General features: G+C 43.9%; 116 protein-coding genes and 1 tRNA gene. 86 read left to right on the forward strand and 31 right to left on the reverse strand.

What is annotated here, in order from left to right; translation table 11 throughout:
- Positions 1–559: 559 nt before the first annotated feature.
- The 3 genes from B0I27_RS12010 to B0I27_RS12020 all read left to right on the forward strand — a co-directional run bounded on the left by B0I27_RS12010 (position 560) and on the right by B0I27_RS12020 (position 2,772).
- A complete protein-coding gene (locus B0I27_RS12010) occupies positions 560–1,282 on the forward strand; it encodes a DUF4397 domain-containing protein (protein WP_106293656.1) in 723 nt (240 codons plus the stop codon).
- A 109-nt stretch (positions 1,283–1,391) separates the two neighbouring features.
- Positions 1,392–2,057: a DUF4397 domain-containing protein gene (locus tag B0I27_RS12015; RefSeq protein WP_181276767.1), complete on the forward strand. Its 666-nt coding sequence runs from the start codon at positions 1,392–1,394 to the stop codon at positions 2,055–2,057.
- Positions 2,058–2,136: 79 nt separating this feature from the next.
- Positions 2,137–2,772 carry a DedA family protein gene (locus B0I27_RS12020; RefSeq protein WP_106293660.1) on the forward strand — a complete coding sequence of 212 codons (636 nt, stop codon included), beginning with the start codon at positions 2,137–2,139 and terminating at the stop codon, positions 2,770–2,772.
- Here B0I27_RS12020 and B0I27_RS12025 read toward each other — a convergent pair.
- Positions 2,696–3,634 (reverse strand): zinc dependent phospholipase C family protein, encoded by a 939-nt coding sequence (locus B0I27_RS12025; RefSeq protein ID WP_106293662.1) that lies wholly within the window; start codon positions 3,632–3,634, stop codon positions 2,696–2,698. The genes B0I27_RS12020 and B0I27_RS12025 overlap by 77 nt on opposite strands.
- A gap of 186 nt (positions 3,635–3,820) precedes the next feature.
- Between B0I27_RS12025 and B0I27_RS12030 the strand changes: the two genes are divergently transcribed.
- The 13 genes from B0I27_RS12030 (at position 3,821) to B0I27_RS12090 (ending at position 18,005) form a co-directional block, all read left to right on the forward strand.
- Positions 3,821–4,054, forward strand: a complete 234-nt coding sequence (locus B0I27_RS12030; protein WP_245925502.1) for a TFIIB-type zinc ribbon-containing protein — start codon at positions 3,821–3,823, stop codon at positions 4,052–4,054.
- A gap of 95 nt (positions 4,055–4,149) precedes the next feature.
- A complete protein-coding gene (rpsT, locus tag B0I27_RS12035; protein ID WP_106293664.1) occupies positions 4,150–4,404 on the forward strand; it encodes a 30S ribosomal protein S20 in 255 nt (84 codons plus the stop codon).
- Between the two features lie 185 nt (positions 4,405–4,589).
- Positions 4,590–5,288, forward strand: coding sequence for a RadC family protein (radC, locus tag B0I27_RS12040; protein WP_106293666.1), 699 nt, complete (start codon positions 4,590–4,592; stop codon positions 5,286–5,288).
- Positions 5,289–5,343: 55 nt separating this feature from the next.
- On the forward strand, positions 5,344–7,743 hold the full coding sequence (gene pheT / locus B0I27_RS12045; RefSeq protein WP_106293668.1) for a phenylalanine--tRNA ligase subunit beta: 2,400 nt from the start codon (positions 5,344–5,346) through the stop codon (positions 7,741–7,743).
- A 42-nt stretch (positions 7,744–7,785) separates the two neighbouring features.
- Entirely contained in the window at positions 7,786–8,094 is a 309-nt protein-coding gene (locus tag B0I27_RS12050) for a hypothetical protein (RefSeq protein WP_106293670.1), read from the forward strand.
- Positions 8,095–8,117: 23 nt separating this feature from the next.
- Positions 8,118–8,408, forward strand: coding sequence for a cell division protein ZapA (locus B0I27_RS12055; RefSeq protein WP_106293672.1), 291 nt, complete (start codon positions 8,118–8,120; stop codon positions 8,406–8,408).
- Positions 8,409–8,629: 221 nt separating this feature from the next.
- A complete protein-coding gene (rny, locus tag B0I27_RS12060; RefSeq protein ID WP_106293674.1) occupies positions 8,630–10,183 on the forward strand; it encodes a ribonuclease Y in 1,554 nt (517 codons plus the stop codon).
- Positions 10,184–10,240: 57 nt separating this feature from the next.
- On the forward strand, positions 10,241–10,756 hold the full coding sequence (locus B0I27_RS12065; RefSeq protein WP_106293676.1) for a DUF962 domain-containing protein: 516 nt from the start codon (positions 10,241–10,243) through the stop codon (positions 10,754–10,756).
- Positions 10,757–10,852: 96 nt separating this feature from the next.
- Positions 10,853–13,693, forward strand: coding sequence for a TonB-dependent receptor (locus B0I27_RS12070; RefSeq protein ID WP_106293678.1), 2,841 nt, complete (start codon positions 10,853–10,855; stop codon positions 13,691–13,693).
- A 76-nt stretch (positions 13,694–13,769) separates the two neighbouring features.
- Entirely contained in the window at positions 13,770–15,122 is a 1,353-nt protein-coding gene (locus tag B0I27_RS12075; RefSeq protein ID WP_106293680.1) for a hypothetical protein, read from the forward strand.
- 186 nt (positions 15,123–15,308) lie between these two features.
- On the forward strand, positions 15,309–16,217 hold the full coding sequence (locus B0I27_RS12080; RefSeq protein WP_181276768.1) for a LiaF transmembrane domain-containing protein: 909 nt from the start codon (positions 15,309–15,311) through the stop codon (positions 16,215–16,217).
- Positions 16,218–16,227: 10 nt separating this feature from the next.
- Positions 16,228–17,265, forward strand: coding sequence for a sensor histidine kinase (locus B0I27_RS12085; RefSeq protein ID WP_245925503.1), 1,038 nt, complete (start codon positions 16,228–16,230; stop codon positions 17,263–17,265).
- The gene (locus B0I27_RS12090; protein ID WP_106293684.1) at positions 17,262–18,005 is read left to right on the forward strand and encodes a LytR/AlgR family response regulator transcription factor; all 744 of its coding nucleotides are present in this window, start codon (positions 17,262–17,264) and stop codon (positions 18,003–18,005) included. The genes B0I27_RS12085 and B0I27_RS12090 overlap by 4 nt, the downstream gene beginning before the upstream one ends.
- Positions 18,006–18,043: 38 nt before the next feature.
- Here B0I27_RS12090 and B0I27_RS12095 read toward each other — a convergent pair whose 3' ends face one another.
- A complete protein-coding gene (locus tag B0I27_RS12095) occupies positions 18,044–18,568 on the reverse strand; it encodes an NADPH-dependent FMN reductase (RefSeq protein WP_106293686.1) in 525 nt (174 codons plus the stop codon).
- A 165-nt stretch (positions 18,569–18,733) separates the two neighbouring features.
- Between B0I27_RS12095 and B0I27_RS12100 the strand changes: the two genes are divergently transcribed.
- The 5 genes from B0I27_RS12100 to lepB are packed head-to-tail and all read left to right on the forward strand — an operon-like array spanning position 18,734 to position 23,346.
- A complete protein-coding gene (locus tag B0I27_RS12100) occupies positions 18,734–19,540 on the forward strand; it encodes a ParA family protein (protein WP_106293688.1) in 807 nt (268 codons plus the stop codon).
- Positions 19,537–20,436, forward strand: coding sequence for a ParB/RepB/Spo0J family partition protein (locus tag B0I27_RS12105; RefSeq protein WP_106293690.1), 900 nt, complete (start codon positions 19,537–19,539; stop codon positions 20,434–20,436). The genes B0I27_RS12100 and B0I27_RS12105 overlap by 4 nt, the downstream gene beginning before the upstream one ends.
- Before the next feature lie 36 nt (positions 20,437–20,472).
- Positions 20,473–21,132 carry a DUF5683 domain-containing protein gene (locus tag B0I27_RS12110; RefSeq protein WP_106293692.1) on the forward strand — a complete coding sequence of 220 codons (660 nt, stop codon included), beginning with the start codon at positions 20,473–20,475 and terminating at the stop codon, positions 21,130–21,132.
- Positions 21,133–21,155: 23 nt separating this feature from the next.
- On the forward strand, positions 21,156–21,899 hold the full coding sequence (dapB, locus tag B0I27_RS12115; protein ID WP_106293694.1) for a 4-hydroxy-tetrahydrodipicolinate reductase: 744 nt from the start codon (positions 21,156–21,158) through the stop codon (positions 21,897–21,899).
- Between the two features lie 10 nt (positions 21,900–21,909).
- Positions 21,910–23,346, forward strand: a complete 1,437-nt coding sequence (lepB, locus tag B0I27_RS12120) for a signal peptidase I (RefSeq protein ID WP_106293696.1) — start codon at positions 21,910–21,912, stop codon at positions 23,344–23,346.
- Between the two features lie 78 nt (positions 23,347–23,424).
- Here the strand turns inward: lepB and B0I27_RS12125 are convergent, their stop codons facing one another.
- The 7 genes from B0I27_RS12125 to rpmB all read right to left on the reverse strand — a co-directional run bounded on the left by B0I27_RS12125 (position 23,425) and on the right by rpmB (position 29,195).
- Entirely contained in the window at positions 23,425–24,513 is a 1,089-nt protein-coding gene (locus B0I27_RS12125) for an Ldh family oxidoreductase (RefSeq protein WP_106293698.1), read from the reverse strand.
- A 2-nt stretch (positions 24,514–24,515) separates the two neighbouring features.
- Positions 24,516–26,114, reverse strand: coding sequence for a bacillithiol biosynthesis cysteine-adding enzyme BshC (bshC, locus tag B0I27_RS12130; protein ID WP_106293700.1), 1,599 nt, complete (start codon positions 26,112–26,114; stop codon positions 24,516–24,518).
- 47 nt (positions 26,115–26,161) lie between these two features.
- The gene (rimO, locus tag B0I27_RS12135) at positions 26,162–27,496 is read right to left on the reverse strand and encodes a 30S ribosomal protein S12 methylthiotransferase RimO (protein ID WP_106293702.1); all 1,335 of its coding nucleotides are present in this window, start codon (positions 27,494–27,496) and stop codon (positions 26,162–26,164) included.
- A gap of 20 nt (positions 27,497–27,516) precedes the next feature.
- Positions 27,517–28,479: a signal recognition particle-docking protein FtsY gene (gene ftsY, locus B0I27_RS12140; protein ID WP_106293704.1), complete on the reverse strand. Its 963-nt coding sequence runs from the start codon at positions 28,477–28,479 to the stop codon at positions 27,517–27,519.
- 84 nt (positions 28,480–28,563) lie between these two features.
- Positions 28,564–28,728 (reverse strand): DUF4295 domain-containing protein, encoded by a 165-nt coding sequence (locus B0I27_RS12145; protein ID WP_106293706.1) that lies wholly within the window; start codon positions 28,726–28,728, stop codon positions 28,564–28,566.
- A gap of 31 nt (positions 28,729–28,759) precedes the next feature.
- The gene (gene rpmG, locus B0I27_RS12150; RefSeq protein ID WP_106293708.1) at positions 28,760–28,942 is read right to left on the reverse strand and encodes a 50S ribosomal protein L33; all 183 of its coding nucleotides are present in this window, start codon (positions 28,940–28,942) and stop codon (positions 28,760–28,762) included.
- A 19-nt stretch (positions 28,943–28,961) separates the two neighbouring features.
- Positions 28,962–29,195 carry a 50S ribosomal protein L28 gene (gene rpmB / locus B0I27_RS12155; protein ID WP_106293710.1) on the reverse strand — a complete coding sequence of 78 codons (234 nt, stop codon included), beginning with the start codon at positions 29,193–29,195 and terminating at the stop codon, positions 28,962–28,964.
- A gap of 548 nt (positions 29,196–29,743) precedes the next feature.
- Between rpmB and B0I27_RS12160 the strand changes: the two genes are divergently transcribed.
- The 4 genes from B0I27_RS12160 to B0I27_RS12175 are packed head-to-tail and all read left to right on the forward strand — an operon-like array spanning position 29,744 to position 33,670.
- Positions 29,744–31,258: an MFS transporter gene (locus B0I27_RS12160; RefSeq protein ID WP_106293712.1), complete on the forward strand. Its 1,515-nt coding sequence runs from the start codon at positions 29,744–29,746 to the stop codon at positions 31,256–31,258.
- A 1-nt stretch (position 31,259) separates the two neighbouring features.
- Positions 31,260–31,490, forward strand: a complete 231-nt coding sequence (locus B0I27_RS12165; RefSeq protein ID WP_106293714.1) for a DUF6814 family protein — start codon at positions 31,260–31,262, stop codon at positions 31,488–31,490.
- Between the two features lie 20 nt (positions 31,491–31,510).
- Positions 31,511–33,424 carry an acetate--CoA ligase gene (gene acs, locus B0I27_RS12170; RefSeq protein ID WP_106293716.1) on the forward strand — a complete coding sequence of 638 codons (1,914 nt, stop codon included), beginning with the start codon at positions 31,511–31,513 and terminating at the stop codon, positions 33,422–33,424.
- Between the two features lie 60 nt (positions 33,425–33,484).
- Positions 33,485–33,670 (forward strand): CsbD family protein, encoded by a 186-nt coding sequence (locus B0I27_RS12175; protein ID WP_106293718.1) that lies wholly within the window; start codon positions 33,485–33,487, stop codon positions 33,668–33,670.
- Between the two features lie 43 nt (positions 33,671–33,713).
- On the opposite strand, the gene B0I27_RS12180 is transcribed toward B0I27_RS12175, so the two are convergent.
- A complete protein-coding gene (locus B0I27_RS12180; protein ID WP_106293720.1) occupies positions 33,714–34,202 on the reverse strand; it encodes a hypothetical protein in 489 nt (162 codons plus the stop codon).
- A gap of 272 nt (positions 34,203–34,474) precedes the next feature.
- On the opposite strand from B0I27_RS12180, the gene B0I27_RS12185 reads away from it, so the two are divergent.
- Positions 34,475–34,966, forward strand: a complete 492-nt coding sequence (locus tag B0I27_RS12185; protein ID WP_106293722.1) for a D-glycero-alpha-D-manno-heptose-1,7-bisphosphate 7-phosphatase — start codon at positions 34,475–34,477, stop codon at positions 34,964–34,966.
- A gap of 102 nt (positions 34,967–35,068) precedes the next feature.
- Here B0I27_RS12185 and clpB read toward each other — a convergent pair whose 3' ends face one another.
- The 3 genes from clpB to pyrE all read right to left on the reverse strand — a co-directional run bounded on the left by clpB (position 35,069) and on the right by pyrE (position 38,906).
- Entirely contained in the window at positions 35,069–37,690 is a 2,622-nt protein-coding gene (clpB, locus tag B0I27_RS12190; protein ID WP_106293724.1) for an ATP-dependent chaperone ClpB, read from the reverse strand.
- A gap of 152 nt (positions 37,691–37,842) precedes the next feature.
- A complete protein-coding gene (locus B0I27_RS12195) occupies positions 37,843–38,241 on the reverse strand; it encodes an SRPBCC family protein (RefSeq protein ID WP_106293726.1) in 399 nt (132 codons plus the stop codon).
- Positions 38,242–38,246: 5 nt separating this feature from the next.
- Positions 38,247–38,906 carry an orotate phosphoribosyltransferase gene (gene pyrE, locus B0I27_RS12200; RefSeq protein WP_106293728.1) on the reverse strand — a complete coding sequence of 220 codons (660 nt, stop codon included), beginning with the start codon at positions 38,904–38,906 and terminating at the stop codon, positions 38,247–38,249.
- Between the two features lie 7 nt (positions 38,907–38,913).
- Here pyrE and B0I27_RS12205 point away from each other — a divergent pair, with 7 nt between their 5' ends.
- Complete coding sequence (locus tag B0I27_RS12205; RefSeq protein WP_106294013.1) at positions 38,914–39,525, forward strand: NUDIX hydrolase; 612 nt, start codon at positions 38,914–38,916, stop codon at positions 39,523–39,525.
- Here B0I27_RS12205 and coaD read toward each other — a convergent pair.
- The 3 genes from coaD to B0I27_RS12220 are packed head-to-tail and all read right to left on the reverse strand — an operon-like array spanning position 39,511 to position 41,363.
- Positions 39,511–39,972: a pantetheine-phosphate adenylyltransferase gene (gene coaD / locus B0I27_RS12210; protein ID WP_106293730.1), complete on the reverse strand. Its 462-nt coding sequence runs from the start codon at positions 39,970–39,972 to the stop codon at positions 39,511–39,513. The genes B0I27_RS12205 and coaD overlap by 15 nt on opposite strands.
- Positions 39,973–39,987: 15 nt before the next feature.
- Entirely contained in the window at positions 39,988–40,533 is a 546-nt protein-coding gene (locus B0I27_RS12215; RefSeq protein ID WP_106293732.1) for an RsmD family RNA methyltransferase, read from the reverse strand.
- Positions 40,524–41,363: a DUF3822 family protein gene (locus B0I27_RS12220; RefSeq protein WP_106293734.1), complete on the reverse strand. Its 840-nt coding sequence runs from the start codon at positions 41,361–41,363 to the stop codon at positions 40,524–40,526. Before B0I27_RS12220 ends, B0I27_RS12215 begins: the two co-directional genes overlap by 10 nt.
- A 52-nt stretch (positions 41,364–41,415) precedes the next feature.
- Between B0I27_RS12220 and B0I27_RS12225 the strand changes: the two genes are divergently transcribed.
- The 4 genes from B0I27_RS12225 (at position 41,416) to B0I27_RS12240 (ending at position 46,260) form a co-directional block, all read left to right on the forward strand.
- Positions 41,416–42,819, forward strand: coding sequence for an ATP-dependent DNA helicase (locus B0I27_RS12225; RefSeq protein ID WP_106293736.1), 1,404 nt, complete (start codon positions 41,416–41,418; stop codon positions 42,817–42,819).
- A gap of 122 nt (positions 42,820–42,941) precedes the next feature.
- Entirely contained in the window at positions 42,942–43,745 is an 804-nt protein-coding gene (locus tag B0I27_RS12230) for a metallophosphoesterase family protein (protein ID WP_106293738.1), read from the forward strand.
- Positions 43,735–44,340, forward strand: coding sequence for a hypothetical protein (locus B0I27_RS12235; RefSeq protein ID WP_245925504.1), 606 nt, complete (start codon positions 43,735–43,737; stop codon positions 44,338–44,340). Before B0I27_RS12230 ends, B0I27_RS12235 begins: the two co-directional genes overlap by 11 nt.
- Before the next feature lie 54 nt (positions 44,341–44,394).
- Entirely contained in the window at positions 44,395–46,260 is a 1,866-nt protein-coding gene (locus B0I27_RS12240; protein ID WP_106293740.1) for an LTA synthase family protein, read from the forward strand.
- 8 nt (positions 46,261–46,268) lie between these two features.
- Here B0I27_RS12240 and B0I27_RS12245 read toward each other — a convergent pair whose 3' ends face one another.
- Together B0I27_RS12245 and B0I27_RS17825 are read right to left on the reverse strand one after the other, a co-directional pair.
- Positions 46,269–47,105, reverse strand: coding sequence for a CvfB family protein (locus tag B0I27_RS12245; RefSeq protein WP_106293742.1), 837 nt, complete (start codon positions 47,103–47,105; stop codon positions 46,269–46,271).
- Positions 47,106–47,580: 475 nt separating this feature from the next.
- Positions 47,581–47,703, reverse strand: a complete 123-nt coding sequence (locus tag B0I27_RS17825; protein ID WP_281260342.1) for a hypothetical protein — start codon at positions 47,701–47,703, stop codon at positions 47,581–47,583.
- 100 nt (positions 47,704–47,803) lie between these two features.
- Between B0I27_RS17825 and B0I27_RS12250 the strand changes: the two genes are divergently transcribed.
- Both B0I27_RS12250 and B0I27_RS12255 read left to right on the forward strand, forming a co-directional pair.
- A complete protein-coding gene (locus tag B0I27_RS12250) occupies positions 47,804–50,245 on the forward strand; it encodes an outer membrane beta-barrel protein (RefSeq protein WP_146133126.1) in 2,442 nt (813 codons plus the stop codon).
- A 630-nt stretch (positions 50,246–50,875) separates the two neighbouring features.
- Positions 50,876–52,072 carry a copper amine oxidase gene (locus B0I27_RS12255; RefSeq protein ID WP_106293746.1) on the forward strand — a complete coding sequence of 399 codons (1,197 nt, stop codon included), beginning with the start codon at positions 50,876–50,878 and terminating at the stop codon, positions 52,070–52,072.
- A 74-nt stretch (positions 52,073–52,146) separates the two neighbouring features.
- Here the strand turns inward: B0I27_RS12255 and B0I27_RS17500 are convergent, their stop codons facing one another.
- On the reverse strand, positions 52,147–52,293 hold the full coding sequence (locus B0I27_RS17500; RefSeq protein ID WP_181276769.1) for a hypothetical protein: 147 nt from the start codon (positions 52,291–52,293) through the stop codon (positions 52,147–52,149).
- A gap of 649 nt (positions 52,294–52,942) precedes the next feature.
- On the opposite strand from B0I27_RS17500, the gene B0I27_RS12260 reads away from it, so the two are divergent.
- The 7 genes from B0I27_RS12260 (at position 52,943) to B0I27_RS12290 (ending at position 63,997) form a co-directional block, all read left to right on the forward strand.
- Positions 52,943–56,137 (forward strand): SusC/RagA family TonB-linked outer membrane protein, encoded by a 3,195-nt coding sequence (locus B0I27_RS12260; RefSeq protein WP_181276770.1) that lies wholly within the window; start codon positions 52,943–52,945, stop codon positions 56,135–56,137.
- A 6-nt stretch (positions 56,138–56,143) separates the two neighbouring features.
- Complete coding sequence (locus B0I27_RS12265) at positions 56,144–57,847, forward strand: RagB/SusD family nutrient uptake outer membrane protein (protein ID WP_106293750.1); 1,704 nt, start codon at positions 56,144–56,146, stop codon at positions 57,845–57,847.
- A 29-nt stretch (positions 57,848–57,876) separates the two neighbouring features.
- Positions 57,877–59,556 (forward strand): DUF5018 domain-containing protein, encoded by a 1,680-nt coding sequence (locus B0I27_RS12270; protein WP_181276771.1) that lies wholly within the window; start codon positions 57,877–57,879, stop codon positions 59,554–59,556.
- 85 nt (positions 59,557–59,641) lie between these two features.
- A complete protein-coding gene (locus B0I27_RS12275) occupies positions 59,642–61,042 on the forward strand; it encodes a family 10 glycosylhydrolase (protein WP_106293754.1) in 1,401 nt (466 codons plus the stop codon).
- A gap of 10 nt (positions 61,043–61,052) precedes the next feature.
- Positions 61,053–62,525: a calcineurin-like phosphoesterase C-terminal domain-containing protein gene (locus B0I27_RS12280; protein ID WP_106293756.1), complete on the forward strand. Its 1,473-nt coding sequence runs from the start codon at positions 61,053–61,055 to the stop codon at positions 62,523–62,525.
- An 88-nt stretch (positions 62,526–62,613) separates the two neighbouring features.
- On the forward strand, positions 62,614–63,309 hold the full coding sequence (locus B0I27_RS12285) for a GDSL-type esterase/lipase family protein (RefSeq protein ID WP_106293758.1): 696 nt from the start codon (positions 62,614–62,616) through the stop codon (positions 63,307–63,309).
- Position 63,310: 1 nt separating this feature from the next.
- Positions 63,311–63,997, forward strand: coding sequence for a GDSL-type esterase/lipase family protein (locus tag B0I27_RS12290; RefSeq protein WP_106293760.1), 687 nt, complete (start codon positions 63,311–63,313; stop codon positions 63,995–63,997).
- 16 nt (positions 63,998–64,013) lie between these two features.
- Here B0I27_RS12290 and B0I27_RS12295 read toward each other — a convergent pair whose 3' ends face one another.
- Positions 64,014–65,240 (reverse strand): ROK family transcriptional regulator, encoded by a 1,227-nt coding sequence (locus B0I27_RS12295; RefSeq protein ID WP_106293762.1) that lies wholly within the window; start codon positions 65,238–65,240, stop codon positions 64,014–64,016.
- Between the two features lie 666 nt (positions 65,241–65,906).
- On the opposite strand from B0I27_RS12295, the gene B0I27_RS12300 reads away from it, so the two are divergent.
- From B0I27_RS12300 to B0I27_RS12315, 4 genes are all read left to right on the forward strand, one after another.
- The gene (locus tag B0I27_RS12300; protein ID WP_106293764.1) at positions 65,907–67,772 is read left to right on the forward strand and encodes an FAD-dependent oxidoreductase; all 1,866 of its coding nucleotides are present in this window, start codon (positions 65,907–65,909) and stop codon (positions 67,770–67,772) included.
- A gap of 12 nt (positions 67,773–67,784) precedes the next feature.
- On the forward strand, positions 67,785–69,176 hold the full coding sequence (locus B0I27_RS12305; protein ID WP_106293766.1) for a DUF5009 domain-containing protein: 1,392 nt from the start codon (positions 67,785–67,787) through the stop codon (positions 69,174–69,176).
- Between the two features lie 94 nt (positions 69,177–69,270).
- Positions 69,271–70,200: a DUF4434 domain-containing protein gene (locus tag B0I27_RS12310; RefSeq protein ID WP_106293768.1), complete on the forward strand. Its 930-nt coding sequence runs from the start codon at positions 69,271–69,273 to the stop codon at positions 70,198–70,200.
- Positions 70,201–70,216: 16 nt separating this feature from the next.
- The gene (locus B0I27_RS12315) at positions 70,217–71,398 is read left to right on the forward strand and encodes a n-acyl-d-glucosamine 2-epimerase (protein WP_106293770.1); all 1,182 of its coding nucleotides are present in this window, start codon (positions 70,217–70,219) and stop codon (positions 71,396–71,398) included.
- A gap of 102 nt (positions 71,399–71,500) precedes the next feature.
- On the opposite strand, the gene B0I27_RS12320 is transcribed toward B0I27_RS12315, so the two are convergent.
- The 3 genes from B0I27_RS12320 to B0I27_RS12330 form a co-directional block, all read right to left on the reverse strand.
- Entirely contained in the window at positions 71,501–72,802 is a 1,302-nt protein-coding gene (locus B0I27_RS12320; protein WP_245925505.1) for an MFS transporter, read from the reverse strand.
- Between the two features lie 224 nt (positions 72,803–73,026).
- On the reverse strand, positions 73,027–74,202 hold the full coding sequence (locus B0I27_RS12325; protein WP_106293772.1) for an MFS transporter: 1,176 nt from the start codon (positions 74,200–74,202) through the stop codon (positions 73,027–73,029).
- A 124-nt stretch (positions 74,203–74,326) separates the two neighbouring features.
- A complete protein-coding gene (locus B0I27_RS12330) occupies positions 74,327–75,169 on the reverse strand; it encodes a methylated-DNA--[protein]-cysteine S-methyltransferase (protein WP_106294019.1) in 843 nt (280 codons plus the stop codon).
- Between the two features lie 182 nt (positions 75,170–75,351).
- Between B0I27_RS12330 and B0I27_RS12335 the strand changes: the two genes are divergently transcribed.
- Positions 75,352–75,906, forward strand: a complete 555-nt coding sequence (locus B0I27_RS12335) for a plastocyanin/azurin family copper-binding protein (protein ID WP_106293774.1) — start codon at positions 75,352–75,354, stop codon at positions 75,904–75,906.
- 5 nt (positions 75,907–75,911) lie between these two features.
- Here the strand turns inward: B0I27_RS12335 and B0I27_RS12340 are convergent, their stop codons facing one another.
- Together B0I27_RS12340 and B0I27_RS12345 are read right to left on the reverse strand one after the other, a co-directional pair.
- The gene (locus B0I27_RS12340; protein WP_106293776.1) at positions 75,912–77,000 is read right to left on the reverse strand and encodes an acyl-CoA dehydrogenase family protein; all 1,089 of its coding nucleotides are present in this window, start codon (positions 76,998–77,000) and stop codon (positions 75,912–75,914) included.
- A gap of 75 nt (positions 77,001–77,075) precedes the next feature.
- The gene (locus tag B0I27_RS12345; protein ID WP_106293778.1) at positions 77,076–77,288 is read right to left on the reverse strand and encodes a hypothetical protein; all 213 of its coding nucleotides are present in this window, start codon (positions 77,286–77,288) and stop codon (positions 77,076–77,078) included.
- A 166-nt stretch (positions 77,289–77,454) separates the two neighbouring features.
- Here B0I27_RS12345 and B0I27_RS12350 point away from each other — a divergent pair, with 166 nt between their 5' ends.
- Positions 77,455–78,705 carry a chloride channel protein gene (locus B0I27_RS12350; protein WP_106293780.1) on the forward strand — a complete coding sequence of 417 codons (1,251 nt, stop codon included), beginning with the start codon at positions 77,455–77,457 and terminating at the stop codon, positions 78,703–78,705.
- A gap of 185 nt (positions 78,706–78,890) precedes the next feature.
- Here the strand turns inward: B0I27_RS12350 and B0I27_RS12355 are convergent, their stop codons facing one another.
- The 5 genes from B0I27_RS12355 to B0I27_RS12375 are packed head-to-tail and all read right to left on the reverse strand — an operon-like array spanning position 78,891 to position 81,469.
- Complete coding sequence (locus B0I27_RS12355) at positions 78,891–79,232, reverse strand: helix-turn-helix domain-containing protein (RefSeq protein ID WP_106293782.1); 342 nt, start codon at positions 79,230–79,232, stop codon at positions 78,891–78,893.
- 2 nt (positions 79,233–79,234) lie between these two features.
- Complete coding sequence (locus tag B0I27_RS12360; protein WP_106293784.1) at positions 79,235–80,131, reverse strand: KilA-N domain-containing protein; 897 nt, start codon at positions 80,129–80,131, stop codon at positions 79,235–79,237.
- 18 nt (positions 80,132–80,149) lie between these two features.
- Complete coding sequence (locus B0I27_RS12365; RefSeq protein ID WP_106293786.1) at positions 80,150–80,404, reverse strand: hypothetical protein; 255 nt, start codon at positions 80,402–80,404, stop codon at positions 80,150–80,152.
- A gap of 4 nt (positions 80,405–80,408) precedes the next feature.
- Positions 80,409–80,816 (reverse strand): hypothetical protein, encoded by a 408-nt coding sequence (locus B0I27_RS12370; RefSeq protein WP_106293788.1) that lies wholly within the window; start codon positions 80,814–80,816, stop codon positions 80,409–80,411.
- A gap of 2 nt (positions 80,817–80,818) precedes the next feature.
- Entirely contained in the window at positions 80,819–81,469 is a 651-nt protein-coding gene (locus B0I27_RS12375; protein ID WP_106293790.1) for an XRE family transcriptional regulator, read from the reverse strand.
- Between the two features lie 106 nt (positions 81,470–81,575).
- Here B0I27_RS12375 and B0I27_RS12380 point away from each other — a divergent pair, with 106 nt between their 5' ends.
- The 19 genes from B0I27_RS12380 to B0I27_RS12470 all read left to right on the forward strand — a co-directional run bounded on the left by B0I27_RS12380 (position 81,576) and on the right by B0I27_RS12470 (position 93,604).
- Complete coding sequence (locus B0I27_RS12380) at positions 81,576–81,800, forward strand: hypothetical protein (protein ID WP_106293792.1); 225 nt, start codon at positions 81,576–81,578, stop codon at positions 81,798–81,800.
- A gap of 1 nt (position 81,801) precedes the next feature.
- Positions 81,802–82,020 carry a hypothetical protein gene (locus B0I27_RS12385; RefSeq protein WP_106293794.1) on the forward strand — a complete coding sequence of 73 codons (219 nt, stop codon included), beginning with the start codon at positions 81,802–81,804 and terminating at the stop codon, positions 82,018–82,020.
- A gap of 115 nt (positions 82,021–82,135) precedes the next feature.
- Positions 82,136–82,471, forward strand: a complete 336-nt coding sequence (locus B0I27_RS12390) for a hypothetical protein (RefSeq protein ID WP_106293796.1) — start codon at positions 82,136–82,138, stop codon at positions 82,469–82,471.
- A 153-nt stretch (positions 82,472–82,624) separates the two neighbouring features.
- Positions 82,625–83,575: an ATP-binding protein gene (locus B0I27_RS12395; RefSeq protein ID WP_106293798.1), complete on the forward strand. Its 951-nt coding sequence runs from the start codon at positions 82,625–82,627 to the stop codon at positions 83,573–83,575.
- A complete protein-coding gene (locus B0I27_RS12400; RefSeq protein WP_106293800.1) occupies positions 83,550–84,311 on the forward strand; it encodes an HNH endonuclease in 762 nt (253 codons plus the stop codon). The genes B0I27_RS12395 and B0I27_RS12400 overlap by 26 nt, the downstream gene beginning before the upstream one ends.
- 155 nt (positions 84,312–84,466) lie before the next feature.
- Entirely contained in the window at positions 84,467–85,039 is a 573-nt protein-coding gene (locus B0I27_RS12405) for a hypothetical protein (protein WP_106293802.1), read from the forward strand.
- A gap of 56 nt (positions 85,040–85,095) precedes the next feature.
- Positions 85,096–85,184, forward strand: a tRNA-OTHER gene (locus tag B0I27_RS17505).
- Positions 85,185–85,203: 19 nt separating this feature from the next.
- Positions 85,204–86,871 carry a DEAD/DEAH box helicase gene (locus B0I27_RS12410; RefSeq protein ID WP_106293804.1) on the forward strand — a complete coding sequence of 556 codons (1,668 nt, stop codon included), beginning with the start codon at positions 85,204–85,206 and terminating at the stop codon, positions 86,869–86,871.
- Position 86,872: 1 nt separating this feature from the next.
- Complete coding sequence (locus B0I27_RS12415; RefSeq protein ID WP_106293806.1) at positions 86,873–88,858, forward strand: ParB/RepB/Spo0J family partition protein; 1,986 nt, start codon at positions 86,873–86,875, stop codon at positions 88,856–88,858.
- 22 nt (positions 88,859–88,880) lie between these two features.
- Positions 88,881–89,717: a Lin1244/Lin1753 domain-containing protein gene (locus B0I27_RS12420; RefSeq protein WP_106293808.1), complete on the forward strand. Its 837-nt coding sequence runs from the start codon at positions 88,881–88,883 to the stop codon at positions 89,715–89,717.
- A complete protein-coding gene (locus tag B0I27_RS12425; RefSeq protein ID WP_106293810.1) occupies positions 89,695–90,450 on the forward strand; it encodes an AAA family ATPase in 756 nt (251 codons plus the stop codon). Before B0I27_RS12420 ends, B0I27_RS12425 begins: the two co-directional genes overlap by 23 nt.
- Positions 90,447–90,941, forward strand: coding sequence for a PDDEXK family nuclease (locus tag B0I27_RS12430; protein ID WP_106293812.1), 495 nt, complete (start codon positions 90,447–90,449; stop codon positions 90,939–90,941). The genes B0I27_RS12425 and B0I27_RS12430 overlap by 4 nt, the downstream gene beginning before the upstream one ends.
- Positions 90,942–90,946: 5 nt before the next feature.
- On the forward strand, positions 90,947–91,171 hold the full coding sequence (locus B0I27_RS12435) for a hypothetical protein (RefSeq protein ID WP_106293814.1): 225 nt from the start codon (positions 90,947–90,949) through the stop codon (positions 91,169–91,171).
- On the forward strand, positions 91,164–91,427 hold the full coding sequence (locus B0I27_RS12440) for a hypothetical protein (protein ID WP_106293816.1): 264 nt from the start codon (positions 91,164–91,166) through the stop codon (positions 91,425–91,427). Before B0I27_RS12435 ends, B0I27_RS12440 begins: the two co-directional genes overlap by 8 nt.
- Positions 91,428–91,640: 213 nt before the next feature.
- Positions 91,641–91,943, forward strand: a complete 303-nt coding sequence (locus B0I27_RS12450; protein ID WP_106293820.1) for a hypothetical protein — start codon at positions 91,641–91,643, stop codon at positions 91,941–91,943.
- A gap of 1 nt (position 91,944) precedes the next feature.
- Positions 91,945–92,169, forward strand: coding sequence for a hypothetical protein (locus B0I27_RS12455; RefSeq protein WP_106293822.1), 225 nt, complete (start codon positions 91,945–91,947; stop codon positions 92,167–92,169).
- Entirely contained in the window at positions 92,162–92,350 is a 189-nt protein-coding gene (locus B0I27_RS12460; protein WP_106293824.1) for a hypothetical protein, read from the forward strand. Before B0I27_RS12455 ends, B0I27_RS12460 begins: the two co-directional genes overlap by 8 nt.
- Positions 92,322–93,185 (forward strand): HNH endonuclease, encoded by an 864-nt coding sequence (locus tag B0I27_RS12465; protein ID WP_219905019.1) that lies wholly within the window; start codon positions 92,322–92,324, stop codon positions 93,183–93,185. Before B0I27_RS12460 ends, B0I27_RS12465 begins: the two co-directional genes overlap by 29 nt.
- Positions 93,182–93,604 (forward strand): hypothetical protein, encoded by a 423-nt coding sequence (locus B0I27_RS12470; protein ID WP_106293826.1) that lies wholly within the window; start codon positions 93,182–93,184, stop codon positions 93,602–93,604. The genes B0I27_RS12465 and B0I27_RS12470 overlap by 4 nt, the downstream gene beginning before the upstream one ends.
- A gap of 172 nt (positions 93,605–93,776) precedes the next feature.
- On the opposite strand, the gene B0I27_RS12475 is transcribed toward B0I27_RS12470, so the two are convergent.
- Positions 93,777–94,004, reverse strand: coding sequence for a hypothetical protein (locus B0I27_RS12475; protein WP_106293828.1), 228 nt, complete (start codon positions 94,002–94,004; stop codon positions 93,777–93,779).
- A 29-nt stretch (positions 94,005–94,033) separates the two neighbouring features.
- Here B0I27_RS12475 and B0I27_RS12480 point away from each other — a divergent pair, with 29 nt between their 5' ends.
- The 21 genes from B0I27_RS12480 (at position 94,034) to B0I27_RS12580 (ending at position 115,203) form a co-directional block, all read left to right on the forward strand.
- Positions 94,034–94,402: a hypothetical protein gene (locus tag B0I27_RS12480; protein ID WP_106293830.1), complete on the forward strand. Its 369-nt coding sequence runs from the start codon at positions 94,034–94,036 to the stop codon at positions 94,400–94,402.
- Between the two features lie 49 nt (positions 94,403–94,451).
- The gene (locus B0I27_RS12485) at positions 94,452–94,922 is read left to right on the forward strand and encodes a terminase (protein WP_106293832.1); all 471 of its coding nucleotides are present in this window, start codon (positions 94,452–94,454) and stop codon (positions 94,920–94,922) included.
- Between the two features lie 110 nt (positions 94,923–95,032).
- Positions 95,033–96,475 carry a phage terminase large subunit gene (locus tag B0I27_RS12490; RefSeq protein WP_106293834.1) on the forward strand — a complete coding sequence of 481 codons (1,443 nt, stop codon included), beginning with the start codon at positions 95,033–95,035 and terminating at the stop codon, positions 96,473–96,475.
- A gap of 11 nt (positions 96,476–96,486) precedes the next feature.
- Positions 96,487–97,197, forward strand: coding sequence for a hypothetical protein (locus tag B0I27_RS12495; protein ID WP_106293836.1), 711 nt, complete (start codon positions 96,487–96,489; stop codon positions 97,195–97,197).
- 100 nt (positions 97,198–97,297) lie between these two features.
- The gene (locus tag B0I27_RS12500; protein WP_106293838.1) at positions 97,298–97,741 is read left to right on the forward strand and encodes a hypothetical protein; all 444 of its coding nucleotides are present in this window, start codon (positions 97,298–97,300) and stop codon (positions 97,739–97,741) included.
- A gap of 74 nt (positions 97,742–97,815) precedes the next feature.
- The gene (locus tag B0I27_RS12505) at positions 97,816–98,328 is read left to right on the forward strand and encodes a hypothetical protein (RefSeq protein ID WP_106293840.1); all 513 of its coding nucleotides are present in this window, start codon (positions 97,816–97,818) and stop codon (positions 98,326–98,328) included.
- A gap of 2 nt (positions 98,329–98,330) precedes the next feature.
- A complete protein-coding gene (locus B0I27_RS12510) occupies positions 98,331–99,614 on the forward strand; it encodes a hypothetical protein (protein WP_106293842.1) in 1,284 nt (427 codons plus the stop codon).
- A complete protein-coding gene (locus B0I27_RS12515) occupies positions 99,615–101,567 on the forward strand; it encodes a hypothetical protein (RefSeq protein ID WP_106293844.1) in 1,953 nt (650 codons plus the stop codon).
- 2 nt (positions 101,568–101,569) lie between these two features.
- Complete coding sequence (locus B0I27_RS12520) at positions 101,570–104,617, forward strand: hypothetical protein (protein WP_106293846.1); 3,048 nt, start codon at positions 101,570–101,572, stop codon at positions 104,615–104,617.
- The gene (locus B0I27_RS12525) at positions 104,617–104,886 is read left to right on the forward strand and encodes a hypothetical protein (protein ID WP_106293848.1); all 270 of its coding nucleotides are present in this window, start codon (positions 104,617–104,619) and stop codon (positions 104,884–104,886) included. Before B0I27_RS12520 ends, B0I27_RS12525 begins: the two co-directional genes overlap by 1 nt.
- Before the next feature lie 60 nt (positions 104,887–104,946).
- The gene (locus B0I27_RS12530; protein WP_106293850.1) at positions 104,947–106,158 is read left to right on the forward strand and encodes a head maturation protease, ClpP-related; all 1,212 of its coding nucleotides are present in this window, start codon (positions 104,947–104,949) and stop codon (positions 106,156–106,158) included.
- A gap of 38 nt (positions 106,159–106,196) precedes the next feature.
- The gene (locus B0I27_RS12535) at positions 106,197–107,273 is read left to right on the forward strand and encodes a hypothetical protein (protein ID WP_106293852.1); all 1,077 of its coding nucleotides are present in this window, start codon (positions 106,197–106,199) and stop codon (positions 107,271–107,273) included.
- Between the two features lie 44 nt (positions 107,274–107,317).
- Positions 107,318–107,929, forward strand: coding sequence for a hypothetical protein (locus B0I27_RS12540; protein ID WP_106293854.1), 612 nt, complete (start codon positions 107,318–107,320; stop codon positions 107,927–107,929).
- Positions 107,930–107,943: 14 nt separating this feature from the next.
- Positions 107,944–108,618 carry a hypothetical protein gene (locus tag B0I27_RS12545; protein WP_106293856.1) on the forward strand — a complete coding sequence of 225 codons (675 nt, stop codon included), beginning with the start codon at positions 107,944–107,946 and terminating at the stop codon, positions 108,616–108,618.
- Positions 108,618–109,763, forward strand: coding sequence for a hypothetical protein (locus tag B0I27_RS12550; RefSeq protein ID WP_106293858.1), 1,146 nt, complete (start codon positions 108,618–108,620; stop codon positions 109,761–109,763). Before B0I27_RS12545 ends, B0I27_RS12550 begins: the two co-directional genes overlap by 1 nt.
- Positions 109,711–110,337: a DUF6712 family protein gene (locus B0I27_RS12555; protein WP_106293860.1), complete on the forward strand. Its 627-nt coding sequence runs from the start codon at positions 109,711–109,713 to the stop codon at positions 110,335–110,337. The genes B0I27_RS12550 and B0I27_RS12555 overlap by 53 nt, the downstream gene beginning before the upstream one ends.
- Positions 110,338–110,339: 2 nt before the next feature.
- Entirely contained in the window at positions 110,340–112,625 is a 2,286-nt protein-coding gene (locus tag B0I27_RS12560) for a hypothetical protein (protein WP_106293862.1), read from the forward strand.
- A 61-nt stretch (positions 112,626–112,686) separates the two neighbouring features.
- A complete protein-coding gene (locus B0I27_RS12565) occupies positions 112,687–113,256 on the forward strand; it encodes a C40 family peptidase (protein ID WP_219905020.1) in 570 nt (189 codons plus the stop codon).
- 18 nt (positions 113,257–113,274) lie between these two features.
- Positions 113,275–113,553, forward strand: coding sequence for a hypothetical protein (locus B0I27_RS12570; RefSeq protein WP_146133127.1), 279 nt, complete (start codon positions 113,275–113,277; stop codon positions 113,551–113,553).
- The gene (locus tag B0I27_RS12575) at positions 113,540–114,334 is read left to right on the forward strand and encodes a hypothetical protein (protein ID WP_106293866.1); all 795 of its coding nucleotides are present in this window, start codon (positions 113,540–113,542) and stop codon (positions 114,332–114,334) included. Before B0I27_RS12570 ends, B0I27_RS12575 begins: the two co-directional genes overlap by 14 nt.
- 59 nt (positions 114,335–114,393) lie before the next feature.
- Positions 114,394–115,203, forward strand: coding sequence for a DNA adenine methylase (locus tag B0I27_RS12580; RefSeq protein ID WP_106293868.1), 810 nt, complete (start codon positions 114,394–114,396; stop codon positions 115,201–115,203).
- Positions 115,204–115,343: the final 140 nt, after the last annotated feature.

The following is a 115,343-nucleotide window of genomic DNA, read 5'->3' on the forward strand; positions in this document are numbered from 1 at the left end:
ATGCTTGCGCTGGTCTGTTCGAATTTGCGGGGTTTCCCCTGGATGATGTTCATTTCGCGGTAGCCGCGATATACAACGGAACCTGCTGTTCCGCGTACGATTCCTTTCTTGTCTACTTTTGCCATAACCTTGTTTGATTTGGAGAACAAGGTAGTGCGGCGGGAAACCTGTGTCGATTTTTTCGCCAAAATCGACAAAATTTTATGGAATTTTTAAAAAAACGTACCTCAAAAGCAGTCAAGCCTCGCTTAGGCTGAGCTTAGTACTTCTTTATATGAAGAGCTATATGTACGGATGAAAGCCAGAGAGAAGTCCCACTTTAAGCTGTTCAGGTCGGACTTATTACGGAACAATGAGTGTCTGTTATTGACTGCATATAACCATTGTCATAATAGAACTAATGGCGCTATACCGAAAGATATGAACGCAAAAGGAGGCTGATCATTTTCTTTCATTATACCGCCTCATTCATTTTATATCGCCGGATGTATCGTTTCCGTACGAGTGTGCGTACTTTAATCTGTATACATCAATTGCATATAATAAAAGGATTAATACTATGAAACTTCTCAATTTACTACCTAAGAAAAACAGGTTTATGTCTATGGGCCTGGCGTTGCTTGCTTCGGCGACCTTATTATCATCTTGTTTGAAGAATGATTCTGAAGATTACCAGGGTCCCGTTGCGGGAATCAGTTTTATGCATGCTGCGGCTATTCAGCCGTCGGTGACGTTGTTGGTTGACGGCAGAGCAATTTTTAATTCGGCCATTCAATATGGTGCGTCTTCTCAATATCTTACTGCTGGTGCCGGTAATCACCTTGTTCAGACATACGTTGGAGGGACTACCCAAAAATTGTCTGAAGCAACAGTATCCTTAGCGGAAGGAAAATATCACACCGTATTTCTTGCGCACAAATTAGAAAATGATTCGCTGACTACAGTGATGACAACCGATAATATTACAGCTCCTGCTGCTGGTAAGGCTAAGGTTAGGTTTGTGCAGTTAAGTCCGGATGCTACTCAGGAATACGATCTTCATCTACAGGGAGGAGCGAAACTTGCCGATAGCAGAGCTTACAAGGAAAGTAGTGATTTTGTCGAGATAGATGCTGCTACGAAGAAAAAGTTTGCTGTACGTCTTGCGGGCGCTACCCAAGACGCGGTTGAAACTGCAGAACTGGATATAGTTGCAGGAAGGTTCTATACCGTTGTATTATCTGGAAAAGCTTCAGTGGCTTCAGGTACAGGCGCTCTTAAAGCATCTGTTGTGGCACAATAGACGAAACGAAATAGTAGAAAAAAGGGGCGTAAGCCCTTTTTTTATGAATTTTTGTTTTAATCTGCTGCTCTGTCCTTACCTTTATTCCATGAGGTGCAATGCGTTCCCTATGAAATATTTCAGTTTAATTCTTCTCGCGATAATACTAAGCTCCTGTCTGGAGGGAGATGACGATTCTTTCCGCAGGAAGTCGGACGTCCTGTTTGTGAATGTTTATAACGACGCTGTTAATGGGATAGAATTCAGGGTGGATGATATCGAATGGGCTTACGGATACAGGTCTTATGATACTCTTGATGTCTATCATACCTTCTATTCAGGTGATGTAGCTTTTTCGGCTTTTGTTGCCGGATCGGGGTCTGGTCAAGCTATCGCGAGTGTTAGCCAAACGCTGAACGGAGGGGGTAAATACACTGCTTTTTTGACTGGAAAGTCGGGTGATGGAAATATGCTATTCCTGCCGGATACGCTTAATCAGCCTGCCAGCGGGAAGGCTCTGATAAGGTTTGTCAATTTAAGTCCCGACCTGTCGAAGGCAGATATAAAAGTTGCCGATAGCAGCACGATTTCCAGCCTTGATTATCTGACTGCAGGCTACATGAGTATCGATTCCGGTGCTACTGTTATCCGGACCTATCGGGCTGGCGAAGCGGATGCTTCAGCAGCGCTAAACTTCAAAGCCGTATCCCGCGGAATTTACACGATGTACACGAAAGGACTTGCCAGCAGGACTGGAAAAGATTCACTCGCGATAAGCTACTTTTTACAACCCTGAGAGGTAGCGTAACAAAATCAGGCACAAGAGAGGATAATACAGACATATTCATACTTTTGCAAAAAAACAAATAAACGCTTTGGAACTTATTCAGACCCTAATAGACTTTATTCTTCATATTGACAAGCATCTTGTAGAAATAGTAAGTGAATATCAGACCTGGACATACCTGATCTTATTTCTAATTATTTTTGCAGAAACAGGGTTTGTTGTTACTCCCTTTCTTCCCGGAGATTCATTGTTGTTTGCTGCAGGAGCTATCATTGCTCGTCCGGAAAGCGGCTTAAATATCGTCCTGATGATGGGTCTGCTGATCGTTGCGGCTATTTTGGGTGATTTGGTGAACTACCATATAGGCGACTATGTAGGGCCGAAAGCCTTTAGCGGAAAGTATAAACTGCTTAAAAAAGAATATCTGGAAAAAACTCAAAATTTCTATATCAAGCATGGTGGTAAGACGATCATCTACGCGCGTTTTGTACCGATCGTTCGCACATTCGCCCCTTTTATAGCTGGTATCGGGACGATGAGCTACGGTCGTTTCGCATCTTATAACGTCATAGGCGCATTTGCCTGGGTATGTAGCTTTTTGCTCATTGGATATTACTTTGGCGGATTGCCGATTATCAAACAGAATTTCACTTACGTGATTTTCGGAATAATCGTTGTCTCTCTGATCCCTCCTTTGATTGAGATTTTGAAGAAGAAAAAATAAGATCGGGCTGGCCTGCATCTACCCAGGCGGAGAACCAATAACTTCCCGTTTTTTTAATTGCTGCACGCATTTGTCGTTCTACCATGCCGTTGAGCGCGTTGTGAAAGGCTTCGGAGTACTCCCTGGAGTATTGTTTAGTGACGATTCCGTTGCGCTCAGAGAAGCTGTATTTTCTGTCTGAAGGAAAGGAGCTACTGAGATTCGCTTCGATGGAAAATACACTATCCTTGTATTTGTGGGAGTTTCTGACGATGATCCAGGCTTCCTTAAGTGGGTCAGCAATATATTCAGCACGACCGACAAAGTAATTGTATTTCTCGCTGAATAGTTCGGGCAATCGGCTTTCCCAGAACCCATGTATTCCCGTTTGCTTAGTAAACTGACCGTTGTAGTTCCATGTAACGTGTAAAGGCACGTGGGCGTCGCCAATATAGTGTCCGAGGTTTGCTGAAATGCGCAAAATAGCGAGGGAATCTTTCCGCTCGAATGCCTTCACGAGAGAATAATATGTTTTCTCAATTTGCCAGGGAACGGTTCCGTAAGTGGTCAGCGTGTCTTCGGTGTATTTGGCTACTGCATCTTTCCAGCGGGGAGGTAAACTGTCGAAAGGCGAGTCGCCGTAGCGTTCTGTGTCGAGGAAGTGGCGAGGTCCCTCGTGAACATCGGTATATCGCCGCTTATCGGGATCTACGGAATGCTCAGCAAGATAATCTGCATTGTTCTTGTAAAAACGGATCATGCCTGCGGGTAGAGTGAAGACTGCCATGCGGTTTATTCGTTTATGAGCAAAGAATCCCCAGGAGCTGCACAACGTAAGAATGAGGGGACAGCATGCGAGGATCAGATACGGTTTCAGATTCATGTGAATAGTTCATGTCCCCGTGTATGTTAATGCGATGATGCAGGCAGTTAAAGGTAGGAATTTGGTATCGTATTTTAATCGTTACAGGACAAGAAGCGTCCTTTTTCTGCGTTTATGTTTTTAACATTTTTACCAAATAATCCCAAGATCACGATGAAATGTCCAAGTTGTAACGAGACCCTGCTAATGAGCGAAAAAAATGGCGTCGAAATTGATTATTGTCCGAAATGCCGCGGAATATGGTTAGACCGCGGGGAGTTGGATAAGATCATTGAACATTCGGCCAACCACTATTCCAGGAAAGATAATTACGAAAGTGACTACAAGCGTTATGGCTATAATGAGTACGATAAAGACTATGATAAGCGGTATCCACACAAGAAGAAGAAGTCTTTTTTGAACGATTTTTTTGATTTTTAACAATAAACCCAATAAAATTACTCGGCCAGTTTGATTATTAAATATATACGGTTATATTTGCAGTCCCAAAAACAGGAACGGAAAAAAGCTTACAAATGGCAAATCATAAATCATCGATCAAGAGAATCAGATCAAACTCAGCGAAGCGTTTACGTAACCGCTACCAGGCAAAAACTACCCGTAACGCTATAAAGACATTACGCAGTGCTACAACAAAAGAAGATGCAGCTCCTCTATTGTCTAAGGTAATTTCTATGCTGGATCGTCTTGCTAAGAAGAATGTTATTCACAAGAACAAAGCGTCAAACAATAAATCAAAGCTTACAAAGTTTGTTAGCAAACTAGCTTAAGCTTTATATAAGCTATTCTTCTTTAAATAGTAGTTGAAACCACAGAAGCTTGGATGTTAGATCAAGCTTGTGTGGTTTTTGTGTTTCCGGAGGTTTTTTCCAGACTTTCCGGATTTTCTTTTTAGCGGATTTTCGATTGTGCTTAAGATCATTTTTTCTTAGAAAGCGTATCTCTAGTTTTCGCTATGGAAAGCTACGATAAAAAGATCACCATCAAGTCCTGGGCGGAAGAGGACCGGCCTCGCGAGAAACTACTTGCACAGGGAAGGCGAACTCTCTCTGACGCCGAGTTAATCGCTATTTTAATAGGCTCGGGGAGCAGAACGGAAACAGCTGTAGAGCTGAGCCGGCGCATTCTTGCTTCTCTGGGGAACGACTTGGAAAAGTTGGGTAAAATGTCTGTTTCGGAGCTTTCCAAATTTAAAGGAATTGGTGAGGCGAAAGCCATCAGTATCATTTCGGCACTTGAGCTTGGGCGCAGGAGACGCGAAAGCAGCGTGAGCCGACCGGATCAAATATCCTCCAGCCGGGATGTATATGAGCTGTTACGGAGACAGTTTTCTGATCTGAACCATGAAGAGTTCTGGATAGTGCTTTTAAACCGTTCGAATAAGGTCCTGTCGCGGCATCTCATTAGCAAAGGCGGACAGGCGGGGACGATAGCAGACCCTAAAATAATATTTCAGACAGCGCTCGAGAGTCACTCAGCAAGCATCATTCTGAGTCATAACCATCCTTCGGGGAATCTTAAGCCCAGCCAGGCGGATCTACAGCTCACCAGAAAGTTGAAAGACGCGGGTGATCTTCTGGACATATCTGTACTGGACCATCTTATATTCACAGACTCCGGTTATTTGAGTTTCGCCGATGAGGGTTTGATGTAATTACGGTTTATTTTGCTGTATTTTCTATCTTTGTGCCTTATTAGTCGATAATTCAATGAAGATTTCATATAACTGGTTAAGCCAATTTATTCAAACATCCAAAACTCCCGATGAGATATCACTGATTCTGACGGATATAGGTCTGGAAGTGGAGAGCCTTGAGAAAGTGCAAGCCCTTCCCGGTGGCCTGGAAGGGCTGGTGGTTGGATATGTGAAGGATTGCGTGCAGCATCCGAATGCTGACCGGTTAAGGATCACAAAGGTGGACGTAGGGACGGCTGAAGATTTGCAGGTAGTATGTGGCGCAGCTAATGTTGCTTCAGGCCAGAAAGTGATCGTGGCTACAGTAGGTACGACGGTTTACCCAGTTACCGGAGAGCCTTTCAAGATCAGCAAGTCGAAGATACGTGGTGAGGTTTCGGAGGGCATGATATGTGCGGAAGATGAGATTGGTTTGGGGCAGTCACATGATGGAATCATGGTGCTCGACGAATCAGCGGTTCCGGGAACACCAGCCGGAGTGTATTTTGAGATTAAGGATGATTACCTTTTTGAAATAGGACTTACACCGAACAGGGCAGATGCGGCTTCTCACCTGGGAGTGGCACGCGATCTGGCAGCGTATCTGCGTACGGAGATCACTATGCCGGACCTTTCGTTGTTCAAACCCGATAATCTTAAATTGCCAATACCTGTGGAAGTGATGAACGACGAAGCATGTCCTCGTTATTCTTCTCTCACGATAAGTGGTGTACAGGTAGCGGAGTCTCCTGAGTGGCTGAAAGAAAAATTGCAGGTAATAGGTGTACGCCCTATCAACAACGTGGTGGATGTAACCAACTATGTTTTGCATGAATTGGGACAGCCATTACATGCTTTTGACGCGGCAGCTATTGCAGGCGGAAAGGTAGTTGTAAGAAATGCAAAAGAAGGAGAAGAGTTCGTTACGCTTGATGGAGTGACCCGTAAGTTGCACCAGGATGACCTGATGATCTGCAATGCAGAAGCACCGATGTGTATTGCGGGTGTGTTTGGGGGAGCGGATTCGGGTGTTAAGGAAACGACCACTTCTGTATTTCTGGAGAGTGCGTACTTTAACGCTGTATCTGTACGTAAGACGTCAAAGCGATACGGATTGAAGACTGATGCGTCTTTTCGTTTCGAGCGTGGTACTGACCCGGAAATGACGGTCTATGCCCTTAAGCGTGCAGCAATGCTGATCAAGGAAGTTGCTGGTGGAGAGATATCTTCGGAAATTGCCGATTTCTATCCGAACCCTGTAAGTCCTTTTGCGGTTTCTCTGAGCTTTTCGCATGTTAATCGTCTGATCGGGGAAGAAATTCCCAAAGAAACGGTGAAAGGTATTATTGAAGCTCTTGGCATCCGCGTTGCATCTGAAAGTGCAGAAGGATTGGAGCTGGAAGTGCCGTCTTATAAAGTGGATGTTACACGTGAGGTGGACGTCATTGAAGAGGTTTTACGGATTTATGGTTATAATACCATTGCTATCCCTACGCAGATCAGGGCGTCGATGAATTATGGGACTAAGCCCGACAAGGAGTCGGTTAGAAATCATATCGCTGAATTGCTGAGCTCTAACGCATTCTCTGAAATATTAACCAATTCGTTGACGAAGTCGGCCTATTCTGATTCGCTTGAAACTGCAGTTAAGATATTGAATCCTCTAAGCAGTGATCTGGATGTAATGAGGCAAAGCTTGCTTTACACAGGGTTGGAAGCGATAGCATACAATCAGAACAGGAGAAGTTCTGATCTGAAGTTTTATGAATTCGGAAAAGTGTATGAGAAATTGGCGGAAGGCTTCTCAGAAACCCAGCGTCTTTCGGTATTCATGACGGGGGCCAGACAGTCGGCCCAGTGGAATCACGATTCGAAGCCGGTGAGTATATATAACCTGAAAGCGGTTGTAGACGCAGTTTTGCGAAGACTGAACGTAAAAGGTCTTACTGAGGCTGAATTTAACTCAGCGTTCTTTAGTCAGGCATCACAGTATAAAAAAGGCGACAAAACGCTTGTTTCCTTTGGTACAGTTGCAAAAAGTGTGTTGAAGAAAATGGATATTGAGAACCCTGTTTATTACGCTGATTTCGATTGGGATATGATTCTGAAAGCGATTCGTAAAAACAAGATCAGCTATCAGGAGGTTTCTAAATTCCCGGCAGTAAGGAGGGATTTGTCGCTTTTAATTGACCGCTCTGTAAGTTTCAGTCAGTTGAAGCAGCTTGCGTTCAGGACGGAAAAATCCTTACTGAAAGAGGTGAATGTGTTTGACGTGTACGAAGGAGATAAGCTACCTGCCGGAAAGAAATCATACGCGATTAGTTTTCTGTTGCAGGATGAAGAAAAAACGCTTACCGATAAACAAATAGATTCGGTAATGAATAAATTAATATTTACTTTCGGGAAAGAAGTTCAGGCAGAAATCAGAAAGTAGCGAGGTTTGATTCTGAATTAATTTTAAACGTTAAATTGAAGTATGTCGCTTGCCGGACAATTGAATAGTGTATTAGACAGGACTCAGCGGTTGATTGAGCTTTGTGAGGCTTTGCAAGAGGAAAATGACCTGCTAAAGCTGGAAAACCAATCACTGCAGGTAGCTGTAGAAACAGGCAAGAATAAGGCTGTTGAGATGGAAGAAAAGATGAAAGTGCTGAAGCTAGCACGGTCATTGGAGGGGATAACAGTAAAAAAAATAAGTCCCGATGAAAAAACGCTTGACATAAAGCAAAAAATTAGCGAATTTGTGCGGGAAATAGATAAGTGCATTGTATTACTGAAAAAGTAATGTAATCGTGAAACAAAAGCTCAATGGGAGAGATCTCCATAAAAATAAATATTGCTGACCGTGTTTATCCTTTAAAGATAAATATGGAAGAGGAAGAAATAGTGAGGAAGGCAGCTAAGATGATTAATGACCGTATAAAGGAATACCAGGACAATTATGCGGTTAGAGATAAACAGGATTTGCTATCCATGAGTGTGTTGCATTATGCGACAGCGACATTAAGGGCAGAGAAGAAATTATCAGAAGGTGATACAGAAGCTTCTGAAACTGTTTATAAGTTGGATCAGTTGCTTAACGGTTTCTTTTCGAAGTAATATTCGTTCTTTATATAATATAGGGCATTAAGACTTAACCGCAGTTAATTCTTGAGTTTCACTATTGTATTAAACTTAACGCTTCAATATCAAAAGAGTTAAAAAATGTAAATCACTTGGCATGACCACTTGATTATGATTAATACTCTAATCTTAAATTGATGAAGTTTTACAGTACATGAGGTTCAAGTTTAACTGCGGTTTTTTTTATTTAAAAGAATATGGATATAGTACTTTACATTTTATTAGGTGTTGCTGTAGGGATCGTGATAGGGAGATATATGCTCCGGAAACTGTTGAAAAGTCAGGAGCTTTCAGCACAAAACAAGGTAAAAAAGATTTTAAAGGACGCGGAGAATAACGCGGAGATATTAAAGAAGAATAAGCTTCTTGAAGCTAAGGAGAAGTTTCTGCAGTTGAAGGCGGATCATGAGCAGGAAGTTAATGCGAGAAACAACTCGATCAATCAGCGTGAGAACTCCATTAAGCAGAAAGAACAGTCTCTGAACCAGAAGCTGGAAAATGCAAACAAGAAAGATCAGGATCTGGAGAACCTGAGAAAAAGTTTGGAGAAGCAGATTGAAACTTCAAAGGCTAAACAGGAAGAAGTGGAGCAGCTTAAGCTGGAACACATCACTAAGCTGGAGGCCATAGCAGGTCTTTCTGCGGAGGAAGCCAAGAATCAGTTGGTAGATAGTCTGCGTGAAGAAGCGCGTTCTAAAGCTATGATCCAGATCAAGGATATTGTAGACGAGGCGAAGCTAACCGCCAGCAAGGAAGCTAAAAAGGTGGTTATTCAGACGATCCAGCGTACGGCTACCGAATCGGCTATAGAAAATACCGTTTCTATTTTCAATATTGAGAATGATGAAATAAAGGGACGTGTTATTGGTCGTGAGGGCCGTAACATCCGTGCTTTAGAAGCGGCTACCGGAGTGGAGATCATCGTGGATGACACGCCTGAGGCGATCATTCTATCGGGTTTTGATCCGGTTAGAAGAGAAATTGCACGTTTGGCACTACATCGTTTGGTTACTGACGGGCGTATCCACCCTGCTCGTATCGAAGAGGTTGTGGCGAAGACCAAAAAGCAGATTGAAGATGAGATCGTTGAAATAGGTGAGCGTACGGTTATTGACCTGGGGATTCATGGATTGCATCCGGAATTGATCAGAATGGTGGGACGTATGCGTTACCGTTCTTCATATGGTCAGAATCTATTGCAGCACTCGAGAGAGGTTGCTAATTTCTGCGCGACTATGGCTTCTGAGCTAGGCTTGAATGTTAAGCTTGCGAAACGTGCCGGACTACTGCATGATATTGGTAAGGTGCCTGATGATAATCCTGAATTACCACACGCTATCCTGGGAATGCAGCTTGCAGAGAAATATAAGGAACATCCGGAAGTATGTAATGCCATTGGAGCTCACCACGATGAGGTGGAGATGACTTCGATGATCTCACCGATTGTACAGGCATGTGATGCGATTTCGGGCGCTCGTCCGGGTGCTCGCCGTGAGGTTGTTGAGAGTTACATCAAGAGATTGAAGGAACTGGAGGCCCTTGCGCTTTCATATCCTGGCGTGGAGAAGACATTCGCTATACAGGCAGGTAGAGAGCTGCGTGTTGTGGTAGAAAGTGAGCGCATTTCAGACGCGCAGTCTGAGATACTTGCTACAGATATTTCGAACCGTATACAGACTGAGATGACTTATCCAGGTCAGATTAAAGTTACGGTTATCCGCGAAACGCGTTCGGTTTCTTACGCGAAATAATATTAGTTTTGAGCCGGTCTTTCCTCTTAAGGGAAAGACCGGCTTTTTTATTTATACATGGGCAAGAAAAATACGATAGATTCGACTCCGATCGGCAATATTATCAGCCGGTTTTCTACAAGTCATACGACTTCGACCAATAAGCTCATTCATTACATTACCATTCCGATCGTCAGTTTTTCTGTATTGGCGATAGTTTGGGCAATTCCTTTTCCGCATTTGGATTTTCTTGGGAAATTTAATGGCTTCGTCAATTGGGCATCTTTTCTGATTGCGGGCACGGTTTATTACTATTACCGGATGTCGCCCTTTCTGACATATGGTATATTGATATTAGTTTTTGCCTTCTCCGCATTAATCGTTTCTCTTGAGAAGTTTCATCTGCGGGGTGGACCGGAACTGCATATTATTCCTATGGCTCTATTGTTGCCGGCCCTTCTGGCGCAAGTAGCGGGACATCGTGGCGAGCGTACCCAGCCTGATGCTTCATCGAGCTTCAGGTCTCTGCTGGATGGACCTCTGTGGTTGATGAATATCATCTTCAGAAAGGCCGGTCTGCTGAAAAGTCGTTAACAATTAGTTAATAGTTTGCTTACGTATTGGTAATTAACCTCTAACACCAGGTTAACACTGTGGTAATACTTTTGTGATGATAAAAACAACGCAAAAGTGAAAAGACTATTTGATTTAAAGTTTACAGCACTCTTTATTTTTTTAACACTCCATGTGTTTTCGGTTGCAGGACAGTCTGTTGGTAAGATTGCCGGAAAGGTGACTGATGGGAAGACGGGTGAGGCGCTAATAGGCCTGACAGTAAAAGTGCAGGGCAGTACGAAGGGTACTTCTACCGACATTGAAGGACGCTACAGTATCTCTGGCTTAACAGCAGGGAAACATACTTTGGTATTTTCTTATGTAGGGTATTCCAGTAAAAGTGTTTCTGACATCGTGGTGAAAGCCTCTCAGGTGACTAATGCAGACATTGTGATGGAAGAGTCTGAAGGAAATAGCTTGAACGAGGTGGTAATTACGGCTTCTGCAAAGCAGGAGAGCGTAGGTGCACTCTACGCTATGCAAAGGGTAAGCGTAAGGGTTTCAGATGGTATATCTGCAGAACAGATCCGGAGGTCACCTGACAGAAATACGAGTGATGTATTGAAGAGAGTAAGTGGTGCCAGTATACAGGAAAACAAGTTCCTTTTAATCCGCGGCTTAAGCGACCGTTACAATACAACGCTTTTGAATAACGCACCATTGCCGAGTTCGGAGCCAGACCGTAAAGCTTTTTCTTTTGATATTATTCCTTCAAACCTGGTGGATCAAATCGTTGTGAATAAGACGGCTGCTGCTGATTTGCCCGGCGATTTCGCCGGAGGCGTTATTCAGATCAAAACCCGGGATTTTCCTGAGCAGGAGTTGGTTAGCCTGAATTATAGCGCGTCTTATAACACGCAATCTACTTTCAAGGACTTTAAAGGCGGAAAAAGAGGGGGCCTGGATTTATTAGGCTTTGACGACGGTTTAAGAGATATGCCATCGTCTTTTCCTTCGAACAGAACGAACTACGTCAATTCGTCGCTCGATCAGCGGGTGGCTTATACCAAGGCATTCAAAAATAACTGGGGTGTAGAGAACTTTGGAGCTGCATTGCCTACGCAGAGTTTGCAGTTTACTTATGGAAATTCTTATACGTTGGAGAATGCCAATAAGTTTGGTTTCATCGCCTCTTTATCTTATCGTAACGGTAATACTATTACTGACCAGACCAGAGCAGATATTGAGCAGATTGGTGATGAGTCTTTTAGCTTTAAGGATGATGTATATAAGAACAGCATTAACGTTGGCGGCCTGGCTAATTTTGCGTATGCATTCAAGAATTCAAAGATCGCCTTTAAGAATATCTACAACCGCGTATTCGATGATGCTTATACGAGCCGGGTGGGAGTTGCTTTGGAAGAGCCAAACTTCGACAACCGGAATTCTCAGTTCCAATTGTTACAAAAGTCGTTACTGAGTTCCATCCTTGAAGGTGAGCATTCTTTTGAAAATAGGCGGAAGCTAGATTGGAACGCTTCATTCAGCTCCAGTAACCAGGATCAGCCTGATCTCAGGAGGATTTTTTACTCAAGGCCCAGTGGTTCTTCGGAGCCTTTCAAAGCCAGTGTTAACACCGGCTCTGCCAGTACAAAAAACGCTGGTCGATTCTATTCGGATTTGCAGGATTACGTGTATGCGGGTGCTGTAAATTATACTCATCCTTTCAAGCTTGGGAAGCTCGACCAAATCGTTAAAGTAGGTGCTTTATCTCAATACAGGACCCGGGATTTCTCTGCACGGGAGTTGGGTTATGTAAGAACAACCGCAAATGCGGAGAGTGAGAGTTACTTGTCACTACCGCAGGAAGAGATATTTTCCCCCGGAAACATCAGCAGGACCGGATTTATATTTGATGAGATCACCAATCCGAGTAATACATATGACGCGAACGTACTGCTGAATGCGGGTTATGTGATGTTAACTAATGAGCTGGCTCAGAAATGGAAGCTCAACTGGGGTTTGAGGGTTGAATCTTACCACGAGAAGCTGAATTCAGCAACGGTATTGGGAACGCCGATAACCGTTGATAACAACTATGTTGATTTACTGCCATCGGCTAATTTGATTTTCAGCATCGACGATAAGACGAACCTGCGTGCAAGTTACTCCAATACTGTTGCGCGGGCTGAATTTAGAGAGCTCGCTCCGTTTTCATTCTTTGACTTCGAGAGCAACAACGTGATTATTGGTAATAATAACTTGAAAAGATCCCGAATAAACAACTTCGATCTTCGCTTTGAACACTTTTCTCCGGGCGGTCAGATCTTCTCATTAACAGGTTTTTATAAGCAATTTAAAAATCCGATTGAGCAGGTATTCAATCAAGGGACTGTTGCAGCAAGCAAGGCAGCATCATTCCAGAATGCCACCAAAGCGACGTTATTTGGAGCGGAGCTGGAGATTCGTCAGCGTTTGAGTTTTATTAAGGAAGCTGACTTTTTTACCAACACGTCGGTCTATGCCAATCTGGCCATCATGAAGTCTGACGTGAAACTTGACAGACAACTGTTTGCCAATATCAATGAAAGCCGTGCACTACAAGGGCAGTCCCCTTATCTGATCAACGGCGGTATCCAGTACAATGATAATAAATGGGGGTTTAATGTGCTGTATAATCGAATTGGAAGACGTATCAACATCGTTGGGTTTGGCAGATATGAGGCCAGCGGTTTCGTGTACGAATATCCCGACATCTATGAGAATCCAAGAGACGTGATCGACTTGCAGATATCTCGTAAATTATTTAGCAATCGTCTTGATGCTAAAATAAATGTCGGTGATCTATTAAATCAAAAGGCTGTTCTTTATCAGGATAACAATAATGATAAAAAGTTTAATCCAAGCTCGGACCAGTCGATACGCACTATCAAATACGGCTCTAACTTCAGCTTGTCATTGGGTTATAATTTTTAATTAACAATTTGATAATAGTGCCTTTAACCTAAGGCAACTTTAACAGAATACTTTTGAATTATAATAAAACATAAAGATGAAAAAACTGAAATTTTTAGTGATTGCCATGTTTGGGTTCGCTACTATCCTTACTTCTTGCAGTAGCGATGATAATGGAGACGAACTGATTGAAGTTGAACCTGCGACATTGTCTGGGGATATCAAAACCAATACTACTCTAACAGCAGATAAGGCTTGGACGCTGAGTGGTTTGGTGAGAATAATGGATGGTGCTACCCTTACCATTGAGCCGGGAACAACCATAAAGGGAGACAAGGCTACTAAGGCAGCGCTAATAGTTGAAAGAGGAGGGAAGATTAATGCCGCAGGTACAGCGAGCAAACCAATTGTTTTCACGTCTAACCAGCTGGCCGGACAACGAGAGATTGGCGATTGGGCAGGTGTAATCATTTGTGGAAAGGCTCCAGTTAATGTTGCCGGTGGAACTTCTCAATACGAATCAGGAATTTTGGGAGCTGATGTTGCTAACTATGGTGGTACGGATGCTAATGATAACTCAGGTATTTTGAAGTACGTTCGTATTGAGTACGCGGGTATTGCTTACGGTACTGACAGAGAAATAAACAGTTTAACCCTGGCAGGTGTTGGATCGGGTACCGTTCTGGAAAACATTCAGGTATCTTTTGGTGGCGACGACGGGTTTGAGTTCTTCGGAGGAACTGTAAATGCAAAGAATCTTATTGCCTACAGATGTACTGACGATGATTTTGACTTTGAATTTGGATACAGCGGTCGTATTCAGTACGCCATTTCTATTAAGGATCCTTTGGTGTTTGACAACTCCTCTAGTGGTGCCTCAAACGGAATTGAGTGTGATAACGGAAGTACAGTTGATGTAACTCCGGTGAACAGACCAGTCCTATCCAACTTTACGTTTATCGGTCCGGGGGAAGGTGCAAATGCTAAGCATAACTCCGGTGTGATTTTTCGGAAGGGAACCGCGTTTGTGTTGCGCAACTCGATTATCATTGACCACTTAAAAGCTGGTTTTGAGCTTGCAACTCCTAAAGCAGGTGATCGTTTATTCGGCGGTGAGTCTGAATTTAAGAACAATTTGGTATTTGCCAATGGTGCTGCTTTTAAAGCAAATGACGCCGGCGCTAACTTTACTACTAATCAGGCGCTTGCTACCTTTGTTACATCAGCTGCAAACGGCAACGTAGCCTTAGCAAATGCTGCTGCTGCGGGAATTACGAGCACTAGCCTTACAGCTCCAAACTTGCTGCTTACGAGTGCGTCGCCTGCGAAGACCGGCGCTGATTTTACTGGTCTGACGGGGTTTGAAGCTGTTGCTTTCAGAGGAGCTATGAATACGACAGACTGGACGTCTGGCTGGGCGAGCTGGACTTCTGGAACTAACGTCTACTAGTCCGGTTTATAGATTTTTGGGAGGGTTGATCGTAAGATCGACCCTTTTTTGTTTTATGCGATGGGAAGATCACTCGTGGATGCTATGATGAAGGAAACTTCACCGATCTTTTCTGCTGTTTTACCGAGTTTTCGTCTGGTTCAACCTATTGGCTATTGCCGGGACCGCTGGTTCCGTCTATATTTGATGAAAAGATTAAGAATGGAAAATTCAAATCCAATATATAGTAAGAAAAAAGCGGCGGGGAAGCAGTGGGCAGGACTCATATTCTTAATTCTGGGGATTGTTCTCCTGATACGTTCCTTTGGTGGTTTCATTCCGGATTGGATAACAAGCTGGCCGATGATTTTGATACTTATCGGTGTATTCACCGGAAGTCGTCATAACTATAGAAATCCGGGCTCTATTATTTTAATCTGCCTGGGTGTATTATTTCTCATAGGCAGGATAATTCCGGGAATCGACCTTCACGATTTTGTATTTCCATGTATCATCATCGGACTAGGACTGTACCTGATCCTTGGAAAGACGAAGTTCAATAAGCATTTTGTTCATAGAGGCAGAATGAGGAATGATGTGGTTTGGGATAAGCGCGTTGATGTACCGAAAGAGGAGCCCATAGTTGCTGGCAGTGCGATTGCGGAGGAGGAGCCTCTAAAGGATTCTGCTAATAGCTCATTTAGCTCCGCTTCTTCATCATCGTCTTCTTCTTCTGAACAGCAATATTACGCAGGAGCTGCTGACGGCGGTCCTGAGGATTATCTGGATACAGTTTCGATCTTCGGTGGAATTAAGAAGAATATCGTATCAAAGAATTTCAAAGGGGGGGATATTGTGACGATAATGGGAGGTGCAGAGATTAACCTCACGCAGGCGGATATTCATGGTACTATTATTATCGATATTACGCAGGTATTTGGGGGTACGAAATTGATCCTTCCCCCTCAGTGGAAAGTTTCTTCTGATCTGGCAGCTTTATTTGGAGGGATAGAGGACAAGCGCCCTATTGTTCAGGTGATCCATCTGGCTGATGATAAGGTGGTGATTTTAAGAGGAACATCCATATTTGGTGGGATAGATATTCGTAGCTATTAATCAGGAAGTTGTGTCAGTATCTTCATTCTCATCGACACGCGTGATTACCTACATCGGTGTTGCCTGGCTCATCTGGACGGCCATGCACGCCGGGTCCCTATATCTACTCGGTTTCAATATAAAGGTTTCAGTGATTGATGCGGTCATCTGTAATACCTTACTCTTGTTGGCGTCTTCGGTCGTTAGTAACACACTTCGCTTTTATCAGCCCGGAAAAGGGCAGTATCTGAATATCGTTGCGTGGTGTGCGCTGCTTGCCGGTATGTGGCTTTTTCTGTCGAGATGGCTGTTGTTGTATATTTTGAAAGGGGAAGAGGTCTATGCGGATGTGCTGAATAGTTCGCTATTAATGAGAGGAAGTACGGGTTTCCTTTTGATCTGTGGCTCTGCTTTGATCAGCATGCTTTATTATACGCAGCAGGAGCAGAAGGAAAACGAGCGAAGGAAGCGCGATGCAGAGAAGTTAGCCCGTGAAGCGGAGCTTTTTAACTTGCGTCAGCAGCTTCAGCCGCATTTTCTTTTTAATAGTTTGAATTCGATAAGTGCGTTGATTGGTCGTCGGCCTGAGGAGGCGAGGACCATGATTTACCAGCTGTCGGATTTTTTGCGGGGCACTCTCAGGAAGGAAGAAAACGAGGTAGTTACTCTTGAGGAAGAGTTTCAACATCTACAACTGTATCTCGATATAGAGAAAGTTCGTTTTGGGCATCGGCTTAATACGGAAATTATACGGGATGAGACATGTGGCAAGCTCGTTCTGCCGGCTATGTTGCTGCAACCTCTGGTAGAGAATGCTATTAAGTTTGGACTTTATGATACGACCGGTGAGGTAACGATCAGTATAGAAGCTCGTTGTGCTAACCAATATCTGGAAATTAGTATCCGTAATCCTTACGATGTTGATACGGTAAGGCCAAAGAGCGGAACAGGGTTCGGCATTACCGGCATCAAAAGACGGCTCTATTTACTTTTTGCGCGCACCGATCTGCTGGAAACAAGCGGAGAAAATGATATTTTTACAACTGTAGTAAGAATCCCACAAATATGACCAGGGCAATATTGATAGATGATGAACCTTTAGCAAGGGAAGTGGTTAAAGAGTATCTTGAGGACTATCCCGAGATTGAAGTAGTGGCCGAATGCGGCGACGGCTTTGAGGGTGTCAAAGCGATAGCACAGCATCAACCCGATCTGATTTTTCTGGACATTCAGATGCCCAAGATAACGGGGTTCGAGATGCTTGAGCTTCTGGATTCGCGACCTGCTGTGATCTTTACTTCGGCTTTTGACGAATATGCAATCAAAGCGTTCGAAACGTATGCTGTGGATTATCTTTTGAAGCCCTTTGCTAAGGTGCGGTTCAAAGTTGCAGTGGACAGGTGGCTGGAAAAGCAGCATCTGGAGGAGACGAAGCAGCATGTGCAGTCTTTGATGGAAAGTAGTGCGGCTGCGCCTTCTTATAACGAACGTATTGTGGTGAAGGTTGGAAGTACCATCAAGATTATTCCGTCAACGGATATCATCTTTCTGGAGGCTTACGATGACTATGTGAAGATCAATACGAAAGACGGCACGTTTTTGAAAAATAAAACAATGCAGTTCTTTGAAACGAATCTGGATGATAAGCAGTTTGTGCGGGTTCACCGCTCATTTATCGTTCAGGTATCCTTCATCACCGGACTGGTTCCATATGAGAAGGAATCATACAAGCTGATATTAAAAACGGGGGATAAATTGCCGGTTAGTAAAACGGGTTATACCAAGCTGAAGAAACTTCTTCAAATCTAGCGGTGCTTTATTTCGCAGGTTTGACGGATTGATCGCTTTTAAAAGGCGATAAACTGGTCAATTTGCTGCTTTGTAAACTTGAGTGTATCGGGTTGAAAAAAATTCCCTTCTGCGTCAAGCTCTTTGTGGATATAGGGGATATGGATCTTTAATGGGAGCAAGTTGATGTTCAGGTAATGACAGATGCCGGTGAAATGATCTAGTCCGCGGATATTACCGTACTTTCCGGTGGAAATTCCAACCAATCCAGCCTTCTTGCCATAGAAACTTTCCGGGAAGCGACAGGTATCGACCATCACTTTAAGAATGCCGGGAAAGCTGCCATTATACTCGGGTATGATGAAAAGAAATTTGCTTGTCTGGGTGATAATAGATTGAAACGGTTCAAAACTTGCGGGCTTTTGTTTGTCATACATGTCTGCATGTATGATGTCATCAGGAAGCAAATCAAGTGACAAAATAGAAGCTTCGAGCCCGCTTTTTTCAATCATTCTTTGGTAGTACCGGGCTGTTTGAAGGCTATAGCTATTGGCTCGATTTGTACTGGCGATAATAGTGATCATCTGTGGATAATATGTTTAAAAGCAGATATAGCCTCTCTAATTAAATTGTTTAAAGTTCGTATCTTAGGCGATTGGTATGAAAACCAGGCTGAGGTCAAAAATAGTAATTTAAATCACTATTTCCGAAGTGTGTAAATAGTAAATAGGTTAGAAACAGGACAAGGAATGAGTAAGATTATAGCATTAGCTAATCAAAAAGGGGGAGTCGGTAAAACCACATCATCCATAAACCTTGCGGCTAGTTTAGCTGTGCTGGAATATAAAACGTTATTGGTCGACGCAGATCCTCAGGCCAATTCAACTTCTGGAATAGGCTTCGATCCACGTACAATAAAATCAAGTATATACGAGTGTATTATAAATGAAGTAGATCCGCGCGACGCAATTCAGGCAACTGAAACGCCCAATCTGGATCTTCTTCCTGCGCATATTGATTTGGTTGGTGCCGAGATTGAGATGATCAATCTGACTGATCGGGAGTTCAAGATGAGGACGGTGCTTGAGAAAATAAAGGACGATTATGATTTTATTATCATTGACTGTTCACCATCCTTGGGACTAATTACAATCAATGCGCTAACTGCTGCGGATTCTGTTATTATCCCGGTTCAATGTGAGTATTTTGCATTGGAAGGTTTAGGAAAATTGTTAAATACAATCAAGATCGTGCAAACGCGTCTAAATCCCAATCTGGAAATTGAGGGAATATTGCTCACCATGTATGATGTGAGGCTGAGACTCTCTAATCAGGTCGTTGAGGAAGTTAAGGTTCATTTCAACGAGTTGGTTTTTGAGACGATTATACAGCGCAATACACGTTTGAGCGAGGCTCCTAGCTATGGAATCTCGGTTATCATGCATGATGCGAATTGCAAGGGGTCTATCAATTATCTTAATTTGGCCCGTGAGATTATCAAGAAGAACGGTCTTACAAATGGTAAAGGTTTAAAAAAAGCTACAGTTAATTCATGACGCAGATAAGAAAAACAGGATTAGGGAAGGGACTAAGTGCGTTATTAGATGATAATGATCGTGTACAGCCGGTCCGTACTCCAGTTGCAGAATCAAACGGTTCTCCAGGAAATATATCGCAGATCAGGATTTCTCAGATCGAGGTAAATCCATTTCAGCCCAGAACTGAATTCGACCCCGCATCTTTAAAGGAGTTGTCTGATTCTATTGTATTACAAGGCCTAATTCAGCCTATAACCGTTAGAAAATCAGGCTCTGGATCTTACCAGCTGATATCGGGAGAAAGAAGGTTGAGAGCTTCGAAACTTGCCGGATTGACTGAGATACCTGCTTATATCCGAACTGCCAATGATCAGCAAATGCTGGAAATGGCGCTAATCGAGAATATTCAGCGAGAAAACTTAAATGCTATAGAAGTGGCTCTAAGTTTTCAGCGAATGATTGATGAGTGTAACCTGAAGCAGGAAGAGCTTGGAGATCGTGTTAGTAAGAACCGGTCGACTGTTACCAATTATATTCGTCTGCTTAGACTCCCTCCGGTTATTCAAGCGTCCATACGTGATAATCACGTTTCTATGGGGCATGCCAAAGCTATACTTGGTTTGGAGGATGTGGATAAGCAGCTCTATGTTCATGATGAGATTTTGAAGAATGGCTTGTCTGTTAGAAAAACAGAGGAGCTGGTAAGGGATATTCAACGGTCTGGCGCCAAGAAGCCGGGAAGCGTAAGAAAGGAACCCGTATCCTTCCAATTGCAGAAGATTCAGGATGACTTAGCTTCGAAATTTGCTACCAAGGTTCGTTTGAAGGTGCAGGGAAAAGGCAAGGGTTCTATTGAAATTCCTTTTATGTCGGACGATGATCTGAGCCGCATACTTGAGTTATTAGACTGGTAAATGGGTTTTTATAAGATAATCTTTTGGTTATTGTGCATGATGTTCACCACCGGATCTGTCTTTTCGCAGACTGATACGGTATTGATCAAAGTCGATTCTGCAATGGCCAACCCTGATTCCAGACAGCCCAAGACTGTGGTGCCTAAAGATACTGTTGTGAGAGTTGCAGGAGAAACTCCTGACAAGCCGGCGGTTGTGAAGGACTCAGCAAGACTGGCAATTGAAAGGATGCCAGGACAGGCTGCAAGACGATCAGCGATCGTCCCGGGACTTGGTCAGATTAAGAACGGAAGGTGGTGGAAAGTGCCTTTTATTTATGGAGGGCTTGTGGGAACAGCCTTAGTATTTGAATTTAATCAACGTTACTACAGGGATATTCTGACTGAGCTTCAGGTTAGATATAATGAAGATAATAATATACCTGACGACAGAGAGCAGAATCCCAAATATCAGAATTTAGATGAGACTGCCTTGCAGAGCGGAAAGGATTTCTACAGGAGAAACCGGGACTTGAGTGTGCTGGTAGGCCTGGGTGTATATGCCATCAACATTATCGATGCATATGTGGACGCCAAATTCTTCAGGTGGGATGTCTCCGATGAGCTTTCGTTTAGAGTGAAACCGTCCTTGCAAAGCTTACCTACTCACGCATCTGTAGTCCCTGTTCCTGGAATAAAAATCTCTTTAGCCCTTTGATTTCATTAAATAATTATACTCCGATGAAGATAGCCCTCTTAGGTTATGGTAAAATGGGACAGATCATAGAGCAGTTCGCTCAGAATCGTAACCATGAAATTGTATTGAAGATTGACGAGCACAGCCTTGATCAGCTGACCGTAGAAAATCTCCGGAATGCTGATGTAGCCATTGATTTCAGTACTCCTCACTCCGTGATGCAGAACATTGAGATTTGTTTCGAGGCGAACGTACCGCTTGTGGTCGGTACTACAGGGTGGTATGGTCAGTTGCAAAACGTTAAAGATAAATGTATCGCTAGTAACAATACATTGCTTTACGGGTCTAATTTTAGCATTGGGGTGAATATCTTTTTTTACGTGAACCGGATGCTGGCGAAGGTGATGAATCCATACCCTCAATACGATGCTCAGGTGGAGGAGATTCATCATACACAGAAGCTCGACTCTCCGAGTGGTACGGCCATTACAATTGCTGAGGGCATATTGGAGAGTCTGGATAGAAAGGATGAGTGGGTCAATAATCTTGTTGATATGGGGGAACAAGTGGCAAATCAGCCTAATCAGCTATTGATCGAGTCGCTTCGAATTGAGGATGTCCCCGGGACGCATACGGTAATCTACAGCTCGGAAGTTGATGAAATCGAGTTTAAACATACCGCGCATAGTCGCGCAGGATTCGCTCTTGGTGCAGTCATCGCTGCTGAATGGCTGAAGGGAAGAAAAGGTTTCTATTCGGTCGAAAACATATTTGAGTTTAACAACTAACATACATTACATGGAAAATACTGGAATCTGGTTGCTTATCGTAATTCTCATCATTCTAACGCACGTTGGGATGTGGAAACTATTTGAGAAAGCTAATCGTAAGGGCTGGGAAGCGCTTGTTCCGATCTATAATTTGGTCGTGATGCTGAAGATTACGGGGAGGCCATTATGGTGGATCGTTCTGCTTCTGATTCCGGTTATAAACGTGATCGTTTGGCTTGGACTTGCTGTTGACTTTGCCAAGAGCTATGGTAAGACTTCTTTTTTGAGTCACGTTGCAGCAGTAGTCCTTCCTTTTATTGTCTTCCCTCTTTGGGGATTTGATAACAATGTGGTTTACCTGGGACAGTCTGCAACAGATGAATTCCGAAAGAAACATCCTTACAGAAAATCTGCAGCCCGTGAATGGGGAGACGCCATTATTTTCGCTGTTGTTGCTGCCACTCTTATACGTAGTTTCTTATTGGAAGCGTACACTATTCCGACAGGATCAATGGAGAAGTCTTTGCTGATCGGCGACTTCCTCTTCGTAAGTAAGGTTAATTATGGCGCGCGTGTACCGATGACTCCAGTTGCGTTTCCTTTTGCCCACCACACCATGCCAATTACTGGAACGAAGGCGTACTGGGAAGGTTTAAAGATCGACTATCATAGGTTACCGGCCCTTGAAGAAATTGAGCGTAATGATGTTGTGGTGTTCAATTATCCAATGGAGGCGGATTCTCCCTTTTATCGTCCCGTCGACAAGCGTGAAAACTATATAAAACGTTGTATAGGCATCGGAGGAGATACCATCCGTATCATCAACGCTCAGGTTTATGTCAATGGAAAGAAAGGAATTAATCCTGAGTTCGGCCAGAAATACCATTTAGTTGTATCGGATGGTACAGATTTCAATCCTCAACGATTAATGGACATGAATATCGACGCTCAACGTCAGTCTGAAGTTGAGTACTTGTTCAATATGACGGAGGCGCAAGCCGCTGAAATTAAAGGATGGGCAAATGTAAGAGATGTTAGACCTTATATTCAGCCGACATCCGTTGTGGATACCGACGTCTTTCCAAAGGATCCACGTTTTATGTGGAACATCGACAATCTTGGACCGATAGTTATTCCTAAAAAAGGATGGACGGTAAAGTTAGACAGTACCAACATTCCTATTTACAGAAGAGCAATTGAGGGTTATGAGGGCAACAAGATTGAGCTCAGAGGTGCGAGTGATTTGTTGATTAATGGTCAGCCTGCAACATCATATACCTTCAAAATGGACTACTACTGGATGATGGGCGACAATCGGGACAACTCATTGGATTCCCGCTTCTGGGGTTTTGTTCCGGAAGACCATATTGTGGGGAAAGCTTTGTTTGTGTGGATGAGTTGGAGTGAGCGTGGTAGCTTTTTAAGCAAGATTCGTTGGAACAGGCTATTCATGGGGATTAAGTAGAAAGGAAATTCATATCAAATAAAGAGGGCCGGAGATCATCAGATTTTCGGCCCTTTCTATTTAGTATCGGTGCTTGCATTATTCTTCAAGCTTACCGATACCTAGCATAACTGCAAGTTCTCCGAGGTCTTTAACGACTGGTTCAGATAAAGGGATTCCTTCTAATTTGCGCACTTTCTCCGCTTCTACTTCCGGCTCTCCCGGAATGATTACCGGTTGGTCAGGATTTATTGGTTTTGCAGATTTAAATCGTTCAATCCAATTATCCATATGGTGTTTAAAATCTGCAGCTGGCCGAAATCCATCAATACGCATGGCACCGTGAAAATGTCCAATGCCTTCCCCTGGTAGGTCAGGGAGAGGGTCAAGAAACGCTACAAAGGGAGGCACCCAGGGGCCGTAGTTTGCACCCGATAGAATGGAGGTAAGAATATCAACCGTCGCGCTTAAGCCGAAGCCCTTATGACTTCCATGTTCACGATCGCTGCCCAAGGGTAAGAGGGAACCGCCCGCTTTTAGCGCATGAGCATCGGTTGTTGAATCTCCCGTATGGGTTTGAACCCAGCCGGCAGGAATGTTTTTCTGCTCTCTTTGTGCTATCTCAAGCTTGCCGTTTGCTGCTGCTGCTGTCGCCATATCTACCACTACTGGCGGGTACTTTCCGGCAGGAAAAGCATAGCACATCGGATTGGTGCCGAGAAGGCGCTCTGTTGTGAAGGTTGGTGCTACAAGCGGACTTGCATTGGTCATTGCGATGCCGATCATGTCACGGCTAACGGCCTGCATAGCATGATATCCGGCAATCCCGAAATGATTGGAGTTCCTTACTGCCACCCACCCTGATCCGTATTTTTCAGCTTTTTCCATCGCTATCTGCATAGCAAATGGTGCAACTACAAGACCTAGTCCGCCGTCGCCATCCACCGTCGCCGTAGTGGCCGTCTCATGGACTACTTTGATGTCCGGAGTAGCATTGATCCTCTTTTTTTTCCAAAGCCGGATATATCCGCTTAATCGCGCTACTCCATGTGAATCTATTCCGCGAAGGTCTGATGCTAATAAAACATCTGCCGCCAAAGCCGAATGAGTGTTACTGCAACCCATCGCCAGGAAAACAGATTCAGTGAAGGCGCGAAGTTTTTTTTCCTGAAAAATTAACGAGCTCATAATTAAGGTTCAAGGATAGTGAATTTTGAGTCTAAAGGCTTAAAATGCCTAACCAGCTCAGAGATTAATGTATCTCCGTATTTCACAAAGTAAATTCCGAAATTTTCTGTCCGCTCCTGTAGACCGCCTGATGGAAAGTACTTCGCTTTGAGGCCGTCAATCTGCTGGAGTGTGCCTTCGTGATTTCTTTTCTCAGCTTTTATTAGCTTCTTCTCTAAGTTCAGAAGAGCATGCTTAAGTCTCGCTTTAACAGCATCTGTGCTGGGAAGCAATGTTGGATCTATCTTGCAGGCACGAAGTTTCAGCTTTTCAAAAAGCGCCTGAAATTCCGATATCTCTTCCTGCAGTGATAGGGAATGACGACTATTTTTAAGAACCCATTCCTTTTTGAGCGTTTCAGCGTCTTTGAAGATTTCCTTCGCCTGCAGATGCAATCGACATAATTTGCTACTAAATGATTCGTCAGTAAGGGTTGCTGAGTTTCTTAGAAGGATAATAGGGAAATTGATACCGAATTGATCAAAGTTTTGCTTTAGCTGTAACCAATACACCAGTTCTGCACCGCCGCCTATATAAGCTATGTTCGGAAGGATTACCTCTTGATATAGCGGTCGCATGACAACGTTCGGACTAAAACGCTCAGGAAATGAACGGATTTCTAAGCGCAATTCTTCGTACGTGAACTGAATATCCGTATTGAGAACGTAAAACGTTCCTTTATCTTCAACGATTCGCTCACGAAGATCGTCCTTCATGTAAAAAAAGTTGATGTCGCGGCTATTCACCTGAGGGTCAAAGCCAGCTTCCTTTAACTTTGCACTGGCATCATTAATAGCCCTAAAGCTTTTTTTCGCCAAGATGTCTTCCTCAACTATATCTCGGAACTGCCTTTTTAAGGCAGGCTCGTCAGCGTCAACAACGACCACACCGTACTCTTGAAATAAGGCATTCACAAGAAAGCGAGTTGCAGCAGCCAACGTCCTCTGTTCAAGGTAAGCAGCTTTTAAGATTGAGGCTAAGCGATCTGAGTTCTTCGATAGGCCTAAGGAATTCTGGTAAGTTCTTAAAGCTTCTTCTATCGTTTGAGGATCCAACCGGCCTGTTGCACCACTAACCTGAGCATCCCACGAGATTTTGGTTCCAAAAAGATTTACGTTATTAATTTCAGCGAAGTCGTGATCTTCAGACGCCATCCAATAGATAGGTACAAAGTTCTTCTCTGGGTATTTCTCTTTGAGTTCAGTGGCGAGATTTATTGCTGTTACTATTTTATAGATAAAATAGAGGGGCCCGGTGAATATATTGAGCTGGTGTCCGGTCGTGACGGTGTAAGTGCTGTCTTCCAGGAGCAACTTGATATTGTCATTTACCTTCTCATGCAGAGCTGAGGTAGACAAAGTTTCTGCATATTGATGGAACACTACATCATGGAGAGCCTTACGATCAGCAGTCACTTTTTTTTCAGCGATAAGCTTACCGAAGTTCTCGATGGTTGGAAAATAAGATACGAAGGGTTCGAGTCTAGAATCCTGGGCCAAATAGCGCAGAGCCGTGGATGAAAAACTGTTTGTTTCGTTATAATCGATGTAGGTTGCTTTCATCGTTTACGAAATTAGAGGAATTTTTCAATTCCTCAGGTTCTTATCATTTATTTGACAATTTGTCCATACAAATCGAAGTCTTCTGCTCTTTCAATTTTCGCCTGGACGAAGCTGCCTAAAGTAGCATAATTACTTGAAGCATGAAGTAAGACTTCGTTGTCAACCTCCGGAGAATCATATTCCGTACGACCTACAAAGTAATCACCTTCTTTTTTGTCAATTAAAACCTTAAAAGTTTTACCTACTTTTTCCTGATTCTTTTCGAAAGATATTTCCTGCTGAACATTCATGATTTCCTCCACACGCTGTTCTTTAACCTCTTCAGGAACATCATCTATCAAAGAATGCGCATGAGTCTTTTCCTCATGTGAATAAGTAAAGCAGCCGAGTCTGTCGAAGCGGGTTTGTTCTACCCAGTCTCTCATTTCCAGAAAGTCTGATTCCTTTTCACCAGGATAGCCACAGATTAGAGTTGTTCTCAATGCAATCTCAGGAACTTTGTCGCGGATCGCGCTTACCAGATCAATCGTCTTCTGCTTGGTTATCCCACGACGCATAGATTTTAGCATAGGGTCACTGATATGTTGGAGAGGCATATCCAGGTACTTGCAGATATTATCGCGCTCGTTCATCACATCCAGAACCTCCATCGGGAAACCCGAAGGATAGGCATATTGCAGTCGTATCCACTCTACGCCAGCTACATCAGACAGATTGCGTAGCAACTCGTCCAGATTACGCTTTCCGTAAAGATCTAATCCGTAATAGGTAAGATCCTGCGCAATCAGGATCAGTTCCTTTGTGCCGTTTCTCACCAATCCTTTTGCCTCATTTACAAGGTCTTCAATCGACTTTGAAACGTGCTTGCCTCTCATCAGAGGAATGGCACAGAAGGAGCAGGGGCGATTACAACCTTCAGCGATCTTGAAATAAGCAAAGTGAGAAGGGGTAGTAAGCAGGCGTTCGCCCAAAAGTTCGTATTTATAATCCGCACCAAGGTTAGATAAGATATTCTGTAGATCATTGGTTCCAAAGAAAGCATCCACATTCGTGATCTCGGATTCTAACTCCGGTTTATAGCGTTCGGAAAGGCAACCAGTAACGATCACTTTTCCTACTTTACCTTGTTCTTTTAATTCACTATACTGAAGTATGGTATCAATTGATTCCTGTTTTGCATTATCAATGAAGCCACATGTATTGATAACAATGATATCATCTTTCGCAACGGTTTCTGACTCATGAACGACATCTATCATATTGCCACGAAGCTGTCCCATCAACACCTCTGAGTCGTATATATTTTTAGAACAACCAAGGGTGATTACATTCACCTTAGGCTTCTTAACCAATTCTCTCTTTTTTGTGCTATTCGTTATCATTCCATTCCCATCTAAGCAGCCTAGTTGAAGAGGCTATTCACAAATTCTTTTCTGTCAAAAAGCTGAAGATCATTGATCCCTTCACCAACTCCAATATACTTCACCGGGATCTTGAATTGGTCTGAAATTCCGATAATAACACCGCCTTTCGCAGTGCCGTCCAGTTTAGTTAATGCCAGTGCATTTACATCAGTTGCCTGAGTGAACTGTTTGCATTGTTCTATCGCATTTTGTCCGGTGGACGCATCTAAAACAAGCAAGATTTCATGAGGAGCACCAGGTACGACCTTCTGCATCACTGTTTTAATTTTAGTAAGTTCATTCATCAGAGCCACCTTATTATGCAACCTGCCGGCCGTATCAATGATGACCACGTCCTCACCGTTGGAAACAGCTGAATGAATGGTGTCATAGGCAACAGATGCCGGATCAGAACCCATTGGTTGAGCAACGACGCGTACACCAACACGCTCGCCCCATAATTTCAGCTGATCAACAGCGGCAGCTCTGAATGTATCCGCAGCGCCAAGCACCACTTTGCTTCCCGCCTGCTTCAGCTGATGAGCCAATTTGCCGATAGTTGTAGTCTTGCCCACTCCATTTACACCCACCACCATAATTACATAGGGCTTATGATTGCCGTACTCAAAGCTTTCAAAGTCACTGCTGTTATTCTCCGCTAAGAGTTGTTGGATCTCATCCTTCAGGAGATTGTTTAGTTCAGATGTGCCGAAAAATTTGTCCCTGGCAACTCTTGCCTGTATGCGATCAATAATTTTCAGCGTAGTAGCCACCCCTACATCAGATGTGACAAGGATTTCCTCCAGGTTGTCTAAAACTTCATCATCGACAGTAGATTTACCTATCACCGCCTTTGTAAGCTTGGAAAAGAGACCGTCTTTGGTCTTTTCCAAGCCTTTATCTAAGGCCTCCTTTTCGACAGGTGTAGTTTCCTTCTTCTTAAAAAAATCGAATAATCCCATGGTAGTGTAATATGCTGACTATACAAAAAAAGCCCTCCTGATGTAGATCGGGACGGCTCCTTAATATTTAAAGGAATAAGCTCACTAAGCTTTTTTAGCTTCAGCAATAGCGTCTTTAACGTGGTCGTTATGTGCCATGATTTCTTTAAAAGTGTAAGCGCCGGTTTTGTCAGACTTAACCATTGTGATCACTTTAGAATACTCTTTGCCTTTTCCTGTTTTCAGGGTTGCAACTACTTTCTTTGCCATCTCTTTATACTTTAATTAGGAAGACCCTAAACTATTTAATTTCTTTATGAACAGTTACCTTCTTCAGGAAAGGATTGAATTTCTTCAACTCTAAACGCTCAGTAGTGTTCTTTTTGTTTTTGTTGGTGATATAACGAGACATCCCAGGTTCGCCACTAGCCTTGTGTTCAGTGCATTCTAAAATCACCTGAACACGGTTACCTTTCTTAGCCATTTTCTTCTTTTTAAATTAATTAAACGAATCCTTGCTTAAGGAATTTATTAATCACGGCGCTGATTCCGTTCTTATTAATAGTTTTGATTGCTGAAGTAGAAACTTTCAGCGTAATCCAGCGGCCTTCTTCAGGAATGTAAAATTTCTTTACTTTCAGGTTAGGATAAAATTTGCGCTTAGTCTTAACGTTTGAGTTTGAAACGTTATGACCTTTCATTGCCATTTTTCCTGTTAAATCACAAATTCTCGACATGACTATGTTGTGTATCTTTTTGTAAAAATCAGTCTCTTAAAGAGTTTGCAAATATCATAAGAATAAATTTAAATCGCAATATTTTTTAGCTAATTATTTTAATTACATCATTTTCCTCTCAGAGGACTTCTTAAATGGAGTTGACGCTGTTTGTGAGAACTTTCTCGGCAGAGCCACAGCCAATATCGTTCTTTCGATTTTGTGTTACAGATGCGCACCATATTGAGCTCAAGGAAAGCGTTTGTAACTTTTTTTATCGGAAGACAAAATTTCATCGGCAAGTCGTCCTCAAACTAAGATGTAACGGCTGCCCATTCCAGGAAAAGATTCCCTGCATTGAGCACCAGCTAGCTATCTGCAGTATGACCCGATGACTCTCTTCATGCTAGAGCAATACGAGTATCATCCACCGAGCTGTCAAATTATTTAGTCGAACTAATCAGCGTTCATACCTCATATAGCTGTGCCAACATGTTTTTTGTTTTTTTAGCCTTTCTATTCCATAATATTTATAATTTCAAGGCTGCTAACTAAAACTAATCTAAATTATGGCCAATTCTTCAGTCTCTGCGCCGGTGGAGGGAAAAAACAAACTTTGGGGTGTGATCACTGCCTCCTCAGTAGGAACTCTCATCGAGTGGTATGACTTCTACATTTTCGGTAGTCTTGCAACCATCTTATCCACTCAATTTTTTCCTTTAGAAAACCCTACCGCTGCATTTCTTTCCACCCTGGCCACCTTTGCTGCCGGATTTATAGTGCGTCCATTTGGAGCGCTGGTCTTTGGCCGGCTCGGCGACCTGATCGGAAGGAAATATACCTTTTTACTTACCCTCGTCCTTATGGGCGGATCAACCTTTGCGATAGGCCTCATCCCCGGATTTTCCTCTATTGGTTATGCCGCACCTATTCTGGTCTTACTGCTGCGCCTGATCCAGGGCCTTGCTCTCGGCGGCGAGTATGGGGGGGCGGCTACCTATGTAGCCGAGCATGCTCCCGCAAATAAACGCGGCTTCTATACAAGTTTTATACAGACAACGGCCACAATGGGGCTATTTCTTTCATTGGGCGTTATCCTGCTGATCAGGCATCTCGTCGGAGTGGACGCATTCAACAGCTGGGGCTGGCGTATTCCGTTTCTTCTCTCTTCCCTGTTGGTGTTCGTATCGATTGTCATTCGTATGAAAATGCACGAATCTCCGCTTTTTGCAAAGGTCAAAGCTGAGGGAAAAACGGTCAAAAATCCTTTGAAGGAGTCCTTCGGAAAGAAGGAAAACCTCAAGATGGTGCTTCTTGCGCTCTTTGGAGCTACTGCAGGACAGGGGGTCATCTGGTACACCGGACAGTTTTATGCGCTTTCGTTTATACAGAAGACAATGAGTATCGAATTCGTTCAGTCTAACTACATCATCGCCATAGGTCTCCTTCTGGCCACACCATTCTTCATTATTTTTGGAGGATGGTCTGATAAGATCGGAAGACGGAATATTATGATGGCCGGTATGCTTTGCGGAATTCTGTTCTACCGTCCAATTTACAAGCAGATGTATGCCTTGTCCGATGTAACTACAATGGTCGAAGTTCCCTCAAGCACTAAGGTTGAGCGGCAAACCAACAAGAACGAGGCGGGCGAGACGCAAGTTGTTCAGACCCGGGAACGGCATTTTTCTGATGGAACTATCGAGAGGAAAATTACTTCCCAAAGCGTCGCTTCCAAGCCGGTTGAAGCTACCGAAATAGTACTGCCCACCTCCTCGTTTTGGATACTCGTAGCACTGGTTTTTGTTCAGGTTCTTTTTGTTACGATGGTTTATGGGCCTATTGCAGCGTTTCTAGTCGAACTGTTTCCTACTAATATACGTTATACCTCCATGTCGCTGCCTTACCATATCGGAAACGGGGTATTTGGAGGATTAACACCTTTCATCGCCATCAGCCTGACATCCCTGCCGGGAGCCACACCCTTCGACGGTCTGTGGTATCCTATAGGAGTAGCTGCGCTTTGTCTGATTATCGGCCTGGTATATATTAACAAAACTACTCACAATACAACGAACGACTAAGATGAATTTATTACGTAAATACCTCGGAATACTTTGGTTGCTCTTAGGCGTCATACTGGGTGTATATCTGTTTTATCAAACGGCCCAGGCTTTAAGCTCGCCCACTACAAATGCAGAAGACTATGTATTTTGGATCGTCATCGTCACGATCTTCATTCCGATCTTAATCGGCTTTATACTATTCGGATATTACGCTTATAAAGGGGAATACAGCAGTGAGATTCGAAAATAACTATTCATACAGATACCATAATGAGAGAATTAAAAATTTCTTCTTTTGAGAATTACAAGGAAGTTTACGATTACAGTGTAAAACAGCCTGAAAAGTTCTGGTCAGAAATTGCAGAGAACTTCACCTGGCGGAAGAAATGGGACAATGTCGTAAGCTGGAACTTTCGCGATCCGGAGATCAAGTGGTTTGAGGGTGCGAAGCTGAACATTACAGAAAATTGCCTCGACAGGCACCTCGAGCATAACGGCGACACACCGGCAATTATGTGGGAACCTAATGATCCTGAAGAGGAACATCGCGTACTTACTTACAGGCAACTGCATGACAAGGTCTGTCAGTTCGGCAATGTCCTGAAGAATAATGGAGTGAAAAAGGGCGATCGTGTCTGCATCTATTTACCTATGGTGCCCGAGCTGGCAATTGCCGTTCTGGCCTGTGCACGAATAGGAGCGGTGCATTCCGTTATTTTTGGCGGTTTTTCTGCCCAGTCCATCGCCGATCGTATAAACGACGCGGATTGCTCTGTAGTGGTCACCGCAGACGGGGGCTTCCGAGGACCCAAAGATATTCCGTTAAAAGAGGTCATCGACGATGCACTCGTTCAATGTCGCAGCGTATCCCGCGTGATCGTTCTCACGCGTAGCCGTACGGCTGTTTCCATGATCAAGGGTCGTGATGTATGGTGGGAAGATGAGATCAAGAAGGTGGAAACTCAGGGAAATCCTGATTGCCCGCCTGAGGAAATGGATGCCGAGGATGTCTTGTTCATCCTTTATACCTCCGGCTCAACCGGAAAACCAAAAGGCATCGTCCACACCTGTGGAGGGTATATGGTTTTTGCCGGCTATACTTTTGCGAACGTTTTCCAGTATCAACCGGAGGAAATTTACTTCTGTACTGCCGACATCGGCTGGATCACGGGTCATACCTATATCGTTTATGGTCCGCTTAGTCAGGGAGCAACAACGCTTTTGTTTGAGGGAGTTCCGACATGGCCCGGTCCAGATCGTCTGTGGAATATTGTAGACGAGTACAAGGTGAACATTCTCTATACTGCGCCGACCGCGATCCGCTCCCTTATGAGCTTTGGAAACGAAGCCTTGCAGGGAAAAGATCTGAGTTCAATCACCAAGTTGGGATCAGTAGGAGAGCCTATAAATGAAGAAGCGTGGCATTGGTTTAACGAAAAGATTGGCAAGGGACAGGCACCGATAGCCGATACCTGGTGGCAAACAGAAACCGGAGGGGTCATGATCAGTCCCATAGCCGGAATCACGCCCACTAAGCCGGGTTACGCAACGCTTCCGCTTCCGGGCATTCAACCTTGCCTGGTCGATGAAAACGGACGGGAGATCACCGGAAATGGCGTGAGTGGCAACCTCTGTATCAAGTATCCCTGGCCCGGTATGCTCCGGACAACCTATGGAGATCATGAACGCTGCAGGCAGACCTATTTTTCTGCCTATCCGGACATGTACTTCACCGGCGATGGTTGCTTAAGAGATGAGGATGGCTATTATAAAATAACAGGCCGCGTGGACGATGTATTAAATGTATCAGGCCACCGTATAGGTACTGCGGAAGTGGAGAACGCGATCAATATGCACGCAGACGTGGTCGAAAGCGCCGTTGTAGGATACCCCCACGCCATTAAAGGACAAGGTATTTACGCATATGTCATTCTTGGGAATTCTACACATAACGACAAAGAGCTCGTTACAAAAGACATACTCAAAACTGTTACACGTCTGATCGGTGCCATCGCAAAGCCAGATAAAATACAATTCGTTGCGGGCCTTCCAAAGACGCGTTCAGGAAAGATCATGAGAAGAATCCTGCGTAAAATCGCAGAAGGAGAGACTGGTAATCTGGGAGATACCAGCACACTTCTCGATCCAGCCGTGGTCGAGGAGATCAGACAAGGAGCTCTCTGATGGTCAAACATTTTCCGGTATGTCCTGTTGTGTTAATAGTATCTACTTAAAACATATATCATGGACAAGCTAGAATTAAAAGGAAAATGGAATGAAATAAAAGGGAAAGTTAAACAAGCATACGGTGATCTTACCGATGATGATTTAGCCTACCAGGAAGGTCAGGAAGACGAGCTTTATGGAAAGCTTCAGACCAAAACAGGTAAAACCAGAGACGAAGTAGTTGATTGGTTAAGAAGCCTGTAAAAATAACAAAAGGCGGTTTAGTTTATCTAAGCCGCCTTTTTTGTTATTTCACTTCCGTTGGCATTAACTTAATAAATTTCGTTGAGTCAGACTCAAAATAGCTGTTCATAGACACCTTCCCATCCTCCGTTTTCATTGCCATCTCTCCGCTGATGGCTATCTTGTCTCCAACCTTTAATTTCGTGATCGCATCCTTTACCGCAGCGTTATTCTGAGGGATAAGCATTGCAAAAGGGACGCCATAAATCAATGAATCACCAAGTCCTACGCTCTTAAGATTCAATTTATCAGCTGCTATATTTTCCACATGGAAAGTCCAGTTTTTAAATGTCAGGGCATTGTCGCGAACATACTTGTTCAGGTTAGTAATTACCCGGGCTTTGAGAACCTCTTTGTTTTGAAATATGTCGACGGTGTCCTGCGTCTTTTTCAAACGTAGCAGAAATTGCGACTGTGAGGGATCAGCTTTTTGTTCACAAGACATCAGAACAAGGAGGCAAGCCAGGCCGGCCAGTTGTAAGGTTCGTTTCATATTAATCGGTTTATCAGACAAATCAATATAAAAGTATTCTGATTGTCAAGCGTTTAAACACCTATCTGAGCCGTGTTTCGCACTATGATTTCCGGAAATCACCCCCCACATGTTATTAAACGCAATAAAGGTCTGTCTCAAGATCCATTATAAATTGCAATATTTTTTCTTTTGTCGAAATACCACCTGAGAAGAAGCAATTACTAAGTATCTACCCAACCCCAATCGTAATCTTATGCCGCTTAAATAAAAAGGAATCGTAGTTTTGGGCAATGAAAAAGAATAAGGCTGTTTTCCTAGACCGCGACGGCGTATTAAACCGGGAGTTAGGAGATTATGTATGCAAGCTGGAAGACTTTCATGTCCTGGAGCATAACTTCGCACCACTGAAAGCATTACAAGACAAGGGCTACCTGCTTATAGTTATCACCAATCAGGGCGGGACAGCCAAGGGCTGGTATAGCGAAGAAACATTGGCTCAGATGCACGACCATCTAAGAACTGTTTTCGAAGCCCAGGGTATTCACCTTACAGAGATCTACTATTGCCGCCACCATCCGGATTATAATGGCAACTGCATGTGCCGAAAGCCGGGCTCTCTGATGTTGGAAAAGGGCGTTGCCAGGTTTGATATAGATGCTTCCAAATCTTACTTTATAGGCGACAGGGAGCGTGATGTCATAGCAGGAGAGGCCGCAGGTTTAACCGGGATCCTGATTGATTCCGATCAGCCGATCAGCGAGGTGCTCCACCTAATCGCATAGAAACCAGAAAGAATATTATTACACAGCCCCTTTAAGCTCAAATCCTTAAAGGGGCTGTGTAAGTTGATCACTCAATGCCTTGTAAACGCATCAGGTAAATATTTAATGCGTCGCAGTATGTTCTTCCAACGTCGCCTTATTCAGGAACACAAACTTCTGATCAAACACATCCAGGATGATCCGGCTGTCCTTATCAATCTTTCCTGCAAGAATATCCTTCGACAGCTCATTCAAAATCCGTTTCTGAATAACCCTCTTCAGCGGACGGGCACCAAACTGCGGGTCGTAACCTAGCTGTGCCAGCCAGTCAAGCGCCTCATCAGAGGCCTCAATCTCCACGCCCATCTCAGCGAGTGTCTGCTGAACGTGTTTGAACTGCAGAGATACAATATCGCGTAGCTCAGTTCTGTCTAACGGCGTAAACATAATCAACTCATCGATCCTGTTCAAAAATTCCGGACGGATCGTCTGCTTAAGCAGCTCAAAGATCTGATTCTTGGTTTTTGCCACGATCTCATCGCGATTGGTATCGATCAATGTGCTGAAATTCTCCTGAATCAGGTGAGAACCGATATTGGAAGTCATGATGATGATCGTATTCTTAAAGTTCACCACACGACCCTTGTTATCGGTCAAACGGCCATCATCCAACACCTGCAGTAAAATGTTGAACACATCCGGGTGAGCCTTCTCAATTTCATCAAGCAAGATCACGCTATAAGGCTTACGTCTCACCGCCTCAGTAAGTTGTCCGCCTTCATCATAACCCACATATCCCGGAGGCGCGCCTATCAGTCTGGATACCGCATGTCGTTCCTGGTACTCACTCATGTCGATCCGCACCATCGAAGCCTCATCGTTGAACAGAAATTCCGCCAGCGCCTTGGCCAACTCCGTTTTACCAACACCCGTTGTGCCCAGGAAAATGAACGAACCAATAGGCTTACGCTTATCCTGAAGTCCGGCACGAGAGCGTCGTATCGCATCCGATATCGCCTCAATCGCTTCATTCTGTCCTGCAACGCGCTTGTGCAGCTCTTCTTCCAGATGCAGTAGCTTCACCCGCTCACTCTGGATCATCTTCGTAACCGGAATGCCGGTCCATCTCGAAACAACTCCCGCAATATCATCCGAAGTCACTTCCTCCTTCAGCATGCGGCTGTCTGACTGCTTTTCAGCCAGCTCCGCTTTCAGCTTCTCCACCTGATCCTGAGCCTCCTTAATCTTCCCGTAACGAATCTCCGCTACCCGGCCATAATCCCCTGCGCGTTCAGCCTGCTCAGCCTCCAGCTTGTAGTTCTCAATTTGCTCACCCAGACTGTTAATGCCATCAACGAGGTCCTTTTCACCCTGCCATGCCGCCCTTAGCGAATCCCGGTCGGCAGATAAGTTCGCAATCTCTCCACTCAGTTCCTGCACCTTCTTATCATCATTTTCGCGCTTGATTGCCTCGCGCTCAATTTCCAGCTGCATAATCTTGCGCTCCAGCTCATCCACGGCCTCCGGTACAGAGTCCATCTCCAGCCGCAGCTTGGAAGCCGCCTCATCCATCAGGTCAATTGCCTTATCCGGTAAGAAACGGTCGGAAATATAACGCTGAGAAAGCTCTACGGCCGCAATAATGGCTTCGTCCTTGATCCGCACTTTATGATGCGTTTCATACCGCTCCTTTAAACCACGCAGAATCGAAATAGCATCCTGTGTATCAGGCTCATCTACCGTAACCTTTTGAAATCTGCGTTCCAAGGCTTTGTCTTTCTCAATATACTTCTGGTATTCATTTAATGTCGTAGCGCCAATTGCACGCAGTTCACCGCGGGCTAGAGCGGGCTTCAGGATGTTTGCCGCATCCATAGCACCCTCACCGCCACCTGCACCTACAAGTGTATGGATCTCATCGATAAACAGAATAATTTCGCCGTCACTTTGCGTAACTTCCTTGATAACAGCCTTCAGGCGCTCCTCAAATTCCCCTTTATATTTAGCACCCGCTACAAGCGCGCCCATATCCAGGGAGAAGACCGTCTTCGACTTCAGGTTCTCGGGCGCGTCACCTTTAATGATCCTGAACGCAATACCTTCAGCTATAGCTGTTTTCCCAACCCCAGGTTCACCAATCAAAATAGGGTTGTTCTTCGTACGGCGCGAGAGGATCTGGATCACTCTTCGGATCTCCTCATCCCGGCCAATCACCGGATCCAACTTGCCCGATTCCGCATATTCATTCAAATTGCGGGCGTATTTGTTTAGGGCATTGAAAGTCGCCTCGGCGTTTTGATCCGTCACCTTATGATCTCCGCGCAGATCAACGATGGCTTTTTTCAAGTCCTTTTCCGTAACACCCGAATCCTTTAGAAGAGAGCTGACTTTTCCGGATGTGGTTAATATCCCGAGCAGGATATGCTCAACAGAAATGAACTCATCCTTAAACTCCTTCAAGTACGCCTGAGCTTTTTGCAAAGTGGAGTTCGTATCTGATGAGAGGTAAATATTGCTACCGCTGACCTTTGGATAACTCTGAATCTCAGCATCCAGAATGGTGTTCAAACGGTTGATATTAACGTTTAGTTTCTTCAACAGGAAATGAACCACGTTTTCATCTACCATCAGCAAACCTTTCAGTAGATGCGCATTTTCTATGGCCTGCTGTTGGTTCCCGGCAGCAATTTCAGAAGCCTTCTGCACAGCTTCCTGGGCCTTTATGGTATAGTTGTTAAAGTTCATATCGATTCCTTTTTGCAGAATACTACACAAAAAAAAAGCCAGAACCTGGAAGGAACCGGCGACATGAAATTTTGTCTGTTTAATGAATTTTCTGCTGACTAAAAGTCTGATGTATAAAGACTTGTATGAAGATTTGTCTTAAGGAATAAAGTCTATGACAAGGTATTTTTCAATGCACTGACCTGGTGCTCAGTTAATTTTTTCAATGGGCCACTGGCCATCATCTTCATCATCATATTCAGTTCAGCAGATACAGTAAGCACAGCCTCTGTAGTGTTATCTCCCATGTCGGCAACCAGCCATCTCATCTCCACGTGAAACGGAACCTGAGAGCCCGGTACGATAATCACACTCGTATTCGATATCCTGTTCGAGATCTGCAACGAAAGTTTTGCCATATTCTGAATGGAAAAACTAGCTTCATCTACAGAAGAATGCCATTCTGAGATCATCTCAGGCATTAACTGCTTATGATTATTGAAGTCCGACAGAAAGGCGTATACCTCTTCCACCGATTTGTTGATATTTTCTTTGCTTTCAAAAACTGTCATACCAATTAAGATAAGTTAGATACAGACTCACTCCATTCAACTGGATTGTCTCTCCATTTTCTTAACAGCTCAACATCCTCTTTTGTTATAAAACGATGTTCAGAGGCATATTCAATTAACGCATTATAGTTAGATAGCGTAGAGAAACGACATCTCGCATTTTTGAAGTTCTCTGTTGCTTCCGGTAAACCATAGCTGAATATGGCTACAATCCCTGCAACGTCACAACCTGCTGCGCGCAGCGCCTCAACAGCCTGAATACTGCTTTTTCCTGTAGAAATAAGATCTTCAACGAGTACAACACGCTGACCTTCGTGTATTTCTCCCTCGATCAGGCTTCCCGTTCCATGATCTTTAGCCGTCGCGCGTACATATGCGAAGGGAAGGCCAAGGTCCTGCGCAACAAGCGCACCCTGCGGAATACCTGCGGTAGCAACGCCGCAAACAACACCCACAGATCCGTACTCTTCCTGAATCAACGCAGAAAGGTTTTGACGGATGTAAGTTCTTATAGCTGGATATGAAAGAGTTATGCGATTGTCACAATAAATAGGTGATTTTAATCCCGAAGCCCAGGTGAATGGTTTGGCAGGTTGTAATTTTATTGCTTTTATTTGTAACAAAAATTCGGCAACTTTCTGCTCAATCTCACTTTTGTTGATCATGACACAAATGTATAGAATTTATATTAACGAAACAGCTTTAATCATCTCAGAATTTGTCCCGACAGGGCTTGGTAAATTTCAAAATATTGACCCTCAATTATTTGTATTCCGCGATTTTTATAAACAAGCCAAGAAGACTGAGCCGGGAATTTACCTGATTTTAGTCGATAATGCGAAGGAGTACTTTAAAAAGTTACGTAAGGCTTATCAGGTCATAAAGGCGGCCGGAGGAGTAGTTTCAACTCCTGATCAGGAGTATCTGTTCATTTTTAGAAAAGGAAAATGGGATCTCCCTAAAGGAAAGTTAGATGAAGGCGAAAAGACAAGAAGTGCTGCTGTAAGGGAAGTTGAAGAAGAATGTGGTATCCGCGTAGGACGCCTTCTGGATAAGCTTACAAATACATGGCACGTATACGAGGAGCGGAACGAGGTCATCTTCAAGAAAACCAGTTGGTATACCATGGAAGCCGCAAAACAGAAGCTGGTCCCACAACTTGAAGAAGATATTACCGATGCCCGATGGATGTCTGAAGACCATTTCGGGTCAATTCAAAAGAATACCTATCCAACCATAATGAACATCCTTGAACTCATTAAGTCACCACTACAAAAACCGTAGTGCCTCTTTTGGTACAAATTTGCTGATATCACCGTGGTGCCTCAAAATATCGCGTACAATGGTTGAACTGATGGACGAGTACCCCGGGTTGCTGAGTATAAAAATACTTTCAATGCTGGGTTCAAGTTCATGGTTCATCTGAGCAATCGCCTTCTCGTATTCAAAGTCGGATACCGTACGGATACCTCTCAGCATATACAAAGCCCCAATTTCTTTGCAATAGTTAATGGTGAGTCCTTCGTAAGATGTTACTTCGATACGAGGCTCGTCAGCGAAAACGGCCTCCATCATTTGGATTCGGGTCTCCGGGCTAAGTAACGCATTTTTGTTGCTGTTACTGCCTACACCTATAACTATTTTGTCGAATAAGGAGACAGATCTCTTGATGATGTCAACATGAGCAATGGTTATCGGGTCAAATGATCCGGGGAAAAGGGCTATTTTCATGCTTAATGGGTATAATTATTCCGGTTCTTTAAGTTCGAAGAAGCTGAACGACGAATATCCATACTTCCTTTGTTCGACAAAGTTCGGATGGTCCGCCAGCTTTTTCATGGTATGATGCTCCACAATCAGCACCCCACCCGGATTAAGCAGCTCTCTCTCAAAAACAAGCTGCGGAATCAGTGGAATTTCAGCGATATCATAAGGGGGATCGGCAAATATTAGGTCGTACTTATCCGTTTCCTCCCGAAGATATTTAATTACATCAGCTCGCTGGGGCTTAATGGCGTCTAAAGCGTATTGCTTAACCACCGAACGTAAGAAATTGTAACATCCTCTGTCCAGATCTACAGAAACGATATCTTGAACACCCCGCGACGCGAATTCAACGGATACACTTCCTGTACCACTAAATAGATCGAGAACTTTCAGCTCCTCGAGGTCGTACTGGTTGTGCAGAATATTGAATAGCGCCTCCTTAGCCATATCCTTTGTAGGGCGCACCGGTAAACCAGCCGGTGTGTTAAGGCGTATCCCCTTGAGCTTTCCGCTTATTATTCGCATAAGCTCATGCTAAGTAGTGAAAAGAACTGATGAGATGGCAGCAATTTGAAAGAGTCAGGATGCTTAACTATTGATGTACTGTCGCAGAATCGTATGTTCTGGAAATAACGTGCGATCCTTTTATAAAGCTCACTGTACTTTTCTATCTCACCGGCCAGCAGTACAGGGGTAGCGGGCTGAAGTTCGAACTGTTGCTTTATCAACAACAGGTAGTAATTGAAATCATCGGCGTTCTCAAATGAAAAGATGTTGTAGAAAACAAACTCACCGTCTGATACGATCACCATTTCAAAAGAACCTGAATTAAACTGGATGAATGCCCGTAGCCCGCTTTCATTCGCAGATCCTTTAAGAGCACTTTCAATAAATGCCTCCGCCTGCGAATAAACTACCGCGTTTGAGAACTTCTTCTTCAACGGGGCAACTACACTGTCTTCAACAGCACTTACGGCCTGAACTTTCCCATCAAGCATGGCATTGGTACAGGTTCTGGTCGGTTTCGTGCTCTGAACAAAATTTTTGAAGCTTGATGAAGAACTTTCTGCATACAGCTCTGTCGGTATAAAAACAAAATTGAAGGTCTCAGAGCTTACTTTGACTTGTCCGAACGATTGATTTAAATACTCATTCTGAGCTGTCAGACCCGTAAAGGCCTCTTCCATAGAACCAGATATCGACGCATCATATATAACATACAGCTCGTTCGATTGTATGTTTCTTATGGCATAAGATAGCTTATGTTTGTTATGCTTGATGAGCAACTCACACGAACCAGCCTGTTCGGGCAGGTAATTTTTATCTTTCAGATGAAGTGTTCCGACATTGTTCATTACAGCAAAACTAAATGTTTTTTAGAAGGAATTCGCATTTTTGCATGTCAATATGAAGGTAAGTGATCTCCTGAACCAAAACTTCGGCCTCAATCCCACCAGTCAGCAGCTGGAAGTATTCAAAAAGCTGGAACGCTTTTTAACCTCTGAGGATCCCAGAGCGTGCTTCGTTATGCGCGGTTACGCCGGAACTGGGAAAACGACAATTATCGGTTCATTGGTCAGGATCTTCCCCAGACTGAAGCTGAAGTCTTCTCTTATGGCACCTACGGGGCGGGCGGCAAAGGTTATCAGCAATTACTCCGGCAGAAAAGCTTTTACCATCCACAAGAAGATCTACCGAAAGAAGAATGCGGCTACCTTGGAAATGGATTTCGTCCTAGGGCATAATATTGCCGAGGATACAATATTTATTGTCGACGAGTCGTCTATGATCTCGAACGAAGAGGGCGGCTTTGGCAAGCATGGACTGCTTCAGGATCTGATATCCTACGTCTATCAGGGAAAGAACTGCAAGCTCCTTTTGGTGGGAGATACGGCACAGCTTCCTCCCGTAGGCTCAGACTCCAGTCCGGCCCTCGATCCCGCGCTGTTGAGGGATGGCTTTGGTCTTCATGTTCACTATCATGAGATGACCGACGTCGTCAGGCAGCAGAAACTGTCCGGTATCCTGTACAACGCCACCAATTTGCGGGAGCTCATCCGCACTGGGAAAACAGAGTTCCCAAAAATCAAAGTAACCGGCTATCCGGATATCTATCAAATGACAGGAGAGAAGCTCTCCGAGGGGCTTCACTACGCCTACAGTAAATTTGGGATGGAGAATACCCTCGTGATCTGTAGGTCTAACAAAAACGCCAATAACTATAATCTGCAGATCCGTAATCGAATCCTCACCCGCGAGGATGAACTTACCGGTGGCGATTACCTCATGGTGGTTCGCAATAATTATTTCTGGCTCGAAAAGGAGGAATCTTCGAACGCCTTTATCGCCAACGGCGACATCGCCAAAGTTCGGAAGGTCCGAAATATCCAGGAGCTTTACGGATTTCGCTTTGCCGACGTCGTGCTCGATTTTATCGACTACCCCGATGAAGAACCGCTTAATTGCAAAATCCTCCTGGACACGATCTACGCAGACGGTCCTGGTCTGAGCAGGGAAGGCGGGCGCCGGTTCTATGAAGAGGTGATGAAAGATTATGCCGACATCCGCGATAAGAATAAGCGAATGGAAGAGCTCAAGAAAAATCCATACTACAACGCTCTTCATGTGAAGTTCGCCTATGCCGTTACCTGTCATAAAGCGCAGGGCGGACAGTGGGATGCGGTCTTCGTAGATCAGGGTTATATGACAGACGAGATGATGAATACTGACTTTCTCAGATGGCTTTACACAGCAGTTACACGGTCTGTTAAAGAGCTTTATCTCGTCAACTTCAGTGAGAAGTTTTTCTAAACAACGCTCATATTTTACAAACCGGAGTAAAAGGATGGTGTTGTTACAGCACAGATCGTCATAGAAATCTCTTATTTGACCTTTTGACCTGATAAGTCAAATATAAAGTAGAAATTTGCGCCATGTTCAAAAGGCTTTTGTTCTTTTCTATTATTAGCGTTGTATTGCTCCAGGCATGCAGCAGTATAGAATATAGTCCCAATCAATCCTCCGATTCAAAAAGTCCACGCGATCTAAATAAAAAGGCACTTGCAAGATTGGCAGAAACTCCCGGCGACGATACCATACGCTTCGTGTTAACGGGCGACAGTCAGCGGGAGTACAAAAACGCCGAAAAACTGGTTGATGCGGTAAATAAAATTCCTGGTGTAGACTTCGTTTTTTTGGCGGGCGATATTTCAGATTTCGGACTTCTTCAGGAGATGGAATGGGTTCACAGTATCTTTTCGAAACTAAAAATGCCTTATATCGGCGTTATTGGTAACCATGACTTGGTAGCTAACGGAGAAGAGGCTTTTATCAAGATGTTCGGGGAACTAAATTTCAGTTTTGTCTATCAGGGAGTGAAGTTCATAGGCCATAACACCAACAGTCGTGAGAGTAAGTTCAATGGCAACGTCCCAGATCTTCCCTGGCTTTCCAGGCAGCTGAAACCCCAGGAGGGAGTAGATGCCTATATTCCTGTGGCCCACGTACCGCCCGACGGCGTTGATTTCGACCCCCGGTTTGTCGAGGTATATACCCAAATGATTAATCGGTCGCCCAACACGCTTGCCTCACTTTACGCGCATTCGCATTCGCAAAACGTCTACCACTTCCATGGCGACCCGATCCCTTACCTCGTTACCAATGCTATTGAAAATCGGGAGTTCCTGCTGATAGAGATCGTTAACGGTCAACTTAATTACAAAAACATTGAATACTAAATACCTCATTGGAGCATTGTTTGTCGTCTTTCTGTTGACGCAGCCGAACACAGCCAAGGCGCAGTTCCCTCAAAGGCTCGTCCCCAAATCTGCGCTAGCGCAATATGCCGGGAGTATCGGTTTCCTCAGTGCAGGAGTAGGTTACGAACTATTCAAAAACGACAGGGGATCTCTGGATTTTATGTACGGATTTGTTCCCATAAACCAAGGTGGCAGGCTGCATATCAGCACCATTAAATTCGCCTACAGACCTTTCGAAATTGAGCTGAATGATTGGGCAAAACTTTATCCCGTAAATCCGGGAGCCTTCATTAGCTACCATTTCGGGCCTAAGTTCGACTTTCAGTGGGATAAAGATACCTACGAAAAAGGATACTACTGGTGGTCAACAGCCCTCCGTCCGCATATTTCCCTGGGTACGGAAGTAAAGATAGATACCCGTAAGGTTGCTCCGTCTCTGGGCATCAAATCGCTAAGCGTATATTCAGAGTTTAATACCAATGAGCTTTATCTGGTAAGTTACTTTCAGAACGCCGGAGCACTCTCTGTCACGGATATTTTCAAACTCGGTTTCGGAGTCCGCGTCGCTTTTTAAAAATCCGGATCTTATTTAGTTACGCTATATTTGCGGTCTGTTATTCTGATCTTCATGTTTCGTAATCTCGTCGTTTTACTGCGGTACTTCAGTTTTTGGATTATCTTTTTCTTCCTGGAAAGAGCAGTTTTTGTTCTTTATAATACAGACAAGATAAGCGAGGAACCGGTTAGCGAAATCATGAAGATCTTCCTTTACGGATTATGGATGGATGCTTCCATGACGGGCTACATCTGCGCGATGCCGCTACTGGCCTATGTGGTTCTTTGGTTGATTCCGAAGGCCAGTATCCCGGCGAAGATCATTAAAGTATACAGCTACCTGCTGATTGTTCTTTTTTCTATCATCACAGTCATCAACTTCAATATTTACCGGGAGTGGGGAACCAAACTTAACTTCCGGGCCTTTGAATTCGCTTTTGGTTCACCGTCAGAAGCCCTGGCCAGCACAGCCTCGTCACCGATCCTGCTTACACTCCTCGTACTCGCTGCGCTGGTAACACTATCCATATTTTTATTTCGCTTGATGGTACGATTTGACATTGCTAAACAAGGCAATGTCTTTCTGAAGCTCGTACTCGGCTTGTTCATCATGGGCTTAAACTTCCTGGCAATACGCGGGGGCTGGCAGCTCTCTCCGATGAACGAGAGTATGGCTTATTTCTCCCAAAAACCTATCCTGAATTATGCGGCTGTGAATACGGAGTGGGGCCTTGTTCGCGATATGATGAAAGCTGGATCGACCAACAAGAATGTCTTTGCATTCTACTCTCCCCAGGAAGCTGAAGCTATCGTAAAGGATTTGTATACGCGCCCCCAGGGAGAAAATATCAGCATCCTGCAAACCGAAAAGCCCAACATCGTGCTCATTATCATGGAGAGCCATACCGGCAATGTGGTAGAAAGCCTGGGAGGTGAAAAGGGAGTTAGTCCGGAGATGGAAAAGCTTATCAGCGGGGGAGTCTTCTTCGATCAGGTATATTCTTCGGGTAGCCGCACCGACAAAGGTGTTGTCTCCGTTCTTAGTGCCTTCCCCGCCCAGGGAAAGCGGAGCATCATGAAGGAGAACAGCAAGCAGGTTAAGATTCCCGCGTTGTCTTCCACCCTGGCTGACCAGGGCTATTCTACTTCCTTTTATTATGGCGGAGAGAGCCGGTTCTTTAATATGAAATCTTATTTGCTGAGCCATAACTATCAGGAGATAATCGACAAAAACGATTTCGAAAGTAAGGACCTGAGTTCCAAATGGGGTGCCTTTGATGGAGCGGTGTACCTCAAGATGCTCGACCAGCTTGGGCAAAAACCATCACCTTTTTTTAGCACCTTCCTCACACTGACCAACCATGAACCGTTCGACTTGCCGGGCAAGCCGCATTTCCGCGGAGATGATGTTCAAAATAAGTTCCGTAGTACCGCCTTTTATGCAGATTCATGTCTCGGAGCCTTTATCAGGGAGGCGAAGACCAAAAGTTGGTACAAGAACACGTTGTTTGTAATGGTGGCGGATCATGGACACTATCTACCCCATGAAAATCTGGAAATATCCGATCCAAAGCGCTACCGCGTCCCTTTGATTTTCTTCGGAGAGGTGATCAAACCCGAGTTTCGGGGTACGAGGATCGATAAAGTAGGCAACCAAACAGACATTGTCTCCACGCTTTTGAGCCAGCTAAATATCGATGCTAATGCCTATCCCTGGAGCCGTGATCTGCTGCACCCGCAAACCCGTGATTTCTCTTTCTTCAACTGGGATTATGGCATCGGAGTGATCAATAAAACCCAAGCCCTCTCGTATGAAACGGTCGGTAAGAATGTCATCTACAGAGGAAATCAGAGCAACTCCCCGCAGGAAGACGAAGAGTTACTGAAATCTGGAAAAGCAAGCATGCAGGTGGTCTACCAGCAGTTAATAGATTTCTAGGTGCGGCTTTAGTCTTCCTGAACCAGTCGGATCTCATAGTCAGACACCGTGATCAGCCTGTCTTTGTACAGACCACCGATGCTTTTTCTATAGGCCTTCTTGCTAATCTTGAAGCGTTCGTAGATTTCCTCCGGACTGCTTTTATCACCCAAAGGAATCACACCATTGTATTTCTTCAGCTCTGCCAGCAGTACATCTTTCGTATCCAGGATATGTCCATAGCCGGTAGGCTGCAGCGTCAGGTCAATCTTGCCTTCTACACGGATTTTCTTGATCCAGCCCTTGCGTATATCGCCTGGCTGAACGTCGTCAAAAACCTCATTATGATAAAGCAGGCCGATGTAGCGCTCATTAATAATGGCGTTGAAGCCAAGATCAGTCTCCTCGGAGATCAGCAGACTTACCTCATCACCCTCTTCAAATTCGAAGTTTTTATCTTCCACATAGTCAGACACGCGCGAAGATGCCAGCATCCGTCCGTTGCTTTCGTCAAGGTACACGTAAACGACATAGCTTTCCCCTTTCTTCATTGGACGCTTCTGATCACGCTTCGGAACATATACGTCCTTGTCGATGCCAAGGTCAAGATAAGCACCGTCCTCAGATTCGTCGGTTACCTCCAGAAAAGCAAATTCACCTACCGTAGCGTAAGGTGTCTGGTTGGTGGCAATGATTTTGCCTTCTTTGTTCAGGAAGGTGAAAACGTTGATCAGATCGCCGGGTTCAGCAACCTTAGGAGCATGATTATAAGGCATCATTACTTCCGTTTCTCCGTCTGTCAGCAAAATGCCAACGTCTGTTTTCTGTAAGATTCTGAGGTAATTAAATTTTCCGATGTCTATCATGCTCTTATGTTAATGCACCCAATGGTATGGGTGCATTAAACGCAAAGATAGCTACTTTTTCTTTTTTGCCACTATAGGCTCCGGTTTAGATACCGAATTCTTGCTCGACTGGTAGTCCGACTTTTCTTTCTTTGTTTCCGCTTTGGGTTCTTTTTTCTTGTCTCTGCTCATCTCAATAGGTTTTAATGTTTTTCGGGTAGAAGAACAACCGCATTACGCAGCATGCTTTCTGATTAAGTTAGTTAAAATTCATGATTATATGCTGATTAATAATTGGTTGTGAAGGCGATTGATGAGCAGGAGAGGTCGTTGTGAATATCTTAATCACAACTTACCCTCATTTTAGTATATAGGAGCTTTGTATGCAGGCGATAACAGGCCCATAGAAAGCCGTGATGAGTCCGACTTTTAACAGTTAAAGTGGGACTCACCACGGCATTTTATCAGGCTGATCAGGGTTTGATTGAGACGAAGTTTAAGGGAGGTGTCTACCAGGATGATACTCGATACCCTCTTTATAAACAGGCCGGAGATCAAACGGATTGTCCAGTCTGCGCTGGTTTTGCTCAGCTGATGTGCCGATGATATTTATAAGCATTCTTAAATAGTTTTCCGTTTTTTTGTTTGTTTTTTATAATATCTTTAACAATTATCTAGCGGATACACAAAAACCGGTTTTATTTCGCCTTATCGATTCAATGAAGCAAATTTTTTTGTCTGTTCTATTGGTTTTTCCAACGTTTCTGTCCTTTTCTCAGAAGACACCGAGGGAACTGACTATAAAAGGCCTGATTGCCGACTCTGTCAATCATCGTGCTCTCGGTTTAGCTACGGTTACTCTCCTTAGGACATCCACTACAAGCAAGGTCAAATCTACCATTACAGATGCAGATGGAAAATTTGAGTTGTCATATCTCTCACCAGGCGATTATAAACTGACCGTAACATTGCTTGGATACAAGCCTCTCGAGATTCCGGTCCCTAAATCTGAGCCCACTTCTGGCAACGCCATTGACTTAAGCACGCTTTATGTTGCCCCAGTTTTGAATGATCTCGGCGTTGTTAATATAAGCGGATTTAGGCCTGTTGTCAATCAGCAGGCTGACAGAATAATCTATGACGTTCAGGCTGACCCCGAAAGCAAAGCGAACAATGCCTTGGATATGCTTAGGAAAGTGCCTCTCGTTTCGGTCGATGGAGCCGAAAATATCCGTCTGAAGGGCGGGAGCAACTACCGCATGTTAATCAATGGAAAGGCTTCCTCGTTGATTTCAAGTAATCCCTCCGACTTACTTAAAGCTATGCCTGCTGATAATATTGAGAAGATCGAGGTCATTACTACTCCTCCTTCGATGTATGATGCTGAAGGTATCGCAGGTATTATTAATATCATCACGCAGCGCAAACTGGGTGAGGGTTATAGCGTAAACTTGACCTCAACCTTCAATACGGTAAACGGATCCTCTGCTAACGTCAATGCGAAGCTGAAGCGAGGAAAAGTGGGCGTGCAAGGATTTCTGGGTACAGCTCATCCTGTTGAACAAAATGTGGCTACAGGTTATGAGAACGCTATTTGGGGTCCGCTTCCTTCGCAGCTTTTGCAAGACGGAAGGATGATAAGTGATCGGGAAAATTCTTTCGGCAGTGCGCAGTTCAGCTTTGAAGCAGACAGTCTCAATCTTTTCACTGCCGACCTGGAATACCATACGGGCGGTTCCAGTCAGCAAACCCAACAGGTGTCCACCTACTTTGACCAGCAAATGCGGATCAACCAATCCTACGAGTTGAAAAATGCCAGCAGGAACAAATTGAGAGGAACGGATTTTGGCTTTAACCATGAGCATGCTTTCAGGCGTTCGAAAGGACAGCTTTTGACCTCATCATATAAGTACAGTTACTCCAGGGACGCATTTAGAAATGACGCCACCTACCGGAATCCGGTGAATTACCCCGCATCCGATTTCCTGCAAAATAACAGGTCCGGTTCTAAAGAACAGACGGCGCAGATCGATTACGTCCACCCGTTCAAGATCGTTCATATAGAAGTCGGCGCCAAGGGTATTCTCAGAGATAACTTCAGTGATTTTGACCGCCGGAGTCTAGACATTAATACCGGCGTATATCGGCTGGATTCGGACCAAACTAATGACTTTACCTACAAGCAGAACATCTACAGTTTGTATAATTCTTATCATCTCAGATGGAAAGACTGGGATGCGAGGGCTGGCTTGCGCCTGGAACGCAGTAGCGTAGAGGCCGACTTTAGTGCGGCGAATGATCCGATCAGACAACGATATACCAACCTGTTTCCGTCACTATCAGCTCAAAGAAAACTGGATGGGTCAAATAGTCTGAGCCTTGGCTACCAGCAGCGTCTGGAGAGACCAGGGATTCTTATGCTTAATCCCTTTACAAATTACTCGAATCCCGGATTTCTCAGCTCCGGGAATCCCGATCTTGACGCGGTGCTCAATCATTCAATTGATCTGATTTACAGTAATTACGCTAAAAGGCCGTTTACTCTTGGCTTGAATTATACCTTCGCCAACAATACTATAGAGAGCGTAACCCAGGTTGGGGAAGATAAGATTTCGCGAACAAGCTATCGGAATGTTGGTCAAAGAAGTGCCTTGGGCATGTTAATTAATAGCAATTTTGCTCTAAGCCCTAAGATCCGTACTAATGTTGATGCGCAGCTAATGCACGTAGCACTCAGTGGTTTTGTCGACGGTCAGGGATACGAAAGCGAAGGTTTTCAATGGCATATATTCTCCAATACGAGATACAGGTTTGAGAGTGGTTATCGCCTCGGGATAGATGTATCGTATGACAGCAGATACGTGCTCTTGCAAGGGCGGGATAACGATTTTCTTTATTACTCCATCAATGGATCAAAGGATTTTTTTCAGGACAAAGTGACTTTATCTGTCGCAAGCAGCAATTTTTTCAATAAATACCGACGGCTTGATTTTACAACCAGAGGGAGGGACTTCGACCAGAGGCGATTCTATGATATCTACTACCGCCGGTTCAACCTGAGGTTGGTGTATAAGTTCGGAAGACTAAAAGAAGATATTAAGAAGAATCAGCGAGGTATCCGTAACGACGACCAGACCAGTGGTCGCAATAATCCGTCGTAAGATTTATAGCATTTGTTAAGATCTGGACTCAATCGTTGTTTGTATGCTGCCGCGTAGAAGTAATTATTTAGCGGGGATGGGCGCGATCAAGTAACATTATCCGTAAAAATAAGTATAAGCATACTCAAGCGCTATTTTCAAACGCCACATACGGACTATTTCCCGGGGTTAAGCATAGACATATATCAACTCGCCGAGTGATGTATTCCCTTGAGATAAAGTGGAAACCGTATAGTGTGGATAGCAGCTTCTGTCAGTATTTCCTCATGCATCTTAAAAAACACCATTAATACTTGTGTTATTTTATTAAAAAGTTTGTATAATTACGAAATAATTTAAAATAGTCCGCTCGGCTAGGAGATCTGCAAACGGTTTTCAGCACGAACTTTTACAAAAAAGAACTCATGTCAGGTTAAAAATATGTACAACTCCGAATGAGGGTGTTCGTTACCTGAACCAATAGGCCAGGGTTTGGAGCAAGGCAGCTGATTCTAACTTACTAGGATGTATGTCGAGGATCTGGTAGTACCCAGAAAGTCACCGTACCCAATTGACTGACCTATATTCGGACGAGCGCTCTAAGATTATCCTTCAAGCAATAAAGTTTCTTAATGATTAAATTACTAACAAATGAAAACACGCAAAATGACTAAAGTAAGGGCAGTGGTTGGCTGTTTGCTTCTATGTACGACAGGCTTAAACTTGAGTGCTCAAGAGCTTAAACCTGGCCAGGACAAGGCAATACTTAAGACGAAGCAAGGAAGTATTGTAGAGCTCCCTGGGTTCCTGACAGAGAAGATCAATACCATAGACTACCAGAAAATCGTGTTGCCTGGTCCTCAGTTTATGGTTTCTGATGATCCTGAGTACATCCGTATTCCTGAAGCCATTGCGCTTAAAGAGCCTGTTGTTCCCGGTGCGGTGCGTTTGTATGTGTATAACGTAAACGGAGTTAAAGAGCCTGCTAAAATAGATAGAAAGATTGTTGCCTTAATTAAAAATACTGGTAAATCAACAATGCATCTGCGTATGTTGAAGTATTCTTCTCAGAAACCAAGCTTAAACTATTTTCAAATTGGTAAGCAGGGTCTGGCTGACTTTTTTGCCTCAAACGGGAACGAAATTATCCGTACCGTTGCTCCGGGTAAATCTATTTTGATCGATGAAAAACTAGATAAACACATTGTTAAATATGATGAACTTGTGCATGGTTTTTATGAGTTTGTAGTAGATCAGCCAGGGGAGGTAACCGTAGTTCAGGCAGCGCCTTCTGCTTCGGTAGCTGATATGGTGAAGAAGATTACAAATGTGGTTCCCATCGGTCACGCAAATGCTGGAAGAGGAACTTTTGGTGTAAGTAATTACCAGGTAATCAACGATAAGGTGATAGATACTAAGGACGGCGTGACTCAGCTAATGCTCGCTGATGGTGTAACAGATCCTTGGGTAGTAGGTAGAGAAGGCCACAGTGGTGATCTCGCAAAACTCGCCGGCAATTACGGAGTGATCTATGATGTGGAGATGAAATGGAAAAGTACTGACGGAAAAGGTCTGGCACTGGTAACATGGAATTCCAGATCTGGAGATAACCAATGGTGCAGTGGTATGGCGGCTAGCATGGTGGTGAGTAAGGGTGTCTTTCCAGAGGGAATTATTCAATTACCTAAGGATCGATTGGTGACTAAACACGCGCCTGAGGCTATCTTAATACAAATCTTCCCACCCTCAAAGGATGGGAAAGAACAGACAATTAAGTTGAAGTATTCGCCTCCAGGCGCATCTTGCTTGCCTACCCCGTTGATATTTATTCCTATTGACGTAAAATAATATTTGAAAGTTGTCTAAAGCGATCTATTTGCTTTAGACAACTTCATTTCTAACTAGGGATAGATAGCTTGTTTTCAGTAGTAAGCAAACTCAATCAAATCCCGCTCGTTCCTTCGCTTCTGAATATTTCGACGTGTAGCGATGCTTGAAAGGCTAAAGGAATGTCCGCCGAATTCGCCGGCAGAGCCTGTTTCGTAATAGATGGCTGTTGATCCTAACACCCATTATGTTTCATCGGTCTCTATTTAAGAACAGTACGTTATTTTTCCTTCATCGCGCTCCCTCAGAATCCCTTGTGGGCATAGCTCCGAATCGCTTTCCAAAAAGGGGTATGCAAGGCTCAGGTTTGTGGTATTACTGTAAGGCTCGATGTTTTCTGTAAAGGGAGGCTTGTAGCTACCCAATTCGTTTCCAACCTTGAATTCTTCAAAAAAAGCGTGGGTATGATTATATCGGCGTCTGTCTTTTTAGTGGTATTTAAAAAAAATTAATAAGAGCGACAGTATATCGATGCAGAGGGAACGCTGATTGCCTTAAATGACGTGATTAAATGCGAGATAAGTCTTCGAACTATAGGCTTTAAAACGGGGTAATTGGCTCGAAAGTGCTTGTTTTATTAATTATAAAAAAAATTAATAATTATAGTGAAGTTCTTAAAATAATATTTTACATTCGTTTTACAAGCCAATTGGAATGGAACTCCGAACGATGAGGTTTCTGATATTCATACTTATTACAGTAGTTATACTTGGTGTTTTAGCCATGGACGGTGATGGTCAGAATCGATTTGTATATGGACCTCAATAGGTGAGGAATTTAATGGTGATTTTATTCATACAAACAATTAAACAAATAATAATTCCAACCTTTATGCTAAAGTTTTTTACAAAAAGAGAGAAGCTCCCATGGATGGTACTGTCTATGCTGCTTTTTATGCTGTGTTCTAACATTGCTGCCTTTGCGCAATCGAGAACGGTGAGCGGCACTGTGGTAGACAACAAGAATGTGCCTTTGCCAGGTGTCTCGGTGAAAGTTAAGAACACGACCCGAGGTGCAGTAACCGACATGAACGGTAAATTCTCTATTTCCTTGGAAGCTGCGCAGACTACTTTGCAGGTTTCTTACATCGGCTTTCAGAGTCAGGATGTCACAGTTTCCGGAGGGACGGTTAAAGTTACTTTGCAGGAGTCTAACTCTCAGCTTAATGAGGTAATCGTTGTAGGGTACGGAACGCAAAAGAGAGCTAACGTGATCGGTTCGGTTACACAGATTAATAACTCGGATCTCAAGCAGGCACCAACCATGAATGTCACCAACATGCTGGCTGGTCGCTTACCCGGTATTACCACAGTACAATCATCCGGTCGTCCGGGGGCAGATGACGCGACCATTCGTGTTCGCGGTACTTCCACTTATCAGGGTGGACAAGGTCCGGTTGTAATCGTAGACGGTGTTCAACGTCCTTTAGGACAGTTAGATCCAAATGAGATTGAAAGTATTTCTGTGCTGAAAGATGCACTTTCTGCTGCTGTATATGGTCTGCAGGCTGCTAATGGAATTATCCTCGTGACTACCAAAAGGGGAGGGCAACAAGCTCCGAAAGTTTCGTATGACGGGTCGCTTACGGTGAATTCCAACACCCGCTTTCCTAAGTTTTTAGATGGTCCCGATTACATGGAGTGGTATTCCAGAGCAGAAGAACTGGACAACGAATACAGGATGAACATCGGGCAGGACCCAGTTCCTCTAACCTATCACCCGACTCAGATAGATGCTCTAAGGAACGGAACGAACACGAATCCGCTTCTGGGCAACACGGATTGGGTAGGTGAGCTTCTTGGCAAAAACAGTATGACTCAAAATCACGGCATTACCGTAAGGGGAGGTAGTGATAAGGTGAAATACTTTTCGAACATAGGCTACCTTGATCAGGATGGCGTTGTGGAGAATACGGATTTTAAGAGGTATAACCTGCGTACCAATGTGGACGCACAGCTTAACAAGGTACTCTCCGTCGCGTTTGATATTGCCGGACGTTTACAGAAGACACGCACACCGGGGATATCACCTGACAATTCAGCGTATATGAATCCTTTCTATCAGGCAGTCCGGACTCTTCCGAATATACCTATGTATGCACCCAATGGTTTACCAACGGCATATAACAGTAATGCAGGATATGTGAATCCACTTGCTTCGGTTATGCAATCGGGCTATCAACATGGCGAAACCAATGTTTTTCAAACCACATTAACTTTCAATGTGAAGGTGCCCTGGGTAGAAGGATTAAGCGGTAAGTTGCTGACTTCATACGATAAGAATGCCACAGAAAACAAGGGATGGACAACACCTTATCAGTTAATGGGTGTAGGAAGAGGTCAGACCACGGGAGATTATACATTGATCGCAAGCCCTCCCGGAATCACCGTTAATACTTTACGTCAGAGTTATAGCCAAAACAACAGGGTTTCCATGCAGCCAAGTTTAACCTATAACAAGACTGTGAATGATCACACATTCAATGTTCTAGCGCTATACGAGTGGTCAAGACTCAGAAGTAATGTTTTTTCTACAGGTGCCAGAAACTTCGCCATGTCTGATCTTCAGGATATAGATTTTGGTAGTTCTGCTACCGCTGATTTCATCAGCCCGACCGGAAGCAGCAGGATTGGTGCCAGGCAGGGATACGTTGGCCGTGTGAATTACGGCTACAAAAGTAAATACCTGTTTGAGGCCGCTATCAGGGCAGATGCTTCCCTTAGCTTTCCCGAAGAAAACCGTTGGGGTTATTTCCCCGGAGCAGGTTTAGGCTGGGTAGTAAGTGAGGAAGGATTTTTTGAGAAAATCAAAAGCACGGTAACCTTTTTGAAGTTTAAATCTTCCATCGGTATTCTGGGTAAAGATACTGATCAACCGGATTTTACCTACTTACCTACATTTCAGTTAACAGATGCACCGGTGGTTGTTATCGGTGGTACACCTCAGGCAGCGCTATATACTTCAGCTCCGCCGTATAGAGATATTACCTGGGAACGACACAGGGTAACGAACGTCGGTTTTGAAGCTGAATTCTGGAACGGAAAACTTGGTCTTGATTTCGATTACTTCTACAAAGTTGTTACCGATATTTTAACAGGCAGATCCGCACTTTATCCGCCTTCTATTGGCGGATATGTTCCTACGCTGTTTAACGATGGTGTAACAGACAATCGCGGTTTTGACCTTCAGCTTAGACACCGTAACAAAGTAGGTGAGTTTAACTATTCCGTTACCGGTAACTTCAACTTCGCAAGGAATAAGATCATTGAGATCAATGAGAATCAAAATCTTCCAGCATGGCAAAAAACCACGGGGAACCCTATTGGACAGAAGATGGGATTTGTTGTGGAAGGCTTTTATCAGAACTGGGAAGAGGCAAGAAACGGATCATCGCCGAGTAGTGGTTTTATCGCACCCGGATTTTTCAAATATAAAGATCTGAATGGGGATGGACGGATCACGCGAGATGCTGACATGACATTCGTAGGAAAAAGTAACCTGCCAGAAATCATGTACGGGCTTAATCTGCAGGCCGATTACAAAGGATTTGATTTTTCTGCCCTGTTCCAGGGAGCAGCTGGTTCCAGTCTTGCTTTAGGTGGTTTATATGAAGGGTCATCGGGTACCAGTGGCGTTGAGGATAACTCTCCTTTTACCAAGACCTTTTATAGCTATGGAAACTCTCCATATTACCTGGTTGAACAAGCCTGGAGTCCTACTAATCCGGATGCAAAATATCCGAGGTTGACTTCGGGAGGCGTCGCGATGTCTCCGCATAATGCCAACGCAAACTCCGCCTTTATTATTGACAACAGTTATTTGAGGTTGAAATCGGTTCAGCTGGGCTACACGCTGCCAAAAACCGTGCTTAATAATAGGATTGAACGCTTGCGGATTTACGTTTCAGGATTTAATCTGTTCACATGGGACAAGTTGAAATATCTTGATCCGGAGATGCCAAACGTAAATAATGGATTTTATCCTCAGCAAAAGATGATTTCCGGTGGTGTTAACATTACATTTTAATCAGCTATGAAAGAATATATAAGCAATCTAAAAAAAGTCTTTGTGGTAGCCGGTGCCATGCTAACCCTGGGATCGTGTGAAATTGACCACGCCCCCCTCGATAAGTATACAGATGCTGCCGTTTATCAAAATCCGGCAAACATCCGTTCTTATATGATCGGGATGTATAATGAATTCAGCACATTTAAATTTGGCGGTTTTCCAATAGGCTATGACAACGCGACTGACGCGTTAACGGATATCATGAAATATACCTCTGGTATATCGGGGAATGGTTCCGTGAATATTTTGGCCTCGGACGCTTCCAGAGTTAGTGCGGCAAGTCCACAGCTAAGCTATTGGACTACTGGCTATAACAGGATCCGTCGTTTAAACGAGTTTTTAGAAGGTTTGGAAACAAAAGCACAGGGACTTGATGCAGAAGCTAAGCTGAGGTATGAAGCAGAAGCGCGTTTTGTTCGCGGATATGTATATTTCTGGCTGGTTAAATTGCATGGAAGTGTAGTGCTGCTGGATAAGTTAACCACAGAAAAAGATAATCCGCGCGCCAAAGAAGATGATTGCTGGAACTTTATCGCCGCAGATTTCGCATTTGCAGGGCAGCACTTACCGAAGACATGGGACGCCGTGAATGCCGGAAGAGCCACTAAAGGTGCTGCTTACGGCATGCTTGCCAGGACATGGTTATATGCAGCTTCCATTGCTGAGTATGATAGGAAACAATTTAGCGCGGATGAATTAACCGGTGTGCCAGCTGAAAAGGCGACCGCATATTATACCAATGCGGCAAATGCGGCCGAGGAAGTTAAGAAACTCGCGGCAGAAGGATTGTATGATCTGGAGGCAAACTTCGCCAGTATTTTCACTAACAAAAACACGAAAGAAGCGCTCTTTAAGGTTGACTTCTCCAGGCCATTGATAACACATCAGCACGATCTTGGATTTGCGCCTGCTAAAGATGCTCCGGGCCAGGTATTGGTCTATGGAGTGCCCACTGCGGAACTGGTAGACGAATTTGAGATGAGTGATGGCTCGACTTTTTCCTGGTCTAACGCAGCTATGGCGGCAAATCCTTATGCCAACAGAGAAGCGCGTTTTAGCGCGACGATATTGCACAACGGATCTTCATGGAAAGGAAGAACCCTCAACACCACTACTGCTGATCCAATAGAAGGCTTTACAGAGTATGGTTTGTCGTCTGATCCAAAAAGAACGGTGAGCGGTTACTATGTGAAGAAATTCCTGGATCCGTTAAATACGAACATGGTGATTAACAAGAGCGATCAGAGCTGGATTGAGATGCGTTATGCGGAGGTGCTGTTGATCGATGCAGAAGCGAAGGTCAAGATCAATGATATTACCGGCGCAAAAACATCACTCAATACACTTAGAAACAAAAGAGGGTTGCCAAATACGCCATCGCAAAGCCCTGCTGAAATGATGCGTGCAATAGAACACGAAAGAATTGTGGAGTTGGCGTTTGAGGGACACCGTTACTGGGATCTTAGAAGATGGAGAAAAGCGCATATCGTGTTAAATAACGTGCGTTTCACAGGTCACAAAGGAACACCAAACGGGACGTCTACCAGCTATACAACAGTGCCGGTGGACAATGCCGACCGCCAGTTTACGCCAGCCTTATATTATATTCCTATCCCACTAGACGAGACTTTGAGAAACAACGCATTGCCACAAATCAAAGGATGGTAGAATCTAAGGATCATACAAAATTTTCAATCATGAAAAAATTATCATTAATTTTTACAGTTATAGCCCTGGCAGGTGTGACGCTAAGCTCTTGCAAAAAGGCGCAGGAGGTGGTTCCAAACACCAGCAATGAGCTTGCAGATATTTACGCCACGCTGGACGGATTGGGCACTAAGCGTGTTGCTGAGCCGCGTTTTAGTGCGAGTAACGATACGATTTATTTCGACCTGCCGTATTTTTATCCGGTAGATTCAGACAATGAAGTGGATCTGAGTCAGGTGATACTCCGGTCTACAGTTCCTTCGGATGCGATCGTGACTCCGGGTCTGGGAGTACTACAGGATGTATCTAAGCCATTTAACCTGAACATCACGTCAGGATCTGGTGAGACAAGATCCTTTGTAGTAGTTTCTAGAAAAGTTGGTGATTTATCGGTCGCCGATGCGAAAATAACCTATCAGGCCGGGGGCTCTACACAGGAGATAACGGCTGTGATTAAAGATTCAGATGTATTCTTCTACATTTTACCTGGTACCGATATCTCCAATGTAAGGCTTGATCTGGAGATCAACAAGCACTCAAGCAGTTCTATCCCTAGTGGTACGGCTATGGACCTTTCAAAGGACGTTCCGTTAACCATTACTGGTGTAGATGGCTCTAAGAAAGTATATACATTGAAGGCAACAGAGCCGGTTAAGCTTGATTATGGGGTAGGTATCAACAGGAGAATGTTCGTGAAGACTGCCGCAGAATTAGGTTTTACGACCAACATGGAAACCTCTTTGGCTGTAACAGGCGATTATCTTGTGACCTCGGTCAGGACTAATCCATCTGTTTATAAGGTGTATAACAGGTACACCGGTGCTTACATCAAAGATTTGCCGCTTCCTTTTAGTGCGCTTTCTTTCCAGGTAGCTCACGATGCCGGGGGTAACCTTTTAGGTGCCACTTATGCTGCTAAAAACGGCAAAATGATCATGTACAAATGGAGTAGTATTGATGCTGTTCCGGAGAAACTAATTGAGTGGACGAATAACAATCCTACAGGAATAACCGGTGACGGTGGTGCTGGAAGAAGGATAAATGTTTATGGTAATGTAAATACCAATGCAGTTATCATGTCGCCAGCTGGTCAGTCATCTATCATTTATAAATGGCGGATTGCAAATGGTGTGCTGGTAAGCAACACGCCGGAAGTAATCAGATATAAATCGGTAACAGGCGGTGCTGCTTCATTTATGGGGTATAACGCAGATGCTCAACCTACCTCTGCAGATGCCAATGCCGACTATTTCGTCAACTATCAGTTTGAAATAGGTCTGGTAAACGGAACGACGCACGAAAGGACTGTCGGCTTTGCTAACGAAACCGCTGTTTTCGGTATCTTCCACTTCGCTACCGACTATATCGAGTTTAATAATGCGAAATATCTTGCGGTTCAGAAACTGGTAAATACCTATAGTTATAATAACGCTATCATGGGTATATTCGATGTCACAGAAACCTCTAAAATAGGCTTGTCGGCAGCGGATCCAAGATACCGGACATTTAACATTTATAATTCGGAAATCTTTGTCGGTGCCAATCCAAATGCGAACGGTACAGGAGATATCTGTATTGCACTTTCTCCCGATAAGGAAAGGATGCAGGTTTATATGCTGTTAACCAATGGTGGCATCATGGCCCACGAATTTACCAAGTATACGCCTTAAGGCGATTTATCGCACCTCTCTGTATGCACAGAGAGGTGCTTTTTTTATAACAGTTTGTTTACTCTAACCAGAAAGAGCCATACATATGAAAAGAATTATAAATACCCTGTTTTTTCTCGGAGCAATTGGGCTTCTTGGTTTTTCGGCATGCAAAAAGTCAGATTCAGAAAAGGAAAACCCAGATCCAGCTCCAGGAGTGGATATAGATACCACTACAAGACGTGGCGAAGCAATCGCTTGGGTCGATGCCCGTTCAAATGTTTTCGGTACTTATGGACGTTTTAACGATACGGCTAAAATCCGCCGGACACTGGATACATTAAAACAAGTAGGAGTTACGGGTTTGGTATTGGATGTTAAAGGCTCTAACGGATACACCATGTACCCGAGTAATTATGCCGGCCAAGTGACTACGTTGGATGGGAAAACATTTACACCCGGTGTAGATTACGTAGGCTTTATGATATCAGAAGCAAGAAAGCGTAATTTAAAGGTGTATGCATCCATCATTACTTTTGTGGAAGGATCCGCGGGTAAAGGTAAGGTCTATGAAGATGCCGTATGGCGAGACCAATACCAGTCAATTGTTATGGATGCCAGCGGCAAACGTCATCCCATTACTGCTACCGGAAAAAATGGCTTTGTGAATCCCGCTATCCCGGAAGTTCAGGAAAGGGCGCTTAATATCGCGAAAGAGGTCGTTACTAAGTACGAGGTAGACGGACTGATACTTGATTACGCACGGTATACAGATATCAACGCGGATTTTTCAGACTACAGTAAAAATGATTTTATCAAGTTCCTGGAAACTAAGTACAAGGATTCAGAGGCGAAAAGGATGAACTTCCCTACAGATATCGTTTCCTCATGGAAAATAGTGAATGACCAGGTTTTGCCAAATGCTACGGGTAAGTATTACAAACGTTGGTTGCTTTATCGGGCAACTGTTATTCACGACTTTTTTGTCAAGGCGAGAGCTGCAGTTAAAAGCGTAAAGCCTTCGGTTAAGTTTGGGGTGTATGTGGGAGCATGGTACACTACATATTACCAGGTTGGAGTGAATTGGGCGAGTCAGGAATACGATCCCTTTAACGATCCGGAATTGCGTTTTGACTGGTCGTATCCTGATTATAATAAAACCGGATATGCAGAACAGCTCGATATGTTGATGACAGGAAATTATTTCACACAGCTGATGCTGAAAGACAACCCTGCAACCGCCAACCTGGCTTATCATTGGTGGAGCGTGGAAGGATCATTGAAAGGTGGTAAGTACATTACCAGGAACAAAATGCCTTTATACGCAAGTTTGGATTTAGGTAATGTTGATTGGCCTAATCAGCAGGCTATCAGCAATACCATTAAATACATGAAGGCAAATGCCACCGGCGGTGTCATGCTGTTTGATGTAGTGCATGTGTATGCACCTCAATATAACAGGCTGAAACAGCCGCTCTGGGAGGCTTTAAAAGAGGGATTGAAATAAATAGCTTTAGATGATAAGATCGAGAATCTTCTTTTTATGTACACTGTTTTGTATATCGGCTTTGCTGTGCGTTGCACAGCAAAAAGCCGATATACATGTACTGCTTCAAGGCAAAATAAGCGATGCGAGTGGAAAAGGTATTGGCGGTGTTATGGTTACCGATGGCACCAACTGCGTTTCTACAGATGTTGATGGCAATTATACGTTGCAAAGCACCAACCAGGCCATGTTCGTTTACATTACAGTGCCTTCAGGATACGAAATTCCGGCAAACAACAATCTGGCGAAGTTCTATCAAAAGATTACTCCTGTACATGGGCGTTACCAGGGAGATTTCTTACTGACAAAAATGTCGCGCGATGACAAAAAGCACTATACTATTGTTTGGGCCGATCCGCAGATCAACAGCCAGGAACAGGCGGATATGTTGCACAGCCAGGTGGTTAGCGATACCAGGCAGCATGCGAAAGAGCTGTTGAAAAAAGGCCCGGTAACAGGGATCGCTGCGGGAGACATTGCATGGGACGCCCCTGCCATCATTCCGGAATACAAAAAGGCGGTGAAGAATAGCGGAATTCCCTTCTTTCAGGTTCTGGGAAACCACGACATGGACATTCATACCAGAAGTGATGAGGCATCCGACAGGACATTTAAAGAAAGCTTCGGACCATCATGGTATTCCTTTAACCGGGGAGACGCCCATTACATTGTACTCGATAACGTATTTTATTATGCTAATGGCTACAATTACATCGGTTACATTACAGAAAAGCAGTTTAAATGGCTGGAGCAGGACCTAGCGAGGGTAAAACCGGGATCACTGGTGTTTGTGTCCATGCATATCTCCGCTTACACCGAGGATAAGAAAAGGTCTGGAAGCAAACAAGATAATCCGGGAAGTATCACCTTCAATAGGAAATTTCTTTATGATATGCTAAAGCCCTACCAGGCACATTTGTTGACCGGACATACCCATTACAACGAGAACTATGTAGAGGATAATGTTTATGAACACATACATGCATCGGTATGTGCTGCCTGGTGGACGTCGCCTATTTGCAACGATGGAACTCCAGGTGGTTACGGCGTATATGAGATTGACGGGAATGAATTAAAATGGTACTATAAATCGCTAGGCAGAGAAAAAGATTATCAGATGAAGTTATACCCACCGGGAAGTTATGCAGATAAGCCGGGCGCCGTTGTTGCGAATGTGTGGAACTGGGACAAAGACTGGAAGGTAGAATGGTTTGAGGATGGGAAGCTTATGGGGAATATGCAACAGTACACTGGTTTGGATGCCGATGCCGTGAAATATATGGCAGGCGCTGATAAGCCGGGAAAGTATTCGTGGATAGAGCCGATGCTTACCGATCATCTGTTTTTTGTTACGCCTTCGCACAAAGCAAAAAAGCTCAAGGTGGTTGCGACAGACCGTTTCGGTGAAAAGTATGTACAAGATCTTCGGTTAAAAGCAGACTAAACGATGATTTGGTGCTTATAGTAGAATCTTGGTCTTAGCTTATCTTATCAGGCATTAGGAAAAGGCATTTACTTAACTTAACAATAACGTGAAACACTCTATAATAAGGAGATTATTTTTTTTAGCGCTCGCGGTTGGATTGCCATTCGTCGGCAGTGCACAGTATACAAATGAAAAAGACACTAGCTACGCGAATGGTTATTACGTAAAGCGTGTTCAATATTTTCAGAGTTTACCGGTTCAAAAAAGACCGATTGTATTTCTCGGCAATAGCATCACGGAGGTTGGACAGTGGCAGGACGTGACCGGTATGAAAAACGTGATCAATCGGGGTATTAGCGGCGATAATTCGTTCGGCGTATTTTATCGTCTTGATGACATTCTTGTTCAGCGGCCCAGGAAAATTTTCATTGCGATTGGCGTGAATGATATTAAGCGGGGTACACCTGTAGAGGTGATTGCCAGGAATTATGAAAGGATCATTCGCAAGGTCCAAAAGGAACAGCCCAAGACACAGTTATATCTTCAAAGTGTATTGCCTGTTACCGAGTCGGTTTTAGCTGATATCTATAACAATATCCGCAATAACCGCATAATGGTATTGAACGCATTGATGAAAGATCTTTGCGTGAAATATAGGGTGACGTATGTAGACTTGTACAACAATGTCTTTAAGGATGAAAACGGTCAGCTCTTCCGCTCTCTGACTACGGACGGGCTGCATTTACAGCCGGAAGCATACGTGCTATGGGCGAACTATTTAAAAAAACAAAAGTATCTCTGATATGAAATTGAAATTCGTTAAAGCTGCGGTATTTAGCGCGGCATTATTCGCCGGTGGATCGGCTATGGCGCAGGAAGTAAAGATAGACAGCAGTTATAACAATGTCTATTACAAGGGTAGGATGGAACTCTTCGAAAATCTGCCATTGACTGGAAAATCTACTGTCTTTTTAGGTAATAGCATTACCGAAAGGGGCATGTGGCATGAATTGCTTCCCGGTAAAATTGTAATGAACAGGGGTATTGGAGGCGACAATACATTCGGTGTGTTGGCACGCATCGCGCCTATTATTTCTGCTAAGCCAGTCAAAGTATTTTTGCTAATCGGCATCAATGATATTGGCAGAAATCTACCTGTAGAAGTGATCGCAAGTAATTATGAAAAGATCATTCAGCAGTTCCGAAAAGGGTCTCCCAAAACGGTGATCTACCTGCAAAGCGTTTTGCCGATGAATGATGATATTTTGAAAGCCGACTACCTGAAAAATAAAGGACATCTCATCGTGCAGCTTAATGATAGGGTCAAGGCTCTGGCCGCGAAATACAAGCTGACTTATGTAAACCTGCATGAGGTGTTTGATGACGGGACTGGAAAACTAAAAGCTAGCTTAACGGACGATGGGATTCACATTAAGCCAGCTGCCTACGTCCTTTGGGTAGACTACCTGAAACGTAAGGCCTACTTATAGTAGTTCTTACGTATGACTAAGCAATAGATAGAAATCTGTTTCTGACTAGTAAGCAGGCACCCACGACGCCGGCTTTATCACCCAGATTGGATACTTTGATTTGCGTGTCGTTATTTACTAAACTGAGGGTGTATTTGTTAAGTGTGCTTTTAATGGGCAATATCAAATACTCCCCAGTTGCTACAAGATTTCCGCCCAGGATAACGAGTTCCGGGTTGAATATGTTTATAAGTGTGGCGATTCCTCTTCCCAGTTTCTCGCCTATATCCGCAATAAGCTCGATTGCGAGGGTATCGTCATTATTTGCCGCTTCAATGATATCTTCCAGTCTGATATCTTCAATAGATTCTATTTTGGACGTCAAGGCCGACGAAGATCCATTTCTCAGCTTCTCCCGGAAGAATCGGGTTAGTGCCCAGCCAGATGCCTCCGTTTCAAGACAGCCCTTTTTCCCGCAGTGACATATTATCTCATTTTTGAAAGATGGAATATGACCAAACTCGCCTGCGAAGCCTGATTTTCCATAATATAGCTGACTGTTTATAAGTATTCCCATGCCCAGGCCATAGTCGAGATTCAGAAAAAGGACATTTTTCTCATCCTTTACAATACCTGATGAAAACTCTCCGAAGGCCATAGCCCTGGAATCATTCTCCAGAAAGACCTTTATTCCTATTTGTGATTCGATGACTTTGCTCAGAGGCTCCTCGTTAAAATGGAAGAAGCTATAGCTATAGCCTGTCGCGTAGTTGATGCGGCCGGAAAGATTCAGACCGAGGCCGAGGATCTTATCTTTCGAAATGGAACTACCCTTTATAAAGCTTTTGATTAACCGGCACAGTTCATCAAGCGACTGGCTGTTATTTTCAAGCGCATAGGGCAGGTTCACAGAAAGATGAACAATGTCTTTTTGGAGGTTTGTCAATCCGATATTGACATGGTTTTGTTTTACATCAACACCCAGGAAGAATCCAGATTCGGGAAGTAGGCCAAAGATATTGGGTCTTCTCCCACCTGTCGAGTCGATTTTGCCGAAATCTTTTAAAATATTGTCGGCGATCAATTCATTTACCAGTGTGGCGACTTTAGGCGCACTTAAATTCAACTCTTTACATAGATCAGCTACGGTGCAATTGCCGAAGTTGGCCATATAAGAAATAACCGTTTTCTTAAGATTGATGTTTTTATAGGCAACGCCTGTCAATTTATCGGAGTTTAATTCTTCAAAAAAGGTTTTTTTCATAGTATTCGCTAAAGTTCAGGTTGCACTCCTAAAGAAAGGATTTATTCCTCTTTATATCAATCTTATTCTTCATAATTAATCCTTTTTATGGAAAATGGAATAAAACGGCTACTTTTTAAAAAAATGAAAAAACAAGTCGTCGCCTAACACAAATTGACGTCTTCGACTGCAATAGTTTATCGTAAAAATACGTAATTACGGACATTTTTGCTTCTTAGAAAGTTTGCAAACCGTTTAATAGAATAGCATCAATACCTCGTTACTGAAATAGAGCTAGTATTAAATCTTGTCTTTGATTGTTCCTGACTCCAGATTGATGTTCGACGAGCTAATAGTCGGAGAATTGGAGGGTTAGTAGACGATTTAGAATTTAAGGCATATTCTTAAGCTTAGAAGAGACTGCAGTTGGCTAAGTTTATTTTGCTACTATTTGGGGGCTGGGCTGAGATTATATATTGTTGTATTTCCCGATTTAGTTTTTTCGATTTTCTTCCACGGTTTTCAACGGAAAGTTCCTGGTTTATGAAGGGTTGAAAGATTATTGCTTACAATCGATATAGTAATAAGTACTTTAAGACTTAAGCTTAAGTATTAATAGTTTTAAAAATAATTTAATAATGCTATCTATGTTGGGTAAAATTATTATTTTAGCTTAATTAGTTCATTATGCATAAAATTAAAAAAATAGTTTGGCTCATGCTGGTACTGTCTTTAACGAATGTGTTAAAGGCGAATGACCGAAGTTCGGATATCCGCGTTGATTTACTTATTGTAGGCGGTGGAGCCAGCGGTACGACTGCGGGAATACAGGCAGCTCGGATGGGTGTGAAAACTTTGATAGTGGAGGAAACAGAGTGGCTGGGAGGGATGCTTACATCAGCAGGCGTATCAGCAATTGACGGAAATCATCAGATGCCTGCAGGCTTATGGGCCGAGTTTCGACAGAAACTATATAATCATTATGGTGGACCCGAAGCGGTTGAAACTGGTTGGGTGAGCAATACTTTATTCGAGCCACATGTTGGAAATAGGATATTAAAAGAGCTGGCAACGGAAAAGAACCTGTCTATATGGTATAATACGGAGTGGAGCAGTGTGTCCCGGAACGGCCAGCAATGGGAGGTATCTGTGAAAAAAGGGAAGAAGCTGCACAAAATCAGAGCGACCCAAATTATTGATGCGACCGAACTTGGTGATGTGATGGCCTATCTGAAAGTTCCATCCCGTCTTGGAATGGATAGTAAGGCTGAAATGGGTGAGGTATTTGCGCCGGATAATGCAAATGACATTATTCAGGATATGACTTACGTGGTCGTATTGAAAGACTACGGAGCAAAAGCCAATAAAACTATCAGGAAACCGGCTGGGTATGATCCTTCCGTTTTTAGCTGTTGCTGCGATGTGTCGGATCCGGCAAGTCATAACGGACCTGAAGACAATTGCTTTCAAATGATGCAGTACGGGCGTTTGCCAAATAATAAGTACATGATCAACTGGCCAAAGTGCGGTAATGATATTTATTTGAATATCATTGAAAAGAGCCGGGCGGACAGAAAGGAAGCACTTAAAGAAGCAAAGTTACATACCTTACGCTTTCTGTACTATTTGCAGACGGAGTTGGGATATAAGAACCTGGGTATTGCAGATGATGAGTTCCCGACGAAAGATAAGTTTCCTATGATTCCATATCATCGTGAGTCACGTCGCCTAAAGGGTATTGTTACGATGACCCTGGGGCACGTATCCAATCCTTATCAGTTTAATCAACCTTTATACAGAACCGGAATTGCGGTGGGTGACTATACAATAGATCATCATCATCTAAAGAATCCTTCTGCTCCAGCGATTGACTTCGTTAAGATTAAGGTTCCTTCTTATAATGTGCCACTGGGATCTTTAATCCCGGAACAGCAAGATGGGTTGATCGTATCGGAAAAGAGTATCAGCGTTAGCAATATTGTAAATGGAGCAACACGTTTGCAACCGGTAGTGCTTACCATTGGGCAGGCATCCGGTGCGTTGGCAGCAATAGCGATCAAAAATAAGGTTGAGCCAAGAAGCGTGAACATCAGGGAAGTACAACAGGCGTTGTTACAGTCGAAAGCCTATATCATGCCCTTTATCGATGTGAAGCCAGAAGATCAGGATTTTGCAGCTATTCAGCGCATTGGAGCAACAGGAATACTGGAAGGTATCGGGATATCTTATAAGTGGGCGAACCAAACATGGTTCTATCCAAAGAGGGAAATAAGTGAATATGAACTGGTTAAAGGACTGCAGAGCTATTATCCACAGTTGAAGATGTTTCAGGCATCAGGCGCAGTACTGACACCTGAGTTTTTTGTAGAAGTTCTAAAAGCGATAAAGCCGGAATTTAGTTATGAAACATTGGCTACAAGCTGGGCGCAAGCAGGTGTAAAAGCCACTTTGTCACCTGGCTTAGCCTTGGACAGGCGAACGGCTGCAGTTTTGATCGATAAATATCTTGATCCTTTTTCGGTTACGATTGACTTCAATGGCAATCCCAAATAGGTTAGAAGGAGTATGAAAAGATCCGAAAGTTTAGACGCACTTCGTGGCTTAGCGATTCTACTGATGGTGTATTCGGGAAGCATCGCTTTTGGTGAAGCACTGCCAGGATGGATGTTTCATGCTCAGGTTCCTCCACCGAAACATATTTTTAATCCTGACTTACCCGGAATAACCTGGGTGGATTTGGTCTTTCCTTTTTTTCTTTTCTCTATGGGCGCCGCTATTCCTTTAGCTGCCCAGAAGAGGATTCAGGCTAAGGAGCCCAAGAGGCAAGTATTCTTTCATATTCTTAAGCGGTTTTTGCTGCTGGCATTTTTTGCTCTATTCACGATGCATGCGAGGGCCTGGGTGATGAGTGCGACACCCTCTGTGACTGAGTATCTTTTTTCTATAGGGTGTTTTGTTTTGCTGTTTCTGATATACGGGTCGTTTAAAGGCATCATGGCGGCTAGAGTCGAAATGGCTTTGAAGGCGGGCGGTTGGATATTGGCTGTGGCTTTCCTTGTATTCTTTCCTTTCAAAGGGACGGGCTTCAGTGTCTACTCTGTTGATATTATTATTATGGTGTTAGCCAATATGGCGTTATTTGGGATGCTTATATGGTGGTTTACTAAAGAGAAGCCACTTTGGAGAATTGCAGTGTTACCTTTCGTAATGGCTGTGTTTCTGGCCTCGACAGAAAAGGATTCACTGAATATGCACTTCTTTAACTGGTCGCCATTTCCTTGGTTGTACAAATTTTACTATCTCAAATATCTGTTTATCATACTCCCTTCCACCCTTGCAGGGGAGTGGCTATTAGAGAGGAAAAGTACGGAAATGGATGATAAGAATGGCAAACTATGGGATTTGTCGGCTGTTTTGGTCATAGTGCTGATACTGCTGGTGAATTTGGCAGGACTATATATGCGATTGCTCGTATCTAACCTGATTTGCACGGTGGCACTTAGTGCTGGTCTGTTGACCTTGTTGAAAAGGTCCTTTCGGAATAGTCTTGTGGGACTAGATAAATTTGTCAATTCAGGGCTCTATCTGCTGATGCTGGGTTTGTGTTTTGAAGCTTATCAGGGCGGAATAAAAAAGGATTTTTCGACATACAGTTACTATTTTGTTTGTACGGGTCTGGCTTTCCTGACACTCACCGCTATGATGATACTAGAGGATCGGGGATATTTCAAGAGCGTAATGGCTTTTTTTGCCTCGAACGGTAAAAATCCGATGATTGCATATACAGCAGGTAATCTGTTGCTGATTCCTTTGTTCAAGATGACGGGTGTATCTGTATGGCTTGACAGCCTGATGGGCAATGCAGCTGAAGGTTTGCTTCGAGGAATCATTTTTACAATGATAGTTTCTCTGGTTACGGTCTTTTTTGTGAAGCGTAGGATTTTTTGGAAGACCTGATTGTAATGATATTAAAGATAATAAATAGTACGTGTCTGTTTCAGGTCTACAATTTGGGTCGAAGATAAGACGGAGGTTTGTAAAATATAGAAGTATGAAAATTACAGGAACTTTCCTTGACGAGATCTCACACGATATCCCCCATCAGAACTGGGGAAGAGAAGAGTGGGATAGGGATTTCGGGTATATGAAGAGCGTTGGGATAGATACCGTGATCATGATCAGAAGTGGTTATCGCCGGTTCGTCACTTATCCATCAGTCTATTTGCAAAGTACATTTGGCTGTTACGAACCTCCTGTGGATTTGGTGCAGATGTATTTGGAGCTGGCTGAAAAGCATGGGATGAAGTTTTACTTTGGCTTGTATGATAGCGGACATTACTGGGATACGGGAAATCTGCAGCACGAAATTGATGCTAACCGATATGTCATTGATGAAGTGTGGCAGAAGTACGGTCACTTCAAGAGCTTTGGTGGCTGGTATCTGAGTATGGAGATCAGTCGTCGGACTAAAGGCGCGACAGATGCATTCAGAACGCTTGGGATGCAATGTAAAGGAGTGAGCGGAGGCTTGCCGACTTTCATCTCTCCATGGATTGATGGTAAAAAGGCTGTTATGGCTGCCTCTGCAGGCTTATCTAAGGACGACGCAGTGTCGATTCGTGAGCATGAGCAGGAGTGGAGTGAAATCTTTGATGGCGTTCAGGGAGCTGTTGATGCCGTTGCTTTTCAGGACGGACATATTGACTATCATGAGTTGGACAGCTTCTTCGAAGTGAATAAGAAAATGGCAGACCGCTTTGGATTGGAATGCTGGACAAACGCCGAGAGCTTCGACAGGGATATGCCCATTAAGTTTCTGCCTATTAAGTTTGAGAAGTTGAGGCTGAAGCTAGAGGCTGCTTCCCGTGCCGGATATGATAAGGCTATCACATTTGAGTTTTCACACTTTATGAGTCCTCAGTCCGCGTATCCGCAGGCAGGACATTTATACAACAGATATCGGGAATATCTGGAATATTAGCGAATAAGAATAGGATATGAGAGAATACAGTAATATTTATCAGGAAGAATTGCTTCAGCAGGTACTTCCTTTTTGGATGAAAAATTCCAGGGACGAAGTACATGGTGGTTATTTTACCTGTTTAGATCGTGCGGGAGATGTATACGATACAGACAAATTCATCTGGCTGCAGGGCAGGCAGGTATGGATGTTTTCTATGCTATACAACAACGTTGAGCAGCGGGAAGATTGGTTGAAAATGGCCCTGCACGGGGCGGATTTCCTTCGAAAGAACGGTCGGGATAAAGAAGGAAACTGGTACTTTTCGCTAAACAGGGAAGGGAAGCCTTTGGTTCAGCCATACAATATCTTTTCAGACTGTTTTGCAGCGATGGGATTTGGAGCCTTGTATAAGGCTACACAAAGAGATGAGCATGCTGAAATCGCCCGCAGGACATTTGAGAAAATTTTAAGACGCAGTGGTAATACCAAAGGACAATACAATAAAATTTACCCCGGTACCAGGGAGCTCAAAGGCTTTTCTTTACCAATGATACTGAGTAATCTTTCTTTGGAGATTGAACATATATTGGACAAATCAGTTGTTGATAGCTTGATTTCTGAGGTGGTCCATGAGGTGCTTGACGTATTTTACAATGAAGAGATTGGCCTGGCCTTAGAGAATGTATATGCGGATGGGTCGTTTTGCGATTCGTTTGAAGGACGTACAGTCAACCCGGGTCACAATCTGGAAGCTATGTGGTTCCTGATGGATCTGGGCGTGAGACTGAATGATCAGAATTTGATTAACAAGGCTGTTAAGATTTCTCTTGACGTGCTGGAATATGGCTGGGATAAAGAGTTTGGAGGAATACTTTATTTCATGGATATCAAGGGGCATCCGCCGCAGCAGTTGGAGTGGGATCAGAAATTATGGTGGGTTCACGTTGAAGCACTGGTTTGTATGGCGAAGGCTTATCAACTAACAGGAAATGAGGCATGTCAAAAGTGGTTTGTGAAACTTCATGACTATACATGGAACCGGTTCAGGGATTCGCAGTTTGGTGGGGAATGGTTCGGTTATCTGAACAGACGGGGTGAAGTATTGCTTCCGCTGAAAGGTGGGAAGTGGAAGGGTTGTTTCCATGTTCCCAGATCTTTGTATCAGATATCGACGACACTTAAGAAGGAAGTTCTTAGCCAAGGTGTGACAGCTTAATACTCTATTAATTGAATTTCCAGCGGTTTGCAATCGACACAGGTGTCGGTTGCAAACCGCTTTTTTTTAACCCAGAGTTGGGTATCGAGCTATGATATGGTATTATAAATTATTCTCTTCTTCCGTATCGTTTTCGATCTCTTCAGCAGTTCTTAAAGGAACCAGCCCGGTTACAATAAATGCAGGAATTGTTGCAATAAGCACCCAAATGAAGAACTCCTTATAACCAAGAAAATCGCTTAACAAACCGCTTATCATCGATGGAATCATAAAACCCAGATTCATAAGTCCGCTTCCAAACGCATAGTGTGCCATCTTGTATTTCCCAGGTGCAATGTTTTGCATCATAAACAATATTAAACCCACAAATCCATAACCATACCCTAAATACTCAATGGCTACTGCCGTAGCGATCACATATAAGTCTGTAGGCATAAAAACTGCAAGAAACGCATAGGCAGCAAATGGTAAATTGAAGGAGGCGCATAAAACAAGCAAGGTACGCCGGGTCAATCCTTTATTTGACACATAGTATCCCGCAATTAAAGATCCTAATACAAAGGCAATCGATCCAAAAACACCATACAGCAATCCTATCTCCGAGGTGCTCAACCCTAGGCCCCCTGTTTCCCTTGATGCTTTAAAAAAGAGGGGAACTATTTTTATAGCCTGACCTTCTGCAAATCGGTAAAAAACAATAAAGCAGAGGCTATACCAAATGTTCTTCTTTTGGAAAAAGGTAATTATTACGTCCTTTAGCGTTGCAAACCCCTCTTTTACCGATGATGTATTTCTAACTGGAGCACCAGCCGGCAACGCACGCATATTATATAAGCCTAACGAAACCATGATAAGACCGTATACAAACATTACAGTCATCCACGCATTCTGTACCCCTATTTCTTTTTCGAGCTGACCGGCGAGATACACAAGCACACCACCAGAAAATACCTTGGCTATATTATAGAAGGCCCCCTGCCAACCAACGAATTTCGCTTGTAACTTTGGGCTGAGTTCGTTAAGATAGACCCCATCAGCTGCCGTATCATGCGTAGCTCCACTGATTGCAATTATAGTAAGCATGGCGATGGAGATACTAAAGAACTGATCTAGCTGTAAGGTTAGGGCCAACAGTCCAAACACTAAGCCAGTAAATATTTGCGTAGCGTAAACGAAGAACTTCTTCGTTTTGTACATTTCCAAAAATGGCCCCCATAAAGGCTTTAAGGTCCAGGGAAGCATCACGAGGGATGTCCAAAAAGCGATTTGAGTATCCGAAATCCCCATGTTTTTGTACATGATCGAACTCGCACCTGATAGTGCTACAAAAGGTAAGCCCATGGCGAACCATGTCGTAGGAATCCAAAGTATTGGATTGAAGGTCTTTTTTTCAGCTTGTGCCAATGTGAATTGATTATAAATTTGTTAAGAAGGGTAAAAAATCCGACGCATATTCGAGCTTAAACCACTTAAAGCTCCGCATATCAAATTTATAATTATTTTATAAGGAAAGGTGTCTTTTTAAGAAATATTAAAATTGGAATTAGCTTGTATTGTTTTCTTTGGCACCCTCATAATGACGATTATAGTTGGTCGCATTAATTCGTCGTAAATTGATGTTATTGCATTTATTTGATCGCTTTTATTTTAGTTACAAGTAAGGCAATTAGTATTCCAAAGCAACCTATAATCGCATAAGAGTATCTTAAATTTGCCAGTGCTGATATGTACCCTATAAGCGGAGGACCCAGCAGGAAGCCAAAGTAGCTAACGCCGGAAACCATCGCGAGCGCCATTCCCGGAGAAACTTTTTTATTGTTACCGGCAATCGTATAGACCATAGGCACGACACCTGATACACCTAAACCGACCAGCATAAACCCTATCGTCGCGGGGACAAGGTAAGGGAAGGTAACGGAGACAAACATACCGAGGGAGATCATTACTCCACTGAACTGCAACCACCTTTTTCTGCCGAACCTGGTAATCATTTTATCGCCAAGGAAACGTCCGGCCGCCATCATGATCATAAACGATGCATAGCCCAGTACGACGTATGCAGCAGGGGCATTGACAATATCTTTAAAGTAGATACCACTCCAGTCGAACATAGCGCCTTCGGTAGCCATACTGCAAAATCCGATGATCCCTAACTGGATCAGGACCTTGTCGGGTTTGTTAAATCCTTTTGCTTTTTTCTCTGCCACGGCAGGCTTGGTGCCTATAGCAAGATGCTTGAAGTTAAAGAAAATGTTAAGCCACAGAATAAGTGTAACTATCCAGAAGTGTGCATACGGTGCCTGTCCGAAGTTAATAAATACAAGACCGAGTAACGCGCCTGTGAAGCCGCCAAGGCTCCATGCGCCATGGAAAGACGACATAATGGGTTTGCCGTAAGCCTGCTCGGCCACTACTCCCTGTGTGTTAAGCGATATATTGCACATATTGCCGATCACTCCCCAAAGGAAAAGGAACAGCGCCAGCTGCCAGCCGGCTGCTGCAATGCCAAAATTGGTCAATGCCAGGGCATAGAAGGGAACTGTGGCGGTCAGCATTGTCTTGCTGCCGTATTTGGTTACCAGCCTTCCTGAAATGGGCATGGTTATCAGCTGGCCTAAGGGCAAAGCCAGAAGGATACTTCCGAGCATGGCGTCGGAGAGATTCAGCGTGTGTTTTATGTCGGGAATCCTGCTCGCCCAGGATGCAAAGCATACGCCTTGTCCGAAGTAAAAGAGGGATACGGCTAGACGAATGCGGTTAGGGGTTGAGATATTTTGATTGATTTGTACTGCTTCTGTATTCATGATCACGTTCCTGCCGGGATAATAACGGCCTTAAGAGAAGGTCGTTTTAGCGGAGAATTTTCTTTTTAATGTGTGGCCTAACGATGGTTAGGGTTTTGCGGTGCAAATATACGATTTAAAATGTTCATAATGAGAGGATCTTTGCGTATTCCCAGCCAATGATAGCAGTTTTTCTGGTATTGCCCCACATATATCCACCGAGTGTGCCAGATGTCTGGATGACCCTGTGGCAGGGGATAAGAAAGGCGACAGGATTGCGTCCGATAGCGGTTCCCACCGCGCGTGAGGCACCCGGACTGTCGACCTCCTTTGCTATCGTGCCATAGGTGCTGAGGGCGCCCATAGGGATTTTAAGCAATGCTTCCCATACTTTAAGCTGGAAGGCTGAGGCTTTAAGATGCAGCTTTACTTTATCGAGTGCTGTCCAGTCATTTTGAAAGATCTGAAGGGCAACTGTCTGAAAAGCGTCCGATTCTTCTTTAAAACCAGCGTTGGGGAACTTCGCCGAGAGTTTTGAAAGGGCAATGGCCTTGTCATCATCGAAAGCCATGTAGCAGACTCCCCGGGATGTAGATGCAACAATAACCTTCCCGAAGGGGGAGTTGGAAAAACGATAGTTTATATGAAGGCTCTGGCCGCCGTTTTTGTATTCTGCGGGGGTCATCCCTTCGATGGAGATGAAAAGGTCATGCAGCCTGCTGGTGCTCGATAAGCCGGTTTGGAAAGCGGTTTCCGAGAGAGTTGCCCGTTCATGGAGTAAGCTTTTAGCATGCTGCGTGCTGATGTATTGAAGAAATTTTTTTGGGGTGGTACCCGCCCAGTCTGTAAATAGCTTTTGGAAGTGAAAGGGGCTTAGGTGGATCTCCTCTGCTACATCGTCCAGGCTGGGCTGATTTTTGAAGTTAGTAAGTATAAATTCGATCGCCGAAGCGATGCGCTGGTAATTGATTTCTTCCTGAGTTTTCATTTCGCCGATTACTTTACAAATGTCGGAGATTATATGGCTTAGAAAATCCGAAACTTGCTCATTTTTTGGAAAATACTTCTTTCGTGTCTGAAAAGTTGAAGAAAACATTCAAGGCAGTTTTCCGGTTTAAAAAAACAGACGCTGTTGCTGCAAAGTCTGTGTCGATGTAAAATCTATTCGTTATGAAAAAGAATCTCATAATAGCCTGCGCATTTAGTCTTTCGATGGCGGCCTGTATCGGAACTGACAAGGATAAGGAAGTTCGGGGGTCAACAGCCGATACTGGCAAACTGGCTGTTTCTACAGGAAAGCCTACGGCAGCGGCCACGGTGGAAATTCCGGGGCTGGATACCATGGCGGCAAATAATGCCATTTTGCTTACAGGAAACGACCGTATGCAATACAGTGACACTCTTTTCAAAGTTAAGGCTTCGGAGAAGATTAAAGTGACGTTTAAGAACATCGGTAAAATGCCGAAAAACTCTATGGGACATAATTTTGTACTGCTCGCCCAAGGAACAGATTTCACAAATTTCGCCACGGAAGCTATGAAGGCCCGGGATGATGACTATATACCGAAGAACTTGAGTTCATCCATCATTGCGCATACCCGGTTGGTTGGCCCGGGAGAAACGGATGAAATTTCGTTTTCGGTGCCTAATAAGGGTATTTATGATTTCTTATGTTCTTTCCCGGGTCACTATGGTACGATGCGTGGAAAGCTGGTAGCGGAGTAAGTTCGTTATAATTCAAAGGTCAGAAGCGAGTGCTGGCTTGCCGTGTGTATATCTCTCCAAATACGGTTTAACAGCGTTGTTTTCCTGGCTGCATCGAGTCCACAGTAAGGGTAAAGATTGCCGGTAACTCTTCGGGAGATGTGGGCAAGCCTCTTACCCGTATGACTTACCTCTTCTAGTAGAGGTTCCCCTAAAGTTTGGCGTTGAAGGTCGCTCCATGATCTGTCTGCAATTTGGAAGAACTTGTTTCTGGCTTCTGAAAGAATTTGTTTTTCCCTGGCAAACGTCTCCTGGATGATACTGGAATGTTGTTTAGAGAACCGCTTCAGATTATCGGAGTTAAGCACAGAAGCTTCTGCTGTTTCGAGGAAATGGAGAGCCATTCCGGAAAAGTTTACGGCAAGGGTTGTTTCAGCGAGCTGAAGAAAGGGATAGTTACCTGCATTGGTTTGCGTTTTCAAGTCACCGTTGATTTCAAAGGAACGATTTTCGGGTATAATGAGGTTATTCACCTCGAAGCCGTGACTGCCTGTTGCGACCATACCCATGTATGCCCAGGTTGTAGTCGTTTTCACCTGGTTTCTCTCAAAGATGAAAGACTTGACAATTTCTCTGTCCTGTGCATCACGCGCGGCGGAGCCATCGCTGTTCCTGATGTAACAGTTTGCTGAGAAATGAGTAGCGTGCAGGGCTCCGCTTGAATACTTCCAGGATCCATTGATGAGATAACCCTCCGGAACTACTATTGCCGTGCCGCCTACGGCACCACTGCCGGTGATACAAGTTTCTGGGCTATTGAAGATCTGGTTGCGAGTATGATCTTCTAAAAAGCCGGCGAACCAGGATGCGCCACTGCATAAGGTTACCGTCCAGCCCGTACTTCCGTCTATCATGGCAATTGCTTCGAGCAGGCGAAGAATCGAAGGCAGCTCTATGTCTATCCCGCCGAGCTTTTTGGGAAGGTATAGCTTAAACCATCTTTCTTGCCTGATTAGATCAATGATTTCGGGATGAAGTCTGCCCGCTTCTTCTGACGCGGTAGCGTGTTTTGAAATAACCTGCGCGGCAGAATGGCTTAGGGTGAAGATATCCATAGCGAAACTTGTACTTGAGTGGTGCAAGTAGCGAAGTAAGGAAAATGTACTCAGAAAGACAACTAACCCATCTTTTTATTGCTTAATCTTTTCGCCCGATCTACTGCTATAAATCGTCATCAAGTACCCGGCTATCGGGGTAAAGCATATAGAGAAAAGGAGTGACCAGCCAAAGCCTATCTTTCTGGGTTTTCCAAAGAACCAGGCAACGAGAAAGCAAATCAGGAAATAGATCACCGCAGCAATAAGCAGATTTGTTTGGTTGGAATAGACATCAGGTTGTAGCATAATGGTAGGGTTTCTTACTAAACGGGATTTGGAAGGGATTTGTTTATTCAGCGTTTGGGTAGGCTAACGCATTGATTGTCAATGAAACCTGATATCTCATTTTTTATAATACTCTTCTCGCCTTAAGTTTTAGATTTGCGGTCTGCCAACAGGAGAAATACATTAAATGAGAAAATCCATCAGGAGGAAGGCTTACTCAGGCCTTGTATTCAATATTATATTTGTAAGTCTGCTCGCTTCTATGCTTGCCTCGACATTGAAATTGATCACTGAGCATTATCAGAATGAAATGATCCACAGGGCGTCGAATTATTTTGGTTTGGTCCTGGTATTTCCTTTGGTCGGTTTCACGCTGATCTTTCTATTAAGAAAACTCGTTTTTCATAATAAGCCGAATAAAGGAATTACAGAAATATATAATACGCTGGAAAACAGAAAGAACGAGCTTCCATTTTACAAGGTGCTCTCGCACTATGCCAACGGTTTTCTGACAGTGATCTTTGGAGGGTCAACGGGTGTGGAAGTTTCTACAGTTGTGGCGACGGCAGCAATTGGCACTAACGCTTACAAAAAAACGGGCCTTGCCTATAAGTACAAAACCGAGATTGTAGTGGCAGCGGTTGCTGCTGGTGTGGCAACGCTATTTGGCAGTCCCTTTGCCGGGCTCTTTTTTGCGGTGGAAGCGATTGCGCGCAAAGTATCGAACACGGTTGTAATCTCTGCTGTTCTGGCAGTAATCGTTGCATCTGCTACGACTTATCTGGTGGGTGCAGAACCCTTGTTCGTATTGCACCCTAAACCATGGTCGTTAACTGCCCTACCTTACCTGGTGGGTTTAAGTATTGTTGCGGGACTTTTATCTGTGTATTTTACGAAAGTCTGCTTGTTGATTAAACGCCGCTTTTCCATGATAAAAAACAACACCTATCGAATCGTTTTAGGTGCCGCGATTGTTGGAACGGCCATTTTGTTTCTGCCTCAACTTTATGGAGATAGTTACCATGTAGTCTCTGGTTTCTTAGAGAATACAGCCAATATAACTTTCTCTAATTCGCTTGGTTTGCTGCTTTTGGCTCTAATTATTTTAAAGCCTTTAGTTGCTTCCGTAACCCTTGGCGCGGGTGGCGACGGAGGGGTGTTCGCTCCGGGAATGGTCATTGGTGCTTTGCTGGGTCTGCTTTTCGCGATATCCTGTAACCATTATCTCGGTACTCACTTGATTGTCGTCAATTTTATGGTAATCGGAATGGCTGCTGTACTAAGCGGGTGTATTCATGCTCCGTTAACTGCAATAGCATTGTTTACGACATTGTCTGGATCGACATTGCTACTTATTCCGATCATCATGGCGTGTCTGATTGCAAAGTATACAGCGAAATCAGTTTATCAGTATTCGGTGTATAGTTACAAACCGTAAGCAGATCTCTTAAGCTGAGATTTAGGTATAAAAAAAGAGTGATTAAGTTATCCTTAATCACTCTTTCTTGTTTGGTGTGGAGCCGGAGGGATTCGAACCCTCCCGTATTCTTTTTCTTGGTCTTTGATCGCCGTTTCCATGCAATAGAGCGTGTTTTTGCCTTATGAAATATTGTGTTTTGACAGCTATCTGGTCAGCTGGCTAAATTCTCCTGATTTGTTCTCCAGCGCTGAGATCCTGGCATTTAGAATCTTTATTTCGACCTGCAGATTCTTTAAGTCAGTTACCAGGCTCGACTTTTGCTCCTTTACCTTCGCCGGACCGGTGCCGGTGATCATCCACATGGGATCGTAACCGAGCTTCAGGCAGATGATTTTTATAACCTCCAGTGGAATCGGTTGAGTGCCGGCAAGCATTCTGCTTATTGATGGTTGCGATACATCGCAAAACTTCGCAAAGTCGACTTGTCCGCCTTCGAAGCTCTCATATATTATTTGTAAGCGTTTGGCCGCTTGCTGGTCAATCATCGTTAATCTTTAGATTTATCAATTTTCTTTGTCGATCTCTGATTTTGTTCAATCGCGTTTCCTTGTTTTTTGAATGGGCTTTGGATTTTTTCCAGTGTATATGATGATTTTCGCAAGGAATCAAGTTGAAACTCAGCGTTTTTTCTAAGGGTAAGTAAGCGCTGATATTTGTCAGTTCCAGCCTGAATCATGCCAGCGTTGAGACTTTCAAGGTTGCTAAGCACTAATAACTGGTGGGCATCAGCCAAGTCTCGTAAATTGAGATTTTTGAGAGCGGCTTCAGGATTAGTTTCCTTCCATTGTTTAGCTGTCATTCCAAATAGGGCCACATTTAAAATATCAGCTTCACTAGCGTAGACAAGCCATTCCTTATCTTTTGAAACATTAAGTTTGGGCAATACGTGCTCCTTGATTGCATCAGTATGAATCTTGTAATTGGTCTTTGATAAGAATCGTCGATAATCCCACTCCGAACCAAGTCGCTTGTTTTCTTCCTCCTTTAATCTTTGGAACTCTTTTACGAGTAGTAGCTGGAATCTAGGACTTATCCACATTCCAAACTGGAACGCGATATCCTTGTGGGCATATGTCCCTCCGTATCTTCCGGCCTTAGCAGTAATACCAATAGCATTCGTTCGTTCTATCCATTCTTTGACAGATAGGACGAAGTTGTTGCCACCTGCAGTATTTTTAATTATACCGAATTCGGTATAATTAAAATCAGCATTATACATGGCCTCCCATTCACCCAGATATTCGATTGTGTTCTTTAAGCTGAGCCATTTGGTTATGATAATATTTTCGTGTTGGCTTTTGGCCATGTCGGTAAGGGAGATATAATCAATGTCCTGCTTGGACTCAACGTTTATTTCTATGCCTTCTATATTGAGTTTACTCATAATATTAATATTGAGATGTTATTTCTTTGCTACTGCGTTAACATAGGCTGCCCACATTTCGTTAAATCTTGAGTCATGCCTGTCTTTAAGTATTTCGGCAATCTTATCGCGTTCTGATTCTGGAATTAGTGAAGTTTCAAAGAGCAACACGTGTGTAAGTGCATTGATCATAGCTTGATTTGACACGCTTAGTCGTAAGATTTCCACAAGGGCTTGTGTGCTGTCTATTGGAAGCTTTACGTTTCCTTTTTCAATATCTGATAAATCAATCATGCTGTTAGTCCGGAACGTATAGGTATAATATCTCCCTGTTGGTTTCTTGATTAATAGACCAAGATTTGATACCCTCATCATTAAGGTAAGCATCGACCTTTAAAGTAGTTGATTTTGCCTTCTGGACATCCATCATATATGTAACGCCCAAATTTGCTGATCCTGAAAAGCTGGCTTGTCCTTTCGATTCAATCAGCTCTAATGGTTCAGCATAAACTTGTTTGCCGCTCTCAATAGTGACTGTCTTGTATTGGGGGCCACCTTCGGAGCTCAGCTTGTAAACCTGAACTTTGTAATCACCTCCATCGAAATTTAACTTTAGTGCACCTGTAGCTTGCTGTTCCTGCTCTTCCTTCTTGCAAGAACTGAAGGCAGCAACAGAGATTAGTAGAAGTAGTATGTATTTTCTCATGATTAGTGATTAGGCTTTTTATAAATATCCGTGACCAGGCATAGCTTGAAGATCTCCACCTTCTTTATTAATATGGGCGAATGAATGGGCCGGCCATTTATCTTTTCCTCCTGGTTGTCGCTCCATAGGATGACCTCGTCTTCGTTATCTGCCAGCAGCAATCGCTTGTACATTCTGTAGTTCTCCCACTCGATATAATATACTTCCCCCCAAATGATCGCATTCTTATTTTCAATCGGTCTAAGTACCGTCCAGCAGCCATTGACAAGAGTTGGATTCATTGAGTTTCCATAGACAGGTAAAGCAAAGCTTCCTTTAGTGATCCCGGGAAAGCTCATGTATCCGATCACTTTACCTGATTGAGTGTCGTTGTAGATTTCGACACCTGATGCAGCGGCTGGAGCATTATACATAGGAATATAATCTCCTTCAGCTTTACTTTGTAAAGTGTGGTCGTTTAGCTTCTCGGTAAGAGTAAACTTGGTGTCAAGCGTCTCTTCGAGTTTGTGTAGGACTTCTGGTTGTGGACTTATAGTCCCTTTCTCAAACTGCGAAATAGCAGCTTTAGATACGCCTACTAGCTTTCCAAGCTCTTCTTGAGTGAGTTCGGCTCCCCGTCTTTTTGATCTTAGTTGCGATCGGAAATCGTCCATTGTCTATTTTAAAGAGTGTTAAAAAAATATGTCACTTAATTTTGTAAAGTAAAATAAAGTAAAGTATATTTGTTCCAACGAAATGTAATACACAAATATATAATTTATGCAAGTGTCACCACAATTATTAGCAGAAATATACAAGAATCTTGAGCATGGAGAGATGCAGGGGATCGCGAACCAGTTGGGGGGAAACTTCAATCGTCAGAACGTTCGGAAGGAATTAACAACACTTAAGGATGATTACAACGAGCTTATTATCAACGCTGCTATTACGAGAATCGAGGCAAGAGGTGTGGTGTTAAAATTTAAAGAAGAGGCTGAAGCTTAGTATGCTTTTGGAAGTTGTACATATCGCTGAACAAGCAGGACACGCTACCAGGACGAAAAGTTCAGCAGGTAAAGTGACTGGGGATGGTACAAGACTTCCATTGCATAAAGATGAAGCATACCTGAGGCAATTAAAGATGGATTTCATCGCAATGCATAACGAGAAGATCCTGACGAAGAAGGCTAAGGAAAAGGCTGCAGCTACATTGAAAGCTATCTAACAAAATGTACCAACAAAAAACCCCGATGGGTACCAAGCCAACGGGGACCAGAGGATGAACCTCTTAAACAAAATGTACCATTAACAAAGTCCGCAAGCGGATAATCATCAACAGTATGGCAAATATAGCAAGATCCATTAACTCAAGCAACAGCCGCCCTATGAAGCGTAAGCTGGCTATTCAATCGACGGTTTATCCGATTGATTACAACCGCAATAATCCCGCGAAGGGATTTAACGAGTGGATGCATTACATCCAGGTCGAAGCAGATTTTATCTATGCTTCTGATCGCTATCTCTTTCCGAGCCAGGTCGAAGAGATGAAGCAGCAGACCGCTAAGGCCCGTCGAGCTGAGGAACTAAGCAAGCTGATATCATCCGGGAAGATTAATCCTGAAGAACTCAGCAACTATATGGACCAGGTTAAAAATTTCCTTAGCGATGGTATTTGATGAAAGAGAGTGGGATGAGTCTCAAAGTGAGATTTCCACATCAGACAAAGTGATTATCTGCTCCTCAGTAGCAATAGGCCTGATAGGCTTCTTAACAATAGTTTACCAAACAATCACCATAATTTTTTAAACCCTTTTTAAACAAAATGTATCATGAGTAAAATCAGAAAACCAGCTGAACTACAAGTTCAAAAAACAATCAAAGCCCTTATTTACGGACAGCCGGGTCTTGGTAAAAGCACGCTTGCTCTTAGCGCTCCGAGTCCTTTACACCTTGACTTTGACAGAGGTGTTCACCGTGTCAACCCTGCGCATCATAAAGACACCCTTCAAGTTGACTCCTGGGAAGATGTTCTGGAAGTTCTTAGTGACGATATCTCCTCGTACAAAACAATCATAATTGATACTGCAGGAAAGATGCTCGACTTCATGACGGCTTACCTGATTAAGAATGATCCTAAACTTGGAAAGCCTGATGGTTCTCTAACGCTTCAGGGTTATGGAGCTCGGAAGGGAGCATTCGTTGCCTTTTTGAGGCAAGTCGATCAGCTCGGTAAGCATCTAATATTCGTTGCCCATGACAAAGAAGAGAAAGATGGTGAACAGAAGATAGTTCGTCCGGAGATCGGAGGATCCTCATCAGGTGATCTAATCAAGGAGCTTGATCTGGTTGGCTATATGGAAGCGAAAGGGAAAGCCAGAACCATCAGTTTCGATCCATGCGAAAAGTATTACGGCAAAAATACCTGCAACCTACAAAGCGTCATTAAACTTTCGGTCCTAATAGATGACAAAGGGTCCCCCGTACAAGACAAACCGAATGATCTTTTAACTCAAATCATTGCGGACTATCAGGTCTATCTGGAGAAAAGAAAAGTGATCACCAAGCAGTACAATGAATTGATGACAGCTGTAAAGGAGAACCTTGACTTAGTGACGGACGCTTCGACGGCAAACGAGTTTGTCCAGTGGGTTACGAAAATGGATCATATCTGGGATTCAAAAGTTCAAGCCGGCCAGCTTTTCAAGGCTAAACAGAAATCGTTGGGACTTATCCTTAACCCTAAAAACCAGCAATATGAAAAATCAACAGCTGCAGCCTAAGTATAAGTTTTATGCAACGCTACTGGATGCGTTTCACTATTACCTGCACTCAGAAGCTGAAGATGCTTTTGCTGAGTTTATTAACAAGATCAACCGGGTACCATTCTCTTCTGAAAAAGCGGAGAAGGGTACCGCTTTCAATGATCTGGTAGATCTTGTTGCCGCCGGTAAGCTATCGGATGCTATAAACGATGGCTTGGTAGTACCTCAGGTAGTACGAAAAGTGGAAGTGTACACCTATAAGCACAAGGATCGTCAAGGTAACCCATGGTCATTTGACTTTAAGCAACACCTGGTGCATCAATTTGCCGCTCGTTACGAGAACGCTGTACCTCAATTACTAACTGAAGGCTACTTTGAAACGTCAAAAGGAACTGTACTGCTTTACGGGTATATCGACGAGCTTGAGGGGGATGTAGTTTCCGATATCAAGACAACGACTAAGTACGAGTTTCCAAAGTTCCTGTACAACTATCAGCATATAGTTTATCCTTTTACACTCAATCAGCAAGGCATACCGGTAACACAGTTCGTGTACGACGTGACGGACTTTAATAACACCTACAGGGAGGATTATATCTACAATCCGGAGCGTGATCTGAAGCGTCTACATAGCCATGTTGTGCACTTGATTGACTTCCTTGAGATTAACCGGCACCTGATCACCGACAAGAAAGTGTTTGCTATGGATATCGAAGAGGAGGAGCCGGTACCGGTACCAGAGCCAGTAGAATGAAGGTTAGCTGATGACGTCTTGAGCAACTTCAAAGGACGGATCTATGGTCAACGAATGGATAAAGTGACTGAGGTAGCGGATTACGGATCCGTCCTTATTGTAGAAGATAGGAAAGGAGAACGGTTTCCAGTAAGAAAAGCACAATTAATAATACCATGATAGAAATCAGAAAAGCAAAATTAACAAAAGAGCTAGTACTCACGAAGATCGGGTATATAGAGCTCAACGAGACCGGTGAGAAAACTGAGGTTGATGGTGTAAACTGCGATTGGATTGCCCACAATGACCTAGTTCAGTCATTTCAAAGACTGATTCCTCACATTGCATTTATGTGCGAAGTGCCTGAGGTGCTCAATTTAACCTTAGATCAGGTTGATCATGTTGAGTCCATATCTGTCTCTTCGTTTACGATCGGGGGTGAAGATGAACATGAAGGCATCTCTATTTCTGGAGTGAGAACTCTAAGCACTGGAAAGACTCAAGTGCTTAATACGCCTTTCTATAAGTGGGAAGATGATCAGCCATACGAGTACATGAACGAGCTTGGTGAGATAGTAGCCAACATCAAACATGAGGTTGAAGAATACCTGTTCAGGAAAAAGAAAGCCCCAAAGCGACAGCTAGAGATGTTTCAGGATAACCTAGACGAAGATGACCTGCACGTCGATGAAGAGGGAGTAAAGTTAAAGGGATCCAAAAAGAAGGAAACTATCAAAAAAGCTAGTTAAAAAACGCCCCTATACATCGTGCCAATTCTAGATGAAGCGCGTTTGACGGGGCAAATGACTGGATCGCGGAATGGTAGACGCAAACGTCAGGCAAGCATAAGCCCTCAATCGTTGCAAATAGCAGGTTCGATTCCTGCTCCAGTCACAAACAAAATGTACCACCAATGAACAATACGAAATACATAATTCACCAAGGACAGTATTTCTACATCTATTTCAGATACGATCCTGCCATTATAGGCGTGATCAAATCTTCCTTTCCGGAGTACAAGTATGAAGTAGCAAGAAAGAGATGGAAAGTTCCGGCACGCTTCAGGATTGAAGTGGAGCGGTTCGCTTATGCAAACGGGTTCATATTCGGTCTACCTGTAGAAGAAGAGAAAACGTTTGACGTTCCAGAACTTCCAGAACTAGCAATTGACATACCGCTTAAGATGCCAATGTATCCCTACCAAAAGACTGGTGTGGCTTTCAACATCGCAAAACAACGGACTATAATCGGAGATAAGCCTGGGCTTGGTAAAACAGTACAAAGCATTGCTACCATCATTGCCGGTGATGCATTTCCATGCTTAATTATTTGTCCGTCCGGGTTAAAAGAGAACTGGAAGAGGGAATGGCATAAATGGTCTGATAAAAAAGCTATGATTTTGGAAGACAGAATCAAGACAACGTTTCCCCGGTACTGGGAACATGCGATGGCAGATGTCTTTATTGTCAACTATGAAAGCCTAACAAAGTATTTTGTACAGCAGCTTCCTAAACGAATTAAAGGCGAACCATGGACAGTTAAAGATGTCGTGTTTAAGGATAAGAATGTACAGCTATTTAAAAGTGTTGTGGTTGACGAAAGCCATCGGTGCAAATCATTTTCCACCAGGCAAACAAAGCTTACAAAAGGAATATGCGCCGGGAAAGAGTATATCCTTCTTTGTACCGGTACACCAGTTGTAAATAAGCCCATTGATCTGGTGCCGCAATTAGGTATTATCAATCAGCTGAGGATTTTCGGAGGGTATGAGCAGTTCATTAAGCGGTATTGTGGCGGACCGAACAATGCTTCAAATCTTAATGAACTTAACTGCATTCTGAAGGCGAACTGCTTTTATCAGCGCACTAAGGAGGAGGTATTGAAAGATCTACCTTCTAAGGTTAGGCAGATTGTCTATTGCAACATCACTACCAGGAAGGAATACCTTGAAGCTGAAAAAAACTTAAAGCGGTACCTAGAACAATTCGAGAAAGCTGATGATGCTCGTGTTCAGCGCGCAATGCAGGCCGAAATTATGGTGCAAATGGGTGTACTGAAACGGATATCTGCATTAGGTAAGCTGCAGGAAGTATTCGACTATGTTGATGACATACTGGAATCCGGAGAAAAGATGGTTCTCTTCATCCATTTGAAAGATGTTGCTCAGGCTGTTAAAAGCAGATATCCGGGAGCTGTAATGGTTACTGGTCAAGAGAACGCAGAACAAAAGCAACATTCTGTTGACAGCTTCCAGAAAGATCCTAATGTGAAGCTTATTATCTGTTCAATAAAAGCGGCCGGTGTTGGAATTACACTTACAGCTGCTTCCAATGTGGGATTCGTTGAGCAGTCTTGGACTGCTGCTGATCAGGAGCAGTGTGAAGATCGGTGTCATCGTATCGGTCAGAAGAACTCAGTTAACGCAATCTACTTCCTAGGTAAGAATACTATTGATGAGTACATCTATTCAATCATCAACAAGAAGCGCAATATCGCAGCAAAGGTCACAGGAAATGAGGAACTGATTGAAGTGAGTGTGATCGACAATTTGATCAACTTATTCAACCAAAAAGTAGCATAACATGAAGGAATTACCATGGGATATCACGCAACAGGAAATCATTAGAACCCGGCCGATCTATCAAGTTGATGAGCCGGTTACAATTAAAGGAGGGAATTACGATGGCAGATCTGGAAGATTCAATCGCTATTGCTCTAATGCTTTTCCCGATTACTGCAGAGTGACGCTTGAATTGAAAGGCAGGCTCAAAACAGAAGAGACGGTAATGGTAGAGCTTAAAAATTTACAACGCATAAGTACTGAAGAGAATTTTAATAATCATAATATGAAAAAACAGAATGTACCAACACCAGGGAGTAAGATCCCGGCAGAAGAGGCTGGAGTACCAACCATCTCGATGCTTGAGCCGGTCTTTATCGCTCCAAGTAAGTTAAACCCTCGTAAGGAGTTTGACCAGGTTGCCATTGATGAGCTGGCAGCATCTATTAAAAAGCTTGGTTTGATCCAGGCAATAACAGTACGTCCTGATGCAGATGGTTACGAGATCGTGTGTGGTGAACGCCGCTACCATGCATCGATCAAAGCAGGCCTGAAGCAAATACCGGTGATCATCCGGAACTTATCTGACAATGAAGCTATGGAGCTGATGGTAACAGAAAACCTGCAGCGCAAAGATGTTCACCCGATGGAAGAAGCAGACGCCTTCATGATGATGAGAGACAAAATGAACTACACCATCACAGACATTGCTGCTAAGATCGGAAAGAACGAAGCTTATGTATTACGCCGGTTGCATCTCGTTAACCTAGTCCCAACCCTTAATGACCTTTTCCTGAAGTCTGATATCAGTATTGGTCATGCCGAATTGTTAAGCCGGGTAGGTGAAGATGATCAGGAGCTTTGGTTTAAGGATAAGTACAGTTCCGGTTACGGTGGTGGTGTGGGTACCGTAAGAGACCTTAAACAGTGGTTGTCGTATAGGGTAGAAAGGAAGCTATCTGAAGCGCCGTTTGATCCTGCTGATGTATTTCGAGGTAAGGGATTTTCTTCCCCCGTTTGCTCGAACTGTCACTTCAACTCAGCCTTCCAACAGGATCTATTCCCGGATAATGAGGCAGAAGCTATCTGTCATAATAGCAAGTGTTTTGAAGCAAAAAGTAACGATGGCTTTGAGAAAAAGCTCTTCGCTGCGGTCGCTGATCCTAACACGATCTTCGTAAACGAAAACTATGGTGGTAATGATCTGATCGCAAATACCTTGAAAAAGGATGGCTTCACCGTCCTAAAGAAGTATGACGATTATGAAGAACTTCCATCAAAACCTAGGCAGTCAAGCTATAATTGGGCCGGATCCTCAGAAGAAGAAAATAGGGGAAGGTTCGAAGCGGCCTTGAAGAGCTGGGAAGAAAAGAAAGCGTCTTCTATAAAGGCTTTCTCCATATCCACCCACTCCAAAGGTGAGATAGTAAGTATTGTTCTAAAGTCGACTAAGAGAACAGCTGAAAAGACAACTGAGAGCGATCCAATGAGGGCTTATCATACCCTTAAAGCTGATATCGATCAGAGAATCAGACGCGGCCGTGAAATCGATCAGGAGAAGATCATGAAGCAGGTGATAGCCAGTCGTGATCAGATTCCTTTCAAGTTATCTGAACCAGATGAAACCCGTCCGGAGCTATCAGAAGCTGAGATGAACGCCTTATATGTTCTTTGCTATGAAAGCTGTAGCTACAGTAGCGGACTCAATAAGCATCTTGGTCTCTCTCGTAGTAGCTATTACAATGAGGGCAAGCAGTTACTGGAGGAGATATCAAACCTTCCTCAGCATATGAAATCATTTATTGTAAGGCAAGCGCTCATCAACAAGTTTGCGGCTATTGGCCATAACGGCATCAGCCATGCAATTACTCTACACCTGGCTAAAGATTGGTGTCCGGATGTCCTTACCAGGATAGAACTTGACCAGGAAGGAAAACGCGATCGTCGCGAAGAGAAACTGAACAAAAGCTTAAAAGACCTGAAGGAACAATTCAAGGTAGAAGCCTAATAGACTTATCACTGTACTTAGCATGAAGAACAATATTGATTATTACCGGCATGAAGCGAACAGCCATGAGCATCCAAAGTTCAAGGCGCTGCGGGCTAAATATGGCTGGGCCGGTGAAGGTCAATTTTGGGCTCTTAATAATATCATCGGGCAATCCGATGGCTGTAAACTAGATCTGAACAAAGGTTATAACAGGCTCAGTATTGCCACCGATTTAGGCATGTCCCCTGATGACTTCGATCAATACATATCATTCCTGGCTGAAGCCTGCCATCTCATAAGCATTGAGGAGGGCGTGATCTCCACTGATATTGTATCCGAAACCTACAGAGTAGTTAACGAAGAGCGCGAAAAAGACCGTGCGAGAAAAGAGCTAAGAATGCAGAAAAAAGCAATTCCGGCCGGAAAAGAGACAATTCCGGCCGGAAAACTTAAAATTCCAGACGGAAACAATCACCAAGTAAAAGAAGAAGTAAAAGAAGAAGTAAAAGTAAAAGAAGAAGAAGTAAAACCCCCTTTAATCCCCCAAGGGGGACAGAGGTCCAGGATTACAGATTTTGATTTTTCTTTTATCGATCCGGACTTTAAACCTCTTTTCATGCGATGGATAGATTTTCGTAAACAGCTCAAAAAAAATTTTAAGAATCAAAAAATGCTCGAGCAGAATTACAGCCACCTGATGAAGCTTTCCGGTGGCGATCTCAAGCAGGCGACGCTGATCGTCGATTATTCAATCAGCAACCAGTACCAGGGATTATTTGAAATAAAAAAGACTTATGCAGCAGGAACACAGAACAGGACAAATTTTGCAGCTATCGGAGATAAAAAGCTCATTGATGGCCGGGAACCATTCAGATGATCTTGATGACGTTGAACTTTCTGATGAGGAGATGAGCGTGATCATCCGAAATGCAAAACGGGCAAAGCGCGCTAAGCTCCAAGAGCTGGCTTATGCTGAAAAGCTGAGACAAACATCACAGGCGCCGGAGTTCGACGCTAAGCAGCTGCAAGATTTCGTATCAAGGCGATTTCCAACTATTCGGGTGGACAAGTACAACCGGGAAATATTTAAGTTACTTTGCCTGTATTTCTCAAATGATCCACGTTTTGAATCTGAGAACGAAGAGTTTTCGCTGAAGAAAGGCATCTTACTGCACGGACCGGTTGGATGCGGGAAAACTTTCCTAATGGATCTGTTCTCCATCAACACGCGCTTACCTTACGTCGTTACAGAATGCCTAGAAGTGGCTAGCGAGTATGAGGTTAACGGAGAATCCTATCTCGAGAAATACATTAAGCTCAAGCCTGCATATCCTCATCAGAACCTCGGACACACTCAGGTTGGGTGGTGCTTCGATGACCTTGGCTTCGAGGATATGAAGAAGCGGTTCGGCAACAATATGAATACCATGGAGTGGATATTGTCAAGAGCATACCGAAATAATATGGCTGGAAAGATTCACACCACTACGAATCTGAGCTTGGAGAAACTGGAGGCAAATTACGGCCGCCGCGTTGCATCCAGGATGCATGAGATGTTCAACTTCATCACTTTCGACATTGATTCACCGGATAGGAGGAAGCAGGCATGAAGAAGAACAGAGGCTGGACTATCAAAGATCTTTCTAACAAAGGATTCAGAGAGGTGAACGGAGTGTTTCACGCGCCCGGTACCGCACCGGCAATTGCCAAAATCGTTTCAAAACCGCTGTCTTGCGTAAGGAAAAAGCCGAAAAGCGATAAAGAATTTCCAGAAAGCGTAAAGAAGTTGCCAAAACTTGATCTGTTCCTGATCCTGGTGAAGCAGGAGCTTGGTATAGATCTTAATCCGGAATACCGGTTCTATTCCGAACGCCGGTGGTTATTCGATTATGCATACGTTGAATACAAAATTGCGATCGAAGTTGAAGGTGGTATCTGGATGGAGGGTGGGGGTGCTCACTCCAGGCCTGCGAACATCATCCGCGATATGGAAAAGTACACCCGGTCGAATGTAATGGGTTGGAAAGTCATTCGCCGAACGCCTCAGCAGCTCATGTCTGCAGAAACAATTGAACTTATTAAAGAAGCTATAAACAACTAAAAATTATGTCAAAACAGAGTCTAACTGACCTAGAAAAGTTTGAAATGCTTTTCGGTCATGATGGGAAGCGTACACCCTCAGGTATTGAATATCGAGTGCAAAACCTTGATAGATCCCGGTACGAAGCGCAGACTTTGATCCAGAAAAAAGGATTAAATCTGCAAGCTGCCTGTGAAGGATCCATGGCTAGTATCAGAACTTTTATCGTAAAGGAGGTGACAAATGCCTGATAAGAAAAACGAACCGCTGCGTGTCGAGATGGAGCTTACAAAGTTCATGTTCGCAAAGATGAAAGACACTTTTGACCTTGACGTTGAACTGTTGAAAGGAACAGTGAGAGACCTTCCAGACGGACGTATCTATGTCGATGTGACGCTGGAGGGCTACAAGAGAGACATGTTCGATGACTTCATCAAAATGCTGATGAGTAAACCGTCCAACCAAATCACTACGAGCATTCTCGGAATGAAAATCCATCAGAATTAATATTATGAAAGCATACCTAAAATTCCTTTTTCTTTTCCTGGGCGTGATGTCTTCGCTACTCCTTGCAATGTTTCCGCTTTGCTTTCTGCTTTCCGAGCCTGGTCTCGAGTATCACATTTATCAGACGATCGTTCCGGCAATAATGGATGTGGTCTTCTTAGCTATAAGCATTTGGATATTCATCGCAGTTATACTTTTAAACCCTTCAAAAAAATGGAACAGCTCAATTTAGAACAACAGAGAAATACAGTTTGCGTACTTACGGTGGCCCACAATGATTATGATCAACATGGAGATTATTTAGTAGCGGTGTTCTTTCAAAAACCTACCCGACAGGAACTTCTAAAAACCTTGTATGGCGGTAAGGGGATCAATAAAGAATATTATCCTAATCAACATAAGCTAGTTGGACACATACTAACAGGTGGCGGTCGTACCGAAGAGATGGAGTATCAATGGTATTATTTAAGAGAGTTAAGACACGCAGAAGTTTACACTGGCTATAACCCCTACTAAAATGATGTACCATGTTAAAACGAGCATTAAGAGTCTTCTTAGTTTACCTGATGAGGAGCTAGGTTATATTCTCGACATGGACGGCAAAGCGGTCCGCGAAGAGCTGGAAGCGAGACTTTCTCAAGGCGAATTATATATTCCGGCAACCGGCTGTTTGGGCTTCGATCCTGTAAAGGGTTGCCCAGGCCATAAATCAGAGATTGAAGGAGGGAAAGGTAATGAATAAGTACAATGTTTACATAGTGCAGATATACGATACCAGCAAGTCGTTTCCATTAATTGCTAAGACCTTGTCCGATGTAGTAATTATGTACCCAGAAGCCTACAAAATCGAATGCAGGCATAAAGATGTAGAAGTAGCAGAAAGTGAGATAGACCATGACAAGACTACCAAGCAAAACGTGTAAATATATCGAGGCAAATTACCTGAAGAAAAGCGGGAAAGCTATCGCTAAAGATTGTGGCTGCTCCTCCTCAGCTGTTCAGCGGTACATCCGGAAAAAAGGTTTTGTTGTTCCTCCTGAGCTGAGAGCAAAGTTCCGGACACAAGCGCTCATCGGAAAGACAACCTTCACACCTGAGGAGGACGCGATCATCAGGGAGCAGTATCTCCTTAAGCCCGTCAAGGTACTTGCTGAAGAAATAAATAGAAGTTATACCGGCATCATGTCAAGGCTGAAGGCGATGGGTTTATCCATCCCTGCAGAACTGATCCAGCAGCGTAAGCAGCTGAGTCGAATTCAGAAAGGATCCACACCGCCAAACAAGGGTAAGAAGCAAACGGAGTATATGTCCACTGAAGCGATTGCCCGGACCAGAAGCACCCGGTTCAAAAGAGGTAACGTTCCTCACAACTCCTACAATGAGCCTGGGAAGATCACCATACGACGCGCGACTGAAAAGAAGGGAGGAAGAGCGTATCAATACATCTGCCTGGAGCTTGGGAAATGGAAGGAGCTGCACATCCACAATTGGGAGAAGCAAAACGGGCCGGTTCCAAAAGGTCACTGCATTTGGTTCAAGGACGGCAACTCGCTTAATGCTGATGTTGACAACCTCGAGCTGATCACCAGAAGGGAAAACCGGATGCGGAATTCATCTTCAGAGATCCTGTCTGATAAGTATGTCGCTAACTGTATTGCCTGGAGAAACTCAGAGCTGAAGGAAGAGATCATCAGCAATCACCCTGAGCTTATTGAATTAAAGAGAGAACAAATTAAACTTAACAGATTACTAAAATGAAGCTATTTGAAATTGAAGCCACTCTGACTGGCATGGTAGGAAAGAATTATACCTACAACCGACGTAAAGTAACCGTACTCAGATTTGAGATCAAAGAAAAGGTTATCCGCATTGTTTGCGCAACTGAAGACATTACTATCCTGGTGGAAGACTTTCAAGACACAATGAAGTCTTTTCTTCCAGATACCACTCCGGCTATCAGTTCGGAAAACACACCGGCTGTTGTTTCTCCATCAGCTGTTCCCCAAACAATCATCAGAACATCCGGCGGTGAACTGAAGGATCTGGTCATGGAGAACATCAGGAAGATCCAACGGGATAAAGAGTATATCCCTCAGGCAATCGAAATCAATAACCAGGTTAAAACATTAATTGATCTTGCAAAAACTGAAATAGAACTGATTAAGGCGCTAAGATGATATTTTTATCTTCGACTTAGTTAGAAAAACCCCTCGACTGGAGGGGTTAGCAGACTTTACTGAGGATCTTCGGACGAATTGGTACAAAGATACTTAACTATACATTCGGTACAAGATAGATTTTCAAAAGGGGTATTTACCGTAGTTAAATATGCTTGCAGATATCCAGCCATTATCTCGCACCTTTCGGAGTAAGCCAGAATTTGACAAGATCCCATCCACCAATAAGTAACAATAATAATCCGATGATCACGAAGGCTCCGAAAACCAAAAGGTATCCGAACATTTTAGCTTGTTCGACATCCTTTTCCGGTAAAGTCTTATTGAACTCTCTAGCCTCCTGTAAGATCCTTCTTCTTCCATGTGCCGTATATGGATTGGGTGGCTGTTTTCTCCTCATTTATCAATAGTTTAATCTAAAATACTAAAATGAAAATCAACAAAAGCATAGCTTATATTTCAAAGTACCTTACTATCCCACTGGCGGAAGTAAGCCACGTGATAAACCGTCATCGCGTTTCTGATGGAGAACTGCAATATGGTTTGGTAATATTCAAGCATTCAAAAGTGAACGGTGAGAACGGCGAAATGGAGCCAAACGTATCACTGACACCTGAGAGCCTTCCAGCATTCGAAAAAGCATTACTGGAGTACTGGACGAGTGTAGAAGACGAGCGTATTAATCCCACTGTACGGTTGCATCTCGACAGCATGAGAATACCGTACAAGCCGTCAACATCACCACACAAGCCGCCAACACCACCACCTACGCCTTCACCAGTGAGACGCGGGTGGTAATGTTTATCCATATTTGTATAACATGAATATTGATTATCTTTGAGGGACAATGCCACGACTAAAAAAAGACACGCGCACGAAGAGACAGCAGCAGAAGGACTTCCTTGCTGAGCTTGAGAAATGTGGGAACATTACGGCCGCTTGTAAATTGGCAAAGATTGATCGGAAAGCAGTGTATCGGTGGAAACCCGATCCTGCTTTTCTGGTAGAGTATAAAGAGGCGCTATCGATGGGCATTGACGCGATCGAAGATGAAGCCACCAGGAGAGCATTTGAGGGTGTTAAGAAACCTGTATTTCAGCAAGGAAAGCGAGTGGGATATGTTCAGGAGTTTTCAGACACGCTGATGATCTTCCTGTTAAAGGGTAGAAGGCCTGAGATATTCAAGGATCGTCACGAGCTTACCGGTAAAGATGGTGGACCGATACAGACTACCAACGTCGATCTGAAGGATTTAACAACCGAGCAGCTGGCAGCACTTGCAGCATTTAAAAAGACCTTAAAAAAGGAGGATAGTTGATACCTGATCGTAATTACAGCAGTAACCCATACACCCGGGTACTGGTGGTTGTAGTGATATTACTAGCACTGCTTCATATTGCACTCCAGACGTAGTTAACCGGATTTTCTATGATTGAACTGGAGTCTCTTCTTAATGTTGACGATATGGAAATTAACCTGGAGTTCTTTCGACGCCGGGCTTTTGACTTTATAACCGTCAATGAAAACGGAGAACTCCAACGTAAACACCTGAAGCAGGAAGCTGCTCTGTTTGCGCTAACTGATGATGTCACCTCCGAGTTAATCTATGGTGGTGCTGCAGGTGGTGCAAAGTCATGGACTGGGTGTGCCTGGCTTGCTTTCAGCTGTATGGCTTACCCTGGTACAAAATACTTCATAGGACGAGCCGAATTGATGAAGATCAAGGAAAGCACCCTGGTAACCTTTCGACGCGTCTGTAAGACATATGGCATACTTGAGGGACGTGACTGGAGATACTATACCACCGATCACTACATCGAGTTTACCAACGGTTCTAGGATCAACCTTATCGAGCTGAAGTTTAAGCCATCAGAGGATCCGCAATTCGAGCGTCTTGGATCGACTGAGTATACGTCTGGATGGATCGAAGAGGGAGGGGAAGTACATTTCAGAGCATTCGACGTATTGAAGTCGCGTGTCAACAGGATGCTCAATGACCAGTACGGGCTGATCGGGAAGATCTTTGTTACCTGTAACCCGAAAAAGAACTGGCTGTATACTCAGTTTTACAAGCCAGCGAAGAAGAACCTTCTTAAGTTCTACCAGAAGTTTATTCAGGCCCTGGTCGAAGACAATGTATTTGCCGAGTCCGGATATATCGAGCAGCTGAGACGTATGAGTGACCTAGCCATGAAGGAAAGGTTGTTCAAGGGTAACTGGGATTATGACAACGATCCGGCCGCCCTGATGGAATATACTCAGATCGTGGATATCTTCAGGAACGATCATGTGGAACCAACAGGCATCAGGTACATTACAGCGGATATTGCCCGACTCGGTGATGACTATACCCGGATCTACTTGTGGGATGGATTGGTGAACACCAAACGGATCAGCCTGTACAAGCAAAGAGCGCCTGAGGTTATTAAAGCGATCAAAGATCTTGCTGCAGCTAATGGTGTACCTATGTCCCGGGTTGTGGTCGATGCTGATGGTGTAGGTGGTCCGATCGCGGATTTCTTGAAGAACTGCAATGAGATGAATAACCAGTCGACAGCATTCCCTTCAAAGGAAACCGGTGTGAAGGAGAACTTCAAGAACAAGCGTTCTCAGTTGTACACGAAGCTTTCCCAGATGGTAATAAATGCAGCGATCAGAATAATTGGAGCGGATCCTGAAGAGGAAGATGATATCAGCACGGAGCTGTCTGTCATCAAAAAGATCAACATGGATAGTGATGGGCCCGTTGATATAATCAGCAGGAAGGATATCAAGGAACTGATAGGCCGGTCTCCTGACCACGCTACCAATCTTATGTTACGAATGTGGTTCGAGTACAAAGTGACAAGAGCACCGAAATATTCATTTTAATAATTGATAGAATGTTTGAAATCAAAATTGCGAGCTTAACGCTTAACATGCCGGATCAACCCAATGAGTTGACATTAGGTCAATTCCTGAAGCTCAGGGAGGAGAAGGATATCATTACGCAGCTGGCTATTCTTTGCAGTGTAGACAAAGATGATCTGCTGAATATAAAGTACAGCCCGAAAGCTGAGAAGCAGCTCCAGGATGCGATTAAATTGACGGAAATATTGAACGACAATATCCGGGACTACTTCAACTCTGATGCTTGCATTGTCCCTCCAGTGACTATAGCGATCATGGACAAGGTTGTCAGAGTTCCTCAGGATCTGGAGAAAGAACCGTTTTGGCCGTCACGTAAGGTTAAAGAGGTTATCCAGGAAAAGATTCAGGAGACCGGTACCGGTGTTGCGTTTGATCCAACCGACAAAGCAGCTGATGTGATTGCTCATTATCTGTATGTTCCGTTCACTGGGAAGCCTTACAATGAGTACCAGGCTGAAGAATTTAAGGAAGTCATTCATGGCCTTCCTCTAACTGATGCAATACCGCTTGCTAATTTTTTTTTTCTCAAGTGGAAGTCATTGTATCTAACGAGGTTCAGCTGCTTCCTAACCGGATTACGGATGTGGAGAAAGAAGCTGGTATCGAAATATTTGAGAAGTACGAAGATGTTAACATCCTGGAGTCTCTTTCTGATGGTAACGTCTTACTATGGGATTCAATAATGGCTTTGCCGTATGAGCGGGTGCTGATCAAGATGATGATCAACCATGACAAACGTATCTACGAGGAACAGTATAGGGAAGTTTTAAAATCAAAAGGACAATGAATTTAATTGACGAACTAAAGTTATTAGCCGGACGCCTGGAAGGGAAGCCGGTCTTCGCTTATTCCGGAAAGTATGAGCACAATGTAGATGGGGACGATCAGGACTATTCATCCGGTGTGGTTAACGTATTTGAGATTGAGCAGTTTGGATTTAAACGTAACCGAATCACCGGCACTATGCGACAACGATATCCAATCTACATCGAGTTTGTTGTGAAGGCTGATCAGGATCTAACAGCCACTCAGCGTAATTTCTATATCGAGGATATGAAGGGACTGGCTGCTGAGTATATTGAACTGCTGGACGGATCAGGCTTGTTTGAAGAGCTTCCTGAGGTAATTGACGGAATACAGGTTGTCAATCGATATGACGTCAACACAGTGGGAGTGGAGCTTAACCTGGTATTGGTTGCAAAGGAGCCCATGCAGGTTTGCGTATGAATCAAATGTCGGTGAAAGTTGGAATTGAATCTATCGATTTGTTGTGCGTTATCCAAATATGAATAGTCTGAATTATGGAAGAGAAGAAGATTTCTGATTTAGCGTATGAGCTATTGTCCGAGTTCTTAGAGGGGGTTAAGCAGGAACTTCTCGATGAGCTTGATGGTAAGCGTAGAGCAGGTGAGTTTCGGGATGATAAGGAGTTTACGCAATTTGGAAACAGGAATGCAACGGGTAAGACTCGTAATTCCATTAAAGTCAATATTGGCCCGATGAAGGGGAATGTTACCGCTGCTGAGCATATCTTTTACACCTTTACTGGACGTGCACCAGGTAAGCGTCCACCTCTATCTAACATCATAGATTGGTGTGTGGCAAAGGGACTACCAAGGGGTGCTGCATGGCCTATTGCGAAGAAGATTGCTGAATCTGGAACGGCTTTATATCGTGCAGGCGCTAGAGAAAAGAACGTACTCCTTGATGTTACCTCAAGGGAGCGTATCGAAGCCTTCAAGGAAAAGATTAAGGAACGATTTATTACCCAGATACGGTCTGAGATTATTGAGGATATCAACACAAAATTTTAAACATGAACATAGAATCATTACCAAGCATCACATTAAGCAACGGGAACGTGTCCCGATGGATGGCTGCCTTCAATCCGATTATCTTTACCTTCAGCCTGTCTGAGTATAGCGAGCTGCACCTTCGCCTAAATCGACGTTTCGTAGTCACGATCGAATCCGACTCAATTGCGGTTACGTCAACATTCCATGCGGATCCATCAGGAGTAGCAAAAGTAAATCTATACAGGTTCTTGAAGGTACTTGTTAAGCCAGTTGATGCATTCAATTACTCGGATATCGCTTACTATGATACAAACCTGTTTGCACCATTCACCGTCAAGGTAGCGGGCCAATGGGATGTTAAAGGGGATGGCTTCTCAGGTACGGATACTGAAGTGCCTACAACGGTACCCGGGCCGTATTTTGTAACCTATGCAGCGATGCAGCTGGGCGAACGATACGGTGGTAATATGGCTGAATACGTCTCATTCCTGAATGATAGTTCCGCTAAGTTCCTCACTGATTTTGAAGAGCCGGTTGTGTGGTCTGGACTTCCTTACAGCATCTCGTTTATTGTAGGAGATACGTTATCTACAAAAAATCTTATAGCCAGGTATACGGCCGTTGATGTGAACGGTAAGATAGTCCCTGGTGGTCTGTCATTGTCGTATCTGCTTACTGAGCTCGGAGGAAAACTACTTAATGAAACGGGCGGTGGTATCGTGCTTGAAGGATCCGTAACCGAAAATAATACCATCGTAAAAGGTACCGGCATTGTAAGGCTTAGGGTTCCTGAGGTAATGAGCCTGGTAAGCAGAATTAAGCTCGAGGTATATTATCTGGAGGGCGCTCAGGAGATCAAGGTTACCCGCGATATCTTTATCCGGACACAACAAACCTGTGATAACGATCCATATGTCTACCTAAAGTGGATCAATCATCTGGGTACCTGGAATTATTTCAGGTTCGGGTATAACCAGTACATCGATGGAAACGTCACAAACGATACAATCATCAGGAAGGTCGTGACTGATTGGGAAAATAGCGAAGCGCTGTCTGAGGTTGTACGAAAGTCCGGACGTGATGCAATTACCCTCGGAGCTCATAATCTCAAGCCTAGCGAGCTAAAAGCCCTATCCTGGTTAAGAAAATCTATCAAGGTGCAAATGCTAATCTCTACAGAGCCGGTCAAGTGGCAAACGGTCGTGGTTGAGCCGGGAAGTATCGATACCAGGCAGACAAGATTACACTCAGGCAGCGTAAAATTTAAGATCCTTCTTCCTGAAGCAAACATTCAAACTATCTAAATGGCAAAAGAACTTTACATAGATGGGTACCTGGTGGACCTCAACGAGAAAGATAACCCGATCGCGTTAACCTTTGCTGTGAATGACCTTGCTGATATCAAGAACAGAGTCGCAACCGGGACAAATAACTTTAAGTGTCCTGGTACCGAAAATAACCGGCTGATATTTGGCTTGTCCGATATGGATGCATTTACTCAGAATCAACCATACCGGACTCTTCCTGCCAGAATTATCCAAGAAGGAATCGAGATTGTTCCCTCAGGCATTGCTATCATCCAGTCTGCAGGCAGGGAATTTGAAGTACAGGTTCTTTCTGGTCTTGTAGACTTCGTTTCGATCATTGATAAGAAAAAGCTATCTGATCTGGTGTTTCCGGAACATACTTTCAATCTTACCACGGTTGCGAATTCACAGACGAATACGGCAATAGGTCACGGTTACATCTATCCGATCATTGATTATGGTTTGTTACCGGTCAATGGGAATTCGATAGATGTTAGAAATCTTCGACCGGCCGTATTTACTTTGGGTTTGGTAACCCGGATACTTGGTTCAGCCGGCTATACATATGAAGGTGGTATTTTTAGCGATGCGAGGTTGCAGAATGAGATCCTTCCATTTTCGAAAGACAGCTTTGATCATACTGAAGAATATGTTACCCGGATGGAAAAGTATCGGGTGCAAGCAATTGTTAAAGCGCTCCCTGGATATGAAGGAACCAGCGTGCACTACGATAACAACCAGGTAAAGCCTATTCCCTTTGAAACGGAAATTATCGATAAGCAGAACCTTTGGAACGGTATGGAATACACAGCGCCTGAGAAATTGGTGCTGTCAATGGAAATGAGCGTTAATATCAATATGATTTTCGCAGAAGACCTATCCACGTTTATGGTTCAGATATTTCGGAGTGGAGCTTGGGTTAATGTCTACGAAAGCAGGTTAGACTACATCACTGAGAAAGATATCAACTCCTTCCATGATAGCAGGCTGAAGCACACCGGAGACTATCCTATTAACGCTGGGGAAAAGATCCGGGCCGGTATTCGCTATGACAATAGCAGCCACGGAACAAACAACATTGGCTTTTTTGTTGTGGATAGCTTTATCACTTTTGAGGTGAAGGACAAGACAGTTCTTTACGGGCAAAATGTTCAGCTGTCATCAACGTTACCGGATGTTACCCAGTTGGAGTTCCTGAAGGACTGGATGCAGCGTTACGGACTTACCCCCATTGTCGACAACTATCGTAAGCACATATCCTTCCACTGGATGTCGGAGCTATATAACAACAAGCCCAATGCGGTAAACTGGACCGATAAGTTTGTAGATCCTGAAGACGATAACGCGGAATTTACGATCGGGAACTATGGTCAAGTAAATTTTGGAAGATACAAGGTAGATGACGCTGTTCCCTCTTCTCTTGGTGTAGGTCAATTTGCTGTAAACAACCTGACATTAAAGTCAGAGGAGACTCCAATAACAAGCATTTACGCAGCGACCATTTCTGTTTTAAGGCTAACGGGAAGGGAGGTTGCGCAAATCAACAAAGTGGATCCGGACGAAACGGACGATGCTAAGAAGGTGTATAAGATCAAGACACAACCGCGCGTATTGATCAGTAAGAATGTTTCCGGATCTGGTTTAATATTTACCGATGGAACGAACACGGCTGGAAGAGCTACAGTTTCCATTCCGTATTTCATCAAGGAAGGTTTCCCGGGTTTGTCCTTTGAGGAACTATTCTCAGCTTACTACACAGAGGTTATTGAGTACATGCTCAAAAGGGTGCGAAAGGTAACCAGGTATGTCAGATTGAACGAGATCGATATCTCCCAGCTTGATTTCTTCGTGCCGGTGTATGACGAAAACGAGGCGCAATACTATTACATAAATCAGATCATTGACTATATCGAGGGGGAACCTGCTAAAGTCGAATTAATAAGAATGTAACCATGGCAGACAAAATTATCATAGAGGTCGGGATGGACAACGCTGAGTATGCGAAAAAAGCAACGGATACTCTGAAAGCCATGCAAGACCTGAAAGACCAGCAGGTGATCCTTGCTTCAACAGGTAAAAAGAATACGCTCGAGTATGAGCAGAACAAAGTAAAGCTTCAGGAACTCGGTCGAGAGCTGAAGGCTAACGTTGCCCTTTCCAATAATTACACAGGTAGCATGGTAGGCCTTCGTGCTCAGCTATCCATGTTGAACGCTCAATGGGTGAAGATGAGTGAAGAGCAAAGGGAGAACACCGAGGAAGGAAAAGCATTGGCCGCTCAAATGCTTGACGTGACGAATAAACTGAAGCAGCAGGAAAAAGGAGTTGGTGACACCAGACGTAATGTTGGTAATTACGCTGAGGCTGTTGGTGAGCTGAGGGACACGATGCTTGGAGCTGTAACATCAAGTAACGCCTTTAGTCAGGTTACGGAGCATCTCCCTATCGGTTTTCAAATCGGTAAGAAAGCTATTGATGCTGCTAAGGATAGCATCCAGGCTTATCATCAATCACAGGAAGAAGTGAAGGAAGCTCAAGCCGCTTTTGAGAAGGCTCAGACGATCGCGACTGAAGCGACCGAGAAAGCATCAGAAGCACAGCAGAAAGCGACTGAGATCGGTTTTAAGTTTAGCCAGGGAGCAGCTACTAGGCAGGAAGTGATCAAAGCGACAACCGTTGCTCAGGAAGCTGCTACAGCTGCTCAGGAAGCTAACGTCGTAGTAACTCAAGCATCGACCGCTGCTCAAGAGGCAAATACAGCTGCAGTAACATTAGGAACGACTGCTTTAAAAGTTTTCCGGATCGCATTGGCTGCAACAGGTATCGGGCTTGTTATTGTGCTTGTTGCTTCGCTGTTTAGTTACCTGACAAAGTTCCAGCCGGTGATAAACGCTGTCAAAACCGCTGTTGCAGGTTTGGCTGCTGGGTTTGAAATGATGGGTAAAATTCTCTTTGAGTTGATCAGTCCGATGCAGAAAGTTTTCAAGGATCCGCTCGGAGCAGCGAAGGACTTGGGTAACTTCATCGTGAATAACCTGATTAACCGGTTCAAAGCTTTGGGAGTGATAATCGATGGTATCATAAACCTCGACTTCAAGAAAATCACGAACGGAACGATTCAGTTGGGTACCGGTGTTGAAAATGCAACGGACAAGATGAAGAACTTTACCAAAAGTATATCCGACGCTGCTAAGGCCGCTGCAAGTCTTCAGGACCAACAAAACAAGCTCGAACGTGATCGTATCAACAACATCGCAACATCAAAGGAGCTTATCAGGCAGGAGGAGGCATTGAAGAATATCCGGGACAATGAGTTTAACTCCATTCCGGAACGTATTGCGGCCAATGAGAAAGCTGCTGCAATTGAAAAGCGAAGACTTCAGGAACTTGAAACGCTTCAGCTTAGACAAGTCCGGATACTCCAGAAACAGGCTGAACTTCGTGGAGGTCTTAGCAAGATCAGTAACGACGAGTTGCAGAAGCTTAGGGAGGCTGAACTGGAGCTTGCAGATTTGCGTGAAGAGTCGGTCGGTCGCGAAAACGAGTTTATAACAAATCGGTTTCAGTTGCAAAAGGAAGCAGCAGACAAGTCTAAAGAAGTCGCGGAGAAATACAAGGAAGCTAATCAGGAGCGTCTAGAGTCACTGATTAGAACCAACGAGACTATATTAACCGAAAGGCAGAAAGACATTGACTCTATCAATAAGGAGATCGACGAGAAGGTAAAGCTGTATCATAAGTACAATCGGACCACCGAGCAGCTGGAGAAGGAACGCGCTGCACGTCTCGCTGAGATCCGGAAACAGTTTCATGAAGAAGATCTGCAACAGATCGAGGAAAATTACAGGGAGATCGAAGACCTTACCACCGCTTCAATCAAGAATCAAGGGGAAAGGGAGCTGCAGGAGCTACGTGTTAACGGCATTCGGAGACTTGAAGACCAGGACAAGGTTATCAAAGACCTGATCGACCGCCGGAACAAAGGGGAAAAGGGTCTGTCTGATCTAATCAATAGTGAGATGCAAGTTCGCAATGCCATGGTGGAAGATAACATCAGGCAGATGAACGAGAAGACCGACGCCCTTGATCAGGAACGGATCACCAAGGCAAAGGAGAATGAGCTTGCACTTACCCAGGCACGCGCTGAAGGAGCTGATTCTTATGCTGAGCGCCTGATGTATCAGCAACAATATCTCGACCAGGAGTATGAGCTCGCAGTAACTGCTGCCATTGCACGTAACGAAGATACCTATGCGATACATGAAGAGTTCGCGGCAAAGCAAAAAGCACTTGATCAGGAAGTGTGGGCTTCAGCTACTGATGCCATCAATGACTTTGGAGATAACTTTCAGGATGTAGTAGGTCAAAATACTAAGGCCGCTCAACTAGCAGCTGCACTGCAGACAAAAGCTGAAGCGGCTCTATTTCTTCAGCAGAATGCCAGGCTCGCTATCGAGCAGCTGCTCGGTATAACCACGCAGTTAAAGCAGCCATTCCCTCTGAACGTTATTGCTGTTGCCGGTACGCTTGCGTTGGTAGCGAGAATTGCATCAGCTGCTAAGTCACTCGTAACCGTTCCGAAATATAACGGCGGCGGTCTGCATTATGATTCGGACGGAAAGGGTACTATATTGCGTGGGCCCGGTACCGGAACAAGTGATAGCATGAACGCCCGGCTGAGTAATGGTGAAGTGATAATCAATGAGAAATCGTCGAAGATGTTTCTTCCAATCCTTTCAGCAATCAATACGGCCGGGGGCGGGCGTCCGCTGATCGGTCCGGGTTCGAATGGATACAAGTCGGTTATGTTTCCTCGTTTTGCTAACGGTGGAATGTACCAGGGAATAGCTTCGACGTACACCGGACAAACATTTGATACCGAGGCTTTGGCCGTTGCGATTGCATCACAATTTCGGAATGTCACAATAGTTACCGATGTTCGTGATGTCACAAGCGCCCAGCAGAAACGATCCTCATCCAACCAAAATAGAATAGTGTAATGCCAGTATCAAAGATCAAAAGTAATATCGAAATCATTAATGAACTTAAAAGCACCGGGGCCTTAAAATCCCTGGTGCAATGTGGTTTGTTTCCTGCTAAGGTTGTGTACCATCGGGAAATATACTTCTACGTGGATGCAAAGGTCGAAGCTGGAGAAAAGAAAAGTCATGCCGTTCGAGAAGCAGCTATTCAATTCAACATCGACGAACGTAATATCTACAGGATCCTTAAGTCTTTTTCTAGTAAGTTTTTATACATATATGAATAAGATGAATATGGCGTTTTTGTGTCAGTGACTTAGCTACCTGTTGTCTGGAACTTTGTTTCCATGGTAACAATCAAACTTTTCGACTACTGGGACGAATGGGGCTGGATGTATTACGGCATCGGTATGGGCGACCTTTCGGCTGCTAAGATCGTGCCTATTATTGAAGCTGCAGCACAAGCGGGAGAAGACATCACGGTCTTAATCAATTCGGGCGGCGGGTCTGTCTTTGACGGATGGACAATCTATAACGCACTGCTCAGGCATCCTAAAAACGTAATTGTCCGGATCGAAGGGATTGCGGCTTCTATAGCTTCAATCATTGCGATGGCCGGTAAAGAGATCATCGCTTGTAAAGGCTCGATCATGATGGTTCATAAGCCGTCAACCTGTGTTTGGATGTATGACAGCATGAACGCTGATGACCTGAGGAAGGAAGCTGAAGCGCTCGACAAAATTCAAAAGGTCCTTAACTCAATCTACATGGACCAAACCGGTCTTGACGCTGTAGCGATTGATAGCCTTATCAATGAAGAGACGTGGATGACCCCAGATGAAATGTTGGCCATGAATTTCATTACGAGCATAGCGCCTGGTAAGGGTGCTGCTGTTGCCATCCCTCAAAACGCCTTTAACCACATTTTCAACAATGCACCGGCTAAGGTGAAGCAATATGCTAATTCCTATTTCCCAATAATTAATAACAGTAACATGAAAAAAGAGACCTCCAAACTTTTGAAGGAAAACAAGAGCGTCCTGCAATCGATCAAGAACTTCTTTGTAGGGTTGAAGATTGAGAACGCTGAGTCCATCCTGGCTGATGGAACGACTATCTATTACGAGGGTGAGCTTGCGGTTGATACCGACGTATTCTCAGACTCCGAAATGACAACTGCTCTTGCTGATGGTGATTATGAACTTGAAGACGGCCGTACAATCACGGTTGCTGAAGGATCCGTTACTGCGATCGCTGAAGCTTCTGACGAAGGCAATGATGATCCGGAAGACAGCGAGAAAATCATTGAGCTCGAGAACCGTATTAAAGAGCTTGAAGCCGAGAATTCTGAGGTAACTAACCAGCTGAAGCAGTCAACTGATGCTTTAAAAAAGATCAGCGATGTGAAGAGCAACCATGAGCCTAAAGGCCGTAAGCAAAACTTCAACAAAGCGAAGAAAGAAGAGTCAGAAGACGAAGACTTCACTGAGAAGCTGAACGAGCGCCGTAAGCTCATCAACCAGAACAAAAAGGGGAAGGCTACTCCTGAGAAAGACTAAGCCGCAATTAATTAATTTTTAAACGCACTGAATTTATCATGGCAAAAAATCTAAACTTAGATCCGATCACCTTCACTGGCAGACAGATCGAATCAATGAAAGAGGCTTTCTGGACAGCTGTCTTCCTAAACCCTCAAATTTCTACGCTGCTTCTTGTTGTACCAGGCATCAAGGCGAAACAGCAGGTTGTTATTCTGGGAATGCTTGGTCTTGTAGGTAAGAAGAAAGGCCCGAACTGTAAACCTGATGTGTCTGACGAACAGATCGATGCTATTGAAAAGTGGTGGGATCCGGAATATATCGAGGATCGTTTCGAGGAATGCTGGAAGGATCTGCTAGGTAAGTTCACCGCTTGGGGGCTGAAGAATGGTATCGACAAAGCAGATCTTACTGGTACCGAATTCGCTTTATTCCTGGAAGATCGTATCGCTACAGCGCTTGCTGAGTCGGTATACCGCATAGCCTTCTTTGGTGACAAGACTATCGATAACATTGCGGACGGTGGTGTTTTGAAGGACGGTGTTGACCTTCGCTACTTCAACGCTATTAATGGATATTGGAAGCAGCTATTCGCGATTGCGACTGCACAACCAGACCTCCACGTTTCCATTGCGAAGAATGCAGGAGCAACCGTTGCTGCTCAAAAATTCACTGCTCAGGATACAACTGATCAGGTTGCAACTGGAATCCTTGAAAGTATGGTCGCTCAGGCAGACGAAAGATTGCTTGCTGATCCTAATGTCGGTTTTATCCTTACTAAGTCTTTCGCTGATCAGTACAAGAGAGAGCGTAAAAAAGCGACCGGCTTCGAGCTTCCATACCTAAGAGTGGAGCAGGGGATCAAGGTGCTGGAATACGATGGCATCCCCCTTTACGTGTTGAGTATTCAGGACCGTATCATTAAATCTTACATGACCGGTACGAAGTCAAACCTTCCTCACAGAGTTATTCTTACGACAATTGCTTCCAATCTTCAGCTTGGAGTAGAGGAAGAGTCTGATCTGAGCGCTCTGGATGCATTCTACGATAAGACCGAGAAGACTTACATCATCGATACTGGCTATAGCATCGATGCGATGGTAGTAGAAGATCACATGACGGTTTCAGCTTACTAAGCTGGCCGTCATTCATTAATTCTAAAAATCTTAATACTTAAGAAATGGCAACAAGTTGCGGAAAAATAAAGAAGAATCAGCTCTACAACTCCTGTAACCGAATTTTCGGGGGCGTTGAGGCTGTTCTATACCTGTTCAACAGGGACGATATTGCCGGTTATGTCCGGGACGCGGTGAATCCGAACATCATTCGGGGAATTACCATGAAAGCGCAGGCAAAAGGATTCCGATACGAGGGATACAATAAGTCTGTTAAGCCAACATCCACCGGCGTGAAAAAAGAGTTCGGGTATTCTTGGAGACACTCCATTAATTTCTTGATCCTGGCTAACTCTAGTGATGTAAAACAGGAAGTGGAAGCGATCTCCCTGGGCGAATACGTAGCGGTGATCATCAACAAGCAAAAAACAAACGATGCTGCTATCGAAATATTCGGTACAGATCAGGGGTTGAGCCTTGGTGATGGTGCTCTTAAGGACTACCAGGAGGCAACGATGGAGGGTGCTTACCAGTTGACGATCGCAAACAGTGAAGGAAGCGAGGAGCCTCACTTACCTGCTTCATTCGCCGTGTTGACGGACGATGAGACACCAGTGTATTCTTACATCGATTCTATTACAGCTCTTGAAGCTCTTATCACTCCAGTAGCTGCTTAACTAATTTACTAACAATGACACCTCAGGAGATTTTTGACAGAATACAGGCGCTTCCAATGATGGTAAACATCAAAGGATCCCGCAATCCGGAAACGATTAAGGAACTCGACACCATCCACAAGGCGGTGTTCGGTACCGGCTTTACTCCTGGTTGCAAGAAGTGTGTTGTCAAAGCTTATCATGAGGTGTCTGATCTAACATTAGAAAAACTAATTGCTATGTCAAACGCAAAATTCAAACTGAAAAAGGATGTTGTTATCCAATTTCCTGCTTTTTCTCCTAATCACTTTTCAAATGCAAATTTGAGTGACAAGGATGCTGTTAAAATGCTGAAGACCAATCCGGGCTTACTGCAGCACTTCGAATCTTATCCTAAGGATGATCAGGGTAATGTAGTTCTGGACGAAAAACAGGCCGATGCCGGCAAGCCATCAGGTACCCAGCTGGACAAGCCACTTGCAAAAGATGTAATTGCTAAGATTGGTACTGCAAAAACCCTCGATGAATTAGACAATCTTGTAGCAGGAGATGACCGTGCAACAGTTATTGCTGCAGCTCAGAAACGCTTGGTTGAGATCAACGCTGCAAATACGGAGCCAGCTGAACAGGACGCGGAAAACGAAGGATCTGGTACTGAAGGAAACGAACGTAACCAAGGAGAAGGCACTGGAGCAGGAGGGACTGAGTAATGAAAGCAACAAACCTTCCAACTACTGAGCCCCGTATTGTAAAGAAAGTCGACGTTAAAAACCTTAAGGTGAAAGGGTATGATTCTGACAATGCATATCCTCAGCGTATTATTGGCCTTGTCGATGCTTCTCCTACAACCAAGCAGGCCATTGGTATATATACGAAGTTTATCGTTGGTGGAGGGTTTGTTGACGAGAAGTTCTATAAGACTAAAATCAACAGGAGGGGCTTGACTCCTGATGATCTTCTTTCCAGGGTAGGATCCGACCTTGCAAGACACCGGGGCTATGCAGCTCATATTAACTGGAACGCTTTGTACGAAGTCGATACGGTGTATTACACTCCGTTCGAAAATGTTCGTGAAGGCCTCGAGGGCACCGAGTATGAAGGTATGTTTGCTACTTATGACAATTGGGATGGCACCAACGGAAAGATGAAGAAGGACGATATCGTCTGGACGTTCCCATTCAACTCTGATCCGAGTGTGATAGAGCAGCAGGTAGAGCGTGCCGGTGGTTGGGATAACTACAAAGGTCAAACCTATTATTTCTCGTATGACTTCGAAGTGTACCCATTAGCATCATGTGATGCTATCATCGAAAGTATGCTTTCTGAAATCGCATCTGATCGGACCACCACAACCAATCTGAGAAACAACTTCTCTTTGAAAACCATCTTCGTCAACATCGGAGAATTCGAAGACGAAGATGAGAGAGACGAGTTCAAGACCAACATGAAGAAGTTTGTCGGTCCGGACGGTGAGCAGGTGATGATCGCTGAAGCCAACGATAAAGAGAAGGTGCCTCAGCTGATCAAGGTTGAAAGTATGATCAATGATAAGCTCTTCCAGTATACGGATGAGAAGGTGGTTAGAAAAATCATCAGGCACTACTTTCAGCCAGCCATCCTTCACAGCGTCACTGACGGAGGATTCTTCAACAAGGAGCAGATGCAGGATGCCATGGATTATTACAATGGTATCACCCGTGATGAGCGTGTTAAGATGGAAAAGTTCTTCGAAGAAGTATTCTCTCACTACAAAGAAGAGATCAACCCAACAAATAATTATCAACCCAAACCACTTAACTATTATGAGTTTACAGGAACAACCCCTCCAGCCGCTCCTGCTGATAACCAAGAGTGATTTTGAGCCGTACGTATCTCTTTCTGGGAACCTTGATCCGGTTAAGAAGTTGAACATGCATATCGCCCACGCGCAGGACTTTGACCTTAGACCGCTGCTGGGTGATTTACTGTTTTATGATATCCTGAAGAAAGTGGGGGAGCTGCAGGCCGAAAACGGCGGGCGGATCCTACAGGAGTCCGGTGCTCCGATACATATCATTCAGTTTCCGAATGCTGATTACAGCCACCTTATCAACGGAGGTACTTACATCTATAAAGGTGTTCCGATCAGCTTCCAAGGACTTAAGCCGGTACTCGTTCATTATGCAACGGCCCGGGTGCTTTCAAACATTAACGGGGCTATCACACCGACTGGTTTTAAAGCGAAGCTTAACGAATTCAGCGAGTTCGTTGATAATCGCGAAGTAGTCAGGCAAATCACGCAATACCAGTCTTTAGCCCTTGGTTATTGGAACCAGGTTAAAGACTTTTTAAACATTCATTATTCACATTATCCGCTTTGGCATCACGACGGTTGCAAGGATCGCAACACCGGCCGTAAAAGTGGTGCACGGATTTATTCACTTAATTAATTATGGCAGATATAAAAGGATCTCAAATCCCAGTATCGGAAAACACGCAACCTGGGGATATGCTCATGGGAATAAGGAACACTGCAGGAGGTAAGACGAACTTTAACCTGTCAGTGAATGCGCTGCTTGCGGCAACAAACGGTGCTTTCATGGGATTGGCTGAAGATAATACTAACCCTGGTATTCCGGCTTCAGCAAGATACTATCAAGGTAAAGCGGGTACGACATATCAGTATTTCAAGAATAATCTAGGTGCTTCTATTGAAGTTCCATCAAAAATCGGTGACCAGTATGTTGTAGATGTAAGACTTATTTGGGGCGGAAATAGTTGGGTTGGAACCTGGGGGTTGGTTGATCGTCCACATTTGGAAGAGTACGCAAGAAAGAACACAGTTGAATCACTCAAGACAGTTACCAATGATATTGCAGTATTAGGGAAAAATCACGCTGACAAATCAAAAATAGTATCAGGCAGTTACTTTTCATTTGGAAACGGATCTACCACGGGAGGTGGAATTGTCTCTGACCCAAACTATAGGCGTTTGATAATTAAGGTAGATCCTAATACGGAATATACCCTAACGGGAATAAGCACAACGTTTGTGGGTAATGAATATAATGGAGATGCTGACCCTCTGAACGAAAGCACATTTAACAACACTACTCGAACAAAAGCGATACTCGATAATACCGGAACAAAAACTTCTGCAACATTTACGACTTCTGCAACTACCCAATACATCGGTATAAACGTTAGTGATACTAATAATTCGGGTTTGGACAATACTGTGATGTTAAGGCTATCAAACACATCATCAGCATACGAGCCATACACCGGTTATAAAGTAGACGCAAGTAAAGTTCAAGGAGATATTCCAGGGGTTGTAAAATCAACTCAATTCGATCCTGTAAAATTAAAAACAGATAATGTCATAAATGAGAGTAAAAACAAGGCAGACAAGTCTAAAATAATAGCAGGGAGCTACTACAGAAACAGTGATGGAATAGTAGTTTCGGGTCAGGTATCTTACAGGCGTTTGCCTTTATTTTATTTACCTCCGGGGCAATGGACACTTTCAGGGGCAAGTTCTAATTTCTTGGGTGGATTATATTCGGACGGGGCTGGAACTAACAGGATATTAAAGTTTAACGAGGTAGATGGTGATGTTAAGTTTACAAAATCAACTTTTACCGTACCTGCTGGTGGTGGGTATGCTGGGGTGAATGTAGAGTGGTCAGGGAATAACGATAACCCAGCCACGGGAAACTATGACAATACAGTAATGGTTGCCCCAGGAACAGATGAAGCGTATGAGCCGTATGGATTTACTATACCTGCTTCGAAGTTAGCAGGTAAGGCAGACGCTTACATCTTTCCAAAGATGTTTTACAGTTTTAACCCAACAGGAGGCCAGACAAACACCGGGGTGTTTTCATTCTATTGCCAATACCCGGGATCAGAATCATATTACATTAGATTTGACGTTCACCATATAATAAACCCGTCTATAAAAGCTGATCTATGGCGTATAGCGAGCTCAAGGGAGTGCGTGTATAGCAGGACATCTAACAGTATGTCTGAAACTGGTAGGAGTATGTTACATACGTCAGAAAATGAATACGTAACCAAATTTCAGGGAGCATCAGACAATGCAGGGGGGTATCATGGAGATGAGATTAACCCTAATGTAACATTCCTTATCAATAACGTTCCGGTATCAATAAGTTCAGCCATTTCTTTGACTCCCTGCGAAGAGGGAGCATATATCGCTAAATCAGACATCATCAAGACTGATGAAACGACAAACATTGTCATGTTTAATCACCTCAAGAAAACGACATTCTTCGGGTGCGGTTACACTTGTTATAACAAGCTAACTGTTCCATTGTCTGTAACAAACCCTTTCTATGTTTCTGAAATATACGCTGGTTTGTTTTGTGTGGGTATTCCTCCTGCTGATTATGTTTACTCAGAGTCATCCAACTTTATTAAACTGAATCATACAGGTACTGACAATCTGATCTCAGAAACAGGCAACAAGGAGGTGAATTATTACAATCAAGCTAATAAGCTGGCAGCTTTTGCCACTTCTGATTTGTTGAGAGTTGTTGCAGGAGGATCAGATCGAACTGATATCCTTAACCAGCAACTTCTTTTGACTGTTTGGGATAGGGATACAGATGCAAAGTATTATCGTAGGCAAATTGGTAGCACTATTGCAACCATCCCATTCTCTTCAGGGAATAGGATAGAAGCAGAATCCAGAATCGCATTCTATAAGATATGAGATTATGGACATTAGATTTATGTATCCGATTATTCAAATATGAATGCTAAGAATGAAAATAATGAAATCATTGCCATCTAAATACTCCTGGTTAGCCAGGGAAGGGGCTCCCAAAATGTTGGTCGAAGCTCTGAAGCATTACGGCACGCTGGAGCATGTCGGGAAAGGAAGCAATGTCAATATTATGGCATGGGCTAAGGAAGTAGGCGTCCTCGGATGGTATCCGGATGATGATATTCCTTGGTGCGGCCTGTTCGTTGCCGTCGTTTGTAAGCGATGCAACTACCCTCATCCAAATTGGGCGAACGTCCTAGGTGCCCGCTATTGGGGGGACGGCCCGAAAGGTGCTTGGAAAGGTTACGGCCGTAAAATTCCTTTCGCTCAGGCATCGCTTTGGGACATACTTGTATTCACGCGCCCGGGTGGTGCTCATGTAGGCTTCTATGTTGGCGAAAATGATCATGCATACCTCGTGTATGGTGGCAATCAGTCAAACGCTGTTGGCTTCGCGTTCATTGCTAAGTCAAGACTTACCGACGTAAGACGGCCGGATTATCAAATCGGTGTCCCTCGAAACATCAGAAAGATCTACCTGCGAGAGACTGGAGAACTATCTGTTAACGAGGCTTAATTAATTACTATGCCCAACATGCCTAAACTTCCATTTGCATTCCCTGACTTCGTCAAGTACCCTCTTCAGGGAATGCTTTATTTATTGCTCGGGTATTTCGTGTACAAAGAGTTCACGAAAAAGGATGAGTGCGCAGATCTGAGGGTAACAGTGAAGGCTCAGGCACTTCGTATCGTGGAAGTCGAGAAGCGGAACGATGACCTGACATGGGCAATTGCTGTTAAATCTGGAATTATCGACGAATTGAGATCCAAAAAGGATAGTACCACTAAAGAATCCAAAAATGAAAACAATTAAAGTCATCATCCTCCTGCTAGTCATTGCACTAGCAGGACTGGGCTGGTATTGCTACCAGTTATCGAAAGCAGCTGAGGAGCGCAATAAGGAAAGTCCTATCGCTGAGATTGCAAAAAAGCAGATCCAGACCGAGGCTAAGAAGATTGCAGAAGAGGTAGATAAGAATGGCCTGCAACATACCGTTTATCGAATGGTCAAGGAGATCGATCAGGAGGCAATCGATAAAGTGAGAGCAGATCTGCTTGACACAGTTGCTCAGCTCAATATCACCCGGGATAAACTGAAACAAGTGATGGTTGTAGCTACTTCCCTTCAGATCACCAATCAAAAGCTGGAGAAGAAGATTAATAGCGAGGTAACGACTTATACGCATACGGATCCTCGAGCAAGCCTCTCTGTGTTCATACCCAGGGATAGCACCCAATCTGCAACGTTTAACTTCAAGTACGATGCTGATCTTGTCACTACTCAGTATAAGAAGCGTAACTGGTTCTTAGGAGCGAATCATTCTTACATCGACATTTACAGCAATGATCCCCGGGTCACTATTCAAGGTGCGAGAACTTTGACTGTGAAGCAAAAGCAACCGGAACTCGGATTGCGCCTCCAGGGACAATTTAACCTGGATCCGGAAACGCTTTCTTATGGAGTCGGTCCTGGGATTCGCGTAGATCTCGGACGACTGAGTGTGCAAGCCGGTTATCTGCATTATCCAAGGTCGAAGGCTTCACCGAACTGGAAGTATAGTGTAGGCGCTAATTACGACTTTATCCGGTTTTAAAACCGGTCCAATCTCATTTCTATAAAGAGTTAACAAAGCAAACCAACACTTTTTAGAATATGAGCAAAGGAAAATTAAATCTGAAAACGCCAATTAGCTATTACGGCGGGAAACAAAAGTTAGCTAGCAAAATTATTTCGATTCTTCCGGAACATGTACTGTATTGTGAACCCTTCCTCGGTGGCGCAGCGGTGTTCTTCGCAAAGGAAGCATCTGAAATAGAAGTTTTGAATGATGTAAATAAGGAGCTCATCAACTTTTACCGAGTGGTTCAAGATGATTTTGTCTCCCTAGAGAAGGAGATCCGAATAACATTACATAGTCGGGATCTTCACCGGAAAGCATCGGTTATTTATAATCATCCGGATATGTTTTCGGAGATCAAGCGTGCCTGGGCCGTCTGGGTCTTGAGTACTCAGAGCTTTAGCGCTCAGCTGGATTCATCTTGGGGTTATGATCGTTCGAAGAATACCACGACGAAGAAGATCGACAACAACAAGGAGCGCTTCACTGAAGACATGGCCATTAGGCTCCAGAATGTACAACTTGAGTGTGCAGATGCTCTTTACATCATAAGGAGTCGCGATGCAGAGGAGAGCTTCTTCTATTGTGACCCTCCTTATTTCAATTCGGATTGCGGCCACTACGATGGTTATTCTGAGCAGGATTTTGAGAACCTGTTGAAGACACTCTCTGAGATTAAAGGGAAATTTCTGTTATCCTCTTATCCATCCCCATTGCTTCAGAAATATGCAAGAGAGCTTGGTTGGCATATGTGGTCTGTTGAGTCTGGAGTATCAGTTAACAGTAAGAGCGGGTATATGAAGCGAAAGGTAGAAGTGCTTACGTCGAATTATCCGTTTGATTAGGAGTAAAAATAAGCCCGGACAGATGAGGTTTTGCGAACATTCATACAGCAAGACCGCCAAAGCGGTCTAGGTCCGGGCTGTTCCTATAAAGAGGTAACAAAGCCTGATTCAAGTACTGTATTAATGTTCGCGTGTCAAAT

This window comes from Arcticibacter pallidicorallinus, assembly GCF_003002875.1.
In the GTDB taxonomy this organism is placed as follows: domain Bacteria; phylum Bacteroidota; class Bacteroidia; order Sphingobacteriales; family Sphingobacteriaceae; genus Arcticibacter; species Arcticibacter pallidicorallinus.

Coding starts and splice junctions, on each gene's coding strand:
- B0I27_RS12010 (WP_106293656.1), top strand. CDS start 560: ATGAAACTTCTCAATTTACTACCTAAGAAAAACAGGTTTATGTCTATG.
- B0I27_RS12015 (WP_181276767.1), top strand. CDS start 1,392: ATGAAATATTTCAGTTTAATTCTTCTCGCGATAATACTAAGCTCCTGT.
- B0I27_RS12025 (WP_106293662.1), bottom strand. CDS start 3,634: ATGAATCTGAAACCGTATCTGATCCTCGCATGCTGTCCCCTCATTCTT.
- B0I27_RS12030 (WP_245925502.1), top strand. CDS start 3,821: ATGAGCGAAAAAAATGGCGTCGAAATTGATTATTGTCCGAAATGCCGC.
- rpsT (WP_106293664.1), top strand. CDS start 4,150: ATGGCAAATCATAAATCATCGATCAAGAGAATCAGATCAAACTCAGCG.
- radC (WP_106293666.1), top strand. CDS start 4,590: ATGGAAAGCTACGATAAAAAGATCACCATCAAGTCCTGGGCGGAAGAG.
- pheT (WP_106293668.1), top strand. CDS start 5,344: ATGAAGATTTCATATAACTGGTTAAGCCAATTTATTCAAACATCCAAA.
- B0I27_RS12050 (WP_106293670.1), top strand. CDS start 7,786: ATGTCGCTTGCCGGACAATTGAATAGTGTATTAGACAGGACTCAGCGG.
- B0I27_RS12055 (WP_106293672.1), top strand. CDS start 8,118: ATGGGAGAGATCTCCATAAAAATAAATATTGCTGACCGTGTTTATCCT.
- rny (WP_106293674.1), top strand. CDS start 8,630: ATGGATATAGTACTTTACATTTTATTAGGTGTTGCTGTAGGGATCGTG.
- B0I27_RS12065 (WP_106293676.1), top strand. CDS start 10,241: ATGGGCAAGAAAAATACGATAGATTCGACTCCGATCGGCAATATTATC.
- B0I27_RS12075 (WP_106293680.1), top strand. CDS start 13,770: ATGAAAAAACTGAAATTTTTAGTGATTGCCATGTTTGGGTTCGCTACT.
- B0I27_RS12080 (WP_181276768.1), top strand. CDS start 15,309: ATGAAAAGATTAAGAATGGAAAATTCAAATCCAATATATAGTAAGAAA.
- B0I27_RS12090 (WP_106293684.1), top strand. CDS start 17,262: ATGACCAGGGCAATATTGATAGATGATGAACCTTTAGCAAGGGAAGTG.
- B0I27_RS12095 (WP_106293686.1), bottom strand. CDS start 18,568: ATGATCACTATTATCGCCAGTACAAATCGAGCCAATAGCTATAGCCTT.
- B0I27_RS12100 (WP_106293688.1), top strand. CDS start 18,734: ATGAGTAAGATTATAGCATTAGCTAATCAAAAAGGGGGAGTCGGTAAA.
- B0I27_RS12105 (WP_106293690.1), top strand. CDS start 19,537: ATGACGCAGATAAGAAAAACAGGATTAGGGAAGGGACTAAGTGCGTTA.
- B0I27_RS12110 (WP_106293692.1), top strand. CDS start 20,473: ATGATGTTCACCACCGGATCTGTCTTTTCGCAGACTGATACGGTATTG.
- dapB (WP_106293694.1), top strand. CDS start 21,156: ATGAAGATAGCCCTCTTAGGTTATGGTAAAATGGGACAGATCATAGAG.
- lepB (WP_106293696.1), top strand. CDS start 21,910: ATGGAAAATACTGGAATCTGGTTGCTTATCGTAATTCTCATCATTCTA.
- B0I27_RS12125 (WP_106293698.1), bottom strand. CDS start 24,513: ATGAGCTCGTTAATTTTTCAGGAAAAAAAACTTCGCGCCTTCACTGAA.
- bshC (WP_106293700.1), bottom strand. CDS start 26,114: ATGAAAGCAACCTACATCGATTATAACGAAACAAACAGTTTTTCATCC.
- rimO (WP_106293702.1), bottom strand. CDS start 27,496: ATGATAACGAATAGCACAAAAAAGAGAGAATTGGTTAAGAAGCCTAAG.
- ftsY (WP_106293704.1), bottom strand. CDS start 28,479: ATGGGATTATTCGATTTTTTTAAGAAGAAGGAAACTACACCTGTCGAA.
- B0I27_RS12145 (WP_106293706.1), bottom strand. CDS start 28,728: ATGGCAAAGAAAGTAGTTGCAACCCTGAAAACAGGAAAAGGCAAAGAG.
- rpmG (WP_106293708.1), bottom strand. CDS start 28,942: ATGGCTAAGAAAGGTAACCGTGTTCAGGTGATTTTAGAATGCACTGAA.
- rpmB (WP_106293710.1), bottom strand. CDS start 29,195: ATGTCGAGAATTTGTGATTTAACAGGAAAAATGGCAATGAAAGGTCAT.
- B0I27_RS12160 (WP_106293712.1), top strand. CDS start 29,744: ATGGCCAATTCTTCAGTCTCTGCGCCGGTGGAGGGAAAAAACAAACTT.
- B0I27_RS12165 (WP_106293714.1), top strand. CDS start 31,260: ATGAATTTATTACGTAAATACCTCGGAATACTTTGGTTGCTCTTAGGC.
- acs (WP_106293716.1), top strand. CDS start 31,511: ATGAGAGAATTAAAAATTTCTTCTTTTGAGAATTACAAGGAAGTTTAC.
- B0I27_RS12175 (WP_106293718.1), top strand. CDS start 33,485: ATGGACAAGCTAGAATTAAAAGGAAAATGGAATGAAATAAAAGGGAAA.
- B0I27_RS12180 (WP_106293720.1), bottom strand. CDS start 34,202: ATGAAACGAACCTTACAACTGGCCGGCCTGGCTTGCCTCCTTGTTCTG.
- B0I27_RS12185 (WP_106293722.1), top strand. CDS start 34,475: ATGAAAAAGAATAAGGCTGTTTTCCTAGACCGCGACGGCGTATTAAAC.
- clpB (WP_106293724.1), bottom strand. CDS start 37,690: ATGAACTTTAACAACTATACCATAAAGGCCCAGGAAGCTGTGCAGAAG.
- B0I27_RS12195 (WP_106293726.1), bottom strand. CDS start 38,241: ATGACAGTTTTTGAAAGCAAAGAAAATATCAACAAATCGGTGGAAGAG.
- pyrE (WP_106293728.1), bottom strand. CDS start 38,906: ATGATCAACAAAAGTGAGATTGAGCAGAAAGTTGCCGAATTTTTGTTA.
- B0I27_RS12205 (WP_106294013.1), top strand. CDS start 38,914: ATGTATAGAATTTATATTAACGAAACAGCTTTAATCATCTCAGAATTT.
- coaD (WP_106293730.1), bottom strand. CDS start 39,972: ATGAAAATAGCCCTTTTCCCCGGATCATTTGACCCGATAACCATTGCT.
- B0I27_RS12215 (WP_106293732.1), bottom strand. CDS start 40,533: ATGCGAATAATAAGCGGAAAGCTCAAGGGGATACGCCTTAACACACCG.
- B0I27_RS12220 (WP_106293734.1), bottom strand. CDS start 41,363: ATGAACAATGTCGGAACACTTCATCTGAAAGATAAAAATTACCTGCCC.
- B0I27_RS12225 (WP_106293736.1), top strand. CDS start 41,416: ATGAAGGTAAGTGATCTCCTGAACCAAAACTTCGGCCTCAATCCCACC.
- B0I27_RS12230 (WP_106293738.1), top strand. CDS start 42,942: ATGTTCAAAAGGCTTTTGTTCTTTTCTATTATTAGCGTTGTATTGCTC.
- B0I27_RS12240 (WP_106293740.1), top strand. CDS start 44,395: ATGTTTCGTAATCTCGTCGTTTTACTGCGGTACTTCAGTTTTTGGATT.
- B0I27_RS12245 (WP_106293742.1), bottom strand. CDS start 47,105: ATGATAGACATCGGAAAATTTAATTACCTCAGAATCTTACAGAAAACA.
- B0I27_RS17825 (WP_281260342.1), bottom strand. CDS start 47,703: ATGCTTATAAATATCATCGGCACATCAGCTGAGCAAAACCAGCGCAGA.
- B0I27_RS12250 (WP_146133126.1), top strand. CDS start 47,804: ATGAAGCAAATTTTTTTGTCTGTTCTATTGGTTTTTCCAACGTTTCTG.
- B0I27_RS12255 (WP_106293746.1), top strand. CDS start 50,876: ATGAAAACACGCAAAATGACTAAAGTAAGGGCAGTGGTTGGCTGTTTG.
- B0I27_RS12260 (WP_181276770.1), top strand. CDS start 52,943: ATGCTAAAGTTTTTTACAAAAAGAGAGAAGCTCCCATGGATGGTACTG.
- B0I27_RS12265 (WP_106293750.1), top strand. CDS start 56,144: ATGAAAGAATATATAAGCAATCTAAAAAAAGTCTTTGTGGTAGCCGGT.
- B0I27_RS12270 (WP_181276771.1), top strand. CDS start 57,877: ATGAAAAAATTATCATTAATTTTTACAGTTATAGCCCTGGCAGGTGTG.
- B0I27_RS12275 (WP_106293754.1), top strand. CDS start 59,642: ATGAAAAGAATTATAAATACCCTGTTTTTTCTCGGAGCAATTGGGCTT.
- B0I27_RS12280 (WP_106293756.1), top strand. CDS start 61,053: ATGATAAGATCGAGAATCTTCTTTTTATGTACACTGTTTTGTATATCG.
- B0I27_RS12290 (WP_106293760.1), top strand. CDS start 63,311: ATGAAATTGAAATTCGTTAAAGCTGCGGTATTTAGCGCGGCATTATTC.
- B0I27_RS12295 (WP_106293762.1), bottom strand. CDS start 65,240: ATGAAAAAAACCTTTTTTGAAGAATTAAACTCCGATAAATTGACAGGC.
- B0I27_RS12300 (WP_106293764.1), top strand. CDS start 65,907: ATGCATAAAATTAAAAAAATAGTTTGGCTCATGCTGGTACTGTCTTTA.
- B0I27_RS12305 (WP_106293766.1), top strand. CDS start 67,785: ATGAAAAGATCCGAAAGTTTAGACGCACTTCGTGGCTTAGCGATTCTA.
- B0I27_RS12310 (WP_106293768.1), top strand. CDS start 69,271: ATGAAAATTACAGGAACTTTCCTTGACGAGATCTCACACGATATCCCC.
- B0I27_RS12315 (WP_106293770.1), top strand. CDS start 70,217: ATGAGAGAATACAGTAATATTTATCAGGAAGAATTGCTTCAGCAGGTA.
- B0I27_RS12325 (WP_106293772.1), bottom strand. CDS start 74,202: ATGAATACAGAAGCAGTACAAATCAATCAAAATATCTCAACCCCTAAC.
- B0I27_RS12330 (WP_106294019.1), bottom strand. CDS start 75,169: ATGAAAACTCAGGAAGAAATCAATTACCAGCGCATCGCTTCGGCGATC.
- B0I27_RS12335 (WP_106293774.1), top strand. CDS start 75,352: ATGAAAAAGAATCTCATAATAGCCTGCGCATTTAGTCTTTCGATGGCG.
- B0I27_RS12340 (WP_106293776.1), bottom strand. CDS start 77,000: ATGGATATCTTCACCCTAAGCCATTCTGCCGCGCAGGTTATTTCAAAA.
- B0I27_RS12345 (WP_106293778.1), bottom strand. CDS start 77,288: ATGCTACAACCTGATGTCTATTCCAACCAAACAAATCTGCTTATTGCT.
- B0I27_RS12350 (WP_106293780.1), top strand. CDS start 77,455: ATGAGAAAATCCATCAGGAGGAAGGCTTACTCAGGCCTTGTATTCAAT.
- B0I27_RS12355 (WP_106293782.1), bottom strand. CDS start 79,232: ATGATTGACCAGCAAGCGGCCAAACGCTTACAAATAATATATGAGAGC.
- B0I27_RS12360 (WP_106293784.1), bottom strand. CDS start 80,131: ATGAGTAAACTCAATATAGAAGGCATAGAAATAAACGTTGAGTCCAAG.
- B0I27_RS12365 (WP_106293786.1), bottom strand. CDS start 80,404: ATGATTGATTTATCAGATATTGAAAAAGGAAACGTAAAGCTTCCAATA.
- B0I27_RS12370 (WP_106293788.1), bottom strand. CDS start 80,816: ATGAGAAAATACATACTACTTCTACTAATCTCTGTTGCTGCCTTCAGT.
- B0I27_RS12375 (WP_106293790.1), bottom strand. CDS start 81,469: ATGGACGATTTCCGATCGCAACTAAGATCAAAAAGACGGGGAGCCGAA.
- B0I27_RS12380 (WP_106293792.1), top strand. CDS start 81,576: ATGCAAGTGTCACCACAATTATTAGCAGAAATATACAAGAATCTTGAG.
- B0I27_RS12385 (WP_106293794.1), top strand. CDS start 81,802: ATGCTTTTGGAAGTTGTACATATCGCTGAACAAGCAGGACACGCTACC.
- B0I27_RS12390 (WP_106293796.1), top strand. CDS start 82,136: ATGGCAAATATAGCAAGATCCATTAACTCAAGCAACAGCCGCCCTATG.
- B0I27_RS12395 (WP_106293798.1), top strand. CDS start 82,625: ATGAGTAAAATCAGAAAACCAGCTGAACTACAAGTTCAAAAAACAATC.
- B0I27_RS12400 (WP_106293800.1), top strand. CDS start 83,550: ATGAAAAATCAACAGCTGCAGCCTAAGTATAAGTTTTATGCAACGCTA.
- B0I27_RS12405 (WP_106293802.1), top strand. CDS start 84,467: ATGATAGAAATCAGAAAAGCAAAATTAACAAAAGAGCTAGTACTCACG.
- B0I27_RS12410 (WP_106293804.1), top strand. CDS start 85,204: ATGAACAATACGAAATACATAATTCACCAAGGACAGTATTTCTACATC.
- B0I27_RS12415 (WP_106293806.1), top strand. CDS start 86,873: ATGAAGGAATTACCATGGGATATCACGCAACAGGAAATCATTAGAACC.
- B0I27_RS12420 (WP_106293808.1), top strand. CDS start 88,881: ATGAAGAACAATATTGATTATTACCGGCATGAAGCGAACAGCCATGAG.
- B0I27_RS12425 (WP_106293810.1), top strand. CDS start 89,695: ATGGCCGGGAACCATTCAGATGATCTTGATGACGTTGAACTTTCTGAT.
- B0I27_RS12430 (WP_106293812.1), top strand. CDS start 90,447: ATGAAGAAGAACAGAGGCTGGACTATCAAAGATCTTTCTAACAAAGGA.
- B0I27_RS12435 (WP_106293814.1), top strand. CDS start 90,947: ATGTCAAAACAGAGTCTAACTGACCTAGAAAAGTTTGAAATGCTTTTC.
- B0I27_RS12440 (WP_106293816.1), top strand. CDS start 91,164: ATGCCTGATAAGAAAAACGAACCGCTGCGTGTCGAGATGGAGCTTACA.
- B0I27_RS12450 (WP_106293820.1), top strand. CDS start 91,641: ATGGAACAGCTCAATTTAGAACAACAGAGAAATACAGTTTGCGTACTT.
- B0I27_RS12455 (WP_106293822.1), top strand. CDS start 91,945: ATGATGTACCATGTTAAAACGAGCATTAAGAGTCTTCTTAGTTTACCT.
- B0I27_RS12460 (WP_106293824.1), top strand. CDS start 92,162: ATGAATAAGTACAATGTTTACATAGTGCAGATATACGATACCAGCAAG.
- B0I27_RS12465 (WP_219905019.1), top strand. CDS start 92,322: ATGACAAGACTACCAAGCAAAACGTGTAAATATATCGAGGCAAATTAC.
- B0I27_RS12470 (WP_106293826.1), top strand. CDS start 93,182: ATGAAGCTATTTGAAATTGAAGCCACTCTGACTGGCATGGTAGGAAAG.
- B0I27_RS12475 (WP_106293828.1), bottom strand. CDS start 94,004: ATGAGGAGAAAACAGCCACCCAATCCATATACGGCACATGGAAGAAGA.
- B0I27_RS12480 (WP_106293830.1), top strand. CDS start 94,034: ATGAAAATCAACAAAAGCATAGCTTATATTTCAAAGTACCTTACTATC.
- B0I27_RS12485 (WP_106293832.1), top strand. CDS start 94,452: ATGCCACGACTAAAAAAAGACACGCGCACGAAGAGACAGCAGCAGAAG.
- B0I27_RS12490 (WP_106293834.1), top strand. CDS start 95,033: ATGATTGAACTGGAGTCTCTTCTTAATGTTGACGATATGGAAATTAAC.
- B0I27_RS12495 (WP_106293836.1), top strand. CDS start 96,487: ATGTTTGAAATCAAAATTGCGAGCTTAACGCTTAACATGCCGGATCAA.
- B0I27_RS12500 (WP_106293838.1), top strand. CDS start 97,298: ATGAATTTAATTGACGAACTAAAGTTATTAGCCGGACGCCTGGAAGGG.
- B0I27_RS12505 (WP_106293840.1), top strand. CDS start 97,816: ATGGAAGAGAAGAAGATTTCTGATTTAGCGTATGAGCTATTGTCCGAG.
- B0I27_RS12510 (WP_106293842.1), top strand. CDS start 98,331: ATGAACATAGAATCATTACCAAGCATCACATTAAGCAACGGGAACGTG.
- B0I27_RS12515 (WP_106293844.1), top strand. CDS start 99,615: ATGGCAAAAGAACTTTACATAGATGGGTACCTGGTGGACCTCAACGAG.
- B0I27_RS12520 (WP_106293846.1), top strand. CDS start 101,570: ATGGCAGACAAAATTATCATAGAGGTCGGGATGGACAACGCTGAGTAT.
- B0I27_RS12525 (WP_106293848.1), top strand. CDS start 104,617: ATGCCAGTATCAAAGATCAAAAGTAATATCGAAATCATTAATGAACTT.
- B0I27_RS12530 (WP_106293850.1), top strand. CDS start 104,947: ATGGTAACAATCAAACTTTTCGACTACTGGGACGAATGGGGCTGGATG.
- B0I27_RS12535 (WP_106293852.1), top strand. CDS start 106,197: ATGGCAAAAAATCTAAACTTAGATCCGATCACCTTCACTGGCAGACAG.
- B0I27_RS12540 (WP_106293854.1), top strand. CDS start 107,318: ATGGCAACAAGTTGCGGAAAAATAAAGAAGAATCAGCTCTACAACTCC.
- B0I27_RS12545 (WP_106293856.1), top strand. CDS start 107,944: ATGACACCTCAGGAGATTTTTGACAGAATACAGGCGCTTCCAATGATG.
- B0I27_RS12550 (WP_106293858.1), top strand. CDS start 108,618: ATGAAAGCAACAAACCTTCCAACTACTGAGCCCCGTATTGTAAAGAAA.
- B0I27_RS12555 (WP_106293860.1), top strand. CDS start 109,711: ATGAGTTTACAGGAACAACCCCTCCAGCCGCTCCTGCTGATAACCAAG.
- B0I27_RS12560 (WP_106293862.1), top strand. CDS start 110,340: ATGGCAGATATAAAAGGATCTCAAATCCCAGTATCGGAAAACACGCAA.
- B0I27_RS12565 (WP_219905020.1), top strand. CDS start 112,687: ATGAAATCATTGCCATCTAAATACTCCTGGTTAGCCAGGGAAGGGGCT.
- B0I27_RS12570 (WP_146133127.1), top strand. CDS start 113,275: ATGCCTAAACTTCCATTTGCATTCCCTGACTTCGTCAAGTACCCTCTT.
- B0I27_RS12575 (WP_106293866.1), top strand. CDS start 113,540: ATGAAAACAATTAAAGTCATCATCCTCCTGCTAGTCATTGCACTAGCA.
- B0I27_RS12580 (WP_106293868.1), top strand. CDS start 114,394: ATGAGCAAAGGAAAATTAAATCTGAAAACGCCAATTAGCTATTACGGC.